We start from the raw sequence: 85,750 nt of genomic DNA on the forward strand, positions 1-85,750 counted from the left end.
CGCAGCAGGCTGGTCTTGCCGCTGCCGTTGGGGCCGCTGATCTGCAGCATGTCACCGGCCGCCAGCTGCAGTTCGAGGTGCTCGAAGAGCATTCGCCAGTCACGCTCGCAGGCCAGGCCCACAGCTTCGAGTCGAGGAGTCACAGGTTCGCCTTATTGGTTCGGATGACAGTCTCAAGTCGGCCCCGGCCTTGCCGTTATACTGGACAACGGATCCACAGCCCGGCCGGTCTGATCGGGCGCGCCGCTGCACCGGGCACGCCCGCAAAGATCGGGCGGCATTATACATGGCATGTCCTACTGCAAAGAGGGCTATTTCCACAGGTTGTGACGTGATGACAGGCGAGATCAACAGCCTTGGCCCGCAGGCTGCGGCCAATCCCCAGGCACGCAGCGCGGCCATGACAGGCGAGCTGCTCAAGCTGCTGCAACCCCAGGCTGCGCTGCTCGCCCCGGGTGAAACCGCGCAGGCAAAGGTGCTGTCCTTGCGTCAGGTCGGCCAGGATTTCCAGCTGCTGCTGCAACTGACCCAGAACAACGGCCGCCAGACCACCGTGCAGACCAGCGTCAGCCAGCCGTTGCCCCAGGGCAGCGAACTGACCGTCAGCCAGCCCAATGCCAGCAATCTGGCCATCACCGTGCAGCAGGCGATCGCGCGCAACGTTGCCAGCCTGACGCAGCTCGACACCCGCCAGCTACCGCCCGGCACCCTGCTGCAAGGCAAGGTGCTGACCACCCAGGCGCTGCCCCAGGCCGCCGGGCAACCGGCGCTGTTCCGCTCGCTGGTGACCCTGCTCAACACCGCCCAGGCCGGCGCCACCCTCAACATCGACAGCCCGCGCCCGCTGGCGCTGGGCAGCCTGCTCAGCGCGCGGGTGCAGGGTGAACAGTCGATCAGCTTCGTGCCCCTGAGCGGTCGCCAGGAACAACTGGCGATCACCCAGCACCTGAGCACCCAGCAGAGCCGCCAGGCATCGCTGCAGGGGCTGCTCGCCAGCCTGCAGCAACTGAGTGGCCAGCAACGCCTGCCCGTCGAGGTGCGTGCCAGCGTCGACACCCTGCTGGCCAGCCTGCCCGACCTGCGCCAGCTCAGCGATGCCAAGGGGCTGGCCCAGGCACTCCACAACAGTGGTGCGTTTCTGGAGGCCAAGTTGTTGAGTGGCGCACCCGGCGGCCTGACGCCCGACCTCAAGGCACAGGTGGTTCGCCTGGTGGCACAGTTGCTGCCTGGTTTGCCCAGCAGTACCCAGTTCAACCCGGCGGCCGCAGCCAGCACACTGGCCCAGGCGATGCCGGGCATGGTGCGCAACGCCCTGGGCATGCTCGGTCAGGTCAGCCCGCGCCCTGCCCCAGGCAACTTCCCGCTCCCCTCCAGGCTGCTGCAAAGTGCCGATGGCGAAGACGACCTGGAACATTTGCTGCGCCTGGCGGCGGCGGCCATCTCACGCTTGCAGAGCCACCAGTTGGCTGGCCTGGAGCAGACCCGCACCACCGCCGAAGGCAACCTGCAGACCACCTGGCAACTCGAAATTCCGGTACGCAACGGCCAGGAGTTCATGCCGCTGCAGATGAAGTTCCAGCGCGAGGAAACCCCGGAGCAACAGGCAGACGCAGAGCGCGAGCGGCGTGACCCGCTGGAGATGCTCTGGCGCGTCGAACTGTCCTTCGACCTCAGCCCGCTGGGGCCCTTGCAGGTGCAGGCACAGATCAGCCAGGGCAACCTGTCGAGCCAGCTGTGGGCGGAGCTGCCGAGTACGGCGCAGTTGATCGACAGCCAGCTCGACAGCTTGCGTACCCGCCTGGTGGAGCGCGGACTGACGGTCGGCGAGTTGCGCTGCCATCACGGCACGCCGCCGCAGGGGCCGCGAACGCACCTTGAACAACGCTGGGTGGATGAAAACGCATGACCCTCAAGACCCCACGCCAGGCCATCGCCCTGACCTATGACGGCCAGCAGGCACCGACGTTGAGTGCCAAGGGCGAGGATGAACTGGCCGAGGCGATCCTGGCGATCGCCCGCGAGCATGAAGTGCCGATCTACGAGAATGCCGAACTGGTGCGCCTGCTCGCACGCATGGAACTGGGGGATCAGATCCCCGAGGCGCTGTACCTGACGATTGCCGAGATCATTGCCTTTGCGTGGCAGCTCAAGGGCCAGGTGCCGGCAGGGTTCGTGGACAATCGCGCGCCGGAACGCGACATCACCCCGAACCCGCACAGCCTGCCGGCCCCTGACTGAAGCCGCGCAAGCCTGCCCCGCGGTTTCAACCGCGGTGCAACTTGCTCATCAACTCCGCCTCGGCCTGGGTCAGGCCGCAGGACTGGGTGAGCTCGTCGACACTGGCGCCCATGCCCACCAGCCGCGCCGCCTGGGCGAACGACAGGCTGTTGGGGTCGCGCTGTTCCAGTTGCAGCAGCTTGTCCGGCAGGGGCGCCACCACGGCGCGCAGCTCATGCAGCGCGTCGCCCATGCGTACGGTGCCATTCTGGTAATCGTCCAGGCGCTTGGCCAGGTCCTTGATGCGCTGATCGCGCAGCGCATCCCCCTGGGCCTGCTGCGAGGCCAGCTCGCGCTGGCGCTTGCTGTACCCGTAGAACAACCAGAGGCTCACGGCCCAGACCAGCGCCAGAAATATGACTGCAACCTCGAGAATCAAATCAGATGTTCTCCAGCTCGGACCACTCTTCCTCGGTCATCATCTTGTCCAGCTCGACCAGGATCAGCAGTTCGTTGTTCTTGTTGCACACGCCCTGGATGAACTTGGCCGACTCTTCGTTACCGACGTTCGGCGCGGTCTCGATCTCCGACTGACGCAGGTACACCACTTCGGCGACGCTATCGACCAGAATGCCGACGACCTGCTTGTCCGCCTCGATGATCACGATGCGGCTGTTATCGGTGATATCGCTCGAGCTCAGGCCGAAGCGCTGGCGCGTATCGATCACGGTGACCACGTTGCCGCGCAGGTTGATGATGCCCAGTACGTAGCTTGGCGCACCCGGTACAGGGGCGATCTCGGTATAGCGCAGCACTTCCTGCACCTGCATCACGTTGATGCCGTAGGACTCGTTGTCCAGCTTGAACGTCACCCACTGCAGGATCGGATCGTCGGAACCCTGCGCAGTCATGTTTTTCATTCCCCTAACCCTCAAAAGCCGCCTTCGGCGGTGTGCTCAGTGCAGTCGCGGCAGATGCGACCGATTATTTATGCGTGTTGTGCAACTGCTTGACGGCGCCACTGGCAATCAGCTCGGCCAGTTCGGCGACGTCCAGCAGTGCACACATGTGTTCAATCACGGTGCCGGCCAACCAGGGCCGCTGGCCGCGCTGGGTTCGCCACTTGATCTCGCTCGGGTCCAGGCGCAACGAGCGGCTGACCTGATGCACCGCCAGCCCCCACTCATAGCCCTGCACCGAAATCACGTATTGCAGGCCCTGGCGGAAATCATCGCGGTAGCGGTCGGGCATCACCCAGCGTGCCGTATCCAGCACCTTGAGGTTGCCGGCCTGGCTGCGCAGGATGCCAAGAAACCAGTCGGGCTGGCCGAACAGCGGTGTCAGCTCCTGGCCGGCAAGCGAGTAGATCGACCCCAGACACACCAGCGGCACGGCCAGGGTGAGGCCCGCCACATCGAACAACAGGCATTCGAAGGGCTCGGCGGCCCAGGCCGGGCGGCCGTCCCCGCGAAGCGGTGGCACGGGCTGATCAGTGCCAGCCGGCAGGTAGACGTCCACCAGGGGCTCGACCGGTGCCGGCGCCTGAGGCACGGGCGCAACGCGCTCGACAGCCTCGAGCACTTCAGCCACTTCAGCGATCAGCGGCGGCGCGATGACCGGCATGACCAGCCGCGGCGGTTCGGCGAACACCGGCACTGGCGCCTTGAGCCGGGCATCGCGGGCCTGCTCCTCAAGCACGGCAGCCTGAAAGTCGTCGAGCACCGCAGGCGCATCAGCCACCACAGCGGCCGGTGCCTCGATGACACGGGCGACGGCAACCGGCGCAGGCGGCTCGAATGCTTCGGTAGCCTCCTGCAGCAAGCCGTCCAGGTAGGACTGCAAGGCAAGTTGAGGCTTGGTGGCGACCAGCTCGGGGCGATTCATCACGCCACCTGCGCAACGGCAGTCTGCGTCAGCAGATGCTTGAGCAAGGCCCGGTAAGCCACCACACCACGGCTCTTGCCGTCGAATTGCGACGGCGTCAGCCCTGCGCGACTGGCATCGCGCAGGCGCGTATCGACCGGGATATAGCCTTGCCAGATGGACTCGGGGTAGGCATCACGCAGCACCCGCAAGGTGCCCATCGAGGCCTGGGTGCGGCGGTCGAACAAGGTTGGCACGATGCTGTAGGGCAAGGCCTGCTTGCGCGAGCGGTTGACCATCGCCAGGGTGCTGACCATGCGTTCCAGGCCCTTGACCGCCAGGTACTCGGTCTGCACCGGGATCACCAACTGCTGGCTGGCCGCCAGCGCATTGACCATCAGCACGCCGAGCAACGGCGGGCTGTCGATGATCGCGTAGTCGAAATCTTGCCACAGCTGCGCCAGACTCTTGGCGATCACCAGCCCCAGGCCACTCTGCCCCGGCGACTGGCGCTCCAGCACGGCCAGTGCGGTACTTGAGGGCAGCAGCGAGATCCTGTCGTCGCTGGTGGGCAGCAGCAGTTGGCCCGGCAACCCTTCGGGCACCGTACCCTTGTGCAGGAACAGGTCGTAGCTGCTGTGCTCCAGTGTGTCCGGGTTATGGCCGAAGTAGCTGGTCATGGAGCCGTGCGGGTCGAGGTCGACGACGACCACGCGCTTACCTGCCTCGGCCAGCAAACCGGCCAGGGCGATGGATGTGGTGGTCTTGCCGACACCACCTTTTTGATTGGCTACTGCCCAGACTCTCATTGCGCTGCTTCCTCCCGGTCGGGTCGGACCCTGCCGGGATCGATTAAAAGGTCGACGACGGAGAATTGACGGGATTGCGCCCGGCCGTCGGTGCTACGGCTGGCGGTGCAGTTTGTGTGCCAGCACGCTTCATCGCCGCATCCGGCGTGGCATTGGCGCTACCCGTGGCGGTCAGGCTACGGCGCACTTCAAGGTTGCGCGAGATCACCAATACCACCCGGCGGTTCTGCGCACGCCCTTCGGCACTGCTGTTGCTGGCAATCGGCTGGAACTCGCCATAGCCCACCGAGGCCATGCGTGCCGGGTTCACCCCCTCCATGGCCAGCAGGCGCACGATGCTCGCGGCACGTGCCGACGACAGCTCCCAGTTGGTGGGGTACTGCGCGGTACGAATCGGCTGGTCGTCGGTAAACCCTTCGACGTGCACCGGGTTGGCGAATGGCTTGAGAATGTTGGCGACCTTTTCGATGATATTGAATGCCTTGTCGCTGGGCATCGCATCGCCGCTGCCAAACAGCAGCGAGGAGTTGAGCTCGATCTCGATCCACAGTTCGTTGCCACGCACGGTCATCTGGTCCGACTTGATCAGGTCGCCAAAGGCATCGCGCACATCGTTGGCGATGGTCTGCAACGGGTCGCTGGAGGTCTGCGCCAGGCCAGCATCGACCTGCTCGCTGTCCTTGATCAAGGGTTCGGCGGGCTTGACGCTGAGCGGGCGCTCGTCGCCGATGGGGATCGGCTTCATGCTGCGTTCGGGGTCGTTGAACACACCGATCAGGGCCTGTGAAATGACCTTGTACTTGCCCTCGTTGATCGAGGAAATCGAATACATGACCACGAAAAAAGCAAACAGCAAGGTGATGAAGTCGGCGTACGACACCAGCCAGCGTTCGTGGTTTTCATGTTCCTCGGGTTGACGACGACGGGCCATGGCTTACTCCATGAAGCCCTGAAGCTTCAGTTCGATCGAACGTGGGTTCTCGCCTTCGGCAATCGACAACAAGCCTTCCAGGAGCATTTCGCGGTAGCGCGACTGGCGCATTGCCAGGGCCTTGAGCTTGCTGGCGACCGGCAACAGGATCAGGTTGGCACTGGCCACGCCGTAGATGGTGGCGACGAAGGCCACGGCGATGCCGCTGCCCAGTTGCGACGGATCGGCCAGGTTGCCCATCACATGGATCAGGCCCATCACGGCGCCGATGATACCGATGGTCGGCGCGTAGCCGCCCATGCTCTCGAACACCTTCGCAGCCTGGATATCGCGACTTTCCTGGGTGTAGAAATCCACTTCCAGAATGCTGCGAATGGCCTCGGGTTCGGCACCATCGACCAGCAGTTGCAGGCCTTTGCGTGCATACGGGTCAGGCTCGGCATCGGCCACGCCTTCAAGGCCCAGCAGGCCTTCCTTGCGTGCGGTGAGGCTCCAGTTGACCACCCGATCGATGCCGCCGGCCAGGTCCACGCGCGGCGGAAAAATGATCCAGCGCACGATCTGCAACGCGCGCTTGAACGCACTCATCGGCGACTGCAGCAGCGAGGCTGCCAGGGTTCCGCCGATCACGATCAACGCTGCCGGGCCATTGAGCAGCGCCGACAGGTGGCCGCCTTCGAGGTAGTTGCCGCCGACAATGGCGACAAACGCCAGGATAATCCCGATCAGGCTCAAGACATCCATCAGATGCACGCCTCCACCAGGTGCCGGCCAATGTCATCCAGGCCGTACACCGCATCGGCCAGGTTGGCCTTGGCGATGGCCATCGGCATGCCGTAGATCACGCAGCTGGCTTCATCCTGCGCCCACACCTGGCTACCGCCCTGCTTGAGCAGACGCGCGCCTTCACGGCCGTCGGCGCCCATGCCGGTCAGCACTACCGCCAGCACCTTGTCGCCGTACGACTTGGCGGCCGAACCGAAGGTGATGTCCACGCAAGGCTTGTAGTTCAGGCGTTCGTCGCCCGGCAGGATTTTCACCGTGCCACGCCCGTCCACCATCATCTGCTTGCCGCCAGGCGCCAACAGCGCAAGGCCGGGACGCAGTACATCACCATCCTCGGCTTCCTTGACGCTGATCTTGCACAGCTTGTCGAGGCGCTCGGCGAAGGCTTTGGTGAAGGCCGCCGGCATGTGCTGGATCAGCACGATCGGCGCCGGGAAGTTGGCTGGCAACTGGGTCAGCACCCGCTGCAGTGCCACCGGGCCACCGGTGGAGGTACCGATTGCCAGCAGCTTGTAGGCCTTGCGCTTGGGCGCAGGCGAACTCGGTGCGACGGCACGCGCGGGTGCCGGGGCAGGCGCTGGCGTACGTGCCGGGCTCGGGGTGGCCAGGCTGCTGACACTCGGCGCGGCGGCAGGTGCCGGAGCGCTCGGCGCAGGGCTGGAATAGGCACTGAAACGACGATTGCTGCGCGAAATGGTATGCACCTTTTCACACAGCAGTTGCTTGACCTTCTCGGGGTTGCGCGAGATGTCTTCGAAGTTTTTCGGCAGGTAGTCCACCGCACCGGCATCCAGTGCGTCGAGGGTGACCCGCGCGCCTTCATGGGTGAGCGAGGAGAACATCAGCACCGGGGTCGGGCACCGCTGCATGATGTGACGCACGGCAGTGATGCCATCCATCATGGGCATTTCATAGTCCATGGTGATGACGTCGGGCTTGAGCGACAGCGCCTGATCGATCGCTTCCTTGCCATTGGTCGCGGTACCGACCACCTGGATAGTCGGGTCCGCTGAAAGAATTTCCGAGACACGGCGGCGGAAAAAACCGGAATCATCCACCACCAGGACCTTGACTGCCATAAACACTCCATTACGGGGCGCGACCACGTGGCCGCGCCACCGGGATCAGATACGCCGTGCGGCGTAACGCTTGAGCATGCTCGGCACATCGAGAATCAGCGCGATGCGCCCGTCACCGGTAATGGTGGCGCCCGACATGCCCGGGGTGCCCTGCAGCATCTTGCCCAACGGCTTGATGACCACCTCTTCCTGGCCCACCAGTTGGTCGACCACGAAGCCGATGCGCTGGGTGCCTACCGAAAGGATCACCACGTGGCCTTCGTGCTGCTCTTCATGCGCCGCCGAGCTGACCAGCCAACGCTTGAGGTAGAACAACGGCAGGGCCTTGTCCCGTACGATCACCACTTCCTGGCCGTCGACCACGTTGGTGCGCGACAGGTCCAGGTGGAAGATCTCGTTGACGTTGACCAGCGGGAAGGCGAAGGCCTGGTTGCCGAGCATGACCATCAGGGTGGGCATGATCGCCAGGGTCAACGGCACCTTGATGACGATCTTCGACCCCTGACCCTTGGTCGAGTAGATATTGATCGAGCCGTTGAGCTGGGAAATCTTGGTCTTTACCACGTCCATGCCCACGCCGCGGCCGGACACGTCGGAGATCTCGGTCTTGGTCGAGAAACCCGGGGCGAAGATGAGGTTGTAGCATTCGCTGTCGCTCAGGCGATCGGCGGCGTCCTTGTCCATCACGCCGCGCTTGACCGCAATGGCGCGCAATACGTTCGGGTCCATGCCCTTGCCGTCATCGGAGATCGACAGCAGGATGTGGTCGCCTTCCTGTTCGGCGGCCAGGATTACCTTGCCGCTGCGCGCCTTGCCCGAGGCCTCGCGCTCTTCGGGGGTTTCCACGCCGTGGTCGACCGCGTTGCGCACCAAGTGGACCAACGGGTCGGCCAGGGCCTCGACGAGGTTCTTGTCCAGGTCGGTCTCTTCGCCCACCAGTTCCAGGTTGATCTCTTTCTTGAGCTGGCGGGCCAGGTCGCGAACCAGTCGCGGGAAGCGTCCGAAGACCTTCTTGATCGGCTGCATGCGGGTCTTCATGACCGCGGTCTGCAGGTCGGCGGTGACCACATCCAGGTTCGACACGGCCTTGGACATGGCCTCGTCGCTGCTGTTCAGGCCCAGGCGCACCAGGCGGTTACGCACCAGCACCAGTTCGCCGACCATGTTCATGATTTCGTCCAGGCGCGCGGTATCGACCCGCACGGTGGTCTCGGCTTCGCTGGCCGGATGCTTCTCGGCAGGCGCTGCAGCCTGGCGTGCAGGGGCCGCGGCCGCAGCCTTGGCCGGGGCGGGTGCAACCGCAGGCGCCGGTGCAGGCTTGGCTACCGGCTTGGCTGCAACCGCCGCCGCAGCAGCCGGGGCAGCGGATGCCGGGCTTGCCGTATCGGCGGCGAACTTGCCCTTGCCGTGCAGCTCGTCAAGCAGCGCTTCGAATTCGTGCTCGGAGATATGATCCCCCGCCGCCGGCGCTGTCGCGGCGGGCGCCGCAGCACCTGGCAACGCATCGGCAGCGAATGTGCCCTTGCCATGCAACTGGTCCAGCAGTGCTTCGAATTCGTCGTCGGTGATATCGCCACTGGCAGGCGCCGCACTGGAATCGACTGGCGCAGCCGTCGCCACGGCGCCAACACCGTCAGGGGCAAACTGCCCCTTGCCGTGCAACTGATCCAGCAGCGACTCGAACTCTGCGTCGGTGATTTCGTCGCTGGCGTTCGCCTCGACCGCCACCGGCGTCGGCGCCTCGGCCTGGGCCTGGGCCTGGGCCTGGGCAGCATTGAGCGAATCGAGCAGTTGTTCGAACTCGCTGTCGGTGATGTCGCCAGAATCGGCTTCGGCCACCGGCTCAGGCTCTGGCGCCACGGCAACAGGCGCCACTTCATCGGCGCCGCCAGGTTCGGCCAGGCGCGCCAGGGCAGCCAGCAGTTCAGGCGTGGCAGCCGTGATATCGGTACGCTCGCGCACCTGGCCAAACATGCTGTTGACGGTGTCCAGGGCTTCCAGGACCACGTCCATCAGTTCGGCATCGACACGCCGTTCGCCCTTGCGCAGGATGTCGAAGACGTTCTCGGCGATGTGGCAGCACTCCACCAGCTCATTGAGCTGGAGGAAGCCGGCGCCCCCTTTTACAGTGTGAAAACCGCGAAAAATTGCATTGAGCAGGTCGGCATCATCCGGGCGGCTTTCCAGCTCGACCAGTTGCTCGGACAGTTGCTCAAGAATTTCGCCGGCTTCTACCAGGAAATCCTGAAGGATTTCTTCATCGGCGCCGAAGCTCATTAAACGTGCTCCCTAAAAACCCAGGCTGGACAACAGATCGTCGACATCGTCCTGACCGGACACAACGTCTTCACGTTTATCGGCATGAATCTGTGGACCTTCACCCCGAGTCGGATGTTTTTCTTGATCTTTTTCAGCACGCAGCTGGTCGTGGTCATGTTCGATACCGGCAAACCGGTCGACCTGACTCGCCATCAATACGAGCTTGAGCAGATTGCTTTCTACTTCGGTGACCAATGCCGTGACGCGCTTGATCACCTGGCCGGTCAGGTCTTGGTAGTCCTGGGCCAGAAGAATATCGTTGAGGTGCCCGGCGACCTTGCGGTTGCCTTCAGCACTGTGCGTCAGAAAACCGTCTACACGCTTGGCCAGCTCGCGAAACTCCGCTGCAGACACTTCACGCCGCATGAAACGCTGCCAGTCAACGCTCAGGCTGGCCGCCTCGGCGCCCAGTTCGTTGAGCACCGGCGTGCTTTCCTCGACCAGGTCCATGGTGCGGTTGGCAGCGCCCTCGGTGAGCCTGACCACATAGGACAAGCGCTCGGTGGCATCGGTAATCTGCGAGACTTCCTCGGCCTGCGGCATGTGCGGGTCGATCTGGAAGCTGACGATCGCACTGTGCAGCTCGCGGGTCAGCTTGCCCACTTCCTGATACAGGCCAAGATCACGGGTCTGGTTCAGCTGATGGATCAGTTGCACCGCGTCGCCGAATCGGCCTTTTTCAAGGCTGCTGACCAGCTCCTGGGCATGTTTCTTCAGTGTCGACTCGAAGTCGTCCAAAGATGATTTTTTTTGCTCCATAGCGCCCCCGTGGCGTACCTCAGCTATTGACGCGCTCGAAGATCTTTTCGATCTTTTCTTTCAGCACCTGGGCGGTGAACGGCTTGACCACATAGCCGTTGACGCCGGCCTGGGCCGCTTCGATGATCTGTTCGCGTTTGGCTTCGGCAGTCACCATCAGCACCGGCAGGTGCTTGAGGCGCTCATCGGCACGCACTTTGCGCAGCAAATCGATACCGGACATGCCTGGCATGTTCCAGTCGGTCACCAGGAAATCGAAGTGGCCGCTTTCGAGCATCGGCAACGCCGTGGTGCCATCGTCGGCTTCCTGAGTGTTGGTGAAGCCCAGATCACGCAGCAAGTTCTTGATGATCCGCCGCATCGTCGAAAAATCGTCGACGATGAGGATTTTCATGTCTTTGTTCAATTAGACCTCCAAGCAGTCTTTAACGCGTTCAGCGCTGAACGCGCATTCAATCAATTCGGGCACTACATTTTCACGACTGCATCGAACGGCTGCTCAACGCGCCCGCCATTCCACCAGGCGACCACGCAAACGTGCCGCGCATTGGCTGTGCAACTGGCTGACACGCGACTCGCTGACCCCCAGCACCTCGCCGATTTCCTTGAGGTTCAGCTCTTCGTCGTAGTACAGCGCCAACACCAGGCGCTCGCGTTCGGGCAGGTTGGCGATCGCATCCGCCAAGGCCGCCTGAAAGCGCTCGTCTTCCAGATCGCGCGAAGGCTCGAGCTGGGCACTGGCACCGTCCTCGTGCAGCCCTTCATGTTCGCCGTCCTGCAGCAGGTCGTCGAAACTGAACAGGCGGCTGCCCAAGGTATCGTTCAAAATCCCGTAATAATCATCGAGACTCAATTGAAGTTCGGCAGCAACCTCGTGATCTTTAGCGTCACGACCGGTTTTTGCTTCAATCGCACGAATCGCGTCGCTGACCATGCGGGTATTGCGGTGTACCGAACGCGGCGCCCAATCGCCCTTGCGCACCTCGTCGAGCATGGCGCCACGGATGCGAATGCCGGCGTAGGTCTCGAAACTGGCACCCTTGCTCGCGTCGTACTTGTTGGAGACTTCAAGCAGGCCGATCATGCCGGCCTGGATCAGGTCTTCCACCTGCACACTGGCCGGCAGACGCGCCAGCAGGTGGTAGGCGATGCGCTTGACCAACGGCGCGTAACGCTCGATCAGTTCATATTGCGCGTCACGCGAAGCCTTGCTGTACATCCGATACCCGCTCGCACTCATAGCACTGGTCCCGCACTGGTCGGCTGCACCAACCGCTCGACGAAGAACTCCAGGTGCCCGCGTGGGTTGGCAGGCAGCGGCCAGCTATCGACCTTCTGAGCAATGGCCTTGAACGCCAGCGCGCACTTGGAACGCGGAAAGGCTTCGTAGACAGCTCGCTGCTTCTGCACGGCCTTGCGGACACATTCGTCGTAGGGCACAGCACCGACGTATTGTAGGGCGACATCGAGGAAGCGATCCGTGACCTTGGTCAACTTGGCGAACAGATTGCGACCCTCCTGAGGGCTTTGTGCCATGTTCGCCAGCACACGGAAGCGGTTCATGCCGTAGTCACGGTTAAGCAACTTGATCAGCGCGTAGGCATCGGTGATCGAGGTGGGCTCATCGCACACCACCAGCAACACTTCCTGGGCCGCGCGAACGAAACTGACTACCGAATCACCAATACCCGCAGCCGTGTCTATCACCAGCACGTCGAGGTTGTCGCCGATCTCACTGAACGCCTGGATCAGCCCGGCATGCTGCGCGGGGGCCAGGTGCACCATGCTCTGCGTACCGGACGCGGCGGGCACGATACGCACCCCGTACGGCCCCGGCAGCAGCACGTCACGCAGTTCGCAACGCCCCTCGATGACATCGGCCAGGGTGCGCTTGGGGGTCAGACCGAGCAGGACGTCGACATTGGCCAGGCCCAGGTCGGCGTCCAGCAGCATGACGCGACGGCCAAGCTCGGCCAGTGCCAATGACAAGTTCACTGACACGTTGGTCTTGCCGACGCCACCTTTGCCGCCGGTCACGGCGATCACCTGTACGGGATGCATGCTGCCCATGTTTGTTCTTTACCTTGTCTTACTTAGACCGAGGCCACATGACTGGCTGCGCTTTCAACACCTGAAAAATGCCTGGCAGACCATTGATGTAGGTACTTTGCAACGGATACATATTTACCTCAGCCGACACGCTTGCCGTCACTGTGGTAGAGATCAGCGAACATGTCGGCCATGGCCTCTTCGCTCGGATCGTCCTGCATTTGCACACTCACCGCGCGACTCACCAGCTGGTGTCGGCGTGGCAGGTGCAGGTCGTCAGGAATGCGCGGGCCATCAGTGAGATACGCCACCGGCAATTCGTGACTGATGGCCAGGCTCAATACTTCACCAAGGCTGGCGGTTTCATCGAGTTTGGTCAGGATGCAGCCGGCCAGGCCACAGCGCTTGTAGCTGTGGTAGGCAGCGGTGAGCACCTGCTTCTGGCTGGTGGTGGCCAGCACCAGGTAGTTCTTGGCCTGTATGCCGCGACCAGCCAGGGTTTCGAGCTGCATGCGCAGCGCCGGGTCGCTGGCCTGCAGGCCGGCGGTGTCGATCAGCACCACGCGCTTGCGCAGCAGCGGGTCGAGGGCCTGGGCCAGCGACTGGCCTGGGTCGACGTGGGTCACCGATACGTTCAGGATGCGCCCCAGGGTCTTGAGTTGCTCCTGGGCACCGATGCGGAAGCTGTCCATGCTCACCAGCGCGATGTTCTGCGCGCCGTACTTGAGCACATAACGCGCCGCCAGCTTGGCCAGGGTGGTGGTCTTGCCCATGCCGGCAGGGCCGACCATGGCAATCACGCCCCCCTCTTCGATCGGCTCGATCTCAGGCACCTGGATCATGCGCGCCAGGTGTGCCAGCAACATGCGCCAGGCCTGACGCGGCTCTTCGATGTCAGCGGTGAGGCCCAGCACTTCACGTGCCAGCGGCCCCGCCACGCCAATGCGCTGCAGACGACGCCAGAGGTTGGCCTGCTGCGGCTTGCTGCCTTGCAGTTGCGTCCAGGCCAGCGAGCCGAGTTGAACCTCGAGCAATTCGCGCAACCCCGACAACTCCGAGCGCATGGAGTCGAACAGACGCTGATCGACCGGCGCGGGGGCCGCGGCCTGAGGGCGCAATGGCGCCTCCAGCTGCGGCTCTACCAGCGGCTCGGAGGCTGTCAGCGGCAGGCCGGCGAACAACTGGCGGTTGCCCTCCTCGCCTTCCACGCGACTGCTCAGTTCGGCCTGGGCGGTGACGATGCGCGACTGGGTCTTGCGCAGCTCGTCCTCAAGCTCGACATTCGGCACCCGTGGCGCCAGCGCGGACAGCTTGTAGTCCAGCGCAGCCGTCAGCTCGACACCGCCAGCAATCCGTCGGTTGCCGATGATGGCGGCTTCGGCCCCCAGCTCATCACGAACCAGCTTCATGGCCTGACGCATATCGGCTGCGAAAAAACGCTTAACTTGCATATCCCACTACCTCAGCCGTTGGGGCCTACTGTGGCAACGATGGTAACTTGCTTGTTGTCAGGTATTTCCTGATACGCCAAAACATGCAAATTCGGTACAGCCAGGCGGCCAAAACGCGACAGCATCTGCCGAACGGGTCCTGCGACCAGCAGGATTGCCGGTTGCCCTTGCATCTCCTGACGCTGGGCAGCCTCGATCAACGAACGCTGAAGCTTTTCAGCCATGCTCGGCTCAAGAAGAACACCATCTTCCTGACCCTGCCCGGCCCTTTGCAAACTATTGAGCAAAATCTGTTCCAACCTTGGCTCAAGGGTGATCACAGGCAGCTCCGACTCAGTTCCTACAATGCTTTGCACGATTGCACGGCACAATCCGACGCGCACCGACGCCACCAGCGCGGCGGTATCTTGACTCTTGCCGGCATTGTTGGCGATGGCTTCGGCGATGGTACGAATGTCGCGCACCGGCACCTGCTCGGCGAGCAGCGCCTGCAGCACCTTGAGCAGCCCCGACAGTGGCAGCACGCCGGGCACCAGTTCCTCGGCAAGCTTTGGCGAGCCCTTGGCCAGCACCTGCAGCAGTTGCTGGACCTCTTCGTGACCGATCAGCTCATGACAATGCTTGTACAGAATCTGGTTGAGGTGGGTCGCGACCACCGTGCTGGCGTCTACCACGGTGTAGCCGAGCGATTGCGCCTGGCTACGCTGGCCGACATCGATCCACACCGCTTCCAGGCCAAAGGCCGGGTCCTTGGCGGCAATGCCGTTGAGGCTGCCGAACACCTGGCCGGGGTTGATCGCAAGCTCGCGGTCGGGGTAGATCTCGGCCTCGGCCAGGATCACGCCCATGAGGGTCAGGCGGTAGGCACTGGGGGCCAGGTCGAGGTTGTCACGGATGTGCACCGTCGGCATCAGGAAACCCAGGTCCTGGGAGAGCTTCTTGCGCACCCCCTTGATCCGTGCCAGCAATTGCCCGCCCTGGTTGCGATCGACCAGCGGGATCAGCCGGTAACCGACCTCCAGGCCGATCATGTCGATCGGGGTAACGTCGTCCCAGCCCAGCTCCTTGGTCTCCTGGGCACGCTGCGGCGACGGCAGCAGGTCCTGCTGACGCTGCACTTCCTGCTGCGCCTTGACCTTGACCTGATGCTGCTTGCGCCACACCAGGTAGGCGCCACCGGCGGCCAGAAGGCCCAGGCTGAGAAACGCCACGTGCGGCATGCCGGGCACCAGGCCCATCACGATCATGATGCCGCCAGACACCGCCAGCGCCTTGGGCGAATCGAACATCTGCCGGTTGATCTGCTTGCCCATCTCCTCGGAGCCCGAGGCACGGGTCACCATGATCGCGGCCGCAGTGGAAAGCAGCAGTGATGGCAATTGCGCCACCAAACCGTCACCGATGGTCAGCAGCGCGTAGACCCGGCCGGCATCACCAAAGGTCATGCCGTGCTGGAAGATACCTACGGCCATGCCGCCGATCAGGTTGATGAACAGGATCAGCAGGCCGGCGATGGCATCACCGCGCACGAACTTGCTGGCACCGTCCATGGAACCGTAGAACTCGGCTTCCTGGGCCACCTCGGTACGCCGCGCCTTGGCCTGGGCCTGATCGATCAGGCCGGCGTTGAGGTCGGCGTCGATGGCCATCTGCTTGCCGGGCATGGCGTCGAGGGTGAATCGCGCACTCACTTCGGAGATACGCCCGGCACCCTTGGTGACCACCACGAAGTTGATGATCATGAGGATCGCGAAGACCACGATACCCACCACGTAGTTGCCGCCGATCACCACCTCGCCAAAGGCCTGGATCACCTTGCCCGCGGCCTCGTGGCCATCATGACCGTGGAGCATCACCACACGCGTGGAGGCCACGTTCAGCGCCAGACGCAGCAGCGTGGCCACCAGCAGGATGGTCGGGAACACGGCGAAGTCCAGCGGCCGCAAGGCGTACACGCACACCAGCAGGACCACGATGGACAGGGCGATGTTGAACGTGAAGAACACGTCGAGCAGGAACGGCGGGATCGGCAACATCATCATTGCCAACATAATCAGCAGCAGCAGCGGCACCCCCAGGTTGCCCCGGCCGAGCCCGGACAGGTTGCTACGGGCGCTGTTGATTAACTGAGAGCGATCCACCGGTATTCCTCTTCAAGCAAACTTTTGACGCCATGCGGGCGCTTGGCGCTGCTATTGCAAGAAGCTTTCCAACTTTGGATACGTGGCCATGCGTTCGCCGGCAAGGCCGGCTCCTGCAGAGGGGGGGGCACCGGCGCAGGCGGCCAGGCGATCAGGAATCGCGCCGCAGGTCCGGCGGGATCGGCAGGTCCTTGAGCGGCTCTGGCGGTTTGCCCTTGCCCGCCCGATGCTGGCGGATCTGGTACACGTACGCCAGCACCTGGGCGACTGCCAGGTACAGGCCGGCCGGAATCTCTTCCTCGAGCTCGGTGGAGTAGAAGATCGAACGCGCCAGTTCCGGCGACTCCAGCACCTGGATGTTGTGCGCGTTGGCGATTTCACGAATCTTCAAGGCCAGGAAGTCCGTGCCCTTGGCCAGCAGCATCGGCGCATTGCCCTTCTCGGGGTCGTACTTGAGCGCCACGGCATAGTGGGTCGGGTTGGTGATGATCACGTCGGCATCCGGAATCGCCGCCATCATGCGCCGCTGCGACATCTCGCGCTGCAACTGGCGAATGCGCTGCTTGACCTCCGGCTTGCCCTCGCTGTTCTTGTACTCGTCGCGCACTTCCTGCTTGGTCATCAACAGCTTCTTGTGCGACTGGTACAACTGCAGCGGTACGTCCACCAGGGCGATCAGCAGCAACCCGGCCGCCATCCACAGCGCACTCCAGCCCACCACCTGGACACTGTGGATGATCGCCTGCTCCAACGGCTCGTTGGCAATCGCCAGCAGGTCATCGCGGTCGGACGACAACACCACCAGCGCCACGATCAGGATCACGAAGAACTTCGCCAGGGCCTTGAGCAGCTCGGTCAGCGCATGCATGGAAAACATGCGCTTGATCCCGGACAACGGGTTCATGCGACTGAACTTGGGCGCCAGGGTGCCACCGGCAAACAGCCAGCCGCCCAGCGAGATCGGCCCGATGAAGGCCACGATCAGCGCCACCAGCAACACCGGCTGCAACGCCATCAGCGCCATCTTGCCCGACGCCAGCAGGAAGGCACCCATCGAGCGCTCGTCGACCAGCACCTCGCGCGACAGGGTGAAGTTGATGCGCATGAGGTCCATCAGCACCTCGGCCAACCCACCACCGAACACCAGCAGGCCGCCCGCCCCGGCCAGGGTCACGACGACCGTGTTGAGCTCCTTGGAACGGGCAATCTCGCCTTTTTCGCGGGCGTCCTTTTTCTTTTTGTCCGTGGGGTCTTCTGTCTTGTCCTGACCGCTCTCGCTCTCTGCCATGCTCAGCTCGCCCGCGCCAGCTCACGCAGCCACTGCAGGGCCTCGGAGGCCAGCGCCTGGTAATGGGGAAGGATGTCGGCCAGGCCGACCCAGAAAATCCCGAGCCCCAGCACCAGGGTCAGCGGGAAACCGATGGAGAAGATGTTCAACTGCGGCGCCGCCCGAGTCATCACGCCGAACGCGATGTTCACTACCAGTAGCGCGGTGATCGCCGGCAATACCAGCAACAGTGCCGCCCCCAGCACCCAGCTCAGGCGCCCGACCAGGTCCCAGAAATGATTGACCAGCAGCCCGCCGCCCACCGGCAAGGTGGTAAAGCTCTCGGTGACCACCTCGAACACCACCAAGTGCCCATTCATCGACAGGAACAGCAGCGTCGCGAGCATGCTCAGGAACTGGCTGAGCACCGCCACGTTGACCCCGTTGACCGGGTCGACCATGGACGCGAAGGCCATACCCATCTGGATCGCCACCACCTGCCCGGCGATCACGAAGGCCTGGAACAACATCTGCAGAGACAAACCGAAGAGGGCGCCGATGATGATCTGCTCGGCGATCAGCAGCAGGCCGCTGAGCGACAGCGGATTGACTTCGGGTATCGGCGGCAGGCCTGGCACCACCACCACGGTGATGGCCACGGCAAAGTACAGGCGGATCCGCGTCGGCACCATCTTGGTCCCGAAGATGGGCATGGTCATCAAGACCGCGGCAATGCGAAACAGCGGCAGGATGAAACTCGCCACCCAGGTAGCGATCTGCGCATCGGTCAGCTCGAGCATCGCAGGCTCAGCCGATCAACTGCGGAATGCTGCCGTACAACGACAGGATGTATTCCATGAACTTCTGCACCAGCCACGGCCCGGCAACGATCAGCGTGATCAGCATCACCAGCAGCCGCGGCAGGAAACTCAGGGTCTGTTCGTTGATCTGGGTAGCGGCCTGGAACATCGCCACCATCAGACCCACCAGCAGGCTGGGCACCACCAGCACGGCCACGATCAGGGTGGTCAGCCACAGCGCATCACGGAACAGGTCGACAGCAACTTCTGGGGTCATGTTGTTCTCCTCGGCGCGCTAGACGCCACCGAAACTGCCGGCCAAGGTACCCATGATCAAGGCCCAGCCATCCACCAGCACGAACAGCATGATCTTGAACGGCAAGGAGATGATCAACGGCGACAGCATCATCATACCCATGGCCATCAGCACGCTGGCCACCACCAGGTCGATGATCAGGAACGGGATGAAGATCATGAAGCCGATCTGAAACGCGGTCTTGAGCTCGGAGGTGACAAACGCCGGCACCACGATGGTCAGCGGCGCATCGTCCGGGGTGGCGATGTCGGTGCGCTTTGACAGACGCATGAACAGGTCCAGGTCGCTTTCGCGGGTCTGCGCCAGCATGAAGTCCTTGATCGGCACTTCGGCCTTGGCGATCGCCTGCTGCGCCGTCAAGGTTTCGGCCAGATAAGGCTGCAGCGCATCCTTGTTCACCCGATCGAACACCGGCGCCATGATGAACATGGTCAGGAACAGCGCCATGCCGGTGAGAATCTGGTTCGACGGCGTCTGCTGCAGGCCCAGGGCCTGACGCAGAATCGAGAACACGATGATGATCCGCGTGAAGCTGGTCATCAGGATGACGAACGCCGGAATGAAGCTCAGCGCGGTCATGATCAGCAGGATCTGCAGGCTGACCGAATACTCCTGCTGCCCGTCCGCCCCGCTGGACAGGGTAATGGCCGGGATCGACAGCGGATCGGCAGCCAGGGCCAGTGGCGCTGCGAACATCAGCAGCAGCGTCAACATCATGCGCAATGCGCCCATCACGACTTGTCCTTATGATCCTTGCCCAACAGCTCCATCAGGCGCTGGGCGAATTCGGGCGTGGGCTGACGCGCAGCCACCGGCACCTGTACCGGCTCGGCCAGCACGTGCAATGCGCTCAGCGTACCCGGCGTATGCCCGATCAGTATCTGTTCGTTGCCGACCTGCACCAGCAGCAGCCGATCACGCGGCCCGACCACCCGGCTGCCGATGATCTCGATGACCTGCTGGCCGCGCGGCGCGGCGTTCTGAACGCGGCGCAGCAGCCAGGCCAGGAAAAAGATCAAGCCCAGCACCAGCAGCAGGCCGAGTACCAGTTGGGTCAGTTGACCACTGGCGCTTGGGCCGCCGGCAGTGGCAGGCACGGCAGGTTGTGCCGCCCGCGCCAGATCAAGCCACAACAGGCTGACCGCGGCCAGCCCTATGCGCAGAAGACGCTTCACTCAGCGCAGCTTCTTGATGCGTTCGCTCGGGCTGATCACGTCGGTCAGGCGGATGCCGAACTTCTCGTTGACCACGACCACTTCGCCATGCGCAATCAGGGTGCCGTTGACCAGCACGTCCAGCGGTTCGCCGGCCAGGCGATCAAGCTCGATCACCGAACCCTGGTTCAACTGCAGCAGGTTGCGGATGTTGATCTCGGTGCTGCCCACTTCCATGGAGATGCTCACCGGAATGTCCAGGATCACGTCCAGGTTCGGGCCGTCCAGGGTCACCTGCTCATTGCTGCGCGGCGAACTGCCGAACTCTTCCATCGGCAGCCGATTGGCGCCGCCCGCCCCACCGTCGCCCGCCATCAGTGCATCGATGTCGGACTGGCCGGCGTCGCCGGTTTCGGTCAGGGCAGCAGCCCACTCGTCGGCCAGGGCCTGTTCTTCCAGGGAAGTGATATCGTTTTCGTCAGCCATCTTGTCCTCGACGGGGCAATCAATTCGGAGTTAAAGCCAGGGCACCGATCAGCGGCGGCCGATCGGCTCGGTTACTTGCAATGCCAGCGTGCCCTTGTGCGAGCCCAACTTGGCTTTGAATGACGGCACGCCGTTGGCGCGCAGCACCAGCTCATCAGGCAGCTCGACCGGAATCACGTCGCCCGGCTGCATGTGCAGGATGTCGCGCAGGCGCAGCTCACGACGCGCCACGGTGGCACTGATCGGCACGCTGACATCCAGCACGTCTTCGCGCAGCGCCTTGATCCAGCGCTCGTCCTGGTCGTCGAGGTCGGACTGGAAGCCGGCATCGAGCATCTCGCGTACCGGCTCGATCATCGAATACGGCATGGTCACGTGCAGGTCGCCGCCACCGCCATCGAGTTCGATATGGAACGTCGACACCACCACCGCCTCGCTCGGCCCGACGATGTTGGCCATGGCCGGGTTGACCTCGGAGTTGATGTACTCGAAGTTGACCGGCATGATCGCCTGCCAGGCTTCCTTGAGGTCGACGAAGCACTGGTCCAACACCATGCGCACCACGCGCAACTCGGTCGGCGTGAACTCGCGACCCTCGATCTTGGCGTGACGACCGTCACCGCCAAAGAAATTGTCCACCAGCTTGAACACCAGCTTGGCGTCGAGGATGAACAGCGAGGTGCCGCGCAACGGCTTGATCTTCACCAGGTTGAGGCTGGTGGGCACGTACAGCGAATGCACGTACTCGCCGAACTTCATCACCTGCACGCCGCCCACGGCCACGTCCGCCGAGCGCCGCAGCAGGTTGAACATGCTCACCCGGGTATAACGGGCGAAACGCTCGTTGATCATTTCCAGGGTCGGCATGCGCCCGCGCACGATCCGGTCCTGACTGGTCAGGTCATAGCTTTTGATGCTGCCGGGTTCGGCGCCGCTATCGGTTTGCACCAGACCATCGTCGACGCCATGCAGCAGGGCATCGATTTCATCCTGGGACAGCAGGTCCTGCATGGCCATCTTGGGCTCCTACTGCAATACGAAATTGGTGAACAGCAACTGGTCAATGACCAGCTTGCCGACTTCCTTCTGGGCTACTTCCTGGACACTGGCGGTGGCCTTCTGGCGCAGCATTTCCTGGCCTACCGGAGTCGACAGTGCCTCGAACGGCTGCCCGGAAAACAGCATCACCAGGTTGTTGCGGATCACCGGCATGTGCACCTTGAGTGCATCCAGCGCGGCCTGGTCACGGCCCTGCATGGTGATGCTCACCTGCATGTAGCGCTGACGGCCATTCTGGTTGAAGTTGACCACGAAAGCAGGTGCCAGCGGCTCGTAGATCGCCACCGGCTTCACGTTGCTGACGGTTGCCGGGTCGACCTCCGGCTTGCTGTCGGCCTTGTGCAGGAAGAACCAGGTAGCGCCCACCGACAGGCCGATGGCCAGCAGCAATGCCACCACCAGCAGCAGGATCAGCTTGAGTTTGCCTTTTACCGCGGGGTCGTTCACTGCTTCGCTCGTCGCCATGCCAATAATCCGTCACTCACAAGAGGTTTGTTCCACATGGCGAGGGGTGGAGCAAGTGTTATGCCAGATTTGCAGAAAGCGCAGACCTTCGCCGGCATGGCCGGCGAAGGGCACAACCTCACGGGGATGATCAGGCGTAGAAATCGACCGCGCTGGAGCCCACCACCACCTGCTGCTCGACCGGGGCGACGCCAGCTTCGGGGTCAGCCTCGATGCCATCGGCCGCATTACGCCGCGCCGCCACACCACTGAGGCCCGAAGCCTGCTCCTGCGAACCCTGCTGCTGGCCACGGGACTGGTCCGCGACGTTCACGTCAGGCTGCCCCAGGCCTTGCTGAGCGAACATTTCCTTGAGCCGGCTGGCCTGGTTCTCCAGGGCCTCACGCACCACCACGTTAGCGCTGGTGAAGGTGATCTGGGCCTGCTGCTCCGGGGCCATGTGCACACGGATATCGAGGCGCCCCAACTCGGCCGGCTCAAGCTTGATCTCGGCGACTTGAGGTTCTGGCTGGACAGGTACATCACCCGGTTGACCAGGCCTTCGGTCCAGCCGTTCTGCTGCATCGCCAACGGCTGGTTCAAGGGCGTGGCCACCGGCACTGCATTGGCGGTCTTGGCGGTTGCAGCCTGGGTCAGCGCACTGAGGCGATCGGCGAAGTCATCGACGCGGGTATCGCTGGAAGCGCCCTTGAGATCCTTGAGGCCGTCTTCGATCAGGCCACTGAAGGCTTTTTCGCCAGGCTCACCCTCGCCCGGGTCAGCCTGGCGCGGATCGAGCATGGCCGCCAGGGTATTGACGGCCGGCTGTGCCTGCGCCGCCTCGGGTTGCGCCGGGGCTGCCTTGCTGGCGTGTGCCGAAGTCGTCCCCTGCGCCTGAGCGTTCTGCTCAAGCGCAAGGCGCAACACCGGCAGGTCTTGCAGCACGTCGCCCTCGGGGTCGAACGCCGGCTCCTGCGGCTCGGGCTGCGCCACCACGGCAGGCGCCTGCACCTGCGCCTGCAACTGCGCCGCGGCAGCCTGCACCACCGGTGCCACGGCCTCGGCCTGCGCCTGGATCAGCTGCGCACCGCCTTGCGCGTCAGTAACCTGACCCGCCACAAGGCTGGAGTCGAGCAGTTGCGGGTCAGCGGTGAGCGCCTCGGCCGGTTCGGCATTCGCGTTGTCGTCAGGCAAATCATTGCCGCTGTCGGCAACCTTGCGCTCATCCTGGGTCGCCGGTTTGCCGGCAGTTGCCGCCTCGCCCGCCTTGTCGCCACCCGGCACGTCTGCCTTGGCCTGGGGCTTGTCACGGGATTGCTCGGCATACACCCTGGAAAAGCCCGAAGCCTTGTCGTTGGCGGCCTGCGGCACTTTGTCCGGCGTACTGGCGGCAGCCCGCGAGGGCTTGGCCACGCCAGCAGGTTGCAGCAGTGGGTTTGAAGCGACAGGCATGGGAAGGGTCTCCGCTACAGAAGCACGAACTCGAATAGCGAAGAGATAGCAAAAGTCGCGCCAGGTTTTGCACTAGACAGGATGACCGGCGCTTTCGAGCACCGCACGCGTGCGCTCGGCCTCGTAGGCCGGGCGTATGAGGTGGTACTCCTGACCGATCTGGTTGATCAGGTCTTCAATGCCACACAACGGCTGGACCTTGATCCGCTCTTCAAGCTGGCGGCACAGTTCGGCCAGCCCCATCGCCCCCATGTTGCTGCAACTGCCCTTGAAGCTGTGGGCTGCGTAGCCCAGCCCATCGGCATCCTTGGCCTGCTGCAGTTGCGCAATGCGCACTTCGCAATCTTCAAGGAAGGTGTCGAGCAGCTTGACGTACAGGTCACCCATGACGTCCTGCAGGTCGCGCAACACCTCGCCATCAATCGGTTGATCGGACACTTGTTCACTCCTTGATCAAGTTCAATTATGCCAGAGCCTCCCAGGCAAACTCCACGCGGGCACGGCGCCCCTCGTCGGCCCATTCGGCGTGCCGGCTCAAGCGGCGGATCAGGCTCAGGCCACGCCCGCACAGACACTGCTCCGGCAACGGCCGTGCCAGCACCGTACCTACATCGAAACCCTGGCCACTGTCTTCGATCTCAATAACCAGACGCCCGCCCTGGGGCAGGGGTTCCACGTGCAGGTGCAAGCGAATGTAACCATGCTGCAATGCCGTCAAGCGCTGGCTGCGCTCCTGATAATAGGCGCCAAATCCCTGCGCGTCGCGCTTGAGGCCAGAGTCCAGGCCCAGCACCCCATGCTCCAGCGCGTTGGCGTACAACTCATTGAGCACTGTATGCAACGCACCGCTTTGCGCGCGCAGGCCGTGCACCTCCTGAAGTACTTGCAACAAGTAGGGCAAGGGGTTGAAGCGCTTGAGTGTCTGCGCCCTAAACTCGAACGACATGGACCAGTCCAGCGGGCTCGATTGCCCACTGTCGGAATAGATCATCGGCGCGGGTGCCAGCACCTGCGGGGCGACGACAAGAATGTCCAGCATGCTGACATCGTCGCGGGACTGGCCGCGAAAATCCTCCAGGGCCTGCAGCACATCCTCGAACAGGCGCTCAGGCAGCCGATTGCGCGCAAACACCTGCTTCAGGCGCTGCACGCCAAAAAACTGCTCGTCTTCATTGCAGGTATCCACCACACCATCGGACAACAGGAACAGACGGTCACCCAACGCCAGTGGCAGCACTTCGGTGTGCTCATCGAAGCGCTCCGGCGCCAACACCCCCAGCGGCAAGTGCCGGGAGACCAGCGGCAGCGGCTCGCCGCCCGCCGCGGGCAGCAGGTAGCCGTCGGGCATGCCGCCGTTCCACACCTCGACCAGGCGGCGCTCGAAACTCAGGTTGAGCATCATGGCGCAGCAAAACATGTCGACCGGCAGGATGCGCTTGAGCTTGGCATTCATCTCGCGCAGGGTCTCGGCCAGGCCATAGCCCTTGGCCGTCATGCCATAGAACACCTCCGCCAGAGGCATGGCGCCGACCGCCGCCGGCAGCCCGTGGCCGGTAAAGTCGCCAAGCAGCACGTGCATCTCGCCTGTCGGGGTAAAGGCGGCCAGCAGCAGGTCACCGTTGAACAAGGCATAGGGCGATTGCAGGTAGCGAATGTTCGGCGCGCCCAGGCAGCCAGAATGCGCCACCTGGTCGAAGACGGCCTTGGCCACCCGCTGCTCATTGAGCAGGTGACCGTGATGGCGGGCAATTTCGTCGCGCTGCTCCAGCACGATGGCCTGCAGACGCCGCAAGCGGTCCATCGCCTTGATCTTGGCGGCCAGGATCACCGGCCGGTACGGTTTTGCCAGAAAGTCGTCACCACCGGCCTCCAGGCAGCGCACCAGGGCTTCGTCCTCGCTCAGCGAGGTCAGGAAGATGATCGGTACGAGGGCTTCTCCCGCCATGGCCTTGATCTGGCGGGCCGCCTGAAAACCGTCCATCACCGGCATCAAGGCGTCCAGCAGCACCAGGTGCGGGCGCCGCTCGGCGAACAGGGCCACCGCCTGCGCCCCGTTCTCGGCGGTGATCACCGAATGCCCCTGCTTGCGCACGATACTGGCCAGCAACAGGCGGTCTGCCGCACCGTCCTCGGCAATCAGTATGCTTAACGGCTGCAGGCCATCCAGGAGCGCACTCAAGTGATCTTGAACAGCTTGTCGAAGTTGGAAATGGCGAGAATCTTGCGCACATCAGCGTTGGAGTTGATCACCCTGACGTCAGCCTTGTCACCGCCGACATGATCACGCAACAGCAACAGCATGCCCAGCGCGGAGCTGTCGAGGTAGGTTGCTCCCTTGAGATCCACCACCACCACGTCCGGCCGTACCAGCCCGCTCTCGTAAGAGGTGCGAAAATCATGGTGCCGGCCGAAATCGAAACGCCCGGTGATATTGATAGTCAGCATCTTCCCGTCCAGGGAAACCTCACGACTCACTGCCATAGGCTCGACTCCTTCGATAATGGCGATGACAGACTCAACAGGTGTAGCAGCCCGCCGGCACCCCGGCAACCCGCACCGACCAATGCCTTGCCCTAGAAGCGGTCATGGCGCGGCAAACGCTGGGACAACTCGTCGAGCAGCTTCTGCTCGCGCTTGTCTTCGAGCACGCGGGCTTCATCGATATAGCGCTGCACCAGCTTGCGCAAGCCCTCGACGCGCGCGTAGGCCTGCTGCCAGTTGGCGCGTGCGTTATTGAGGTTGGTCTGGTGCCACACCAGGCTCTGGTGCTGCTGCGCAACGGCAGTATCGAGCTGGCTGAGGAAGCGCTGATAACCCATGAGCCAGCTGCCGGACACGCCCTGCCCGCCCTTCTCCATCCACTGGTTCTGGTACTCGCTGCGAAACTGGTCGAGCTCGCGCAACTTGGTTTCAGCCATGCTCACCTGCTGCTGAAACTGCCCCAGGCGCTGCACGGCCTTGCGCTCTGCCTCTTCGGCCATTTCCACCACCGGCACCAGGCGTGCCGCACGACTTGGCTGAGCCATGGCCTATCAGCCTGCAGGCGCGGGCGCGGGCGCGAACACGCTCGCCAACTGTTCGCGGCTCTGCTCGTGGCTGACATTTTCATTCAGCCCCTGACGCAGGAACTGCACGAGCTTGGGTTGCAGGGCGATCGCCAGGTCGGTTTCGCGATCACCGCCCGCCACATAGGCACCCACGCTGATCAGGTCCCGGCTTTGCGACAGGCGCGACCACAACTGCTTGAACTGCTGGGCCTGGGTCATCTGCTCGGGGCTGACCACCTGCGGCATGACCCGGCTGATCGAGGCCTCGATGTCGATGGCGGGGTAATGGCCCTCTTCGGCCAGGCGCCGCGACAGCACGATGTGACCATCGAGCACACCCCGCGCCGAGTCGGCGATCGGGTCCTGCTGGTCGTCACCTTCGGACAACACGGTGTAGAACGCGGTGATCGACCCCCCACCGGCCTCGCCGTTACCGGCTCGCTCCACAAGCTTGGGCAACTTGGCGAACACCGAAGGCGGATAACCCTTGGTGGCCGGCGGCTCGCCGATGGCCAGTGCGATTTCCCGCTGGGCCTGGGCAAAACGGGTCAGCGAGTCCATCAGCAGCAGGACGTTCTTGCCCTTGTCACGGAAGTATTCGGCAATGCGCGTGCAATACATGGCGGCGCGCAAACGCATCAGCGGCGCATCATCGGCAGGCGATGCCACCACCACCGAGCGCTTGATGCCCTCCTCACCGAGAATGTGCTCGATGAACTCCTTCACCTCCCGCCCCCGCTCACCGATCAGGCCCACCACGATGATGTCGGCCTCGGTGAAGCGAGTCATCATGCCCAACAGCACACTCTTGCCCACGCCGGTACCGGCGAACAGGCCAAGACGCTGGCCGCGCCCCACCGTCAACAGGCCGTTGATGCTGCGAATACCGACATCCAGCGGCTGACTGATGGGGTCACGATTGAGCGGGTTGATGGTCGGGCCATCCATGGGCACCCAGTCTTCAGCCCTCATTCCGCCCTTGCCGTCCAGTGCGCGACCGGCACCATCGAGCACCCGCCCGAGCATGCTCATGCCCATCGGCAGGCGACCACTTTCAGGCAGCGGGACCACGCGTGCGCCGGGCGCAATGCCGGCAACGCTCCCCACAGGCATGAGGAACACCCGATCACTGGCAAAGCCCATGACTTCGGCCTCGACCTGTACCGGATGGTAACTGTCATCATTGATCACCAGGCAGCGGCTGCCCACCGCAGCGCGCAAACCTTCGGCTTCCAGGGTAAGGCCGACCATGCGTAGCAGACGCCCTTCCACCACCGGCTGTGCCGGCAGGCTCACCACATCGGCGTAGCCCCCCAGACGCTTGCCGAAGCTGGTCCGATCAAGGCGCATCGGGACCGTCCAACTCGATGTGCAGGTCGGGCGCAGCAGGGTGCAGGCCCTGGTCGTGCATCTGGTCGAACAACTGCGCCATGGCCTTTTCTATGCGGGTCTCGACGGTGGCATCAATGCGACTGTGCACTGTTTCAATGCGACAGCCCCCAGGCTGCAGGGCTTCGTCCTCAAGCAGGCGCCAGTTTTCCTCATGGCGTTCGCGCAGGGCCTTGGCCAGCAGGAAGTCCTGCGGGTTGACATGGATACGGATGTTCTCGGCCCCCATCGGCAGCAGCTTGAGGGCTTCGCGCAGCACGTGGGTGATCTGGCTGGAATCGGTTTTCAGTTCACGCCCGATCACCTCCCGGGTGATGCGGCTGACCAGGTGCACCAGGGCCTTTTCAATCTGGTTGTCCTGTTCGGCAATCGGATCGAGCAGGTTGCCCATCAATTGCTCCAGGCTCGCCAGCTTGGCGCCCAGCGCCTCTTCGGCCTCCTGGCGAACCTTGAGCTGGGTACTGTGGAAACCTTCGCGCTCACCGGTGGCAAAGCCTTCGTTGTAGGCTTCCTGGCGGATGCTTTCGAGCTCTTCAAGGGTCAGCGGCTGGACGTCCTCCAGCGGAACCTCTTCGACCTCTTCGATGATTTCGGGCTCAGGCTCCGGGACCGGCTCGGGCTCCGGATCGAAGCTGGGCAGCGCCCAGCGATCAAAGCCCTCGACGTCGCGGGCGGGGATCAGTTCACTCAGGTGCTCGTTGCTCGACATGATTCCACGCGCTCAATAGGTAGGAGCCGGCGTTGCCGGCGCTGCGGACAGCACGCACCGGCGGGTACCGCGTTGATGCCTTCGCCGGCAACGCCGGCTCCTGCAGCAAGCCGGGGCCGGCGATGGGGCTTTAGATCATTTCTTCGGCGCCCTTGCCGCCAAGCACGATCTCGCCGGCTTCGGCCATGCGACGGGCGATGGTGAGGATTTCCTTCTGCGCCGTTTCCACGTCGCTGACCCGGACCGGCCCCTTGGCCTCCAGATCGTCGCGCAGCAGTTCCGACGCACGCTTGGACATGTTCTTGAAGACCTTGTCCTTGACCTTCTCGTCGGCGCCCTTGAGCGACACCACCAGCACATCCGAGGACACTTCGCGCAACAGTGCCTGGATACCGCGGTCGTCGACATCGGCCAGGTTGTTGAACACGAACATGAGGTCTTCGATCTGCTCGGACAGCTCGCCGTCGACGTCGCGAATCGCGTCCATCAGCTGACCTTCGACCGAACTGTCGAGGAAGTTCATGATATCGGCCGCGCGCTTGATGCCGCCCAGGGTGGTACGCGCCGCATTGGAGTTGCCCGAGAACTGCTTCTCGAGGATCTGGTTCAGCTCCTTGAGCGCCGCCGGTTGCACGGTGTTGAGCGACGAGACGCGCAAAATGATGTCCAGACGCACCTTGTGGTCGAAGTTGCCCAGCACCTCGCCCGCCTGGTCGGGGTCCAGGTAGGCCACCACGATCGCCTGGATCTGCGGGTGCTCGTAACGGATCACATCCGCCACCGCACGCGGCTCCATCCATTTCAGGCTGTCCAGGCCGCTGGTGTTGCCCCCCAGCAGGATCCGGTCGATCAGACCGTTGGCCTTGTCCTCGCCCAGGGCTGCGGTCAGCATCTTGCGGATGTAGCCGTCGGAACCGACGCCCAGGCTGGTCTGGTCGCCGACGATCTCGACGAACTCGCTCATCACCTGCTCGACCTGTTCGCGATGGACGTTACCCACCTGCGCCATGGCCACGCCGACCCGCTGCACTTCCTTGGGGCCCATATGGCGCAGCACTTGTGCCGCGTCGGTTTCTCCCAGCGACAAGAGCAGGATGGCTGCCTTGTCGACACGGGTAAGTTTGGCGGTAAGGGCTCGATTATCACTCATCGGCGTTGATCCACTCTTTCACGACCTGGGCCACACGGCCCGGGTCTTCGGCCACCAGGCTCTTGATTGCGTTCAGCTGAGCGTCATAACCCTCGCTCGGGCTCGGCAACAGAATACTTTGCGGACCACCCAGGCTGACGCGGTCGTTGGCCAGATCGCCATCCAGACCGAGCATGCCACCCAGCTCCATGTCGCCATCGGCACCGGCGCCCTGCTTGCCGTTGCCGGTGATGTTGTTGAGTACCGGGCGCAATACGCCGAACACCAGTACCAGGATGAACACCACGCCCAGCACCTGCTTGACGATATCCCAGAACCACGGCTGCTGGTAGAACGGGATCTCGGTGAACACCTCGCCGCGGTCGGCGGCGAACGGTACGTTGATCACGCTGACACTGTCACCGCGGCTGGCATCGAAGCCCACTGCGTCCTGCACAAGGCGGGTGAAGCGAGCCAGGTCTTCTGCGCCCCACGGGGCACGGGTCGACTCACCGGTGGCCGCGTCCAGCTTGACCTGATCGTCGACCACGACCGCCACCGACAGACGGCTCAAACGGCCCTGCTGCTGACGGGTGTGGCTGATCGAGCGGTCCAGCTCGAAGTTCTTGGTCGACTGCTCGCGCTTGTCGGCCGGGTAGGGCGCCAGCATGGGCTGACCGGTGGCCGGGTCCATGATCTGCTGGCCGTTGGCATCCAGCAGAGGCTGGCCTGGCTGGATCATGCCGGCGGCGGCCTGGGCCTGACCGGTTTGCTGTGGCGCAGTGGCCGGACCGGGCGGCTGGTTGCTCAAGGCACCGGGCACGCCTTGCGGCCCAATGCTGCTGGTGCGTTGTTCGTTGACCGACTGCTCGCTGCGCAAGGCCGGCTGGTCAGGGTTGAACTGCTCGGAGGTCGACTCGACCGCGCTGAAGTCGACATCGGCCGACACTTCAGCCTTGTAGCGATCGTTGCCCAGCACCGGCAGCAGGATGTTGTGCACACGCTGGGTGAGCATGCCTTCCATGCGGCGGCTGTAGTCGAACTGCTTGCCGGCCATGCTCAGCTCGGAGTTCTCGCCCTGGTCGGACAGCAGGTTGCCCTTCTGGTCGACGACCGTGACCTGCCCCTTGTTCAGTTCCGGCACGCTGGCCGCCACAAGATTGACGATCGCCATCACCTGGCCGGGCTCGAGCGAACGGCCGGAGTACAGTTCGACCAGTACCGAGGCACTGGGCTTGCGCTCGTCACGCACGAACACCGAGCTCTTCGGGATCGCCAGGTGCACACGGGCACCCTTGACGTTGTTGAGGCTGGAGATGGTGCGTGCCAGTTCGCCTTCCAGGCCGCGACGATAGCGCGTCGCCTCCATGAACTGGCTGGTACCCAGGCCCTGCTCCTTGTCGAGAATCTCGAAGCCGACATTGCCGTCACCCGGCGCCACACCGGCGGCGGCGAGTTTCAGGCGGGCTCGGGACAGGTCTTCGGACTTGACCAGCAAGGCACCGGAATTGGGCTCGACGTTGTACGGGATATCGGCAGCGGCCAGGGTATCCATGACCTGCTTGGTGTCCATGCCCGCGAGGCTCGCGTACAGCGGACGGTAATCAGGCTGCTGTGACCAGAGCACCACGGCAAAGCCGATCGCCACGCTCGCCGCCAACCCGACCAGCAGGCCGACCTGACGCAGCATGGGCATCTGTGAAATGTTTTCCAGAAAGGACATGCCGAACAGCGGCGGCTTGGGGGCCGGGCTACCTTTGGCGGGCACGTTATCGACGACTGCTTCGGCCATGACTCAATCTCGCCCTTATACCGGCATCTGCATGATGTCTTGATACGCCTGAACCAGTTTGTTACGCACCTGGGTCAAGGCCTGGAACGACACACTGGCCTTCTGCGAGGCGATCATCACGTCGGTAAGGTCGACGCCGCTCTTGCCGATCTCGAAGGCATTGGCCAACTGATTCGACGCCTGCTGGGTATCGCTGACCTTGTTGATGGCCTGGCCAAGCATGTCGGCAAAACCACTCTGGCCAAGCTCTGGCGCAGGGGCAGCCTTCGACATCGACATGGCGTCCATCTGCATGGCCCGCATGTCCAACATCAATCGATTAAATTCAACACCTTGGCTCATGGACTCTCTCTCCGGCGACCCGCATTTTTTTGACACTACGCAGCGGACACGCAGAACTTAGCAACAAGAGTGCCAGCTCTACCCTATTGTCCAACAAAAAACCCAACAGCGGTCGTTCAAAGACCACTGGCGTAAAGACTCGCCTCGACGTCCAGCCCCGCATCGCGCATCTGCGCCAACTTGTAGCGCAAGGTGCGTGGGCTGATGCCCAGGCGCTCGGCAGCTTCCTTGCGCCGGCCACGCTCGGCGCGCAGGGTGTCGATGATCATCTGGAACTCGTGACGGCGCAGGTCATCACCCAGGCCGGCAGGCTCGGCCGCCTCGACCCCGGGCGCCACCGGCTCGACGAGGCTCGACGCCAGCAGGGGCAGCACCCCGGCAAGGCAGAAATCCGCCGCCTCGATCACTCCACCCTGCTGCAGGATCAACGCACGCTGGATGGCATTGTCCAGCTCGCGCACATTGCCAGGCCAGGGGTACTCGGTCAGGCACGCCTGCGCCTGCACCGACAGCCGCACCGGCGCATGCTTCATTTTATTGACGTGGCGCGCCAGCAAGCGCTCGGCCAGCGGCAGAATATCGGCGCTGCGCTCGCGCAACGGACGCCAGGCCAACGGAAATACCGACAACCGATAGAACAGGTCCTCGCGAAAACGCCCCGCCGCCACTTCGCCCGCAAGGTCGCGGTTGGTGGTGGCGACCACGCGGATGTCCAGGGCGATCGGCTTGCGCCCGCCCACACGCTCCACCTCCCGTTCCTGCAACACGCGCAGCAGCTTGGCCTGCAACCCAAGGGGCATCTCGGAAATCTCGTCGAGCAACAGCGTGCCGCCGTCGGCCTGCTCGAACTTGCCGGCCTGCGCGGCAATCGCACCGGTGAAGGAGCCCTTCTCATGCCCGAACAGCGTGGCCTCGAGCATGTTGTCGGGGATCGCCGCACAGTTGATCGCCACAAATGGCTGGCTGGCACGCAGGGACTGCTGGTGAATGTAGCGTGCCAACACCTCCTTGCCGGTGCCCGACTCGCCGGAGATCAGCACCGTGGAATCGCTGCGCGCCACCCGTGCGGCCAGTTCGAGCAACTGCGCACTGGCAGGCTCGCGCGCCACCGGGCCGTCGGCATCGGCACCACTGGCCACCCCCAGCGCATGGCGCGCCACCAGGTCCAGCAGCGCACGCGGCTCGAACGGCTTGACCAGGTAGTCCGCCGCCCCCTGGCGCATCGCATCCACGGCCCGCTCCACCGCCGCATGTGCAGTCATCAGCAGCACGGGCAACTGCGGCTGGCGCGCGCGCAGCGCCGCCAGCAACTGGTGGCCATCCATGCCTGGCATGTTCACATCACTGACCACCAGGCTGAAACCCTGGCGCCCAGCGGCGTCGAGCGCCTCCTCGGCCGAGCCCACCGCCTGGTAGGCGAAACCGCCCAGCTCGAGCGTGTCAGCCAGCGCCTGACGCAATACACGGTCATCCTCGACCAGCAGGACCTTGATCGCACTCATGAGCGGGCCTGCGCCTGCGCACCGATCAGCGGCAGCGTCACCACCGCGCACGTGCCGCGCCCCACACGCGAGTACAGTTGCACGGCGCCTTGATGCGCACGCGCAACCGCCATCACCACGGCCAGGCCCAGCCCGGTACCAGTGGCCTTGGTGGTCAGGAACGGCTCACCCAGGCGGGCCAGCAACGCAGGCTCGATACCCGGCCCGGCATCACTGATGCACAGGCGCAGGTTCTGCTCGCGTCGATACAGGTGCACCTTGAGGCGCGCAGCATCGGGCGAGGCCTGCAGGGCGTTTTCGATCAGATTGAGCAGCGCCCCCACCAGCGTGTCGCGATTGCACAGCAACTCGCCCAGGTGGCTGTCACACTGCCAACGCACCGAATGCCCTTGCACCTGCACCTGCGCGGCCTGCTGCAGGGCCTGGAACAGCGCCTTGGGCGTGATGCGATCGGTCAATGGCAACTCGCCACGGGCAAATACCAGCATGTCGCGCACCTGGTGCTCCAGCTCATGCAGACGCTCCTTGAGGCTGCCGGCAAAGCGTTGCTGCGTTTCCAGCGGCAAGCTCTGCTCGGCCAAGTGACTGGCGTACAGCAATGCCGCCGACAAGGGCGTGCGGATCTGATGCGCAAGGGACGCAACCATGCGCCCCAAGGTCGACAGACGCTCGTGACGAGCCAGTTGGCTTTGCAGGTGACGGGTTTCGGTGAGGTCGGTCAACAGCACCAACTGACCAGGCTCGGCATCCAGCGAGCGCGTGGCGATCGACAGCCGGCGACCATCACGCAACGACACTTCATGCCCATCGTCTTCGCGCGGTGCGAAGCTGCGGGCGATGACCTGACGCCACAGCTCGCCCACCAGCGGTGCGCCGAGCAGCTCGCAAGCTGCCGGATTGGCCTCGCGCACCTTACCCTGACCATCGATCACGATCACACCGCCCGGCAACAGCGTCAGCAGGTTCTGCAAGCGGTTGGCCAGGCGCTCCTTCTCGGCCAACTCCGCCATGCGCTGGGCACTGACCACCGCCAATTCGCCTTTGAGCTCGGTGACTCGGGCCTCGAGCAGGTTGTAGGACTGACTGAGTTGAGTCGATACCTGGTCGAACAGGGCAAACGCCTGCTCCAGGCCCTGCCGACCTTGCAGTTCGGCGGCATCGGAGCGCTGAGGCTCGGTAGCAGGAATGTGGGCGGCGTGGGGCATGGTGCTCTCTCGCGTGGCTCACCGTCATAAAACGGTATGTTGCCAGCGATATAGCAATAGACGTGCCGAATACTGTCGAGAGGAGGTCGGCCTGGCCGCGAGACCCGCAGCAAAGCCAGCCAGGGCAGGCGTTACAGCCCTGCAAAAAACAAGGGTATAGAGCCTCAGCGGGCCTCGACCGAGGACCCACTGCCAGGAGCAGGCGTCAATCCTCCGCCTGTTCGTCTCCGTCGCGACGACTCATGCCGTACTTGCGCATTTTTTCCACCAGCGTGGTGCGACGAATGCGCAGGCGCTCGGCGGCCCGCGCCACGATACCGTTGGCATCATCCAGCGCCTGCTGGATAAGGCCCTGTTCCAGGTTGCCCAGGTAGTCCTTGAGGTCCAGACCTTCCGGGGGCAGCATCGCATGGTTGCTGAAGGTGGGCGTGTGGCCGTTGATCGCCACGCGCTCTTCAAGATCAGAGCGCAGGCTGTCGACCAGTTGCTCGTCTTCGTCGTCCACGTAGCGGAATTTCTTCGGCAACTCGGAGACGCCGATCACGCCATAGGGGTGCATGATCGCCATGCGCTCCACCAGGTTGGCCAGCTCACGCACGTTGCCCGGCCAGCCATGCCGGCACAGCGACATGATTGCCGCCGAATTGAAGCGAATCGAACCGCGTTTCTCGTGCTCCATGCGCGAGATAAGCTCGTTCATCAGCAGCGGGATATCCTCGACGCGCTCGCGCAGCGGGGCCATCTCGATGGGGAATACGTTAAGGCGGTAATACAGGTCTTCGCGGAAAGTACCCACCTCGATCATGCTTTCAAGGTTCTTGTGGGTCGCTGCGATGATGCGCACATCGATGCTCTGGGTCTTGTTGCTGCCCACGCGCTCGAAGGTGCGTTCCTGCAGCACACGCAGCAGCTTGACCTGCATCGGCAGCGGCATGTCGCCGATCTCGTCGAGGAACAGCGTGCCGCCATTGGCCAGTTCGAAGCGCCCGGCCCGGCTGGTGATGGCGCCGGTAAAGGCGCCCTTCTCGTGGCCGAACAGCTCGCTCTCGAGCAACTCGGCAGGGATCGCACCGCAGTTGACCGGCACGAACGGCGCCTCGCGGCGCTTGGAATGGTAATGCAGGTTGCGCGCGACCACTTCCTTGCCCGTGCCAGATTCACCCAGGATCAGCACGCTGGCATCGGTATCGGCAACCTGCTGCATCATCTGACGCACATGCTGGATGGCACGGCTGGTGCCGACCAGGCTGCGGAACAGGTTGGGCTCGCGCTGGCGGCCACGTTCACGCGCTTGGTCGTACATCTCGCGGTACACCTGGGCACGGTGCAGCGAGTCGAGCAACTTGCTGTAGCTGGGCGGCATTTCCAGGTTGGAAAGCACACGACGACGCAAGTCGTCCGGCAGCTCGACGGAAGAAATTTCACCCAAAAGCAACACGGGAAGGAACTCATCCCAGGTAGCCACGGTCTTAAGCAAGCTCAACAGACTTGCCGGAGCATTCACAGTCCCGATCAGGACACAGAGCACTTCACGACTGGATGACAACGACTGCACCACCTGCTGCCAATCATGGCTCGAGCAGGGCAGATTTTCTTCGCCAAGAAAATTCAACACCACCGCCAGGTCACGGCGGCGAGCGTTATCGTCATCGATCAGGAGAATTTTGGTTTCACGCCACATGCAATAGCAACTTCCCTAGTCAACTCGACACCCTTCAAGGGCATGCTCGACATCATTCCGACTGAACGGTCAGTGTTCGGACGTCTGAAATTAGAATACAGCCACTAGTTAAGTCAAAAAACCGCACACAGTCAAATTTATGGCGCATTGCTTTTTCCAACCGTCCAGCGTCAGCTGAACAGATGGTATACCTTTGCGGCGTTCTTCGCTTGGCGGATCTGTGTCATCTCGTCGACTATTGTTTGACGTTCACCACTTGCAACATCAATGAGTTGGCGATAAACGTCAAGCAATTCTTCCAGACTGCTACGCACACCCTGCTCGTTGGCCGATGCCTCGGCCAGTACGTCCTCGACGCAAACACGGCAGCTCAGGTCCAGCTCGGTGATGGCCTCCCAGTCGCGACTGGCCAGCGCCCCGAGCAGGGCATCACGGGTTTGTTCGATACGTTCGAGCACGGCACTCATGGTGTTCTCCTAGGCGTCGGCAGCTTGATCGCCGATCGCATCCCAGCCTTCCTTCACGGTGATCAGCAGGCGCGCGACCTCGTTGAGGATCTCGGGATCGTTTTTCACGTTGGCTTCGACCAGTCGCTTGCTCATGTAGGCGTAGAGCGCGTCGATGTCGGCCAGCGCCTCGGCCTGGTTGTCCAGGTCCAGACCTTCGCGCAGACCGCCGACGATGCCGATGGCCTTGCCGATCAGAATGCCTTTCTGGGCAATGTCATTGCGCGCAATTGCGCCCTTGGCCTGTGCAATACGGTCCAGGCCACCCTGCATCAGCATCTGTACCAGACGGTGCGGGCTGGCCTCGGAGGTCTGGGCCACGCCGTTGACTTTCTGGTATTGCCGAAGGGCCAACATAGGATTCATGTTCTACCTCGTAACAACGAAAAGGTTCATATACCGCCTGTATCGCCTGCGCGTCAAAAAACTTTAGCGTTCAAAGCGAAAAGCCCGGAGACCCTCTAGGGGTACTGCCGGGCTTCTGGCGACTCGGTCGATCAGGAGTTCTTCTGCTGCGCCTCGATGGAGGCAAACATCGAGTTGATGTTCTTGCGCTGCGCCTCAAGCTTGCCGACCAGGGTGTCCATGGCCACGTAGCGCTTGGTCAGGGACTCGGTCAGCGAGTCGATGCGACGGTCCAGCGCCAGCTTCTGGTTGGCAAGATCGGCTTGCAGTTTGTCCAGGCCATTCTTGCGCGAATCGAGAATGCCGCCGGTCTGCAGATAGGGTTCGATCGCCTTGTTCATGCGCTCGAACACACCATTGGTGCCCGTGAACAGCTGCTGGACGTCGGCACCGAGCTTCTTGTCCTTCATCGCAGCATCGTACTTGGTACTGTTGAACTCGAGCGTACCGTCCTTCTGGGTGTTGATGCCCAACTGACTCAAGGTGGTCAGGCGATCACCATCACTCTCGGTCGCCAATTGCTTGCGCAGATCGGCTAGCAGAGAGCGCGTGGTAGGGTCGTTGGTCAACGAGCCGAGCACGGTGTTGCCTTCCTCATCCTTGCTCACGGCGGTAAGGGCGTTGGCCGCCTTTACCAGCGTGTTGTAGGCATCGACATAGGCCTGGACCGATTTTTTCAGGCCCTCGGTGTTTTCGCCCACGGTCACGGTAACGGTCTTGCCTGACTCTGTCTTCTGCAACAAGTCCAGAGTCATGCCACTGATGGCATTACTGACGGTGTTTGTCTTGCTCGTGACCTTCAGGCCATCGATTTCAATGACGGCATTCTGGGCCTGCTTGTCGATATACCCGGCACCGTTGCCAGCCATCTGCACGCCAGCAGGGATCTTGAGCTCGTCGATACCATCGACAGAGATGTCCGTTCCCTCGCCCGTCATGGTCGAACTGAATACCAGTCGCGACCCATCCGCACCATTGACAAGGTTGGCACTGATGCCTTTCTCGGCCAGCGACGTATTGATGGTGTCACGCACGGATTGCAAGGTCGCACCTGCGCCGATCTTCACGGTATGGGTGATACCGTCCTGAGTGATGAGCAGATCACCCTCGGGAATAGGCGTGGTGGCGCCGGTATCGAAGTTCTGGCTGGCCACCTTGGACGAGGTGGCCAGCTCACCGATGCGAATCGAATACGAGCCCGGTACCGCGGTGTTGTTCGAGGTTGCCTTGAGCGTAGTGTCACTGCTGGACGTCGCCGTGTAGGCGCTGAAGGCGGGCGCGGTGGAGTCATTGAGCTTTTTCATCGCCGCCTGGTACACAGACAGCGCACTCTTGAGCGACGCAACACCAGAAAGCATGGCCGTATTGTTGGCGGTCTGGCGCTTGATCTGGTTGGACTTGGCATCGGTTTCACCCGCCACCAGCGTTTTCACGATAGCGTTGATATCGACGCCAGAACCCAGACCGGTGCCCGGTAAAATTGTACTCGCCATTGCTCTTCCCTCTTGGTTGCGCGCCGCCCGTAGCCGGTGAAGACTAGCGAACTCGCTGCTCGCCCGCCACTGTCAGACCTTGGCGTCGAACAGCAGGCTGTTTACATCGCTGAGACTGTGAGCGATCTTCAACGCCTCTTCCGAAGGAAGTTGGCGGATCAGCTCACCGGTTTCACTGGCGATGACTTTAACTACAATTCGGCCGGATTCTTCATCCGTGGAAAATTCGAGATTGCGACGCGACGAGGCGAGAAACTTCTCGATGTCCTTGAGCGCGTTCTTTACTTTCTCAGCTTCGGACAGGCCGCTGTCGGCACGCTCCTTGGCTGGCGTGGTGGCTTCGACGGCCTCTACGGGCTTGACCGCAGGGCGCTCGGTGGGTTGCTCTACCGGCTTTGCAGCCTGGTAGGACAGGTTCAGCTTGACACTCATATCCATGCCAACCACCTCTCAATGAAAAAGGCGGAGGAGCGCCACTGGTGCACTCCCCCGCCGATTACCGTCAGACGATTACTGAAGCAGCTTCAGTACGGCCGATGGCAGTTGGTTGGCCTGGGCCAGAACCGAAGTCGACGCTTGTTGCAGAGTCTGCTGCTTGGTCAGCTGGGCAGTTTCAGCAGCGAAGTCGGTATCTTGTACACGGCTACGCGCAGCGTCGGCGTTTTCGTTGATGTTTTGCAGGTTGTTGATGGTGCTGGTCAGACGGTTCTGCACGGCACCCAGGTCGGCACGAGCGGTACCGATGGTAGCGATGGCGGTGTCCAGAGCGTCCATGGCGGCCGAGAAGTTGGTCTCGGCAGTGGCGCTGTCGCTACCGGCAATGGTGATTGCGGTAGTGAGGCCCAGGTCGCTGGCCAGGAATTTGCCGGTCAGGTCGATGCTGACCTGGTTTTCGCCGCCAGTGTTGGAGCCAACCTGGAAGGTCATGGTGCTAGCCGAACCGTCCAGCAGGTTCTTGCCGTTCAGTTGGGTGGACTGAGCGATACGGGTCAGCTCAGCAGACATCTGATTGAACTCTTTGTTCAACGAGTCACGGTTGGTCTCGTCGTTCGAGTCGTTACGCGATTGCAGAGCCAGTTCACGCATACGTTGCAGGATGTTGACCTGCTCTTGCATCGCGCCTTCAGCGGTCTGGGCGATCGAGATACCGTCGTTGGCGTTTTTGATAGCCATGGTCTGACCGCGGATTTGCGAGGTCATACGGGTAGCGATCTGCAGGCCGGCGGCGTCGTCTTTGGCGCTGTTGATTTTCAGGCCGGAGGACAGACGAGTCATCGAGGTGCTCAGAGCGTCGGAAGCGCGGTTCAGGTTTTTCTGAACGTTCAGCGAAGTGACGTTGGTGTTTACGGTTAATGCCATGACGAATTCCTCGTTTGTGGGTATTGCGGCTTCCGGCCCTGGCAACCGCCGGGTGTGGCCTAGAGAACCTTCGTAATGGTTATCGTCGTCGGTGCAAGTTGCTTTAGGGCTTTTTTGGAATTTTTTTAATGGCACCCTGCCACCCCAATGAAATCAAGGGTTTGACGCCAGGTTTCTGACCCCTGTGGTGGGCGCTGGATAGCGCTGACACCTTCGCCAGCAAGGCTGGCGCCTACAGATCACCGATGTGCCAGGCAAAAAAAAACGCCGCCTTTTCAGGCAGCGTCTTCTGTACGGCAGGCCAGGTCAGTCCTGACGCTCGATGATCGCCGAGCCCCACGACAGCCCCACACCGAAACCACTCAGCGCCACACGCTTGTGGCTGGAGCCGAGCACGTGCCTTTCAAGCAGCAACGGAATGCTCGAGGACACCGTATTGCCCGTCTCGACCATGTCCTTGACGAACTTCTCGGCCGTCTCGGACTTGTCTTCCTCGAACCGCCGTGCCACCGCATCGACGATCGCCGCGCTGCCCTGGTGAATGCAGAACAGGTCGATGTCGTCCGCGCCCAGTCTGCTCGCCTCAAGCAGTTGACGCAGGTGCGCCGGCACCTTGAGCAACGCGAAGTTGAACACCTGGCGGCCGTTCATGAAGAACACCCCGTCGCTCACCTTCAAGTGCTCCGCGCCACCACCGTCGGTGCCGAAACTGGATTTACCGAGTTGCCAGGCTGCCCCCTCGCCCATCCAGGTGGCCGTCGCGGCGTCACCGAACAGCATGGTGGTATTGCGGTCTTCGGGATCGACGATCTTCGAATAGGGGTCGGCGGTGATCAGCAGGCCGTTTTTCAACCCCGCCGCCTCCATGAAGCCTTTCATGGCATAGATGCCATAGACGTAGCCGGAGCAGCCCAGCGAGATATCGAACGCCGCCACGTGGGTGGGCAGGCCCAGTTTGTGCTGCACGATCGCTGCGGTATGCGGCAGGCCTTCGGCATCGCCGTTCTGGGTGACGACGATCAACGCATCGATCGATTCGAGGGACAACGAAGGATTGGCAGCAAACAGGGCCTTGGCGGCCTCTACACACAAGTCCGAGGTTTCCTGGCCTGCATCCTTGCGCGGCAGAAAGGTCGAGCCGATCTTGCCCAGAATGAAATCCTGATCCTTGCCGAATTTCGCACCCTGGGCGTAGTTGTTCAAACCCTCGACAGGTACGTAACTCGCGATACTTTTGATGCCAATCATTGTGGCTTCCCGATAGATATGCGGATTTTCACGGGCACTCACCCCCTTGCAGGCAAGGGATCTCACGCAGCGCCGCTTCTGGCCACCTGCACCGCCCGCTGATTCATTAGCTTAGAGATGCACGTTTCGACTGCCAAGTCACGGCATTGTACGCGAAGCCGAGCGATGCTTGTGCACAGCACCTCACAGTCAGCGGCAGAACGGCCAGGCCGGGAGTACCCGGCCGCCCTGCCCCTCACTCAGCGCGCCAGCCAGGCCTTGTGCCACAGCGCCAGGCGCTCACCCTCCAGCAACCAGTCGCGGCGCACGCTGGTTTGCAACAGTTCACCCAGGCTGCCCGAGGCCTGCGCATCACCCAGGTGCATGCGGATCGCCGCTACCCAGTCGGCCGTGGTGTTTGCCACGCGGGTCAGCGCCAGCACATCGACGCCGGCAAAGCCGGCCACCTTGCTGCAAATCACCGGATAGCCGCAGGCCGCATACTCCAGCAGGCGCACGCTGCCCGAGCACGCATTGACCAGGCTCTCGACCATGGGCGCCAGTGCCAGGTCCAGGTTCAAAGCCGCCAGCGCCGAAGCATGGCGCTCCGGCGCCACGCTGGCATGGCGCTGCGTCACATACGGCCAGAGCGCTTGCGGACAGTCCCCCAGCACCACCCACTCCACCTCGTTGGCCAGCAGCGGAACGACCTCAAGCAGCAAGTCCGCATCCACCGGCCCCGCCCACCCCACTCTCGGTTTTGCCCCCATCTGGCGCGTGCCTTGCACATTGCGCCAGGCTTCAGCCGGCAGACCGCTCTCGAGCACCTGGATATCCTCATGCTGGCCCGCCAGCACTTCAGCCAGCGCCGAGGTGGGCACAAGCACCCGATCGACCTGAATCAAACCCTGATGCAGGCGCGCAATGATCTCGTCGCTGCCGTAATGCCCCTGGACACCTGGCATCCGTGGCAGGTAGCCGTCCAGGTCATAGACCTTGAACGCCTGCGAAAACGCGCGCATTCGGCGCATGCCTTGAAGCTGCGCGTCATCGAGCGGACGCTGCAGCAGGACCGTATCAGGTGCGTAGCGCTGCGTCTCTACCACCGACATCAGGTTCGGCGTAACCAGCCCTTCGACCAGGCCGGCTTCGCGCAAGGCCTTGAACGGCTGGATCACACGGGTATGACCGGCATCCCGCTGGTCGGCCGGGTAGGCCAGCACCCTGTGCAGCGGATGCCAGCTTTGCAACGGGTTCCAGACCACGGCATTGCTCGCCTTGGCAAAGCCGCCCGGCACCTGCAACGACAGGTTGGCGTTGTATGAAGGATCGCGGGCCAGCTTCGGCAGCCAGCGCGCATACAGCGCGTCTTCTTCCTGGGCCGTCACTGGCGCCAGTTCAGGCGCATCCTTGAGCAGTTGCACGTGCGGCGTCCACACGTTCAGGTAACCGGCCTCGTGCAACCTCAGGCACAGATCGACATCGACCCAGCGCGCCAGCAACGGGTCTTCGGCAAAGCCACCGGCTTCCAGAAACAGCGCCCGGCGCAGCATCAGGCATTCACCGCTGAGCGCTGCGTAGTTCTGATCGACCTGCAACCGTCCAAGGTAGCCCGCCTCACGGTGATCGAGCCCTTCGAACGCACGCCCTACCAGGCCGCCCAGGCCGAGCACCAGGCCGGCGTGGCGGATCTTGCCCTCGGCCGTCAGCAGTTTGGCCCCCACCGCCCCCACTTCGGGACGCTGCGCGTGGTTGAGCAGTTGCTGCAACCAGCCCGCCGCAAGCACACCTGCGGTTGCATCCAGCCACAGCACGAACTCGCCACGGGCCTGCTGCACGGCATGGTTGCACAGTGCAACGCGCGACTGGCCGGGCGCGTAACGCAGCACCTGCAACTGGTCCCCGCCGATCTGCTCGACACCCGCCAGCCACTCGCGTACGGCTTCATCCTGCGTGGCCGGGTCGAGCAACAGTACCTCATAGCCGCCGGCCAGGTCGGTGTTCTGCAGCACGCTGTCGACACAGCGCTGGAACTGCCCGAGGCTGCCTTCCAGGGGGATCAGGATGCTGACCGACGGCGCATTGGCATGGCCATAGTCCACGCGATAGCTCCCAGGCAGCGCGGCCTGCGGCAGCATCTGTGCCTGGGCATAGCCACGAGCCTGCAAGTGGCCCTTGATGACCGCACGCTCATCGGCGCACTCGCTCAGGCGCAGGCTGTCGCCGATCAACAGCGGCTCACTGACATGCCCGACGCAGCCAAGCCCCTGCTGCTCGATCAGGCGCAGCTGGTACTCGAGCTCGAAGGCACTGCCGCCAGCAGCGTCGAAGCCGCCCATCTGCTGCAGGGCCTGACGATTGAACAACCAGTGGCGCGACAGGCCGGCAGGGAAGCTGACCAGCAGGTCGAGGTTCAAGTCCGGACGCAATGCCACGTCGATGCCGCCATTGCCCATGCGCATCGCTTCATCGGCATACACCGCCAGGTACCCCGGCGGCGCGGCCAGCAGCTCCAATGCCGCCACCATCAGGCCGCTGGCAGTGAATTCCACGCCAGCCTGCACGATCACCCACCAGTCGCACTGGCCGTCGCCGAGCAGGTCATTGAGCACCTGCGTGCGTTGCGACGCCGTGCACGGTACATGCTGCACGCGCGGCTCGTTCAAGGTGGCGGGAAGCGGCTCGGTACCCAGCACGCGAACCTGTACACGCGAATACAGGCAGCGCTCCTGCCCCAGGCTTTGCAGGGTAGTGGCCAGCAACTGGCGATCGCCCCCTTCCTCGAGCACCAGCACGCCGAAAATCGGGGCCTGCGGGCTGCTCAGGCGCTCGCGGATGAGTTGCAGTTGAGGGGCGTCAGGGTAGCGCTCGCGCAGCCAGGACAGCACGCCGAGCTTCGCGTCAGCCGCCTCCTGCGCGGCAGCGGCCTGGGTCTTGGCGATGAAGGTGTCCAACTGGTCCCAGAACGACAGGGTGGCCACCACGTAGCGCTCGCGCATTCCTTCCAGCCCGGCCTTCGCGCTGGCAATTGCATCCGGCTGGTCGAACAGCGCAAACCCCGCACTGCCCATGAAACTGGTTTCAAGAAACGGCTGGTCGACCGCCGCCCCCGGCATGAAGACCACCGGGCAGCCGCAGAGTACCGCCATCACGCAGGTCATCGACCATTCATAGGTGTACATCACCTCGGCCGAGCGCAGCACCTGCGCCAGTGCATCCAACGCCAGTGCATCGGCTACGCGCAGCAGGCGCACATCGTCAGGCAGCAGCCTGTAGTCGATGTGCTCCAGCGGGTAGCGGTTCTGGTACAGGTAGCTGCCATGCCTGGCCGCACCCGGCGCTGGCGGCTGGAACAGGTCGATGTCGATCACCGGCAGGCGCAGCAGGTCCGGGTTGGCATGACCGCGCTTTTCGGCCAGAGACGGGCCGTAGTAGAACAGCAGGTCACTGGGTGCCGCCTCCATCGACTTGCCGTTCAGAAAGCCCTCGAAGTTGAGCAGAAAGCGCGAGACCACCTTGCGCCCCAACGGGTTGCCGATCACCACTTCCGGGTACACCGCAATCGCCACCTTGCCTTGCTGCTGGTGGCGTTTTTCGGTGGCTTCGTCGAGCAACGGGGTCTTCAGGTTCGGGTTGAGCACCTTGGCGCCGCACAGGTACGCCTCGCGCCCGCTCAGGTTGAGCAGGTGACACAGGTAATGCAGCGACACGATGCCCGACGAGGTCTCGCGGTAGTCAGGGGCCAGAATGTAATAAGGGTGTTCCGGCTTGGTAAACATCAGGTTGTGGCGAAACATCGCCCGTTCAAGCACCTGCGCGTCGACCTGCGAGGCGTTCGACATGCTAAGACTCCAGACTCAAATTAGTGGCAGTGACGGCTCAGCCGATGGCGCTCGGGCGCTCGGCCTGGAAAAAACGTGCAATACACGCACTCACATGCGCGACCTGGCGGCTGCGCATGTCGGAAAACAACGGCAGGCGCAGCAAGCGCTGCGCCACGTCCACCGTGATCGGCAGCTCACCACTGCTGCGCGAGTAGCGCAGGCCCGCCGGCGAATCGTGCAGCGGCACGTAGTGGAACACGGCATGTACGCCGTGCTCGCGCAGGAAGTTGATCAACGCCGTGCGCTGTTCGGCACTGCGCATCATCAGGTAGAAGATATGCGCGTTGGCCGGCTTGTCGTCGGGGGTGCGCGGTAGCTGGAACAGGCCATCGGCGGCCAGCGGGCGCAGCAGATTGAAGTATTTTTCGTACAGGGTTCGGCGGTGCTTGTTGATGCGCTCGCCGTGCTCCAGCTGCGCATACAGGAACGCAGCGGTCAGTTCGCTGGGCAGGAACGAGGAACCGACATCCACCCAGGTGTACTTGCTCACCTCGCCACGGGCGAACGCCTTGCGGTTGGTGCCCTTCTGCCAGATGATCTCGGCGCGCTCGATCAGCCGCGGGTCGTTGATCAGCAACGCCCCGCCCTCACCACTGATGACATTCTTGGTTTCGTGAAAACTCAGGCAGCCCATGTGGCCGATGGTGCCCAGCGCACGTTTTTTATCGCGTGCCAGGATCGCCTGCGCGGCATCCTCGATCAGGAACAACCCATGCTTGTCGCAGATGCGCGCCAACGCCTCCATGTCACACGGCTGGCCGGCGTAATGCACGGCCACCACTGCCTTGGTCTTCGGCGTGATGGCGGCCTCGACCAGCCGCTCGTCCAGATTCAGCGTGTCATCGCGGATATCCACGAACACCGGCACCGCGCCCCGCAGCACAAACGCATTGGCGGTGGAGACGAAGGTGAACGAGGGCATGATGACCTCATCCCCCGGCCCGACATCGGCCAGGATCGCGGCCATTTCCAGCGCGGCCGTACACGAATGTGTGAGCAGCGCCTTGTCACACCCCAGGTTGCTTTCCAGCCACCCCTGGCACAATGCGGTGAACTGGCCGTCCCCGGCAATCGAGCCGTTCATCACCGCCTGGGCGATATAGAACAGCTCCTTGCCGACCACGAACGGCTTGTTGAACGGGATAGCCTGCTTGCTCACGATAAGGTCTCCAATTGCCCACGCGGTCTGCACGGGCAAGATCAGTCAGGTTCAGGCACCGTCACTGTCAATAATCCGCCGTACTCCGGCATGATCCTGACGCATCGACGCGTTGCCCTGCGGCGCCTGCGGCCGGCCCAGGCCATCGCCACCGCGCGCCCGTACGCCGAGCGCAAAAAAGCCGGGTATGAAACCCGGCTTTTGCAAATCCCGCGCCATCAGCTCAATTCGTCGAGCCACTCCAGCACAGGGGAACCGCCAGCGGCGACCGAGCGTGAAACATCCACACCGAAGCGGTCATCGACCCGCCCACGGCTGCTGAAGGCGCCCGGCCAACGCGCCGCCAGCGCCTGGCACTCGGCAGCACCGAGCACCGGCACCTGCTGGCTGAACAGTTGCGCCTGCGGCGCCCAGATCACCAGCAGGCCGACTTCGGCGGCCTTCAGGCACAGCTCGATGTCCGCACCGGCGAAGGGTTGCAGGCCATCGCACTGTTCGAACAGCGCCTTGCGCACCATCAGGCAATCGGACGACACCGCCGCACAGCTGCGCACCACGCTCGACCACAGCGAGCCCTTGCCCGATTGCGCCGACAGCCCCAGCCATGGCGCCTGCACCCGCGGGCCCGCCAGCAACTCGTAACCGGCATGGCTGATGGCAGCCTGGCGATCCACCAGACGTGCACCCACCACACCGACTTCAGGGCGCTGCGCCTGGTTGAGCAAGGCCTCGATCCAGGCCGGCGTCACCACCTGGCAACGGCTGGACAGCACCACCAGGTATTCGCCGCTGGCATTGGCCGCTGCCAGGTTGAACAACTGCGAAGGCGACTCGACCTGCGCGCCGGCCAGCAGCTTGAGGCGTGCGCCGAACCCTTGCAGGGCCTGGGCAGCGGCTTCGGCCTGGGTGTCGCGGCACGCCACCAGCACTTCGTACCGCGGGTAACGGGTACGTTGCAGCACACTCGCCAGGCACACCTTGAGGTCTTGGAGGTCGTCTTCGGCGGCGATCAGGATGCTCACCAGCGGGGTGGACTGGTGACGGAAGTCGATCTGCAGCTGGCCCTCCCCCGCGTCACCGACCTGGCCGCGATAGCCGAGTACCGACAGGTGACGATTGAGCGTAGCCAGTGCGTCCTCGGCCATGGCGGCACGCCCTTGCTGGCCGATGACCAGGTACTCGTCCATATGCGCCAGGCAGTTCAGGCCGTTCTGCTCGACCAGGCGCAGCAGCAGGTCGAATTCCACCGCCTGCGGATAGGTTTCGCTGTAGCCACCCAGCTCGACGACCGCTTCGCGGCGCACCAGCCAGTGCCTGGACATCAGGTCGGGACGGCTGCGCAGCAGGTCCAGGTTACCCCCCTGACGCACCACGCTGATCAGGCGCCCCTCACTGTCACGCTGCACTTCGTTGGCGCTGATCGCCAGGCAGCCAGGGGCCCCTTGCAACTCGACCTGCAAACGCAGCACGCCGCCGCGGGTCAGTACATCGCCGGCCTGCATCAGCAGCAGCCATTCACTGGGCAGTTGACGCACTACCTGGTTCAGGTGCGACACCACGTTCGCCGGGGTGATCTGGATGAAGTGCAGGGTATCGCGTGCGGTGGTGATTGCCGGCAATTTTCCGGTCTTCAGCACCACCAGCTTGAAGTCGCGCAAACCGCTGGCCAGCAGGCTGTCAAAGGTGGCTTGCAGGCCGGCGGCGTCATCACTCAGGTCGGTGACCACAAATGCAATCTGCGCCACGCGCTGCTTGCCCAGGTGCGCAACGACGCGCTGCTGCGCAGCCGCATCAGGTGTGGCGGCGGCAATCGCTGCCTGCACCTGGCCCGATGCAGTGGCCTGCAGCCAACCGGCCAGATCGGCCTCTGGCGTAGACTCCAGGCGTGCCAGCCACGGCTGCAGTTCATTCACGAACGCTTCGTCGTCCGGGCCGACCAGCGTCGAGAGCAGACGACGACAGACCTCGAGGTTGAACAGGCTCAGGTCCAGGGCCTGCCAGTAGCGTGCACGCAGGGTCTGAACGGTATCGTTGGCGTGCTCCTGCAGCAGTTCGAACTGCTGTACCCAGGTGCCTTCGAGCGCATGCCGATGCGCCTTGCCCGCAGGCCAGGCGTGCACCAGGAACTCGATCGCGCCGAGTTGCTCGAACAGCGGCGCGTTGTAGTACGGCAGCTCGACGAACTGGCGCGGCTCGAAGCTGCGCTGCGGCTCATCGGTCATGCTGGCCCAGGTGGAGGTGAACAGCAGCGCAGCCTCGGTGCCGGCAGCAGTGCTGCGAACGAACTGGTCGAGCAGGGCAAAACCTTCGTCATCCGCACACAGATTGTGCTGATCGGCATCCCACTGACGCAGTACACGTGCGGTCTGGACCAATTGCTCGTCACGCTCCACCGGAGTGAGCGGGCTGGGTGCGTACTGCACCACGGCATCGGTCTGGTCCAGACGCTGGAGTGAGCCCTGGGCCAGCAGCCCATAGGACAGCGCGGCCAGCCAGGCATCGAAGCCCAGACCAGCCGGCAGCTTGCCCAGTACAGCTTGCAGCACCGGCACACGCACCACCGCGCGCCAGGCCGACTGCCCGGCGGCGGCGTACTGCCCGATGAGACTGCGTGCGTCGACGCCGGTCGCCGCGCCCAGGGCTGCGCCGATCTTGTGATACGCCACCACGCTGTTACCCGGGTTGTAACCCAGCACATAGCCCTGGGCCATGTGGCACTGCGGGTGCGCACGCAGGTGAGCGGCGGCGGCCTCGAGGGCTTCAGCGCGCAAAAAGTCCGTGTCCAGGGCCAGGCTCACAAAAGGCGAGGCAACCTGCGCCAGCGCAGCCTGCACGCGTTGCGTGCACGCGTCACCCGAGGCCGGCACAACCGGCTCGAGGGCGACGAAGGCCAGCCCTTGCGCACGGTAGTACTGCGCGGCACGCTCACGATAACCGGGCTCTTCATGCCCCAGCAGGACGACCGTAACGTCGTTGCGCAACCCGATTGCGTTGTCAGCCATAAAGCACCTACCTCTATTGTTGGATGCCCGGCCAGGCACTGCGCTGGCCGGTGAAGATCAATCGGCCAACCAGCCGTTGGCCCATTGCTGCAGATTGTGTGTATTGAGTACGTAGTCGCGCAGCACCGTGGCGCGCAATGCGTCGCCCTGGCGGTAGCTTGCCTGCGGATCGGCCAGGTGCGCGCGAATCGCCTCCAGCCACTGCTCGGTGGTATTGCTCGCCACCCGGGTACACGGCAGGTAGCCGGCGTAGGCCTTGGTGTCGGTACAAATGACCGGGAACCCGCACGCACCGTATTCCAGCAGGCGCAGGTTGCTCTTGCAGTCGTTGAACAGGTTCTGCTCAAGCGGTGCCAGTGCCAGGTCGAGGTTGAGGCTGGCGAGTTTCTGCGGGTACAGGTGCAACGCCACACCGGCATGAAACTCCTTGATGTAGGGGCGCAGCAGGTCCGGGCACATGCCGAAGAATACCCAGTCGACCTCGTTGGCCAGGGTCTTGACCACCTCGGCCAGCAACTCCAGGTCGCCGCGGTGGCTGGTGCCGCCGGCCCAGCCGACACGTGGCCGTACCGAGGTCTGGCGCCTTCCCCGCAAGCCGCCCCACAACGCGCCAGACAACATGTTCGGAACCACGCGAATATCGTGGTGCAGGCTGGACAACGCATCGGCCAGCGGCTCGGTCGACACCACCACGCGATCGCACAGGGCAATGCCGCGGCCGACCATTTCGCGCATGTTGCTCGGCATGTTGCGCCGGTGTTCGTTCTTTTCCGGCACATCGATGATGTAGTCATCGATCTCGTAGATGCGGCGCGCCGAGCAGAAGCGCTTGATGCGAGCCATCTCTTCGATGGAGCCTGTGGTGTAGCGGCACTGCAGGATGATCACATCCGGCTTGCGGCGCTCCATCTCCACCAGGTTTGGCAACACATAGTTCAACTGCCCCTGAATCCAGCCGGCACGCTCCAGCTCCTTGAAGGGGTGACTGACGCGATAATGGCCCACGGCAGTGGTGTTGACCGGCAAGGCCATGACGAAGGGCAACACCGGCCGAATGAACGGCGCCCACCCTTCACGCAGGCCCGGCTCCAGATTGAAGCTGGTCATGCGCAGGCTGAGGTTGTGGTTGTACGCCGGGTCATTGGCCACCTGGGCCAGCCAGCGGCTGTAGAAGTTGTCCTGCTGCCGGTCATCGACCACCGGTGTGCTCACCCGCGTCTGCGCCACAACCGCATAAGGGGTCCAGACGACCAGGTAACCCTGATCGCGAACCCGCAGGCACAGGTCGGCATCGCCGAACGCGGTCGGGAACAGCTCGCCATCAAGCCCGCCGACCTCATCGAACAGTTCGCGGCGCACCAGCAGGCAATCACCACTGACGGCACTGTAGTTCTGCACGCATGCCAGCCGGTTCATGTAGCCATTGGCATCGGCCGGCTGGCCGAAGAACGGGCTGCTGGCCAGGCCGTGCAAGCCCAGCACCAGACCTGCGCCAACCACATTGCCTGCCCTGCTGCACAGCTTGGGCCCGACAACCCCCACCTCCGGACGCTGCGCCTGGCGCACCAGCTCATCCAGCCATTGCGCATCGAAGCACACGCACCCGGCATCGAGCAGCAGCAGATAGCTGCCCCGCGCCTGCAGGCTGGCCTGGTTGTACAGCAGCGGACCATGCGGTGCGGCCACCTGTACGATCCTCAACTGATCGCTGCCCAGCCCGTGCATCGCGGCAAGCCACCCTTGCACCTCTGCTGACTCGTCACCATTGGTGACCACCAGGATTTCGTAGTTGCCGTAGGCGGTGTGCTCGAACACAGACTCGACACAGGCCATCAACGCCGTCACGTCCCGGCCCGCCGCGAGCAGGATCGACACGGCGGGCGTCTCGGCGTGCTGGTAAAGCACGCGGGAGAACATCGTGCCCTCGGCGCTCTGTACCTGGGCCTCAACGCCCAGTCGATCCAGGTGCGCGCGCAGCACCCGAGGCGCCTGCAGTGCACAGCTCGGGTCAAGCTGCCAGGTGCTGTAGCCATGGCGGCATTGCACCAGCAGTTCGGCAATATGCTCGACGGCGCCCAGGCCGTGCTGCTCGACCAGCCGCCAGAGCATGTCTTGCGGAGCCAGCACCTCGAACTGCGGGTCGAAGCCGCCCTGCTCGCGCACCCGCGAACACTCGAACGCAAGCAGACGCCCGAGGTAGGGCGCACTGCGCATCAGGTCGAGGTTGAAGTCCGGTTTCAAGATCGGCTGGCTCGGCACCAGGTTGTCGTTGGTGCCTTCATCGAAGTACAGACACGCGCAGCCGGTGCGCAACGCCATGCGCTCGGCCATGATCACCAGGGCATGCGGGTGCAGACAGTCGCCTGCGCGCAGCAGCAGCACCCACTCCCCCGCCTGGCTGCGCGCGATGCAGGCATTGATCTGTTCGATCGCATTGCCGTGTGCAACCACATGCTCAACCGTCGCAGGGGGCAACGGCTGGCCAGCAGGGCCCAGCACGCAGATACGCGCCGCCTCATACGACTGCTGTTCGAGGCTGTCCAGCGTGGCCTTGAGCGCCGACGCATCGCCCTCGGGGCTCGCCACCAGCACGAGAATGCGCGGGCGCAGCGGCCATTGCGCGATCCGCTTGGGCAGCAGGTTCACCTGCGCCGCCGACAGGGCGCGACAACTCAGCCACTCGCTGTACAACTCGGCGAAACTCAGGCTGCCGGTGCCGACCTGCTGCTGGAACCCGGCGACCTGGCGTGCGTGCAGGCGCGTCATCTCCAGCTCTTCCCAGGCCTTGTCCGGGCCGGGGGTGTAGTGTTCGAGCGGCACATGGCGAACCCAGCCACTGGCCGGTGCCGGCTCGCTGGTACGCGAGGCCAGCATCTGGCGCAGCCACTCGGTTTCGCGGGTGAACGCCAGGGTCATGCTGGTGTGGTGGCTCAGGCGCCCGGCATGCACCCGCTCCAGGCTGAGCATGGTGTTCAGGTACGCCAGGTGCCCGCGGCGCAACAGGCAGATGAACAAGGCCTCGACCAGGCGCGCACGAAAGCCTTCGCCTTCCTGCACCAACTGCGGCAGGAACTCCTGCACCTGGGTACGGCGCAGCAGTGCATGGCTGATCCCGCCGAACAGGTTCGGCAGATTGCTCTCCAGCGCCTCCAGCAAGTCACCGCCGTTGACCACCGCACTGGTGGGCGAAATCATGCAGTTGGCCGCGCGCATCGGCAGCAAGGTCTCGTCCGCCGCGCAGATCAGACGGTGATGCACCACCACGTTCACGTCCGGGCACTCGAGCATCACCGGCACCAATTGGCCGATGCAGTCTTCGACCAGCCAGTCGTCATCGCACAGGAACTTGATGAACGTGCCACGTGCCTGTTCGAGACACATCAGTACGTTGCGCGAAAAACCCAGCGTGGCGGGGTTGCGAACATACCGCAGCTCGCACTTGGCCTGCGCCGCCCACAGGTCGAAAACGCCCTTGACCTCGTCGCCCTGGCTGTCATCGCACACGATCACTTCGATGTTGGCGTAACGCTGGGAGATCGCACTGTGCAGTGCGCGGCTGAGGTATTCGGGGTTGAACGCGGGGATGGCGATGCTGACGAGCGGCAGTTCGTTCATTGAGCTAGACCTGGGAGAAAACCCCAGGTGAAGCGAATGCATCACCTGGGTAGATACTGCGGGAGAGGGTCAATCAGAGGCGGTTGAACAAGCCGAGCCCGGCCAGCTTGCTGAACGCCAGTTGCGAGGCTTGCAGCATGTTCTGCTGCAGGTTCAGGCGGATGAGCACCTCGGCCGAATCGGCGTTGCGAATCGAGCTCTGGGTGACGGTGTTGGCCGACTGCAACGCCTCGTTGGTTTCGGCCTGCACATCCAGCGCGGCGCCACGGCCACCGATGGAGCTGATCGCCTCCGACACCTTGTCGGCGCCACTGGCCAGGTTGCCGATTGCCGAATCCAGCGACGCCAGAAAGTTGCGTCGGGCTGCAGGGTCGTTGTCCACAGGCGTTTTCAGTGCTGTACGCAACTGATGGATGGTATCGAGCACGTTCTGGTTCTGGTGGTTGTTGACCTGAACCGAATACTGGTCGCCATCCTTGGGGGTACCGCTGAACGTGAAGTCGACGCCTGCTACACGGTTCGGGGACACGGTGGTGTCACCGCTGCCCACCGGGCGGCTGTCAGCGGTCATCGGCTGTGCGTAGACATCGAACGTGGTGTCGCTGGTGAACTTGACGATCGCGCCACCACCGGGGAAGGCCGCGTCATACTTGGCCTTGTCGGCGATAGACAGACCGCTGAGCTGACCGTCGGGCGACACGTTGCCCGGGCTGCGCGTGCCTGTGATCTCGTCCGGCTTTGAGCCGAGTGTGAACGTGTGCCCCCTGACGGCGTTGTCCGCAGCAGTCTGGTCGGTCACCTCATTGCCCTGCAGCCCCACCTCCATGCGAATGTCGACGCCACGGAAACTGACAATGGTGTTGGTGCCCTTCGGATCGAAGGTACCGCCATGGGTGGCTTCCAGGGTGCGGTCGACGTTGTTGGCGTCGGTGATCTTGAACTGCGTGCTGCTGGTGAACTCGATCGTGTACGGCTCGCCGCTGCGGAACGCGTCATTGTAGGTCGAGCTGGCAGACACCTGGCCGTTGGACAGGTTCACGCGCACATCGCCCGGCGCAGTCGGGGCGGTCATCGAGGTCTGGCTGCGGCTGGTGTTGAGCGCTTGCTGGAACACGCTGTAGCCGCTTTCGTTGGTTGCCACGCTGAGCATGTCGCCAACCTGCAGGTCAGTGGTGCTCTGGTCGCCCTTGTACGAGTAGGTGCCGTCGGCATTGCGCTCGAAGGGCTGAGTGTCGCCACGCGAACCAGAGAAGATGTACTTGCCGTTTTCGTCACGGCTGTTCATCAGGCTGTACAACTGCTCTTCGAGCTGGGAAAGCTCCTGCTCGTTGGCCTTGCGGTCATTGTCGGTCATGCCCGCGTTACCCGAGCTGATCGCCAGTTCCTTTACCCGCGACAGCACGTTGGTAATGCTGTTGAGGGTGGCCTCGGAGGTGCCCAGGCTGGAGCGTGCGCTGGCGATGTTGCCGCTGAACTGGTTGATCATGTTGCTCTGCTGTTCCAGTTGCAGCAGGCGCGCGGCGCCGACCGGATCGTCTGCCGCGGTACGCACGCGCAGCATGTCGCTGGCCTGCTGCTGCGACTCCACGGCCTTGGCGAAGTTGCTCTGGTAGTTGGAAGTGCTGGTCTGGAAGAACTGGGCAGTAGAAATGCGCACGGTCTACGTCTCCTTAAAGGCTGTTGATCAGCGTGCTGAAAATTTCCTGGGCGATCTTGATGATCTGCGAGGAGGCCGTGTAGTACTGCTGGAACTTGATCAGGTTGCCGGTCTCTTCGTCGAGGTCGACGCCCGACACCGAGGAACTGGCAGCCACCGCAGATTTCTGCAGGGCGCCGGTGGCCTCGGTATCGAGTTTGGCCTGGGCTGCCTTGCCACCGACGTTTTCGACCAGCTTGCCGTAGGCATCGGTCAGGCTGATGCCCTTGCCGTTGGCACCGACATCGACCGTGGCCTTGGTTTGCAGGTCGATCACGGCCTGGCCGTTGCGGTTGTCGGCAGAGCCGGCACCGGTCATGGCCACGGTGTAGTTGTCGCCGGATTTGGGCGCGCCGGCCACGCTCATCTCGAAGTTGACGGACTTTTGCGGCGACCCCACCGGGTTACCGTTGGCATCGACCATCGGCACGCTGATCTGCAGCTTGTTTTCCTGCCCGGGGATGATCGTGCCACTGCCGATTTCATCGCCCTGGGCATTGTGGACCTTGTAGGTCTGGGGGCTGGTGCTGTCGTCGCCAAACACCAGCTTGACCGGCGTGGAATGCTTGAGGCCATTCTCCAACTCGACGCGCTGGACAGCGTCGTAGATGTCGATCTGCGAGGTCAGGTTCGGCTGGGTGATGATCCCGGTCCCCTGGTTGCCCGAACCACTGGTGGCGGTCAGCGGGGCCGCCAATGCGATGCGCTTGGGGTCTGTGAGCACGGTGTCGAGGCTGGCAGCCGCGCCACGGGTCGGGGTGATCTTGAACGAGTCACCTGCGCTCGGCAGGCCGCCGTTCATATCCAGGCTGAAGCCGTCGATCACCGGTGGTGGTGTGTCGTCCAGCTTGTAGGAACCCATCGAGGTGCCTTCGGGCAGCTTGGTGACGGTGTAGTTGTTGTTGTCGCTGAAGGTCACCTGGTAATCGCTGGTGGTCAGCTTGCCAGTGTCCTTGATGTTGACGTTGAGGTTGCCGGTGGCGACGTTGTTGCCCGCCTTGGCAATGCTGCGCTGGGCCATCATGGTGGCGCTGTTGATATCGTTGAACAGGGTGGCACCGAAGTTGCCGTTCTTGTCGATACCTTGGGCCAACTGGCTGTTGATGCGGTCGGCGACCACCAGTGCGACACGGCCAAGCTCGTTGAGCGCCGGTTCGAGCACTTCATTGCGGTAGGTGATCAGGCCACCGATTTCACCACCGCTGACGCTCTTGGTGATATCGATCTTGGTGGTACCGCGATTGAGCACCAGGTTCGAACGGGTCGGGTCGGTCGGGCTGACCACGGTTTCGAGGGTGTTGGTAGTCTTGCCCAGCACCAGTGACTGGCCGTTCTTGAGGTAGACGTCAAGGTTGCCCTCGCGCTCGACCACGTCCACGCCTACCAGGTTGCTGAGCTGGCGTACCGCTTCGTTACGCTTGTCGAGCAGGTCGTTGGGGCTGCCCTGCACGGCACCCACGCGGGAAATCTGGTCGTTGTAGCTGGCAATGGTCGCCGACAGGTTGTTGACCTGGGTGGCCATCGACGACAGGTTGCCGTTGATGTTGGTGTTCTGCTGGTTCAGTTGCGCGGCGATGGTGTTGAAACGCTTGCTCAGCGCCTGGGCGCTGGTCAGCAGCAACTGGCGCGAGGCATCTTCGGTCGGCTTGGCACCGGCACTTTGCAGCGCGGTGAAGAAGCCCTGCAGGGCGCCGGTGATGCCGGTGTCCTTGTCCGACAGCAGCTTGTCGGTGGGGGTGATCTGGTCGAGGTAGGCGTTGGCCTCGCTGCTCAGCGAGTTGGTGGTGCGCAGCTGGTTTTCCAGGAAGTTGTTGTACACACGGCGTACGTCGGCCAGCGTGGTGCCGGTACCGATGAACACGTGGCCTTCACGGATCGAAGACTTTGAGACTTGAATATTCTGCTGGCGCGAGTAACCAGCGGTATCGACGTTAGCGATGTTGTTACCGGTGGTGTGCATGCCGGATTGGGCAGCACTGGCACCGGATAAGCCGATATTGATCAAACTCGCCATAATTCAAACCTTATAGTTTCGTTGTAGTAGCGACAGCTGCGTAGCTCTCGTACGACTTCATCTGTTTTGCGATCTGCGAGATCTTGCTGGCGTAGTCGGGGTCGGTTGCATACCCGGCTTTCTGCAGTTCTCGCACAAACTGTTCAGGCTTATCGGCCGCATTCACCGCATCTTTATAGCGAGCGTTGTTTTGCAACAGGCTCACCAGATCGTGGAAGCTGTCCTGGTACGAATCGTAGGAACGGAACGCCGCGGTCTCCTTGACGAACTGACCGTCGCGGAACTCGCTGGTGATCGCACGCGCCTGGTCACCCTGCCAGTTGCCGGTGGCCTTGATGCCGAACAGGTTGTGGCTGCTGCTGCCATCGGCCTGGCGCATGACCGACTTGCCCCAGCCGGTTTCAAGTGCGGCCTGGGCCACCAGGTAACGCGGGTCGATACCAATGCGCTTGGCGGCCTGTTCGGCCATCGGCAGCATGGTGGCAACAAACTCGTCGCTGGAATCGAAAGCGCGCTTGGCCGGTGCCAGTGGCGGCTGCGCCACGGCGCGACCATAGATACGCATCGCGCCTGGCGCGGCGAAGGTCTGCGCCGGCGCCCAGTCGCCCTTGACCAGCGCATCCGTCGCTGCGGTGGTACGCTGCGGCAATACCGCGGTACTGGTAGTGGCTGCGTTGCCCCCGGCAGCCGGCACGATGCCCGCCAGCAGGCGGTCGGTCAGCTTGCCTGGCAAGGCAAGGCGCCGCGAGTTGAGCGCGGCCATGTCATTGCGCTGGGTAGCAGCAGTGGCATCACGGGCCGGGTCGGCGACCTTGGCCGCCCACAGGCTGCGCTGCTGGATGTCGACCCTCGGGAACGGGCTGTTGGCGCTCGCCGTGCTGTTGGCGGCCTTCTGCTTGGACAGCTGGCGCATCAACACATCCTGCAGGCCGATGCCGCCGCCCTCGCGGGACATGCTCACCGCCAGCTGCTGGTCGTACATCTGCTGGTACTGCTTGGTGGTTTCGGTATTGAGCGGGTTGTCCTTGGCCAGCACATCGCTGGCCGAGCGCATCGACTTGAGCATCTCGTTGAGGAACAGCGACTCGAACTCCTGCGCCACCTTGCGCAGGTTGGCGTCGCTGTCGCGATCGCCGACCTTGAGCGAGTTGAGGCGATTGAGGTCGGTGTAGGCACCGCTGTCCGCGGCGTTGAAGCCGCTTTTAGGCATATCCATGGCCGCCCCCTCAGATCACGATCAGGTCGGCTTGCAGCGCGCCGGCCTGTTTCAGGGCTTCGAGAATCGCCATCAGGTCACCGGGGGCCGCGCCCACCTGATTGACCGCACGCACGATCTCGTCGAGCGTGGTGCCGGGGCCGAACTTGAACATCGGCTTGGCTTCCTGCTCGGCGTTGACCCGCGAACGCGGCACCACCGCCGTCTCGCCATTGGAGAACGGGCCGGGCTGGCTGACGATCGGGTCTTCGGTGATGGTCACGGTCAGGCTGCCGTGGGTCACCGCTGCGGGCGATACCTTGACGTTCTGGCCGATCACGATGGTGCCGGTACGCGAGTTGATGATGACCTTGGCCACCGCCTGCCCCGGATCGATCTCGAGGTTCTCGAGAATCGACAGGTAGTCGACGCGCTGGCTTGGGTCCAGCGGCGCGGTGACCCGCACCGAGCCACCGTCCAGCGCCTGGGCGACACCCGGGCCGAGCAGTTCGTTGACCTTGTCGACCACGCGCTTGGCGGTGGTGAAGTCCGGGCGGTTGAGGTTGAGGGTCAGGCTGTTGCCCTGATTGAAACCGCTGGGCACGGCACGCTCTACCGAGGCGCCGCCAGGAATGCGGCCGGCCGACGGAACGTTGACGGTGATCTTGGAGCCGTCACGGCCCTCGGCATCGAAGCCGCCGACCACCAGGTTGCCCTGGGCGATGGCGTAGACGTTGCCGTCGATACCCTTGAGCGGGGTCATCAGCAGGCTGCCGCCGCGCAGGCTCTTGGAGTTGCCGATCGACGACACGGTGATGTCCACCACCTGGCCGGGCTTGGCGAAGGCTGGCAGGTCGGCATGCACCGACACCGCCGCGACGTTCTTGAGCTGCACGTTGCCCGAACCCGCCGGCACCTTGATGCCGAACTGCGAGAGCATGTTGTTGAAGGTCTGCAGGGTGAACGGGGTCTGAGTGGTCTGGTCACCCGTGCCGTTGAGGCCCACGACCAGGCCATAGCCGATCAACTGGTTGGTACGCACGCCGGAAATGCTGGCGATGTCCTTCAGGCGCTCGGCATGCACGCCAAACGCAGTGGACAACAGCACAGTCGCGGCAATCAGCTGCTTGATGTTGAACATGGTCATCCGAACCTAGAAAGGCCAAAGCGGGCTGATGAAGAAACGGTCCAGCCAACCGGGCTGGCTGGCATCGGCAAACGAGCCGGTACCCGAATAGGTGATACGTGCATCGGCGATACGCGTCGACGGCACAGTGTTGTCGGTGGCGATGTCATCGGCGCGCACCATGCCGGCAATGCGCACCAGTTCGTCACCGGTGTTGAGCGTCATCCACTTCTCGCCACGCACGGCGATGATGCCGTTGGGCAGCACATCGGCCACGGTGACGGTAATCGAACCGGTCAGGGTGTTGCCCTGGGCCGCCTTGCTGTCACCCTTGGTGGTGCGATCGCCCTCGTAGCCTGCGCTGAGGCTCAGGTCGTTGCTGCCGATCGGGTTGTTGGTGGTCATGCCCGAACCGAACAGCGACGTCAGGCCGATGTCGGCCTTGCTGTTCTTGGCGATCTGCGAGTTGGCGTTCTTGCTCGCCTGGGTACGCTCGTTCAGGGTGATGGTGATGATGTCACCGACCCGGAACGCCTTGCGGTCGCCGTACAGGTTCTGCTCGAAACCGGCCTGGTAGATCGAACCATTGTTGGCCGCCGCAGGCAGGGGCGTACGCGGCAATACTGGCGCGTAATACGGGTCGTTGGGCTTGGGCGTCGGTGCGACGCAACCGGCCAGCAACACCACCCCACCCAGGGCAAATACGGACAACAAACGGCTCATGACTCTGACCTCACGGTGTAACAGGCGCTGCACGAGCGCCCCTGGGACTTCACTTACAGGTTCTGGGTAACGAACGAGAGCATCTGGTCGGCGGTGGAAATCACCTTGGAGTTCATCTCGTAGGCACGCTGGGTGGTGATCATGTTGACCAGCTCTTCCACGGTGCTGACGTTGGAGTTTTCCAGGGTCTGCTGCAGGGTGGTACCAAAGCCGTTCAGGCCCGGGGTACCGATCTGTGGCGCGCCGCTGGCGGCGGTTTCCAGGAACAGGTTGCCACCCATGGCCTGCAGGCCGGCCGGGTTGATGAAGTCGGCGGTCTGGATGTTGCCGATGACCTGGGCCGCCGGGTTGCCGGCGGTGGTGATCGACACGGTGCCGTCCTGGCCTACGGTAAAGGTCTGCGCATCCAGCGGCACGACCACGGCAGGCTCCAGGGCAAAGCCACTGGCGGTGACCACCTGGCCATCGGAGTTCAGGTGGAAGGTACCGTCGCGGCTATAGGAAACGGTGCCATCGGGCTGCAGCACCTGGAAGAAACCGCGGCCATTGATGGCCATGTCCAGCGGGTTCTCGGTGGTTTGCAGGCTACCGGTGCTGAAGTTTTTCTGGGTGCCGACGATGCGCACACCCGTACCCACTTGCAGGCCTGACGGCAATTCGCTGTCCTGGGTCGACTGGGCACCTGGCTGGCGCTTGATCTGGTAGAGCAGGTCCTGAAACTCGGCACGGTCGCGTTTGAAACCGGTGGTCGAGACGTTGGCCAGGTTGTTGGAAATGGTGCTCAGGTTGGTGTCCTGGGCGGACAAGCCGGTTTTACTGACCCAAAGAGCCGGAAGCATGCTGTTCTCCTCGTGCGCCTGTTTTACGGCGCTACGCCTGTGTAATTAGGTGATTTGCAAAACCCGAGCCATGGCTTCGTCGCCTTCCTTGGCCGTGGTCATCATCTTGACGTGCAGTTCGAATTGACGGGACAGCGCCAGCACCGAGGTCATTTCCTCGACGGCGTTGACGTTGCTGGCTTCCAGAAAGCCCGACACGACCTGCACGTTGGCGTCGACGTCTGCCGGCTGGCCGCTCTTGGTGTGGATCATGCCGTCCAGGCCCTTGGTCATGGTCTTGACGTCGGGGTTGACCAGCTTGATGCGGTCGACTTCAGCCATCACCCGCGGGCCTTCGCCCATGGCGCGGATACTGATGGTGCCGTCCTGGCCGATCTCGACCTTCTGCTCGGGCGGCACGGCAATCGGGCCGCCGTTACCCATCACCGGCATGCCGTTGCCGGCACGCAGCACGCCGAGGGCGTCGATATTGAGGCTGGCGGTGCGCACATAGGCTTCGCTGCCGTCGGGCGCCTGCACGGCAATGAAGCCGTCGCCGCCGATGGCGATGTCCATGTCACGACCGGTTTCCTGCAGGGCACCGGGGCGAAAATCGGTGGCAGGGCGTTCGGTCATGGCATAGGCCCGCGCCGGAAAGCTGTCACCAAACACCGGCATCGACCGCGCCTGCTCTAGGTCGCGCTGGAAGCCGCTGGTGGAAATGTTCGCCAGGTTGTTGGCATGGGCCCGTTGCGCCAGTGCATTCTGACTGGCGCCGGTCATGGCCACGTAAAGCATCTTGTCCACTGATCATCCTCCACTGCGCTGGCGAACACTTGCCGTTCACCGCTGCTCTTGGGCTCACTAAAGCAAGTTTCAAACCAACTTCCAGACACACCGGGAAAGCCCCGTAAATGCGGGGCTTTCAGCGCGGGCAATTGATTGCACCGAGGGAGGCACCGTCGAAAATACGGCGCCGGCTTGCCGCTATCGGCAATGCTCAACGGTCGCGGCAACCGGCATTGTTGAAAGGCCCGGCAAAACGCTTCCAGCCCTCTCCCGGCGAAAGCTGCGAACAGACCAGGCGACCATCGGCCTGGCTTTCCCAGCGATACCAGGCGGCCATGTCGGCGCTGGCATTGACCGCCAGCAGCATCAGGATCACCCCGGTAAACTTGAGTGCGCGCTTCATGTCCATTCCTTCCGAAACAACGAACCCCTTCCGAGAAAGGGGTCCGTCCATACTCACGCCATCAGGCAATCATCAGGTCATCTGGATGATGGTCTGCATGATGGTGCTTTCGGTGGAGATGGTCTTGGAGTTCGCCTGGAAGTTGCTCTGCGCCTTGATCAGCTCGACCAGCTCCATGGTCAGGTTGACGTTGGAGGCTTCCAGCGCATTGGACTCGATCGAACCCAGGGTGCCAGTCTTCGGCGTGTCGATGCCCGGGATGCCCGACGCGAAGGTCTCTTTCCAGCGGGTACCGCCCAACTGCTCCAGGCCCTGCTCGTTGGCGAAGCTGGCAATCGCAACCTGGCCGATGGCACGCGATTGCTGGTTGCTGAAGCTGGCGAACATCACGCCGGTGGAGTCGATGCTCAGGCTGGACAGGATGCCGGTGGCATAGCCGTCCTGCGACTGGGAATCACGGGCAGTATCGGCGTTGTAGGAACTGGTGCTGGTCATGTTCAGGCGAATGCCTGCGGCATTGCCTGCCGAGCCGTTGGAGGCCCAGGTATCGGTAGCCTTGTCGTAAGAGGCTGGCACCCAGCCCGTCATGGTGAAGTTGTTGTTGAGCACCGTCCAGGACTTAGGCGCAGTAATGCCGGTAGGATCGGCAGCCATAGCCTTGACGCTACCGTCCTGATTGAAGCTGATCGTACCCGTCAGCGGCGTGGTGCTCGCTGGGTTGAAGGGGTTGCGACCATCAACCAACGTGTACATTGTCCACTCGTTGTCCGCAGTCTTGCGATAGAACTGCTCCATCGTGTGCTCGTTGCCCTGACTGTCGTAGACCTTGGTCGGGAACGACTTGGTATAGGTAGTTTCGTCAGCCGGGTCGAACACCTTGTTGGGAATCTGCGTACCCGCATTGGCCGGATCTTCAATGGTCAACGGAATTTTTTCCGCCGAAGAGTTCAGGTTGATACCCTGATCAATCAACGTAGTCGATTTCGGCGCCAGCGCCGACGTATCAATCTTCAGGTCGGTCAAAAGACCCTTGATGATCTTGCCGTCGCCATCAGCCGCATAACCTTGCAGACGGATACCGTCCGAGGTCACCACGAAGTTGTCCTTGTTGGTCTGGAACGCGCCGGAACGGGTGTAGCTCAGCGAGCCATTGTCGCTCAGCACGAAGAAGCCCTGACCCTGGATACCCATGTCCAGCACGTTGCCGGTGTTGTTGATGTCGCCCTGGCCAAACTGCTGCGAAACAGCCGCCAGACGCACGCCGTTACCGACGGTCTTGCTGCCCACGCCCAGCTTGCTGGCCGAGTACACGTCGGCGAATTCGGCGCGCGACGATTTGAAGCCGGTGGTCGAGACGTTGGCGATGTTGTTGCCGGTAACAGCCAGTTGTTTGTTGGCTGCATAGAGACCGCTAAGGCCGATATTGAAAGACATCTTTCCACTCCTTGTGCCGCGTTAGCCGGCTCTATATACCGATGGTTTGGACTTTGGACAGCGCAACGCTGCCCAGGCCAGCGAGGTTGAGCATCAGCTCGCCGCCGGTCTGACTGATGGTGACGCTGTTGACGGTGGCCGGCAGCAGCGTGTACATCTCGGCCGCCTTGCCATCGACCGTGGTCTTGGCCGTGAAGGTGTAGGTGCCCGGATCGACCTTCTCGCCCTTCTCGTTGGTGCCATCCCAGATGAAGTCGGCATTGCCGGCCGCCTGCGCACCCAGGTCGATGGTCTTGACCGTCTTGCCATCCTTGTCGGTGACAGTGACGGTGCCCGAAGTGATCGACTGCGGTACCACCACCTGCCCCGTGAAGCTCTTGGTGGTATCGACCACGGCCTTGTCGGCCTGGGTGATCACCGAGCGACCGACCAGCCCCGACGCCTGCAGGGCCTGGGACGAGCCCATGGCACCGGTGATGGCGTTGACCGAGTCGTTCAGCGAGGTGATGCCCTCGAGGCTGGAGAACTGCGCCAGCTGGGCGACGAATTCGCTGTTGTCCTGCGGATCGAGCGGGTTCTGGTGCTGCATCTGGGTTACCAGCAACTGCAGGAACGCGTCCTTGCCCAGGGCCTGACCGTTGCCGGACTTGGCACCGGTGCTCGCGCCCAACGCACTGGAACCGGTGGAGCTCTTGACGCCGGAATTGGAGATGACGTCGTTGATATTTACATCAGCCATGGAAAACGCCCCTTATCACTGACCCAGGGTCAGGACCTTCTGCATCATGGTTTTGGCCGTGTTCATCAGCTCGGCATTGGTCTGGAACGAGCGGCTGGCAGAGATCATGTCTGCCATTTCCTCGACCACATTGACGTTGGGGTAGTAGACGTAGCCGTCCTTGTTCGCCGCCGGATGGTTCGGCTCGTAGCGTGCTTCAAGGTTGCTCTGGTCTTCGACCACGCCCAGCACCTGCACGCCCTGGCCGGCTTCGCCCTGGTCCTGGAACAGCGACTGGCTGACGCCGCCCTGTGCCTGCTGGAAGGTGGTGGCGAACACCGGGTGACGCGCACGGTAGGTCTGGTCGATGCTCGACGAGACGGTCTCGGCATTGGCGATGTTGGAGGCGACGGTGTTCAGACGTGTGGTCTGCGCGCTCATGCCGCTACCGGCAATGTTGAAAACGCTGGCAAGGGACATGAATTACTCTCCGCGCAGGGCTGACACCAGCCCTTTGAATTTACTGTTGAGCAGCGTGAAGCTGGCCTGGAAGCCCACCGCGTTCTCGGCATAGCTGGATTGCTCGAGCTGGGCGTCCACGGTGTTCTGGTCGATCGAGGGCTGCATCGGCGTGCGGTACTGAAGGGTCTCGTCACCCATGGCCAGGCCTTGCGCCTCTATGTGCCGGGTGTTGGTCCGGTCCAGGGCGAAGTGGCCGTTCTTGACCTTGTCGGTCTCGGCGGCCAGCACGGACGAGAAGTCCATGTCGCGCGCCTTGTAGTTGGGCGTGTCGGCGTTGGCGATGTTGTTGGCCAGCACTTCGGCACGCTGAGCGCGAAAGCCCAGTGCCTTTTCGTGGATGCCAAGCGCTTTGTCGAAACTGATGCTCATGTCGGAGAAACCTTTGAAGGTTGACCGTAAGGGTTCGTTGCCGGAGATATAGCAAGTCCTGTGCCAAAAGACCAAACCCAGCAAAGCCGGGGCTTGGCTGCGCTTGCCGTTGGCGGCAATGCCAGAAAAGCGGCAATGGATTTCCGCCAGGTGTCAGCAAAGCGGCAATCGGCAAGCAGCGGCAAGCGACCAACGGGCGCACAGGTCATCGAAAATCTGACGCCAAAGTTAGTATTAATTTGCCATCCCCCCCGCTAAGATCGCCGCGCGCTGCTGCGTGGCATCTGGCCATTATCCACCCCATGGCCATCACATCACGCAGGGAAGCGCCGTACTCAATACGTTGTCTAAGGAAGAAACCGTGACGCCTGTGATTTTCCGCAAGACCCTGCTGGCCCTGGCCATCACCGCCACTGCCCTGCCCGCCAGCGCTGCAACCGTTCAGTTGACCAACGCCGGCCTGGTCAGCGAGCACCAGACCTACCAAGGCGGCCTGGAGATCACCGGCGCCTACACCGGCAGCGGCGCGGAAGATGCCATCGAGTTCAACGGCAACCACGTCCAGGGCGACCTGATCCTCAACGCCACGATCAACAGCCGCGGCAACCTTGCCGGCGGCATTGACCTGGACGCCTGGGAAGGTGCCGCGCCGTGGGTCGAGAACCAGATCGACGGCAACCTGATCAACAAAGGCAGCATCAGCACGGTGGGCGGCGGCTCCAACGCCCTGATGATCGACCCGGCCACCATCAACGGCAGCGTGATCAACCAGGGCCTGCTCAGTGCCACCGGAGAGCCGCTGCTCGACAATGGCGAAACCGACGTGGCCCGCGCCCTGGACTTCACCGGCACGATCAAGGGCGACCTGCTCAACGACACCACCGGCCGCATTATCGCCAAGGGCACCGACGCCAAGGGCATCAACCTGGAAGGCGGGCGCATCGACGGCCGGGTGATCAACCGCGGCCTGATCCAGGTCACCGGCAACGGTGCCACTGCGATCGACGCCACCACCCGTGGAGAAGGCCTGAATGCAGACAAGGTCGACCTGGCCGGCATCCTCAACAGCGGCACCGTCATTGCCAGCGGTAACGACGCCGAAGGCATCCGTGTCGACGGCGCCAGCTTCAGCGGCACCAACAACCACGTGGTCAACACCGGCACCATCCGGGCGACCGATGCGGCCATCGTGATCGGCAACTTCGATATCGATGCCGTGCAGAGCAACGCCCAGGCACCCTTGCACATCATCAACAGCGGCACGCTGATCTCGCAAGACGAAGCCGTCGATGCGTCCGAGTCCCAGGGCCCCGTTTACCTGACGCTGCTGAATGGCAGCAAGGTGACCGGCAACCTGATCGACCTGAATTACATCGAGGTGTACGGCAACGTCAACTTCAGTGGCACCGACAGCAAGGCCGATGGCGCCAACATCCGCCTGCGCGATGGGGGCCGGATGTACGTCGGCAACAGCTTCACCAACCGCCCGGCGCACCTTAACTTCGAGCAGCCGCATACCAGCCTCAAAGGCAGCCTGATCGTTGCCGACAACGCATCGCTGGGCCTGAACCTGAGCAGCGCCACCAACCCCGACACACCGGTGGTCAAGGTAAGCGGGACGGCCGCGTTCAGCAAGAACGCACAGGTCAAGCTGGCCGCCCATGGCAGCGACTTCAGTGTCAAGGGCACCACCTACAACCTGATCCAGGCCGGCAATCTGACGGTGATGAATGCGGACGGCACCCAGGTTGATCCGAAAGGTAAAATCAATCTGGTGAGCAGCTCGGCACTGCTCAAGGTCGACGGTTACCGCGCCAGCGGCAACACGCTGGTGGCTACCGTGACCGGCAAGGGCGACGCCGAGATCAACCAGATCCTGCTCGCTCAAGGGGCCTCGGCCAACAGCCAGCAAGCGCTGGGCAGCCTGAACCGCGACAACCTCCTGAGCAAGTTGAACGCCAGCGACCCGCTGCTGCAGGCCTTCGCCAACGCTGACGAGGCCCAGTTGGCCAAACTGGCCGAACAGTTGGCCCCGGAAGTCAACGGCGGTGCGACCCAGGCAGCCACCACCAGCCAGAACCTGGTGAGCAACGTCACCGGCAGCCGCACCAGCGGCCTGCGCGGCGCCTCGTCGGGTGAGGCGTTCAAGGACACCGGCGTGTGGGTGCAGAGCCTGTACAGCGACGCCAGCCAGGACCTGCGTGACGGCGTGGCCGGCTACAACGCCTACAGCCGCGGCATCGCCGTGGGCGCCGACGGCAAGGTCAGCGACGACCTGACCCTGGGCCTGGCGTACAGCTTCATCAACACCGACGTCAACGGCAAAAGCGGCAACCAGACCGAAGTCGACAGCCATGCCTTCACACTGTACGGCGGCTTCGAGCACGGCAACTACTTCGTCGACGCCAGCCTGACCTACGGTTTCAACGAGAACGACAGCAAACGCAGCATCGCCGGCACCTCGGCCAAGGCCGATTACGACAGCGACCTGCTGGGGCTGAACCTGGTCGGTGGCTACACCTACCCCATCAACCCGCAAGTGCTGGTAGAGCCGCGCATTGCCGCACGCTACAGCCTGGTGAACATCGACGGCTACCGTGAGAAGGGGTCGTCGGCCGCACTGAAGGTCGAAGACCAGCGTTACGAAGCCATCGAACTGGGCGCAGGCCTGCGCGTTGCCGGCAATTACCTGCTGGGCGCCGGCACGCTGAAGCCGCAAGCCAAGCTGATGGCGTACCACGACTTCGCGGCGGATGAAGCCAAGAGCACCTCGACCTTCCTGCTCGGCAACACGCCGTTCGTCACCAGCGGCGCCAAGGCCGTGCGTGACAGCTATGAGGCCGGCGTAGGCGCGGACTACACGCTGGGTGCGGTAACCCTGGGCCTGAACTACGACTACATCGGCAAGTCGGGCTTCGACGCCGATGTGTTCTCGGCCAAGCTGCGTTACGACTTCTGATCGGCGGCGCAGCCTTCGCCAGCAAGGCTGGCTCCTACGGGAGCCGACAATGCTGGCGAAGGGCAACAGCATGAAAAAGGCCGGTGTCTCGCGACACCGGCCTTTTTCGTTTCACTTGGCCTGGTAGATGATACCCGGGCTGCACTGCACCATCTGGTAATGCTCAGGCAGACCATTGAGCGCTTCGGACGCCCCCAGGAACAGGTAGCCCCCCGGCTTGAGCGTACTGTGGATACGCAGCAGGATGTCTTTCTTGACCTGCGCCGAGAAGTAGATGAGCACGTTACGGCAGAACACGATGTCGAACTTGCCCAGGCTCGCGTAGCTGTCGAGCAGGTTGAACGAGCGGAACTCCACACGGCTGCGAATCGGCGCCTTGATCGCCCAACGCCCCGGCCCCTTGGGGTCGAAATAACGCTGCAGACGCTCTTGCGACAAACCCCGAGCAATTGCCAGGCTGTCGTACTCACCGGTCTTGCAGTTGGCCAGCATCGAACCGGACAGATCGGTGGCAACGATCTGCGCCCCCATCTTCAACTGGCCGATGTTGCTGCGCTCGAACTCGTCGATGGCCATGGAAATCGAATACGGCTCCTGCCCCGAGGAACAGGCCGCCGACCAGATCCGCAGGCGCTGCCCCGGGTTGGCCTTGACCTGCTCGGGCAACACCTTGTTCTTCAGTACCTCGAACGGATAGGTGTCGCGAAACCACAGGGTTTCGTTGGTGGTCATGGCATCGACCACTTGCTCGCGCAACCCACTGCGCGGCTGAGTCTGGATACGCTGGACCAGCTCACTCAACGACTTGATGCCCTGCTGCTCCATCAGCTTGTTGAGACGGCTGGACACCAGGTACTGCTTATTTTCGCCCAGCAGGATGCCACAGGCTTTTTCCAGGAAGACCCGGAACTGTTCGAAATCCAAATTACCCGTAGACAATGATGCCGCCTCTTAAATCATGTGTAACGCCAGGGGCAACGCCCCTGGCCGTTAGTGCGTGGACTTGATGCGGTCGACCACACGTTGCGCCAGGTCGTCCGGCCGGAACTTGGCGAGAAAATCATCCGCGCCCACTTTCTTGACCATCGCCTGGTTGAAGACGCCAGACAGCGAAGTATGCAGGATGATGTGCAACTTTTGCATGCGCGGGTCGCTACGGATTGCGGCGGTCAGCGTATAGCCGTCCATTTCCGGCATCTCGATGTCGGAAATCATCATCAGAAACTCTTCTTCCGGGCGCTTGCCCTCGTCCACCAGCTTGCGCAGGTAGTCCAGCGCCTGGCGACCGTCGTTGAGCGCCACCACCTCGACCCCGACCGTCTGCAGGCAACGGCTGACCTGCTTGCGTGCGACCGAGGAGTCGTCCACCGTCAGCACCCGCAGCGAGACCGCCTTGCCCTGCACGTCGGCATCCACCACGCCCGCCGAGATGGACTCGGAGGTGGGTGACACTTCGGCGAGGATCTTCTCCACGTCGATGATCTCGACCATCTTGTTGTCGACCCGGGTGACCGCCGTCAGATAATGGTCGCGCCCGGTGCCCTTGGGTGGCGGATGGATCTCTTCCCAGTTCATGTTGACGATGCGCTCGACCGAGTGCACCAGGAAGCCCTGGGTCTTGGTGTTGTACTCGGTGATGATCACGAAGCTCTTGCCGATATCTTCACTCAGACCGGGCATGCCGATCGCCATCGCCAGATCCAGGATCGGGATGGTTGCCCCACGAATACTCGCCACACCGCGCACCACCGGGTTGGACTTGGGCATGATGGTCAGGTTGGGGCATTGCAGCACCTCCCGTACCTTGAACACGTTGATCCCATACAGCTGATCGCCATTGAGACGAAACAGCAGCAGCTCGAGACGGTTCTGCCCTACCAGTTGTGTGCGCTGGTTTACCGAATCCATTACACCAGCCATGCCAGACTCCTTAACCAAAAGCCTGCGTTTCGTACCAGTCGGCACGCGCCTTGCTTTTTTAACTGTATGAACACGAAAACGACATTTTTTCGACGCCTGACTCGCCACCTGCCCGGCATCCTTGCTGCGCTGTGCCTGCTGGCCCCTGGCGTTCGAACTCTGGCTGACGCTTTCACCTTGCCTGAACAGCTTATCGGTGTCACTCAGGGGTTTCTTGAATTCACAGTTGAGGATTATCTGGCAACCAGCCAGACCGAAGGCCGTTTCGAGATCCAGGTCAACACCCTCGACCCGCGCCTACGCATGCCGCTGTGCGACCAGCAACTCGGTGCAACCCTGGAAAGCCCCGCGCAGCCGCTGGGCCGCGTGACCGTGCGGGTGCGCTGCGACGGTAGCTCGCCGTGGACGGTATTCGTGCCGGCCCAGGTACGCCTGTTTCGCAATGTGGTCACCGTCAGCCGCCCGCTCAAGCGCGAAAGCGTGGTGGGCGAACAGGACGTGAGCCTGCGCGAGCGCGACGTGGGCATGCTCAATCAGGGCTACCTGACCAGCCTCGACCAGGCCGTCGGGTTGAAGGTCATCCGACCGACGGTCATCGATCAGGTGCTCACGCCCCTGCATCTTGAACAGGCCGAGGTGGTGCGCAAGGGCGATCATGTGGTCATCGTTGCCCGCAGTGGCACCCTGAGCGTGCGCATGCCGGGTGAGGCACTGAGCAAAGGTGGCATCAGCGAGCAGATACGGGTGCGCAATCTCAACTCCAAGCGCGTGGTCAAGGCCAGGGTCACCGGGCCGGGCCAGGTGGAAGTGGCCATGTGAGGTGTGTCACGAAGCAGGATCAAACAAGGCTGGCGATCAGGAACCGCTTTTCCTAAACTGTGTCGAAACGGGTTGATGGACTTGCCGCGCAAGCTGCTTTGCATTTGCGTCTAAAGTTTCTTTCGGGTTGGCCGAAAACAAGGCAAGCGTCCAAACACCCAGAGGTTTTCTGATCATGGTCATCGACTTCAGTCGTTTGAGTAACAGCCCGTCCGTAACGGGCGGCGTGCGCACCGGCAACAGCCAGGAAAGCAGCGCCACCACCCGCACCAGCACCAGCGCTACCGAGGCTGGGCAAAGCGGCGAAGCAGTACATCTGAGCCACGAGGCTCAGCAGTTGCAGCAGGTCAGCGACAAGCTGCGCGACCAGCCGATCGTCAACAGCGCCCGTGTGGCGGAGTTGAAACAGGCCATCGCAGACGGCAGCTACCAGGTCGACGCCAACCGTGTCGCCAGCAAACTGCTTAATTTCGAAGCCCAGCGCTAGCCCTCTGGCGCGCTGACTTCAGGACGCTAAAACCAAGAGCCAGCCAATGCACGACACTACTCTGCTGCAACTGATCGAAGACGATATTGCTCCAGCGCAACAACTGCTCGAGTTGTTGCAGGCTGAAGCCGTGGCCCTTCACGGCCGCGACATGCCATTGCTGGAGAACATCCTGGCCCGCAAGCAATCGCTGGTGGTGCTGCTCGATCAGGGTGGGCGGCGGCGTAGCCAGCACCTTGCAAGCCTGGGCCTGAGCCCGGACCGCGAGGGCGTGATCGCCCTTGCCGAGCAGTCCGACCTGGGTGCAACGCTGATCGAGCAACTCGACGTGCTGGCCGCACTGATGAACGACTGCCAGGCGGTGAATGCCCGTAACGGCCACGCCATCCAGCTTCAGCAGAGCACCACGCAGAACCAGATCCAGATCCTCATGGGCGGCGAATCGCCGTCGCTCTACGATGCCCGTGGCTCGACATCGCCACTGGCCAAGCCTCGTGCACTCAGCCAGGCGTGACCCCCTCTATCAAGGCACGAATCATGCTGGCAGAATGCTAGCACTTGCCTGTGTCGTTTTTGCCTGGAGATTCATCAACCGTGTTCAATGACGAAGAAGCTCCTCAGCCTCCGAAGGTGCTCACTACGCCTTTGGAAATTGCCGCTCACCTGCGGATGCTGCAAGAGAGCCATGACCCACTGATCATCACGTTCCCTGAACGTAGCCAGCGCTTCCAGAGTTATGTGGTGGAAGTGGACCGGGACAGCAACAGCATGGCCCTGGATGAAATGATCCCGCGTGAGGGCGAGCGTTTCCTCGAAAACGGCGAACCCTTTCGCATCGAAGGTTTCCACGACGGCGTGCGTATTGCCTGGGACTGCGACACTCCCTTGAGCATCAGCAGCTCGGACGGCGCACGCTGCTACCGCGGCAGCCTGCCGCTGGAAGTGACCTACCATCAACGCCGCAATGCGTTCCGCGCCGCCTTGAAGCTGTCGCAGTTGGTGGATGTATTCCTGGACGGTGAAAAACTGCGCGGCGATCACCCGCTTAAAGGCAAGCTGCTGGATATCTCTGCCACCGGCTGCAAATTGCGCTTCGAAGGCAACGTCGAAGAGCGCCTGCAACTGGGCCAGGTCTACGAGAAGTTCGCCACCGGCATGCCACTGGGCCTGTCCCAGGTGATGGTTGAACTGCGCCATCTGCACGTTGAAGAACGCCTGAACGCCACCTTTGCTGGCGTGCGCTTTCATAACCTGAACGGTCAGATGTCTCGCAAGATCGAAAGCTTCGTGTACCAGTTGCAGCGTGAAGCACGTCGTTTCGACAAAGACGACTACTGATCCCGGCGCCGGCTCCTGCAACAGGAGCCGGCGAACTGTGTCACTTACCCCCCGATACCGGTCTCGCGGGCTCACCCTCCTCCACCGCCTCGCCCTTGCCGTCTTCTGCCTCGGTATCCTCAGCGCCCACCGGCGCCTGCATCTGATCCTGCACTACCTGCTCATCGACCCGCGGGTCGAGTGCCGCCGACAACGGCGAGCCAGCGGCCGGCATGGCCACGTGCTGCAGCGGCGCATCGTCGACCTGGTGCAGATTGGTGACCGCCTTGGGGCGAATGCGCCATACCAGCACCAGCGCGAAGAAACTGAAGAAGGCATACAGCATCTGGTCACCCAGGGTCTTCATCAGCACGCCCGCCACCAGTGGCCCGATACTCGCCCCCACGCCGTAGGTCACCAGCAGCATCGCCGTCAACGATACCCGTCGCTCGCTCTCCACATGATCGTTGGAAAACGCCACCGCCAGCGGATACAGGCAAAACTGCAGCAGCGACACTGCAAAACCGGTAATGAACAGCACCTCCAGCGGCACACTGGGCAAGATCGCCAGCGGCAAGGCCGCTACTGCCAGCCCCATGGCCACGCTGCGGATCAATACCGCCCGGTCGTAGCGGTCCGACAACCACCCCAGCGGCCACTGCACCAGCAGGCCGGCGAAGATGCAGCAGCCCATGAACACACCCACCTGCTCGGTGCTCAAGCCCTGCTTGGAGGCATACAACGGCGCCAGGCCGTAGAACGACCCGACGATCAGCCCCGCCCCCAGTACCGTGCTCAATGACTGTGGCACCCGCTTGATGAAGAACTTCGGCTCCATCGGTGCAGGACGCAACGGCGCCGGGTGAATGCGCCGCGTCAGCGCCACGGGCACCAGGCACAGCGCGAAACACATTGCTACCAGCATCAGCAGCTCAAGCCCCAGCTGCGGATGAACGACCAGGATCAACTGACCGAGCACCAGACCCAGGTAGGAAGCGATCATGTAGCCGCTGAACACTGCGCCGCGCTGCTTGGCGTCGGCCTGCTCATTGAGCCAGCTCTCGATGACCATGTACTGGCACATCATGCCCAAGCCCACCACCACCCGCAGCATCAGCCAGGCGGGCAACCAACTGACCAGGCCATGGCCGAGCACCGCAGCGCCGACAATGCCGGCGCACGTGGCATAGGCACGTATGTGCCCGACCCGCGCGATCAGCCGGTGGCCGATCTTGCCACCCAGTGCCAAGCCGAAGTAGTTGGCTGCCATCAGGGCACCCACCCACAGGCTGTCCACCTGGTCGGCCGCCAGCCGCAGGGCCAGGTAGGTACTCAACAGGCCGGAACCGATCAACATCATCAATGCGGCGAAATACAGCGCGCGAAAAGACTTCCAGATAGTTCGCATCAGCGTCCCTGAGGGCCCCTTGAGCAGGTTGAAAAACTGCTTGAAAGCATAAGTGATAAATCCTTCGGTACCCCGTGCCTGGCATAAAAAAAACAGGTGTCAAAGCATGACCCCTGATCATGTTCGGCACCTGCCCTTTCTACCCTTGCACCAGGCGGCATTGCCGCCCCGGAGTTACGCCTGCGCAGCCAGCACGCGCCGCTCCCACGGGGTGATCTCGTCAAGGAAGCTGGTCAGCTCCATCGTCTTGGACGCGATGTAGCCTTCGATGAACTCGCTGCCAAACAGTTCCCTGGCCAGCGTACTGCGTTCGAGCCGCTCCAGTGCAGCATGCAGGGTGCACGGCAGGGAAAGATGCTCAGGCACCTCGAACTCGCCCTGGATCGCCGGCGCCGGCTGCAACTGCTGCTCGATGCCGTACAGGCCGGCGGCAAGGCTGGCAGCGATGGCCAGGTACGGATTGCTGTCGGCGCCGGGCAAACGGTTCTCGACCCGGCGTGCCACCGGTGCGCTGGCAGGGATGCGCAGGCCCGCGGTGCGGTTGTCCTGCGACCAGCAGGCATTATTGGGCGATGCATAGGGATGGCACAGGCGCTGGTAGGAGTTGACGTTGGGCGCGAACAACGCGGTGAAGTCGGCCATGCAGGCCTGCTGGCCACCGATGAAGTGATAGAAGGCCGGGGTGGGCTGGCCGCTGGCATCGCTGAACACATTGCGCCCGCTGTCGATCTGCACAACGCTCTGATGGATATGCATGGAGCTGCCAGGGGTCCTGGCCAGCGGTTTGGCCATGCACACCACGGTCAGACCGTGCTTGAGTGCGACTTCCTTGAGCAGGTGCTTGAACAGCAGGGTCTGGTCGGCCAGCAGCAGCGGATCACCGTGCAGCAGGTTGATCTCGAACTGACTCACACCCATCTCGTGCATGAACGTATCGCGCGGCAGGCCTAGCGCCGCCATGCTGCGATAGACTTCGCTGAAAAACGGACGCAGGCCATTGTTGGAGCTGACGCTGAACGCCGAATGACCGTCCTCGCGACGCCCGTCCAGGCCCCGCGGTGGCTGGAACGCCTGGGTAGGGTCGGTATTGGCCGCGAACACGAAGAACTCCAGCTCGGTCGCCACCACCGGCGCCAGGCCCAGCGCCGCATAGCGCGCGATCACCGCCTTGAGCTGGCCACGGGTCGACAGGCCCGAGCTTTCGCCACCCAGTTCATTCGCATCGCAGATGGCCAGGGCGCGTGGCTCATCACTCCAGGGCAAACGGTGAACCTGCCCGGGGTCGGCCACCAGGGCCAGGTCGCCGTCATCGCTGCCGTAAAAACGCGCCGGTGGGTAACCGCCCATGATGCACTGCAGCAGCACACCCCGCGCCATCTGCAGGCGCCGCCCTTCGAGGAAGCCTTCAGCGGTCATCACCTTGCCGCGCGGCACACCGTTGAGGTCAGGGGTGATGCATTCGATTTCATCAATGCCCGTCAATCGCTCGGCCAGAGAACGTTGGCCATTGGTCGTCATGACTTGATCCTTGTTATTTTTAACAAGCCGCGAACGGCGACCCCGACAACATAGTCCCGGGGTGTTAAAAATATCAAGCACTGGATCGCCGGCAGCATCACCCGGCACCACCCCTGGATAGTGAGGTTTCACATGCAAATAGCCGTGATCGATGACTGGCAACAGGTGGCCGAAGGTGTAGTGGATTGGACCACCCTGCGCGCCGCGGGCGAGGTGCACTTCCTGCACCACTACACGGCCGACACCGCGACCCTGGCGCAACGCCTGGCGCCCTACCAGGTGATCTGCGTCATGCGCGAACGCACCGTGTTCGATGCTCAATTGCTCGAGCGCCTGCCCAACCTCAGGCTGATCGCCACCGGCGGGTTGCGCAATGCCGCCATCGACCTGCAGGCAGCCCGACGCCTGGGCATCACCGTGGTCGGTACCGACAGCTACAAGCACGCCGCCCCCGAGCTGACCTGGGCCTTGATCATGGCCCTGAGCCGCAACCTGCTGGGCGAGGCCAATGCGCTGCGCAGCGGCGGCTGGCAGGTGGGCCTGGGCGGTGACCTGCACAGCAGGACCCTGGCAATCCTGGGACTGGGCAGTATTGGCGAGAAAGTCGCCCGGTTCGGCCAAGCGTTCGGCATGCGCGTCATTGCCTGGAGCCAGAATCTCAGCCAGGCACGCGCCGACGAGGTGGGGGTCATTCGAGTGGACAAGCAGCAGCTGTTCGCCGAGGCCGACATCCTGTCCATTCACCTGGTGCTCAGTGAACGCAGCCGTGGCCTGGTGGATGCGCAGAGCCTGGCCTGGATGAAACCCCAGGCGTTGCTGGTGAATACCGCACGTGGTCCGATCGTGGACGAGGCCGCCTTGATCGCCGCATTGCAGAGTGGTCAGTTGGCAGGCGCGGCACTGGATGTGTTCGAACAGGAACCGCTACCGGCGCAGCATCCGTTTCGCAGCCTGCCCAATGTACTGGCCACGCCGCATATCGGCTATGTCACGACGGCCAACTACCGGCAGTTCTATGCTCAGATGATCGAGAGCATCCTGGCGTGGCAGGCAGGCACCCCGGTGCGGGTACTGGGCGCTTGACTACACTGTACCCGGCAACGTCAGGCCATTGGCCGGCAGCGGCAGCGCGGTCTTGTAGCGCACCTGCTTGAGGGCAAAGCTGGAGCGGATATTGGCGACCCCCGGCAAGCGCGTGAGGTAGTCGAGAAAACGCTCCAGGGCCTGGATGCTCGGCAGCAGCACACGCAGCAGGTAGTCCGGGTCGCCAGTCATCAGGTAGCACTCCATGACCTCTGGGCGTTCGGCGATTTCTTCTTCGAAGCGGTGCAGCGACTGCTCCACCTGCTTCTCAAGGCTGACGTGGATGAACACGTTGACGTCCAGCCCCAGCACCTCGGGTGCCAGCAAGGTCACCTGCTGGCGGATCACCCCCAGCTCTTCGAGTGCCTTGACCCGGTTGAAGCACGGCGTGGGCGACAAGTTGACCGAGCGCGCCAGCTCGGCATTGGTGATGCGGGCATTTTCCTGAAGGCTGTTGAGAATGCCGATGTCAGTACGATCCAGTTTGCGCATGAGACAAATTCACCTGCCTATTGTTCTTTTGAAGAATGTTTATCCGCAACTCAAGCCAAAGGCAACGAAGTTGAGAAAAATATTCTCCCGCTGGCGGAATATGATGTAGGCAAGACTGACTTCCTGGTCACAAGCCGGGTTCAGTAGCGACCGCTTCAAAGCTCAACAAAAACACAAGACAGAGCGAGCGTAATAAAGCATGAACGAGTACGCCCCCCTGCGTTTGCATGTGCCCGAGCCTACAGGCCGGCCAGGCTGCCAGACCGACTTTTCCTACCTGCGCCTGAACGACGCCGGCCAGGTCCGTAAACCCGCCATCGATGCCGAACCCGCAGCCACTGCCGACCTGGCCTACGGGCTGATCCGCGTGCTCGACGAGCAGGGTCGTGCACTGGGCCCATGGGCCGAGGACATCGGCCCCGAGGTGTTGCGCCAAGGCATGCGCGCGATGCTCAAGACCCGCCTGTTCGACAGTCGCATGGTGGTGGCCCAGCGCCAGAAGAAGATGTCCTTCTACATGCAGAGCCTGGGTGAGGAAGCCATCGGCAGCGGCCAGGCGCTGGCCTTGAACCGCAGCGACATGTGCTTTCCCACCTACCGCCAGCAGAGCATCCTGATGGCCCGCGATGTGTCGCTGGTGGAGATGATCTGCCAGTTGCTCTCCAACGAGCGTGATCCGCTCAAGGGCCGCCAGCTGCCGATCATGTATTCGGTACGCGAAGCCGGCTTCTTCACCATCAGCGGCAACCTGGCGACCCAGTTCGTACAGGCGGTCGGCTGGGCGATGGCCTCGGCGATCAAGGGCGATACCAAGATCGCCTCGGCGTGGATCGGTGACGGCGCCACCGCCGAATCGGACTTCCATACTGCCCTGACCTTCGCGCATGTGTACCAGGCGCCGGTCATCCTCAACGTGGTCAACAATCAGTGGGCGATCTCGACCTTCCAGGCCATCGCCGGCGGTGAGGCTACCACCTTCGCCGGACGCGGCGTGGGTTGCGGGATCGCCTCGCTGCGCGTCGACGGCAATGACTTCATCGCCGTGTACGCCGCCTCGCGTTGGGCCGCCGAACGCGCCCGCCGCGGCCTGGGCCCTACGCTGATCGAGTGGGTAACCTACCGCGCCGGCCCGCACTCCACCTCGGACGATCCGTCCAAGTATCGCCCTGCCGACGACTGGAGCCACTTCCCTCTGGGCGACCCGATCGCCCGCCTCAAGCAGCACCTGATCGCCATCGGCCACTGGAGCGAAGAGGAGCACCAGGCGGTGACCGCCGAACTCGAAGCCCAGATCATCGGCGCGCAGAAGGAAGCCGAGCAGTACGGCACCCTGGCAGGCGGACAGATGCCGAGCCCGGCGAGCATTTTCGAGGACGTATACAAGGAAATGCCCGACCACCTGCGGCGCCAGCGCCAGGAACTGGGGATCTGACATGAACGATCACAACAACACTATCCAGTTGGAAACCGCCATGGCGACTACCACCATGACCATGATCCAGGCCCTGCGCTCGGCCATGGACATCATGCTCGAGCGCGATGACAACGTGGTCGTGTACGGCCAGGACGTCGGCTACTTCGGCGGCGTGTTCCGTTGCACCGAAGGCTTGCAGAACAAGTACGGCAAGTCGCGGGTGTTCGACGCACCGATCTCCGAAAGCGGTATCGTCGGCACCGCCGTCGGCATGGGCGCCTACGGCCTGCGGCCGGTGGTGGAGATCCAGTTCGCCGACTACTTCTACCCCGCCTCGGACCAGATCGTGTCGGAAATGGCCCGCCTGCGCTATCGCTCGGCCGGCGAGTTCGTGGCCCCGCTGACCCTGCGCATGCCGTGCGGTGGCGGCATCTACGGTGGCCAGACCCACAGCCAGAGCCCGGAGGCGATGTTCACCCAGGTGTGCGGCCTGCGCACTGTGATGCCGTCCAACCCGTACGATGCCAAAGGCCTGTTGATTGCCTCGATCGAAAATGACGACCCGGTGATTTTCCTGGAACCCAAGCGCCTGTACAACGGCCCGTTCGACGGCCACCACGACCGCCCCGTGACCCCCTGGTCCAAACACCCGGCCAGTGCCGTGCCCGACGGCTACTACACGGTGCCGCTGGACAAGGCCGCGATTACCCGGCCGGGCAATGCAGTCACGGTACTGACCTACGGCACCACCGTGTATGTATCGCAGGTGGCGGCCGAGGAAACCGGTATCGATGCCGAAGTCATCGACCTGCGCAGCCTGTGGCCGCTGGACCTGGAGACCATCGTGGCCTCGGTGAAGAAGACCGGGCGCTGCGTGGTTGTGCACGAAGCCACCCGCACCTGCGGCTTTGGCGCCGAACTGGTGGCGCTGGTGCAGGAGCACTGCTTCCATCACCTCGAAGCCCCGATCGAACGCGTCACCGGTTGGGACACGCCCTACCCGCACGCGCAGGAGTGGGCGTATTTCCCCGGCCCCTCGCGAGTGGGCGCGGCATTGAAACGGGTCATGGAGGTCTGAATGGGTACGCACGTCATCAAGATGCCGGACATTGGCGAAGGCATCGCACAGGTTGAACTGGTGGAATGGTTCGTCAAGGTCGGCGACACCGTCACCGAAGACCAGGTGGTCGCCGATGTCATGACCGACAAGGCCACCGTGGAAATCCCTTCGCCGGTGAGTGGCAAGGTACTGGCGCTGGGTGGGCAGCCTGGCGAAGTCATGGCCGTGGGCAGTGAGTTGATTCGCATCGAAGTCGAGGGCACCGGCAATCACCAGGAGGGCACAGCCAAGCCTGCACAAGCCGTTCAAGCGCCAGTGCTGGCGAGCAAGCCTGAGGCGCCACAGGCTCACCCTGTGGCCGCAATGTCCGCCAGTGCAGCGCAACCTCAGGCCACGATCGTGCCGCGCGGGGCCAACGAACGCCCACTGGCATCGCCGGCGGTGCGCAAGCGTGCGCTGGATGCCGGCATCGAACTACGTTACGTGCATGGCAGCGGTCCCGCCGGGCGCATTCTGCATGACGATCTGGATGCCTTCCTGGCCCAGCCGAGCGTCAGCAGCACCTCGACGCCGGGCGGTTATGGCAAACGCACCGATGCAGAGCAGATCCCGGTGATCGGGCTGCGGCGCAAGATCGCCCAGCGCATGCAGGACGCCAAGCGCCGCGTTGCGCACTTCAGTTATGTCGAGGAAATCGACGTCACCGCGCTCGAAGAACTGCGCGTGCACTTGAACAAGAAACACGGTGAAAGCCGCGGCAAACTCACCCTGCTGCCCTTCCTGGTGCGGGCAATGGTGATTGCCGCACGCGAATTCCCGCAGATCAACGCCACCTACGACGACGAAGCCCAGTTGATCACCCGCCATGGCGCGGTGCACGTGGGCATTGCGACCCAGGGTGACAATGGCCTGATGGTGCCGGTGCTGCGCCATGCCGAAGCCGGCAGCCTGTGGAGCAACGCTGGCGAAATTGCGCGAGTGGCCAATGCTGCGCGCAACAACAAGGCCAGCCGCGAGGAGCTCTCGGGGTCGACCATCACCCTGACCAGCCTGGGCGCCCTGGGCGGCATCGTCAGCACGCCGGTGGTCAATACCCCGGAAGTGGCCATTGTCGGCGTCAACCGCATCGTCGAGCGGCCCATGGTGGTCAACAGCCAGATAGTGGTGCGCAAGATGATGAACCTCTCCAGCTCGTTCGATCACCGGGTGGTCGACGGCATGGATGCCGCGCTCTTCATCCAGGCCATCCGCGGCCTGCTCGAACAACCTGCCAGCCTGTTTGTGGAGTGACCATGCAGACCCTCAACACCACCCTGCTGATCATTGGCGGCGGGCCCGGCGGCTATGTTGCGGCCATTCGTGCCGGGCAACTGGGCATTCCCACCGTGCTGGTCGAAGGCCAGGCCCTGGGCGGCACGTGCCTGAACGTCGGCTGCATCCCGTCCAAGGCGCTGATCCATGTGGCCGAGCAGTTCCATCAGACCCAGCAGCACAGTCAGCATTCCAACCTGGGTATCAAGGTCCAGCCGCCGAGCCTGGACATCACCCAGAGCGTCGCCTGGAAGGACGGTATCGTCGATCGCCTGACCAGTGGCGTGGCCGCCTTGCTCAAGAAGCATGGCGTGACGGTGATCCATGGCTGGGCGCAGGTCGTCGACGGCAAGACCGTCGAGGTCGATGGCCAGCGAATACAGTGCGAACACCTGCTGCTGGCTACCGGTTCCAGCAGCATCGAACTGCCGATGTTGCCATTGGGCGGCGCGGTCATTTCGTCCACTGAAGCACTGGCACCCAAAAGCCTGCCAAAACGCCTGACCGTGGTTGGCGCCGGCTATATAGGCCTAGAGCTGGGCATTGCCTATCGCAAGCTCGGCGTCGAGGTGAGTGTGGTCGAGGCACGTGAGCGCATCTTGCCGACCTATGACACTGAGCTGACCCAGCCTGTGGCCGAGTCGCTGAAAAAGCTCGGTGTACAGCTGTATCTTCAGCACAGCGTCGAAGGCTTCGATGCGGCCACGCAACGCCTGCAGGTGCGCACCCCCGATGGCGAACAACTGGCGCTGGAGACCGATCAGGTATTGGTGGCAGTCGGTCGCCGGCCACGCACCCAGGGCTTCAACCTGGAGGCACTGGCGCTGAAAATGAACGGCGCGGCGATTGCCATCGATGCACGCTGCCAGACCAGCATGCGCAACGTATGGGCGATTGGCGACGTGAGCGGCGAACCGATGCTGGCGCACCGTGCCATGGCTCAGGGCGAGATGGTCGCCGAACTGATCGCAGGCCAGCACCGCGAGTTCAACCCTGTGGCCATCGCGGCGGTGTGCTTTACCGATCCGGAGCTGGTGGTGGTCGGCAGGACGCCGGACACCATGCAGCACGAAGGCCTGGACTGCATCGTCGCGCAGTTCCCGTTTGCCGCCAATGGCCGGGCCATGACGCTGGAATCCAGGAGCGGCTTCGTACGTGTGGTGGCGCGCCGGGACAACCACCTGATTCTTGGCTGGCAGGCCGTGGGAGTCGGCGTCTCGGAGCTTTCGACAGCCTTTGCGCAATCGCTGGAGATGGGCGCACGGCTGGAGGATGTGGCCGGTACCATTCATGCCCACCCGACGCTGGGTGAGGCCGTGCAGGAAGCAGCATTGCGCGCTCTGGGGCATGCCCTGCACCTGTGAGACAAGCGCCAGAAACACAGCGGCCGCCCAAGGGCGGCCGTTTTGCTTGCGATTGACTGCGCCCCCTCACGGCGGTACGCCTGATACAAGCGTTGAGAGGGGTTGGGAGGATGCTCAGGCACAGGCTCACGCGGTAGTTGCCGCAACCGAACTCGATACGACGCGCTAGCCGCCCCGTCATCGATCATGCCGCAGGGAGAGCCGCCATGACGTCGGCTTCTTCCCGGATCCACTCGATGAATGCCTGAACCTCCGGACGCTGCAAGGTTTGCGCACGAGTGACGGCATAGTAGGCAAAGCGCGAAGGCCAAGGCTTGTCCAAGGCGACGACCAGCTTGCCCGACTCGATGTCTTCCTGCGCATGGTTGTCCTGAACCAGAGCGATACCCTGCCCCGTCGCCGCTGCACGCAACAGCAGCAGGTCTTCGTCAAAGCTGGGCCCACGCTGTGCAGTGCTGTCGACTTCCACCCCGTGTGCCTGCAGCCAGAGCATCCAGTCGGCGCGGTCGGCGTCCTGCAGAAGAGGGTACTGCAGGCAGTCGATCGGGCTGTTGATCGCAGGCCCCTTGGCCAGCAAGACAGGGCTTGCCACTGGCAGCAACACCGGCGCCATCAACAGGATCGACTCCAACCCCGGGTAACTGCCAAGGCCATGACGCAGGGCCACGTCTATTCGCTCGCGCTTGAAGTCCACCAGCTTGGAGGACGCCTCGACACGTACCTCGATACCGGGATGGCGTGCACTGAAGCGCCCCATTCGCGGCACCAGCCAGGTCGATGCAAACGAAGGGACAGTACTGATTGTGAGGGTTTTCTGAACAGAAAGCGCCTCCAGCGTCGCGAGGGATTTCTCGATCTGATCAAAACCACGCAGCAAGCCTGGATGCACGCGCGCGCCTGCTTCGGTGAGGTAAACACCATGGCGACTGCGAACAAACAGCGAGACCCCCAGGCGATCTTCGAGCAGCCGGATCTGCTGGCTTACGGCACCGGGCGTCACACCCAGGTTCTCGGCCGCAGCCTTCAGGCTGCCAAGTCGCCCTGCCTCTGCGAATGCACGTAGTGCAAGCAACGGTAGTACAGCGCCCATTCGCCAACCCTCGATTTAGAAAATCTAACGCTTACAAAGAGAATTCATCGTTTTTAAAACAGTTTTTACCTGAATAGGATAACAACACGTTCTTCGACTAGAAAATAGTTTTCCTAAGGTTAAAAGACAATGACGAAAGCCCACGACCTGACGCTTTACACCGACAGCTCACCCAATGGCTTCAAAATCACGATCGCCCTCGAAGAGCTCAAGTTGCCCTACACACTGAAGCATGTGCATATCGAGCAAGGTGAACATCGACAGCCAGAGTTTCTGCAACTGAACCCCCATGGTCGCATTCCGGTCCTGGTGGACAGTGCGAGCGGTATCACGCTGTTCGAGTCTGCCGCCATCTTGCTGTACCTCGCGCAAAAAACGGGGCGGCTGCTCCCCACTGAACCGTCAGCTCACTGGTCAGCCATCACCTGGCTGATGTTTCACACCTCGAGCATGGGGCCACTGCTGGGCCAGCGCGCGCACTTCGAAATGTTCGACAGCACACCTAACCGCCCCGCTATCGAGCGCTATCGGCACTTGACCGAAACCGCGTTCGCGACACTCGATCAACACCTGGCGCACCACCACTGGCTAGCCGGCGTCGAGTACTCGATTGCCGATATCGCGACCTTCGGCTGGATGCACATCGCTCGCATCATCGATTTCAGATTCAGCGACTACCCCTACCTGAGCGCCTGGTATGAACACATGGCACTACGCCCGGCAGTACAGCGAGGCATCACTTTACCCAACCCTGCGACCGGCCCCTGACGCCATAAACCAAGGAACTGGTATGAACGAAACAGTGATACGTACAGCCCCACCCTCGACCGCTGGTGCGGATGCTTCGGCCTTTGCCGAGCACCCAGGCTACCGCCGGATGTTCGAACACGACCAACTGACGCTGGGCATATTCATGCCGCTGCGGTTCTACGAAGGCGATATGGCGGTACTGACCGGCCAGGCCGACCTGGTGAGCGAGATCGATCGACTGGGTTTCGCCGCCACCTGGGTGCGCGACGTTCCGCTGTACGATCCGTTCTTTGGCGATGCAGGGTAGTTGTTCGATCCATTCACCTATCTCGCCTACCTGGCCGCCCGCACAAAACAGATCGCACTGGTGACCGGCAGCGCCATTTTCTCGCTACGCCATCCCATTGACCTTGCCAAGGCGGCGACAACCATCGACCAACTGTCTGGTGGCCGCCTGGTGATGGGCATTGCCTCAGGCGATCGTCCAGTGGAGTTTCCGGCCTATGGGCTCGAGCACAGCGAGCGGGGCGAACGCTTTGCCCATACCACCGACTATTTTCGGCAATTGCTACAGAACAAGGCGCCCGCGATCCACTCACCATTGGGCAGCCTGAGCGAAGCGCAATTACTGCCCAAGGCGGTTACTGGCCGTATTCCACTTATCGTGACTGGCTCATCCCGTCAATCGATGCAATGGCTTGGCGAACACGCCGACGGCTGGCTGACCTATCCGGACTCCACGCAAAATATCCTTGGCCCGCGACGCCTGGCAGAAAAAGTACGTGCCTGGCGTTCGAACATTCCCGGTGGCGGCTTCCGGCCGCATATGACCAACGAATGGATTGACCTGGCAGAGGACCCGAACTTCCCCCGCACGCCCCTGCGCGGTGGCTATGTACTCAAGACCGGACGCAATGGCCTGATCGATCTGCTGAGTGAATGGCGCGATGCGGGGGTAAACCATGCAGCACTGGGCATTCAAATGGCGGAGCGACCGGCACGCGAGATTATCCAGGAGCTGGCAGAGGAAGTTCTGCCGCTGTTCCCATCGCGTCCAGGACCAGCGCCGCACCCGCAAAACTGGTAACTATCGACCGCCTGGCGCATCCGGGCGGTCTCTTTTGCCAGGCACCTGGAGTCACTTGCATGCTCATTGCCCAACCCCGCTTCTTCAGGGGCTATCTCGACAGCTACATGGCCAACGCGGTGAATCCCATTTCGATCATCGTGCCCTGCCATCGGGTAATCGCTGCAACAGGACACCTGACTGGCTACAGCGGCGGGCTGGACAAGAAACGTGGCCTGCTGATGCTTGAAGCCGAATATTCGCGCGCAGACCTCGCCTGCGCCAAACGCTGGATCGGAGCCCCATCAAACTGACCCTCGCCTATTGCCACTTTCGGCAAGTAACCGCCTCTATAAGGCAATGATGCGCTGGGGGCCAAGCTCGCTGCCCCTACGATCAGGGCGTTTGGGATGCTGGCACACCTTTTGCGTTCACGCTCTCAGACCAAACACCCTCAAGGAGAGCCATCAGGTGAGCATCATCAATGACTTGGGCTGGCAGATCAGCGCCGGTACCCAACAGCGCATGACTGCGTCGACAACAGACACTTCAGCCGCCTATGCTCCTGTACCAATTGAAACGGCCAAGACGCAGTCCCAGCGAGGTGGAGATACCTCCCGCCAGAGCTTCCAGAACCAGCAGAATGAAGCTTTCGCCAAGCTCATGCTGAGCCTTCAAAACCCTGAACGGTACAGCAGCGATGCGCAGATAGAGACGCAGAGCAATGCCCGCCAGGAGTTTCTCGACTACATGGCACTTTCACCGGAGGACAAGATTCGCGAGAAGATGCTCCGCGAACTGGGGCTCTCCCTGGAAGACTACGAAGCCCTGCCACCCGAAAAGAAGGAGTTGATCGATAGGCAGATTGCACGGCGAATCGAGGAAGAGATGGAGATCAAGACCATCGCCAAGCTTCAACCAATGCTCCAGGCCACAATGACGGCCCAAGCGCTCACAGACTCGCAGTCATCGCTTGCTGAAGGTGAAAATGGCGAGGACAGGAAAAACCTGTTGGACTGAACAATCGCAATTAAGAGCCACCCGAACGGGTGGTTTT

At 62.8% G+C, this 85,750-nt stretch carries 78 protein-coding genes and 2 pseudogenes; 16 read left to right on the plus strand and 64 right to left on the minus strand.

Going from position 1 to position 85,750, the window contains the following annotated elements:
• The coding region (locus KUO17_RS12875) for an ATP-binding cassette domain-containing protein (RefSeq protein WP_341869617.1) at positions 1–143 on the minus strand (143 nt) is incomplete at its 3' end.
• 191 nt (positions 144–334) lie between these two features.
• Here KUO17_RS12875 and fliK point away from each other — a divergent pair.
• Together fliK and KUO17_RS12885 are read left to right on the plus strand one after the other, a co-directional pair.
• Positions 335–1,906 carry a flagellar hook-length control protein FliK gene (gene fliK / locus KUO17_RS12880; RefSeq protein ID WP_217975941.1) on the plus strand — a complete coding sequence of 524 codons (1,572 nt, stop codon included), beginning with the start codon at positions 335–337 and terminating at the stop codon, positions 1,904–1,906.
• A complete protein-coding gene (locus tag KUO17_RS12885; protein ID WP_217975942.1) occupies positions 1,903–2,238 on the plus strand; it encodes an EscU/YscU/HrcU family type III secretion system export apparatus switch protein in 336 nt (111 codons plus the stop codon). Before fliK ends, KUO17_RS12885 begins: the two co-directional genes overlap by 4 nt.
• A 25-nt stretch (positions 2,239–2,263) precedes the next feature.
• On the opposite strand, the gene KUO17_RS12890 is transcribed toward KUO17_RS12885, so the two are convergent.
• The 57 genes and pseudogenes from KUO17_RS12890 to flgB form a co-directional block, all read right to left on the minus strand.
• Positions 2,264–2,656 (minus strand): DUF2802 domain-containing protein, encoded by a 393-nt coding sequence (locus KUO17_RS12890; RefSeq protein WP_163945282.1) that lies wholly within the window; start codon positions 2,654–2,656, stop codon positions 2,264–2,266.
• Position 2,657: 1 nt separating this feature from the next.
• Entirely contained in the window at positions 2,658–3,137 is a 480-nt protein-coding gene (locus KUO17_RS12895; protein ID WP_217975943.1) for a chemotaxis protein CheW, read from the minus strand.
• Between the two features lie 64 nt (positions 3,138–3,201).
• Complete coding sequence (locus KUO17_RS12900; protein WP_217975944.1) at positions 3,202–4,101, minus strand: CheW domain-containing protein; 900 nt, start codon at positions 4,099–4,101, stop codon at positions 3,202–3,204.
• Positions 4,101–4,889, minus strand: a complete 789-nt coding sequence (locus tag KUO17_RS12905; RefSeq protein WP_217975945.1) for a ParA family protein — start codon at positions 4,887–4,889, stop codon at positions 4,101–4,103. The genes KUO17_RS12900 and KUO17_RS12905 overlap by 1 nt, the downstream gene beginning before the upstream one ends.
• A gap of 43 nt (positions 4,890–4,932) precedes the next feature.
• Positions 4,933–5,820, minus strand: coding sequence for a flagellar motor protein MotD (gene motD, locus KUO17_RS12910; protein ID WP_217975946.1), 888 nt, complete (start codon positions 5,818–5,820; stop codon positions 4,933–4,935).
• Positions 5,821–5,823: 3 nt separating this feature from the next.
• Positions 5,824–6,564, minus strand: a complete 741-nt coding sequence (locus tag KUO17_RS12915; RefSeq protein ID WP_217975947.1) for a flagellar motor protein — start codon at positions 6,562–6,564, stop codon at positions 5,824–5,826.
• The gene (locus KUO17_RS12920) at positions 6,564–7,685 is read right to left on the minus strand and encodes a protein-glutamate methylesterase/protein-glutamine glutaminase (protein WP_217975948.1); all 1,122 of its coding nucleotides are present in this window, start codon (positions 7,683–7,685) and stop codon (positions 6,564–6,566) included. The genes KUO17_RS12915 and KUO17_RS12920 overlap by 1 nt, the downstream gene beginning before the upstream one ends.
• Before the next feature lie 45 nt (positions 7,686–7,730).
• A complete protein-coding gene (locus KUO17_RS12925; RefSeq protein ID WP_217975949.1) occupies positions 7,731–9,962 on the minus strand; it encodes a chemotaxis protein CheA in 2,232 nt (743 codons plus the stop codon).
• 12 nt (positions 9,963–9,974) lie between these two features.
• Complete coding sequence (locus KUO17_RS12930) at positions 9,975–10,763, minus strand: protein phosphatase CheZ (RefSeq protein ID WP_217975950.1); 789 nt, start codon at positions 10,761–10,763, stop codon at positions 9,975–9,977.
• A 19-nt stretch (positions 10,764–10,782) separates the two neighbouring features.
• Positions 10,783–11,157, minus strand: a complete 375-nt coding sequence (locus KUO17_RS12935; RefSeq protein WP_038996366.1) for a chemotaxis response regulator CheY — start codon at positions 11,155–11,157, stop codon at positions 10,783–10,785.
• Between the two features lie 105 nt (positions 11,158–11,262).
• Complete coding sequence (gene fliA, locus KUO17_RS12940) at positions 11,263–12,003, minus strand: RNA polymerase sigma factor FliA (protein ID WP_163944460.1); 741 nt, start codon at positions 12,001–12,003, stop codon at positions 11,263–11,265.
• Positions 12,000–12,833 carry a flagellar synthesis regulator FleN gene (gene fleN / locus KUO17_RS12945; RefSeq protein ID WP_217975951.1) on the minus strand — a complete coding sequence of 278 codons (834 nt, stop codon included), beginning with the start codon at positions 12,831–12,833 and terminating at the stop codon, positions 12,000–12,002. The genes fliA and fleN overlap by 4 nt, the downstream gene beginning before the upstream one ends.
• A 119-nt stretch (positions 12,834–12,952) precedes the next feature.
• Entirely contained in the window at positions 12,953–14,263 is a 1,311-nt protein-coding gene (gene flhF / locus KUO17_RS12950; RefSeq protein ID WP_217975952.1) for a flagellar biosynthesis GTPase FlhF, read from the minus strand.
• A gap of 11 nt (positions 14,264–14,274) precedes the next feature.
• Positions 14,275–16,404: a flagellar biosynthesis protein FlhA gene (gene flhA / locus KUO17_RS12955; RefSeq protein ID WP_217975953.1), complete on the minus strand. Its 2,130-nt coding sequence runs from the start codon at positions 16,402–16,404 to the stop codon at positions 14,275–14,277.
• A gap of 151 nt (positions 16,405–16,555) precedes the next feature.
• Positions 16,556–17,692 carry a flagellar biosynthesis protein FlhB gene (gene flhB / locus KUO17_RS12960; RefSeq protein WP_217975954.1) on the minus strand — a complete coding sequence of 379 codons (1,137 nt, stop codon included), beginning with the start codon at positions 17,690–17,692 and terminating at the stop codon, positions 16,556–16,558.
• A 2-nt stretch (positions 17,693–17,694) separates the two neighbouring features.
• Positions 17,695–18,471 (minus strand): flagellar biosynthetic protein FliR, encoded by a 777-nt coding sequence (gene fliR, locus KUO17_RS12965; RefSeq protein WP_217975955.1) that lies wholly within the window; start codon positions 18,469–18,471, stop codon positions 17,695–17,697.
• 7 nt (positions 18,472–18,478) lie between these two features.
• Positions 18,479–18,748 (minus strand): flagellar biosynthesis protein FliQ, encoded by a 270-nt coding sequence (fliQ, locus tag KUO17_RS12970; RefSeq protein ID WP_163944478.1) that lies wholly within the window; start codon positions 18,746–18,748, stop codon positions 18,479–18,481.
• A gap of 18 nt (positions 18,749–18,766) precedes the next feature.
• Entirely contained in the window at positions 18,767–19,519 is a 753-nt protein-coding gene (gene fliP / locus KUO17_RS12975; protein WP_217975956.1) for a flagellar type III secretion system pore protein FliP, read from the minus strand.
• A complete protein-coding gene (fliO, locus tag KUO17_RS12980) occupies positions 19,519–19,962 on the minus strand; it encodes a flagellar biosynthetic protein FliO (protein WP_217975957.1) in 444 nt (147 codons plus the stop codon). The genes fliP and fliO overlap by 1 nt, the downstream gene beginning before the upstream one ends.
• On the minus strand, positions 19,963–20,427 hold the full coding sequence (gene fliN, locus KUO17_RS12985) for a flagellar motor switch protein FliN (protein WP_217975958.1): 465 nt from the start codon (positions 20,425–20,427) through the stop codon (positions 19,963–19,965). It abuts the gene before it with no gap.
• A 48-nt stretch (positions 20,428–20,475) separates the two neighbouring features.
• Complete coding sequence (fliM, locus tag KUO17_RS12990; RefSeq protein ID WP_217975959.1) at positions 20,476–21,444, minus strand: flagellar motor switch protein FliM; 969 nt, start codon at positions 21,442–21,444, stop codon at positions 20,476–20,478.
• Positions 21,445–21,453: 9 nt separating this feature from the next.
• Positions 21,454–21,951, minus strand: a complete 498-nt coding sequence (fliL, locus tag KUO17_RS12995) for a flagellar basal body-associated protein FliL (RefSeq protein WP_217975960.1) — start codon at positions 21,949–21,951, stop codon at positions 21,454–21,456.
• A gap of 130 nt (positions 21,952–22,081) precedes the next feature.
• Positions 22,082–23,382 (minus strand): annotated as a pseudogene (locus KUO17_RS13000) (flagellar hook-length control protein FliK).
• Between the two features lie 72 nt (positions 23,383–23,454).
• Positions 23,455–23,820 (minus strand): Hpt domain-containing protein, encoded by a 366-nt coding sequence (locus KUO17_RS13005; RefSeq protein ID WP_217975961.1) that lies wholly within the window; start codon positions 23,818–23,820, stop codon positions 23,455–23,457.
• A gap of 25 nt (positions 23,821–23,845) precedes the next feature.
• Entirely contained in the window at positions 23,846–25,549 is a 1,704-nt protein-coding gene (locus tag KUO17_RS13010; protein WP_217976008.1) for an ATP-binding SpoIIE family protein phosphatase, read from the minus strand.
• Between the two features lie 8 nt (positions 25,550–25,557).
• A complete protein-coding gene (locus KUO17_RS13015) occupies positions 25,558–25,863 on the minus strand; it encodes an STAS domain-containing protein (RefSeq protein WP_217975962.1) in 306 nt (101 codons plus the stop codon).
• A 92-nt stretch (positions 25,864–25,955) separates the two neighbouring features.
• On the minus strand, positions 25,956–26,408 hold the full coding sequence (fliJ, locus tag KUO17_RS13020; RefSeq protein ID WP_217975963.1) for a flagellar export protein FliJ: 453 nt from the start codon (positions 26,406–26,408) through the stop codon (positions 25,956–25,958).
• 6 nt (positions 26,409–26,414) lie between these two features.
• The gene (fliI, locus tag KUO17_RS13025) at positions 26,415–27,779 is read right to left on the minus strand and encodes a flagellar protein export ATPase FliI (RefSeq protein WP_217975964.1); all 1,365 of its coding nucleotides are present in this window, start codon (positions 27,777–27,779) and stop codon (positions 26,415–26,417) included.
• The gene (gene fliH, locus KUO17_RS13030) at positions 27,769–28,527 is read right to left on the minus strand and encodes a flagellar assembly protein FliH (protein ID WP_217975965.1); all 759 of its coding nucleotides are present in this window, start codon (positions 28,525–28,527) and stop codon (positions 27,769–27,771) included. The genes fliI and fliH overlap by 11 nt, the downstream gene beginning before the upstream one ends.
• Positions 28,528–28,657: 130 nt before the next feature.
• The gene (gene fliG / locus KUO17_RS13035; protein ID WP_217975966.1) at positions 28,658–29,677 is read right to left on the minus strand and encodes a flagellar motor switch protein FliG; all 1,020 of its coding nucleotides are present in this window, start codon (positions 29,675–29,677) and stop codon (positions 28,658–28,660) included.
• On the minus strand, positions 29,670–31,448 hold the full coding sequence (gene fliF, locus KUO17_RS13040) for a flagellar basal-body MS-ring/collar protein FliF (protein WP_217975967.1): 1,779 nt from the start codon (positions 31,446–31,448) through the stop codon (positions 29,670–29,672). Before fliF ends, fliG begins: the two co-directional genes overlap by 8 nt.
• A gap of 15 nt (positions 31,449–31,463) precedes the next feature.
• Positions 31,464–31,790, minus strand: coding sequence for a flagellar hook-basal body complex protein FliE (gene fliE / locus KUO17_RS13045; RefSeq protein WP_217975968.1), 327 nt, complete (start codon positions 31,788–31,790; stop codon positions 31,464–31,466).
• 116 nt (positions 31,791–31,906) lie between these two features.
• Positions 31,907–33,292 carry a sigma-54-dependent transcriptional regulator gene (locus KUO17_RS13050; RefSeq protein WP_217975969.1) on the minus strand — a complete coding sequence of 462 codons (1,386 nt, stop codon included), beginning with the start codon at positions 33,290–33,292 and terminating at the stop codon, positions 31,907–31,909.
• A complete protein-coding gene (locus KUO17_RS13055; RefSeq protein WP_217975970.1) occupies positions 33,289–34,497 on the minus strand; it encodes a sensor histidine kinase in 1,209 nt (402 codons plus the stop codon). Before KUO17_RS13055 ends, KUO17_RS13050 begins: the two co-directional genes overlap by 4 nt.
• A 205-nt stretch (positions 34,498–34,702) precedes the next feature.
• On the minus strand, positions 34,703–36,178 hold the full coding sequence (gene fleQ, locus KUO17_RS13060) for a transcriptional regulator FleQ (RefSeq protein ID WP_217975971.1): 1,476 nt from the start codon (positions 36,176–36,178) through the stop codon (positions 34,703–34,705).
• A gap of 170 nt (positions 36,179–36,348) precedes the next feature.
• Positions 36,349–36,645: a flagellar protein FliT gene (gene fliT / locus KUO17_RS13065; protein ID WP_217975972.1), complete on the minus strand. Its 297-nt coding sequence runs from the start codon at positions 36,643–36,645 to the stop codon at positions 36,349–36,351.
• A 9-nt stretch (positions 36,646–36,654) separates the two neighbouring features.
• Entirely contained in the window at positions 36,655–37,050 is a 396-nt protein-coding gene (gene fliS / locus KUO17_RS13070) for a flagellar export chaperone FliS (RefSeq protein ID WP_217975973.1), read from the minus strand.
• Between the two features lie 131 nt (positions 37,051–37,181).
• Entirely contained in the window at positions 37,182–38,582 is a 1,401-nt protein-coding gene (gene fliD, locus KUO17_RS13075; RefSeq protein WP_217975974.1) for a flagellar filament capping protein FliD, read from the minus strand.
• 72 nt (positions 38,583–38,654) lie between these two features.
• Entirely contained in the window at positions 38,655–39,020 is a 366-nt protein-coding gene (locus KUO17_RS13080; protein ID WP_217975975.1) for a flagellar protein FlaG, read from the minus strand.
• A 72-nt stretch (positions 39,021–39,092) separates the two neighbouring features.
• Positions 39,093–39,941, minus strand: coding sequence for a flagellin domain-containing protein (locus tag KUO17_RS13085; protein ID WP_217975976.1), 849 nt, complete (start codon positions 39,939–39,941; stop codon positions 39,093–39,095).
• Positions 39,942–40,247: 306 nt separating this feature from the next.
• Positions 40,248–41,189, minus strand: coding sequence for a ketoacyl-ACP synthase III (locus tag KUO17_RS13090; protein ID WP_217975977.1), 942 nt, complete (start codon positions 41,187–41,189; stop codon positions 40,248–40,250).
• A 239-nt stretch (positions 41,190–41,428) separates the two neighbouring features.
• Complete coding sequence (locus KUO17_RS13095; RefSeq protein ID WP_217975978.1) at positions 41,429–45,010, minus strand: glycosyltransferase; 3,582 nt, start codon at positions 45,008–45,010, stop codon at positions 41,429–41,431.
• A 37-nt stretch (positions 45,011–45,047) separates the two neighbouring features.
• Positions 45,048–46,211, minus strand: coding sequence for a dTDP-4-amino-4,6-dideoxygalactose transaminase (gene rffA, locus KUO17_RS13100; RefSeq protein WP_217975979.1), 1,164 nt, complete (start codon positions 46,209–46,211; stop codon positions 45,048–45,050).
• A gap of 218 nt (positions 46,212–46,429) precedes the next feature.
• A complete protein-coding gene (locus KUO17_RS13105; RefSeq protein ID WP_217975980.1) occupies positions 46,430–49,213 on the minus strand; it encodes a glycosyltransferase family 2 protein in 2,784 nt (927 codons plus the stop codon).
• 57 nt (positions 49,214–49,270) lie between these two features.
• Positions 49,271–52,828 carry a glycosyltransferase gene (locus KUO17_RS13110; RefSeq protein ID WP_217975981.1) on the minus strand — a complete coding sequence of 1,186 codons (3,558 nt, stop codon included), beginning with the start codon at positions 52,826–52,828 and terminating at the stop codon, positions 49,271–49,273.
• 73 nt (positions 52,829–52,901) lie between these two features.
• Positions 52,902–54,485 carry a flagellar hook-associated protein 3 gene (locus tag KUO17_RS13115; protein WP_217975982.1) on the minus strand — a complete coding sequence of 528 codons (1,584 nt, stop codon included), beginning with the start codon at positions 54,483–54,485 and terminating at the stop codon, positions 52,902–52,904.
• Positions 54,486–54,498: 13 nt separating this feature from the next.
• The gene (gene flgK, locus KUO17_RS13120) at positions 54,499–56,538 is read right to left on the minus strand and encodes a flagellar hook-associated protein FlgK (protein ID WP_217975983.1); all 2,040 of its coding nucleotides are present in this window, start codon (positions 56,536–56,538) and stop codon (positions 54,499–54,501) included.
• A gap of 10 nt (positions 56,539–56,548) precedes the next feature.
• Positions 56,549–57,754: a flagellar assembly peptidoglycan hydrolase FlgJ gene (flgJ, locus tag KUO17_RS13125; protein ID WP_217975984.1), complete on the minus strand. Its 1,206-nt coding sequence runs from the start codon at positions 57,752–57,754 to the stop codon at positions 56,549–56,551.
• Positions 57,755–57,764: 10 nt separating this feature from the next.
• The gene (locus KUO17_RS13130) at positions 57,765–58,874 is read right to left on the minus strand and encodes a flagellar basal body P-ring protein FlgI (protein ID WP_217975985.1); all 1,110 of its coding nucleotides are present in this window, start codon (positions 58,872–58,874) and stop codon (positions 57,765–57,767) included.
• Positions 58,875–58,886: 12 nt separating this feature from the next.
• Positions 58,887–59,582, minus strand: coding sequence for a flagellar basal body L-ring protein FlgH (flgH, locus tag KUO17_RS13135; protein WP_217975986.1), 696 nt, complete (start codon positions 59,580–59,582; stop codon positions 58,887–58,889).
• 53 nt (positions 59,583–59,635) lie between these two features.
• The gene (gene flgG / locus KUO17_RS13140) at positions 59,636–60,421 is read right to left on the minus strand and encodes a flagellar basal-body rod protein FlgG (RefSeq protein ID WP_217975987.1); all 786 of its coding nucleotides are present in this window, start codon (positions 60,419–60,421) and stop codon (positions 59,636–59,638) included.
• 45 nt (positions 60,422–60,466) lie between these two features.
• Positions 60,467–61,207 (minus strand): flagellar basal body rod protein FlgF, encoded by a 741-nt coding sequence (locus KUO17_RS13145; RefSeq protein ID WP_217975988.1) that lies wholly within the window; start codon positions 61,205–61,207, stop codon positions 60,467–60,469.
• A gap of 193 nt (positions 61,208–61,400) precedes the next feature.
• Positions 61,401–61,592, minus strand: a complete 192-nt coding sequence (locus tag KUO17_RS13150; protein WP_217975989.1) for a hypothetical protein — start codon at positions 61,590–61,592, stop codon at positions 61,401–61,403.
• A gap of 72 nt (positions 61,593–61,664) precedes the next feature.
• Entirely contained in the window at positions 61,665–63,026 is a 1,362-nt protein-coding gene (gene flgE, locus KUO17_RS13155) for a flagellar hook protein FlgE (protein WP_217975990.1), read from the minus strand.
• A gap of 31 nt (positions 63,027–63,057) precedes the next feature.
• Positions 63,058–63,765 carry a flagellar hook assembly protein FlgD gene (flgD, locus tag KUO17_RS13160; protein ID WP_217975991.1) on the minus strand — a complete coding sequence of 236 codons (708 nt, stop codon included), beginning with the start codon at positions 63,763–63,765 and terminating at the stop codon, positions 63,058–63,060.
• Between the two features lie 15 nt (positions 63,766–63,780).
• The gene (gene flgC / locus KUO17_RS13165; protein ID WP_028945514.1) at positions 63,781–64,224 is read right to left on the minus strand and encodes a flagellar basal body rod protein FlgC; all 444 of its coding nucleotides are present in this window, start codon (positions 64,222–64,224) and stop codon (positions 63,781–63,783) included.
• Positions 64,225–64,227: 3 nt separating this feature from the next.
• Positions 64,228–64,635, minus strand: a complete 408-nt coding sequence (gene flgB, locus KUO17_RS13170; RefSeq protein ID WP_217975992.1) for a flagellar basal body rod protein FlgB — start codon at positions 64,633–64,635, stop codon at positions 64,228–64,230.
• A gap of 361 nt (positions 64,636–64,996) precedes the next feature.
• Between flgB and KUO17_RS13175 the strand changes: the two genes are divergently transcribed.
• Entirely contained in the window at positions 64,997–67,594 is a 2,598-nt protein-coding gene (locus KUO17_RS13175; RefSeq protein WP_341869616.1) for an autotransporter family protein, read from the plus strand.
• Between the two features lie 111 nt (positions 67,595–67,705).
• Here the strand turns inward: KUO17_RS13175 and cheR are convergent, their stop codons facing one another.
• Together cheR and KUO17_RS13185 are read right to left on the minus strand one after the other, a co-directional pair.
• Entirely contained in the window at positions 67,706–68,533 is an 828-nt protein-coding gene (cheR, locus tag KUO17_RS13180) for a protein-glutamate O-methyltransferase CheR (protein ID WP_217975993.1), read from the minus strand.
• Positions 68,534–68,584: 51 nt separating this feature from the next.
• Positions 68,585–69,514, minus strand: a complete 930-nt coding sequence (locus KUO17_RS13185; protein ID WP_217975994.1) for a chemotaxis protein CheV — start codon at positions 69,512–69,514, stop codon at positions 68,585–68,587.
• A 66-nt stretch (positions 69,515–69,580) separates the two neighbouring features.
• On the opposite strand from KUO17_RS13185, the gene flgA reads away from it, so the two are divergent.
• From flgA to KUO17_RS13205, 4 genes are all read left to right on the plus strand, one after another.
• On the plus strand, positions 69,581–70,333 hold the full coding sequence (gene flgA / locus KUO17_RS13190; RefSeq protein ID WP_217975995.1) for a flagellar basal body P-ring formation chaperone FlgA: 753 nt from the start codon (positions 69,581–69,583) through the stop codon (positions 70,331–70,333).
• A 175-nt stretch (positions 70,334–70,508) separates the two neighbouring features.
• Positions 70,509–70,820 carry a flagellar biosynthesis anti-sigma factor FlgM gene (gene flgM, locus KUO17_RS13195; RefSeq protein WP_217975996.1) on the plus strand — a complete coding sequence of 104 codons (312 nt, stop codon included), beginning with the start codon at positions 70,509–70,511 and terminating at the stop codon, positions 70,818–70,820.
• Positions 70,821–70,866: 46 nt separating this feature from the next.
• Positions 70,867–71,334, plus strand: a complete 468-nt coding sequence (locus KUO17_RS13200; RefSeq protein WP_217975997.1) for a flagella synthesis protein FlgN — start codon at positions 70,867–70,869, stop codon at positions 71,332–71,334.
• Between the two features lie 80 nt (positions 71,335–71,414).
• Entirely contained in the window at positions 71,415–72,158 is a 744-nt protein-coding gene (locus KUO17_RS13205) for a flagellar brake protein (RefSeq protein ID WP_217975998.1), read from the plus strand.
• 40 nt (positions 72,159–72,198) lie between these two features.
• Here KUO17_RS13205 and KUO17_RS13210 read toward each other — a convergent pair whose 3' ends face one another.
• Positions 72,199–73,545, minus strand: coding sequence for an MFS transporter (locus KUO17_RS13210; RefSeq protein ID WP_217975999.1), 1,347 nt, complete (start codon positions 73,543–73,545; stop codon positions 72,199–72,201).
• 174 nt (positions 73,546–73,719) lie between these two features.
• Positions 73,720–74,961, minus strand: coding sequence for a glutamine synthetase family protein (locus tag KUO17_RS13215; protein WP_217976010.1), 1,242 nt, complete (start codon positions 74,959–74,961; stop codon positions 73,720–73,722).
• A gap of 234 nt (positions 74,962–75,195) precedes the next feature.
• Here KUO17_RS13215 and KUO17_RS13220 point away from each other — a divergent pair, with 234 nt between their 5' ends.
• On the plus strand, positions 75,196–76,146 hold the full coding sequence (locus tag KUO17_RS13220) for a D-2-hydroxyacid dehydrogenase family protein (RefSeq protein WP_217976000.1): 951 nt from the start codon (positions 75,196–75,198) through the stop codon (positions 76,144–76,146).
• Here KUO17_RS13220 and bkdR read toward each other — a convergent pair whose 3' ends face one another.
• A complete protein-coding gene (gene bkdR, locus KUO17_RS13225; RefSeq protein ID WP_163948719.1) occupies positions 76,147–76,638 on the minus strand; it encodes a Bkd operon transcriptional regulator BkdR in 492 nt (163 codons plus the stop codon).
• Positions 76,639–76,837: 199 nt separating this feature from the next.
• On the opposite strand from bkdR, the gene KUO17_RS13230 reads away from it, so the two are divergent.
• Genes KUO17_RS13230 through lpdA form a run of 4 tightly spaced genes read left to right on the plus strand, consistent with a single transcriptional unit; the run spans position 76,838 to position 81,787 of the window.
• Entirely contained in the window at positions 76,838–78,070 is a 1,233-nt protein-coding gene (locus KUO17_RS13230; RefSeq protein WP_217976001.1) for a 3-methyl-2-oxobutanoate dehydrogenase (2-methylpropanoyl-transferring) subunit alpha, read from the plus strand.
• Between the two features lies 1 nt (position 78,071).
• On the plus strand, positions 78,072–79,130 hold the full coding sequence (locus KUO17_RS13235) for an alpha-ketoacid dehydrogenase subunit beta (protein WP_217976002.1): 1,059 nt from the start codon (positions 78,072–78,074) through the stop codon (positions 79,128–79,130).
• Positions 79,131–80,402 carry a dihydrolipoamide acetyltransferase family protein gene (locus KUO17_RS13240; RefSeq protein ID WP_217976003.1) on the plus strand — a complete coding sequence of 424 codons (1,272 nt, stop codon included), beginning with the start codon at positions 79,131–79,133 and terminating at the stop codon, positions 80,400–80,402. It abuts the gene before it with no gap.
• A gap of 2 nt (positions 80,403–80,404) precedes the next feature.
• Positions 80,405–81,787 (plus strand): dihydrolipoyl dehydrogenase, encoded by a 1,383-nt coding sequence (lpdA, locus tag KUO17_RS13245; protein WP_217976004.1) that lies wholly within the window; start codon positions 80,405–80,407, stop codon positions 81,785–81,787.
• A 184-nt stretch (positions 81,788–81,971) separates the two neighbouring features.
• Here the strand turns inward: lpdA and gcvA are convergent, their stop codons facing one another.
• The gene (gene gcvA / locus KUO17_RS13250) at positions 81,972–82,877 is read right to left on the minus strand and encodes a transcriptional regulator GcvA (RefSeq protein ID WP_217976005.1); all 906 of its coding nucleotides are present in this window, start codon (positions 82,875–82,877) and stop codon (positions 81,972–81,974) included.
• A gap of 129 nt (positions 82,878–83,006) precedes the next feature.
• Between gcvA and KUO17_RS13255 the strand changes: the two genes are divergently transcribed.
• The 4 genes and pseudogenes from KUO17_RS13255 to KUO17_RS13270 all read left to right on the plus strand — a co-directional run bounded on the left by KUO17_RS13255 (position 83,007) and on the right by KUO17_RS13270 (position 85,713).
• A complete protein-coding gene (locus KUO17_RS13255) occupies positions 83,007–83,645 on the plus strand; it encodes a glutathione S-transferase family protein (RefSeq protein ID WP_217976006.1) in 639 nt (212 codons plus the stop codon).
• 22 nt (positions 83,646–83,667) lie between these two features.
• Positions 83,668–84,714 (plus strand): annotated as a pseudogene (locus tag KUO17_RS13260) (LLM class oxidoreductase).
• Between the two features lie 59 nt (positions 84,715–84,773).
• Positions 84,774–85,007, plus strand: a complete 234-nt coding sequence (locus KUO17_RS13265) for a methylated-DNA--[protein]-cysteine S-methyltransferase (protein ID WP_425274855.1) — start codon at positions 84,774–84,776, stop codon at positions 85,005–85,007.
• 157 nt (positions 85,008–85,164) lie between these two features.
• Entirely contained in the window at positions 85,165–85,713 is a 549-nt protein-coding gene (locus KUO17_RS13270; RefSeq protein ID WP_217976007.1) for a hypothetical protein, read from the plus strand.
• The last annotated feature ends 37 nt before the right edge of the window (positions 85,714–85,750 follow it).

The sequence above is a fragment of the Pseudomonas aegrilactucae genome, assembly GCF_019168305.1.
Classification (GTDB): domain Bacteria; phylum Pseudomonadota; class Gammaproteobacteria; order Pseudomonadales; family Pseudomonadaceae; genus Aquipseudomonas; species Aquipseudomonas aegrilactucae.

Bases quoted from the DNA above. Each gene is read 5' to 3' on its own strand.
- KUO17_RS12920 (WP_217975948.1), bottom strand. From the start codon at position 7,685: ATGGCAGTCAAGGTCCTGGTGGTGGATGATTCCGGTTTTTTCCGCCGC.
- flgG (WP_217975987.1), bottom strand. From the start codon at position 60,421: ATGCTTCCGGCTCTTTGGGTCAGTAAAACCGGCTTGTCCGCCCAGGAC.
- KUO17_RS13210 (WP_217975999.1), bottom strand. From the start codon at position 73,545: ATGCGAACTATCTGGAAGTCTTTTCGCGCGCTGTATTTCGCCGCATTG.
- gcvA (WP_217976005.1), bottom strand. From the start codon at position 82,877: ATGGGCGCTGTACTACCGTTGCTTGCACTACGTGCATTCGCAGAGGCA.
- flgC (WP_028945514.1), bottom strand. From the start codon at position 64,224: ATGTCCCTTGCCAGCGTTTTCAACATTGCCGGTAGCGGCATGAGCGCG.
- fliT (WP_217975972.1), bottom strand. From the start codon at position 36,645: ATGAGTGCCGTGCTCGAACGTATCGAACAAACCCGTGATGCCCTGCTC.
- flgK (WP_217975983.1), bottom strand. From the start codon at position 56,538: ATGGCGAGTTTGATCAATATCGGCTTATCCGGTGCCAGTGCTGCCCAA.
- flgA (WP_217975995.1), top strand. From the start codon at position 69,581: ATGAACACGAAAACGACATTTTTTCGACGCCTGACTCGCCACCTGCCC.
- KUO17_RS13015 (WP_217975962.1), bottom strand. From the start codon at position 25,863: ATGGCAGTGAGTCGTGAGGTTTCCCTGGACGGGAAGATGCTGACTATC.
- bkdR (WP_163948719.1), bottom strand. From the start codon at position 76,638: ATGCGCAAACTGGATCGTACTGACATCGGCATTCTCAACAGCCTTCAG.
- KUO17_RS13090 (WP_217975977.1), bottom strand. From the start codon at position 41,189: ATGATTGGCATCAAAAGTATCGCGAGTTACGTACCTGTCGAGGGTTTG.
- flgD (WP_217975991.1), bottom strand. From the start codon at position 63,765: ATGGCTGATGTAAATATCAACGACGTCATCTCCAATTCCGGCGTCAAG.
- fliK (WP_217975941.1), top strand. From the start codon at position 335: ATGACAGGCGAGATCAACAGCCTTGGCCCGCAGGCTGCGGCCAATCCC.
- fliL (WP_217975960.1), bottom strand. From the start codon at position 21,951: ATGGCGACGAGCGAAGCAGTGAACGACCCCGCGGTAAAAGGCAAACTC.
- fliF (WP_217975967.1), bottom strand. From the start codon at position 31,448: ATGGCCGAAGCAGTCGTCGATAACGTGCCCGCCAAAGGTAGCCCGGCC.
- lpdA (WP_217976004.1), top strand. From the start codon at position 80,405: ATGCAGACCCTCAACACCACCCTGCTGATCATTGGCGGCGGGCCCGGC.
- KUO17_RS12900 (WP_217975944.1), bottom strand. From the start codon at position 4,101: ATGAATCGCCCCGAGCTGGTCGCCACCAAGCCTCAACTTGCCTTGCAG.
- KUO17_RS13150 (WP_217975989.1), bottom strand. From the start codon at position 61,592: ATGAAGCGCGCACTCAAGTTTACCGGGGTGATCCTGATGCTGCTGGCG.
- fliP (WP_217975956.1), bottom strand. From the start codon at position 19,519: ATGGGCGCATTGCGCATGATGTTGACGCTGCTGCTGATGTTCGCAGCG.
- KUO17_RS13095 (WP_217975978.1), bottom strand. From the start codon at position 45,010: ATGTCGAACGCCTCGCAGGTCGACGCGCAGGTGCTTGAACGGGCGATG.
- flgH (WP_217975986.1), bottom strand. From the start codon at position 59,582: ATGAGCCGTTTGTTGTCCGTATTTGCCCTGGGTGGGGTGGTGTTGCTG.
- KUO17_RS13215 (WP_217976010.1), bottom strand. From the start codon at position 74,961: ATGACCGCTGAAGGCTTCCTCGAAGGGCGGCGCCTGCAGATGGCGCGG.
- KUO17_RS12935 (WP_038996366.1), bottom strand. From the start codon at position 11,157: ATGAAAATCCTCATCGTCGACGATTTTTCGACGATGCGGCGGATCATC.
- KUO17_RS13200 (WP_217975997.1), top strand. From the start codon at position 70,867: ATGCACGACACTACTCTGCTGCAACTGATCGAAGACGATATTGCTCCA.
- KUO17_RS13255 (WP_217976006.1), top strand. From the start codon at position 83,007: ATGACGAAAGCCCACGACCTGACGCTTTACACCGACAGCTCACCCAAT.
- KUO17_RS13235 (WP_217976002.1), top strand. From the start codon at position 78,072: ATGAACGATCACAACAACACTATCCAGTTGGAAACCGCCATGGCGACT.
- fliH (WP_217975965.1), bottom strand. From the start codon at position 28,527: ATGTCGAGCAACGAGCACCTGAGTGAACTGATCCCCGCCCGCGACGTC.
- motD (WP_217975946.1), bottom strand. From the start codon at position 5,820: ATGGCCCGTCGTCGTCAACCCGAGGAACATGAAAACCACGAACGCTGG.
- fliD (WP_217975974.1), bottom strand. From the start codon at position 38,582: ATGGCGAGTACAATTTTACCGGGCACCGGTCTGGGTTCTGGCGTCGAT.
- fliS (WP_217975973.1), bottom strand. From the start codon at position 37,050: ATGAATCCTATGTTGGCCCTTCGGCAATACCAGAAAGTCAACGGCGTG.
- KUO17_RS12885 (WP_217975942.1), top strand. From the start codon at position 1,903: ATGACCCTCAAGACCCCACGCCAGGCCATCGCCCTGACCTATGACGGC.
- KUO17_RS13185 (WP_217975994.1), bottom strand. From the start codon at position 69,514: ATGGCTGGTGTAATGGATTCGGTAAACCAGCGCACACAACTGGTAGGG.
- KUO17_RS13220 (WP_217976000.1), top strand. From the start codon at position 75,196: ATGCAAATAGCCGTGATCGATGACTGGCAACAGGTGGCCGAAGGTGTA.
- KUO17_RS13265 (WP_425274855.1), top strand. From the start codon at position 84,774: ATGCTCATTGCCCAACCCCGCTTCTTCAGGGGCTATCTCGACAGCTAC.
- fliN (WP_217975958.1), bottom strand. From the start codon at position 20,427: ATGGCTGACGAAAACGATATCACTTCCCTGGAAGAACAGGCCCTGGCC.
- flgM (WP_217975996.1), top strand. From the start codon at position 70,509: ATGGTCATCGACTTCAGTCGTTTGAGTAACAGCCCGTCCGTAACGGGC.
- KUO17_RS13110 (WP_217975981.1), bottom strand. From the start codon at position 52,828: ATGAACGAACTGCCGCTCGTCAGCATCGCCATCCCCGCGTTCAACCCC.
- fliJ (WP_217975963.1), bottom strand. From the start codon at position 26,408: ATGGCTCAGCCAAGTCGTGCGGCACGCCTGGTGCCGGTGGTGGAAATG.
- flhB (WP_217975954.1), bottom strand. From the start codon at position 17,692: ATGGCAGAGAGCGAGAGCGGTCAGGACAAGACAGAAGACCCCACGGAC.
- fleN (WP_217975951.1), bottom strand. From the start codon at position 12,833: ATGGGCAGCATGCATCCCGTACAGGTGATCGCCGTGACCGGCGGCAAA.
- fliA (WP_163944460.1), bottom strand. From the start codon at position 12,003: ATGAGTGCGAGCGGGTATCGGATGTACAGCAAGGCTTCGCGTGACGCG.
- fliI (WP_217975964.1), bottom strand. From the start codon at position 27,779: ATGCGCCTTGATCGGACCAGCTTCGGCAAGCGTCTGGGGGGCTACGCC.
- fleQ (WP_217975971.1), bottom strand. From the start codon at position 36,178: ATGTGGCGTGAAACCAAAATTCTCCTGATCGATGACGATAACGCTCGC.
- KUO17_RS12915 (WP_217975947.1), bottom strand. From the start codon at position 6,564: ATGGATGTCTTGAGCCTGATCGGGATTATCCTGGCGTTTGTCGCCATT.
- KUO17_RS13130 (WP_217975985.1), bottom strand. From the start codon at position 58,874: ATGTTCAACATCAAGCAGCTGATTGCCGCGACTGTGCTGTTGTCCACT.
- fliR (WP_217975955.1), bottom strand. From the start codon at position 18,471: ATGCTCGAGCTGACCGATGCGCAGATCGCTACCTGGGTGGCGAGTTTC.
- flgB (WP_217975992.1), bottom strand. From the start codon at position 64,635: ATGAGCATCAGTTTCGACAAAGCGCTTGGCATCCACGAAAAGGCACTG.
- KUO17_RS13055 (WP_217975970.1), bottom strand. From the start codon at position 34,497: ATGCCCCACGCCGCCCACATTCCTGCTACCGAGCCTCAGCGCTCCGAT.
- fliG (WP_217975966.1), bottom strand. From the start codon at position 29,677: ATGAGTGATAATCGAGCCCTTACCGCCAAACTTACCCGTGTCGACAAG.
- KUO17_RS13050 (WP_217975969.1), bottom strand. From the start codon at position 33,292: ATGAGTGCGATCAAGGTCCTGCTGGTCGAGGATGACCGTGTATTGCGT.
- flgJ (WP_217975984.1), bottom strand. From the start codon at position 57,754: ATGGATATGCCTAAAAGCGGCTTCAACGCCGCGGACAGCGGTGCCTAC.
- KUO17_RS13080 (WP_217975975.1), bottom strand. From the start codon at position 39,020: ATGGATATGAGTGTCAAGCTGAACCTGTCCTACCAGGCTGCAAAGCCG.
- KUO17_RS12930 (WP_217975950.1), bottom strand. From the start codon at position 10,763: ATGGAGCAAAAAAAATCATCTTTGGACGACTTCGAGTCGACACTGAAG.
- fliM (WP_217975959.1), bottom strand. From the start codon at position 21,444: ATGGCCATGCAGGACCTGCTGTCCCAGGATGAAATCGATGCCCTGCTG.
- flhF (WP_217975952.1), bottom strand. From the start codon at position 14,263: ATGCAAGTTAAGCGTTTTTTCGCAGCCGATATGCGTCAGGCCATGAAG.
- flgE (WP_217975990.1), bottom strand. From the start codon at position 63,026: ATGTCTTTCAATATCGGCCTTAGCGGTCTCTATGCAGCCAACAAACAA.
- KUO17_RS12905 (WP_217975945.1), bottom strand. From the start codon at position 4,889: ATGAGAGTCTGGGCAGTAGCCAATCAAAAAGGTGGTGTCGGCAAGACC.
- fliE (WP_217975968.1), bottom strand. From the start codon at position 31,790: ATGAGCCAAGGTGTTGAATTTAATCGATTGATGTTGGACATGCGGGCC.
- KUO17_RS12925 (WP_217975949.1), bottom strand. From the start codon at position 9,962: ATGAGCTTCGGCGCCGATGAAGAAATCCTTCAGGATTTCCTGGTAGAA.
- KUO17_RS13230 (WP_217976001.1), top strand. From the start codon at position 76,838: ATGAACGAGTACGCCCCCCTGCGTTTGCATGTGCCCGAGCCTACAGGC.
- KUO17_RS13085 (WP_217975976.1), bottom strand. From the start codon at position 39,941: ATGGCATTAACCGTAAACACCAACGTCACTTCGCTGAACGTTCAGAAA.
- KUO17_RS13240 (WP_217976003.1), top strand. From the start codon at position 79,131: ATGGGTACGCACGTCATCAAGATGCCGGACATTGGCGAAGGCATCGCA.
- KUO17_RS12895 (WP_217975943.1), bottom strand. From the start codon at position 3,137: ATGAAAAACATGACTGCGCAGGGTTCCGACGATCCGATCCTGCAGTGG.
- KUO17_RS13105 (WP_217975980.1), bottom strand. From the start codon at position 49,213: ATGGCTGACAACGCAATCGGGTTGCGCAACGACGTTACGGTCGTCCTG.
- fliQ (WP_163944478.1), bottom strand. From the start codon at position 18,748: ATGACCCCAGAAGTTGCTGTCGACCTGTTCCGTGATGCGCTGTGGCTG.